Here is a 115,343-nt window from a genome sequence, read left to right on the forward strand (position 1 = left end):
AGCGGGAAGCCCGCTCCAAGATAAGGATTCCTTGCACCCCTTCGAGGGTGCGGCAGACCCCACATGAGACCATGTGGTCGATAGACCGGACGTGGAAGCCCCGCAAGGGGTGGAGCCGACCGGCACTAACGGTCGAAGACGACCCCCACCGGACACGTCGCGCGCACACGCACGCACCGGAACAACCGATACAGGGAGTCACACGATACAAGCATCAACACGAAACCGCAACGAACACCCGTTCCTTCCATACGAACACCTGCGCCCGCGTCCACCATCCGGTCCCCGAACCACCCACCAACCCCCACCCGGGGGTCGACCATGAATAACACAATACAGTCTTGCGGCGGTCACAGCCCAGGGGAGACGCCCGGTCCCATTCCGAACCCGGAAGCTAAGACCTGGCACGGCGATGGTACTGCACCCGACAGGGTGTGGGAGAGTAGCACGCCGCCGCACCCACACTTCACACGAAAGCCCACCACACGGTGGGCTTTCCCATATCCGGCGACTTCCACAGCCCACCCACACGGCGGGCTTTACCATATATGCGGCATCCACATGCACGCGACAGGCCCCGGCGAGACGAACAGCCTCGACCGGGGCCTTTCCGTATCCCAGCACACAGATCGGCATCTGCTTCCACAGTCATGCCCATATCACAGGCCTCGATAGGTATTCGCGTGTAGTCGTCGTGCACAAGCGGGAATCGACACGGTTGGCGGCATCGACGTTGTCGAGACACGTGACGAAACCATGGGCGGCAGAGGCATATGCGGTGGTATGCAACAGAGAATACGGAGAACACCGGCATGCGCAGCAGCGACACACAGCAGAGTCAATATATGACGGTGTCGGCGCGGAGCTCGTCAAGGAGATCCGCGCCGACACCGATGAGTGCGCGTCAGTTCTGGGGGAGGACGGCGGTATCGCAGGAGATGTAACGACGCTGCCACTCCAGGCACTGGTAGGTCTGCGTCGCATCGGAAAGCGCACGGTGCTCTTCGATGTCGGAGATGCCGTAGCGCTGAATCAGATCGACGAGACGATGCCGCTCTGAAGGGAACAGATGTTTGTCGATCGTCATCGTGTCAAGCGTCGGACGCATGAAATTGTTCGTGAAGCCCAACGTGCGATGTTCGGCTTCGGCGAGGAAGCCCATGTCGAAACGGATGTTGTGGCCGATGACGATGTCGTCCTCAAGGAAATCGATGAACGAGCCGAGCACGGCTTCGATCGACGGCATCCCCTCCACCATTTCATTGGTGATGCCGGTCAGTCGGGTGATGTTGGGCGTGATGAGCGTGCCCGGATCGATGAGCTGCTCGAAAGTGTCGACGATCCTGCCGTTGCGGATCTTCACCGCGCCGATTTCGGTGATGCGATCACGCTGCGCGCTCAGGCCGGTCGTTTCCAGATCGAGCGCCGTGTAATCTTTCGGTAGGCGTTCGGCTGGCCGAATGACTACGGACATCGTGATTCCTCTCTGATATCCAACGCACCCCGCGATCCTCCCGTCGACTACCTTGCACGGGGATCGGTCGTGCGCTGCTCCCATGTTGTTTTTCTAGTGCCGAGTCTAATGCAAAGCCGTCGAGGATGCCTCAGACGTTTCGGTTTATTTGCAAGGTGTTCGCAATCGGAGACGCTGTGCGGACGGTCGTTCCGCACTCCGGGAAGCGATGTCCGCAATCCGGCCGTCGGCGCGCGGACGACTATTTGAGCACCGGGAACTGCGAGGTGACCGTGTGTCCGTGGTCCATATACGACGTTGTCTCCTCCATCGCCTTGCGGATGTTGCTCGCCGTGATGTCATAGACCTCGTCATGATCCTCGTCGTTGGGCTGACATTTGAGCCGCAGTCGCATCTGATACCACGTCGCGTTGCCGTGCGTCGAAGAGCTCGGGCCTTCGTTGACGAAGCCGAAGCCCTGGTAGAAGTCGATGAGTTTCTCCTTGCAGGCGAGCACGATGCCGGCACGGTGCGCGATCGCCGTATCGAGGATGACGCGGCGCATCAGATAGGCCGCGCAGCCGCGATGCTGATAGACAGGCGCCGTATCGACGCCGAGGATCATCTGCCATGAGCCGTTCTCGTCATGCAGATCGGCCTGCTCGTACATCGCGTCGGTCAGGTCGGCGTCGTCGGTCGTCATGCCGTTGATGAAACTGACGAGCATGCCGTCGGCGAGATGCGCGGGGAAGCAGGTGTCCGATGCGTCGGCGTCCGGGTTGACGAGCAGCCAGAAATGCTCCGGATACGTTTCGATGCGGTTCGCGAGCCTCTCGATGTCCGCGGCCTCCTTGGGCGGGAAGCACGCCGATTCGATACTGGAAAGCGCATCGAGATCGTCCAAAGTTGCATGACGCACAAACATGAACACCATCGTCTCTCAAGGCATAGTCAACAACGCCGTCAGGACGGCCTTTGTTCAGCGTGGACGAACACGGCAGCCGCCGGAGACGGTAGCCCGGATGTGGGCTTCGATGTTTTCGACGCTGTGAGGGAAAACCACGAGCGCGGGGAACCGGCCACCGGCAGGCGAGTTATATTGCACGTAGAACGGTCATGCCTCGCCGGGAGGACCCGGTGGCGCGCCATCCACCCTCGCCGCGCACGATACGCGTCGCGGATGCGGCCGCCCCAGACATGACGCCGCACATGCGGGAACGTCACCGATATGACCGATATGAAGGAGCAGGGAATCATGGCCGGCAACGCACAAGGCACAGGACGATCCGCCGTCACGACGGCGGGGAAGCAGGGCAAAGTCAACGGCTCTCAGGCGACCGCCACGAAATCGGTCGTCAAACGCACGCTGACGACGAAGGATCTCATCGTCTTCGGCATGATCTTCATGGTGCCGATCGCACCGTTCTCGATCATCGCATCGGTCGCCTCCGTCTCCCATGGCATGCCGGCGATCGCCTACCTCATCGCGATGGTCGCGATGCTGTTCACGGCGCTGTCCTTCGGCATGATGGTGCCGCTGTTCCCGTCAAGCGGCAGCATCTACATCTACGCGTCGCATGAGATGAACGATGGCGTCGGTTTCATCGTCGGATGGCTGATGATCCTGCAGTATCTGATTACGCCTGCGATCATGCTGCTCATGGCGGCGAACGCGCTGCATGAGTATCTGCCGCATGTGCCAGTATGGGCGTGGTGCGTCGGCTTCCTCGTCATCATCACGGCGATTGCGATGCGCGGCATGGGCGCCACCGTCCTCGTCGACAAGCTCGCGCTCGCGGCCGAACTCATCGTGCTCGCGCTGTTCTTCGTCTTCGGCGTCATCTACGTGTGCAGGCATCCGCAGATCGCGCACTTCTCCGGCACGGCGTTCTTCAACCCCGCGAAGTTTGACATGGGCGCGATGATGAGCGCCGTCTCGCTGTGCGCGCTGTCCTATGTGGGATTCGGCTCGATCGTCACGCTCGACGACCAGTGCGTGCGTCCGAAGAAGGCACCGGGCAAGGCGATGATCATCATCGTCCTCATCCTCGGCTTCCTGTACATGTCGATGAGCTTCCTGACGATGTGCATGGACCCCTCCGGCAACATCCTGCAGGCGAACCAGAACAGCGGTTTCTATGAAGTGGCCGGACTCGCCGGCAAGTGGCTCGGCGTCGTCTGCGCCGTTGCGAATGCGCTTGCGCTCGGCCTGTTCACGTCGCTGTCCGGCATGACGGCGATCTCGAGCCTCATGTACACGATGGCCGTCGACGGCGGCCTGCCGAAGTTCCTGACGAAGTTCGACAAGAAGACGAACGTGCCGGTCGGTGCCACGCTGTTCACGGCCATCGTGAACCTCGTGCTCATCTTCGTGTTCATCTTCATGGGCCAGAACACGGCGGCGAAGGTGAGCAACTTCGGCGCGCTGTCCACCTACTGCATGCTCAACATCGTCGTCATCTGGGGACTGGGGATCAAGGCGCGCGGCTACCGCGGCCGTTCGTTCTGGCGTACGATCCTGTGCCCGCTCATCGGCGCGATCGTGACCTTCGTCATCTTCGTCTCGCTGGGATGGACCGTCTGGATCGTCGGCCTGATCTGGACGGCGCTCGGCATCGTCTATTATCTCGTGTGGACGAAGGGGATGCATCGCACGATGGACCTCGAACGCAAGGTCGCCTGAGCGTACCCTTGCCATATTTGACAAGCGCCGCCACGATATTTCGTCGTGGCGGCGCTTGTTTTTCTGATTGATTGGTGTGTTCGCGCGCATGTTGAGCATCGTATCGATTTTTGCTATAGCGACGCCGTCGTTTCGGCTTGTGAAGTGCCGTACAGTGTGTCAGGCAGGCACATGGAGGTCTGCGCACGGACGAACAATGCATTCGGATAATCGACATCGGCAAGGAGGTACGGCACATGAAATACGCAATCCTTGGAGCCGGCGGCATGGGCATCCAGTACGGCGTGCTGCTGCAGGAGCACGCGCACGCCGACGTCGACTTCATCGACGCGTGGACGCCAAATGTCGAACGGATACGCGCACAGGGCGGCGCGTCCGTGTCGCAGGACGGCGAAGGTCGCCACCTCGTGCCAATCGACGTGTACTACCCGGAGGAGTACGACGGCGACCCCGATGTGTGGATCGTCTTCGTCAAGCAGCATCAGCTCCCCGAGCTCCTCGCGCGCGTTGGCGGACGCATCCGCCCACGCCATCATGTGTTCTCGGCGATGAACGGCTACGGCCACTTCGAACAGCTCGCGCAGTACTTCGCGAAGGACCGTATCTATGGCGGCACAGCGCTCATCGGCGCATACGTCTACGGTCCCGGCGATTTCAACTTCACCGGGGGCGCGCATGCGAAGGCGATGCACATGTGCGCGTACGACGGCCACGACGCCGCCGATGATCCCGTCGAACTCGCGCTGTACCGCGATTTCCAGACGGCGACGCTCAATCCGACGATCGTGCCGCATTTCCTTGGCATGTGCTTCGCGAAGATCGTGTTCAACTCGGTGCTCAACACGTTGTGCACGATGTACGAGATTCGTTTCGGTGAATTCGCCGAACACCCAAGCGCGCCGGTCCTGACGCGCAGGCTCGTCGACGAAGCGTACACGGCGGCGGAACACGCCGGCATCACGCTGCTCGGCACGAGGGAAAGCGAGGTGGAGACGATAATGCATACGGCCGCGGTCGCGCACCCTTTGCATTATCCGTCGATGTATCAGGACCTTACGAGGTGCCGCCCGACCGAAGTCGACTACATCAACGGCTACATCGCGCGCCTCGGACGCGAACACGGCGCGCCGTGCCCACTCCATGAGTTCGTGACGCACGAAGTGCACCTCGCCGAGCATGCGTTCGCGATCCACCATCCCGACATCGCCGCACAGCAGGCGATCAACGGCCGCTGAGAGGGCGGCAACGCACAAAACGGCCATCGACACGGCCGCTGCGTGGCACACGGCCTGCGGCGGCTTGGGTGAACGCGCCCACAACCAAGTGCGAACGCACTCGAAATCAATCGTGAAACGTCGCGTGGAACAACACGACGCATATGAACATCATCATCTGAGCAAGCATCATCAAGGAGACGACAGCCATCATGACGACGAAGCAGCGCATCCACACACTCATCCGCACGGCGGCCGCCGTGCTCGCCGGCGCGGTCATCATCGCGAACAGCGCATGCGGCGGCGCGCGCAGCGCATCGGCCGAGCAGATCCCGACGCCGAAGGACGGCAAGACGACGACGATCACGGTCGGCGTATGCCCCGGGCCGTACGGGGAGATGATCGACGAGGTCATCGCGCCGCTCCTCAAGGACGACGGCTACATACTGACGACGAAGACCTTCAACGACTACGTGCAGCCGGACAAGGCGCTCGCCAGCGGCAAGATCGACGCGAACCTCATGCAGCACGGCAACTATCTGAAGAAGTTCAGCGCCGACAACAACCTCGACCTCGTGTCGCTCGGGCAGACGCCGACGCTCGGCCTCGGTGTCTACTCGAAGAAGTTCACGTCGATCGACGACATCGCCGACGGCGCGAGTGTCGCGGTCGCGAACGACGGGTCGAACCTCGCACGCAGCCTCGGCGTCCTCGAGCAGAACAAGCTCGTGACGCTCAAGGACGGCATCGACGCGACGAAGGCGTCGGTCAACGACATCGCCGACAACCCCAAGCACCTGAACATCAAGCCGATCGACGCGGCGCAGCTCGCGCGGTCGCTCGACACCGTCGACGTCGCGCTCGTGCCCGGTAACTATTCGTGGGCGGCGGGGCTCGACCCGAAGGACGCGCTCGCGCTCGAACGGCAGGACGACGGCGTCATCGAGGTGTTCGCGATCGCCGGGACGAACAAGGACACGCATTTCGCGAAGACCGTCGGCGAACTGCTCGACAGCGACGAATTCAAGAGCGCGATCGCCGCGAGCCGCTTCAAGGACTTCGGCAAGCCGGCGAGCTGGAACGAATAAGGGGAGACAATGGCGGACATCATCACATTGGACGACGTTTCGGTCGTCTTCGAACACGGCGGACGCCTCGTCGAGGCCGTCAGCCACGCGAACGTGCACGTCGAGGAAGGCGAGATCTTCGGGATCGTCGGCTTCTCGGGAGCCGGCAAATCGACGCTCGTACGCACGATCAACCTGCTCGAGCGACCGACGTCGGGCCGCGTCGTCATCGACGGACGCGACGTGACGACGCTGCGCGGGGCGGCATTGCGCGAACTGCGCAGCGGCATCGGCTTCGTCTTCCAAAGCTTCAACCTCATCGACAACGTGACCGTCGCGCAGAATATCGCGTTCGCGCTCAAGGCGGCGCATGTGCCGAAGGCGCAACGCCGGCCGCGCATCGAGGAGCTGCTCAGGCTCGTCGGGCTTGAGGAGAAGATCGACAGCTACCCGTCGCAGCTATCCGGAGGGCAGAAGCAGCGCGTGTCGATCGCGCGCGCCCTCGCGAACCATCCACGCATCCTGCTGTGCGACGAGGCGACGAGCGCGCTCGACCTGGAGACGACCGAGGAGATCCTCGCGCTGCTCAAGCGCATCAACGCCGAACTCGGCGTCACGATCGTCTTCATTACGCATCAGTTCGACGTCGCGAAGGCGATCTTCGACCACGTCGCCGTCATGGAACACGGCGTCATCGTCGAACAGGGCACGACGATTGACGTGTTCGGCTCGCCGCGCCACGAGACGACGCGCGCGCTCGTCGAACGCTATCTCGGCGTCGCGATTCCCAGACAGCTCGTGCCGCAGCTGCCGTCGGGACGCCTCATCGAACTGCGGTACAAGGACGAAGGCGCGTTCGAACCGCTCATCAGCGACGTCTCACGGCGTTTCGAAGTGTCGATCAACGTGCTGCACGGCAACGTCGGCTACTTCGGCACGCAGGCGATCGGCACGCTTATCGTGCTCGTGAGCGCGCGGCAGGAAGGGCAGCGGGGCGCGTTCGTCGTGCAGGCGGCGATCGACGAGCTCAGTTCGCGCGTCGCCGATGCGCGCGAACTGAGCGTCGCGCTCAACGACGACATAGGAGCGAGCGTCGACGCGATCTTCGTGGACGACGCATACGACGCGAAGCCGCCGGCGGCAGCGTCCGACGCATATGACGGTGTCGCATACGACGGCGACGCACATAAGGAGGTGCTCGCATGAACGAGACGACCGAAATCCTCAGGGAGAATCTGGGGCAGGCGCTGTGGGACACCTTCGCGATGGTCGGCATCGCGACGCTCGTCGGCGTCGTGTTCGGCACAGCGCTCGCGATTCTGCTGTTCCTCACGCAGCACCGGCTGTTCACGCCGAACAGGATCGTCAACGAAGCCGTCGGATTCGTCGTCAACGCGATTCGTTCGATGCCGTTCCTCATCCTGCTCGTCGTGCTGATTCCGCTCATCCAGCTGATCATCGGCGATCCGTACACGCCGGCGGGAGGCGCGATCGCGCTGTCGATCGCGGCGATTCCGTTCTTCGCGCGCGTCGCCGAAAGCGCGTTCCAGGAAGTGGACGACGGTCTGCTTGAGGCGGCGATATCGACTGGCGCGCCAGTGCGGCAGATCATTTTCGGCGCCGTGTTCCCGCAGGCGCTGCCCGGCTTCATCCGCGGCATCGTGCTGACGATCATCTCCCTGCTCGGCTATTCGGCGATGGTCGGCACGATCGGCGCCGGCGGCATAGGCGATCTGGCGATTCAATACGGCTACAACCGCTATGAGACCGGCGTGCTCGTCGCCGTCGTGCTGCTGCTCGTCGCCGTCGTGCAGCTCATCCAATGGGTCGGCGACCGCATTGCGCTCAAGGTCACGCATTGAGCGGCGCGCGCAGGCGGCTGCACCGCGGACGATGGCGGCAGCGGACGGCTCAATGGACGACAGCAACAGGAAAGGAACATCGATGGTGCAATTGCGATTCGCAGCGGTGACGGAGCAGATGCCGGCGAACGTCTTCGAAAGGATGGACAGGAAGGTGGCGGCCGCGCGCGCCGCTGGCGTCGACGTCATTGATCTGTCGAAAGGCAATCCGGACGGTTTTCCTGAAGCCTTCATCCGCGACGCGGCGCGCGAGGGCGTCGACGACCCGCTCAACGCGCGCTACACGCCGTTCGACGGCAAGCGGCGATTCCTCGAGGCGGCTGCCGGATGGTACGCGCGCGAGCACGGCGTGACGCTCGACCCGGCGCGCGAGCTGTTCGCCGTCGAAGGCGCCGTCGACGGTCTGGCGACGCTGTTCAGTGTGCTGCTTGACGCCGGCGACACGGTCGCCTTCGCTGATCCCTACTATCCGTCGTATCACTGCATGGCTGCGCTGCGCGGCGCTCGCGAGCTGCCGCTGCCGGCGCGCGCCGAACTCGGATGGCTGCCCGACCTCGACGCCGTGCCGGCACGCGTGTGGGACGACGTGCGCGTGCTCGTGCTCAACTATCCGAACAATCCGACCGGCGCGCAGGCGCCGGCATCGTTCTTCCGCCGGGCGATTGAACTCGCGCACCGCCACGACTTCATCGTGCTGCACGACTTCGCCTACGCCGGCCTCGGCGTGCGTGAGCAGCAGGTGAGCCTGCTGGAGGCCGTCGGCGTCGACGAACGGGCAATCGAGGTGTGCTCGCTGTCGAAGATGTACGCGATGGCGGGATGGAGGGCCGGATTTATCGCCGGTAGTGAACAGGTGGTTGACGTGGCGAGGAAATTCCATTATCAAATGGGTTCCATGATCACTTCGTTCGTACAGGACGCCGGCGCGTCCGCCCTGGAAAGCGACCAGGGCAGCGTGGCACGGCAGGCGGCGCGGTATGCCGCCCGCCGCGCCGTCGTCGCCGACGGCCTGCGCGGACTGGGCTATGATCTCTTCGATTCGCAAGGCGGACTGTATGTGTGGATGCGCGCACCCGAAGGCCTCGACGGCGACCGTTTCGCCGACGAGCTGCTCGAAGACGCCGGCGTCGCCGTGCTGCCCGGCTCCTGCTTCGGCCAAGTCGGCGCCGATCACGTGCGCCTGAGCCTGCTGCAGCCCCGCGAACGTCTCGTCGATGCCGTCGCGCGCATCGGCCGGTGTTGTTGACGTCGGATCATCGGCGCAAGTCATCCGTCGCGTGGCACAGGGACACCGCACGGCATGACGTCCATAATCAATAGCCACATAGTGGAATATCATGTGGTTTGGCAACAATCATCGGTCACACTCTCGGGAAGTCGTCACAGACTGAACCCGATGGCGGCGAAGGAGGAATCAGCGGATGCTCGACTGGTCGTTCATCGAGCGATATGCTCCGTTCTTCGTGAACGGCGCGTGGATGACGCTGTTCATCTCCGTGTTCGGCATCGCGCTCGCCATCATCACCGGCGTCGTATGCGCGGCGATACAGACGGCGCGCATACCGGTACTGCGGCAGATCGTCGCCGTGTACATCGAGATCAGCCGCAACACGCCGCTGCTCGTGCAGTTGTACTTCCTGTACTTCGGCCTGCCGAAGCTCGGCTTCGTCTGGTCGGCGGAGATGTGCGCAATCATCGGCCTGGGATTCCTCGGCGGCTCGTACATGGCCGAATCGATGCGCGCGGGACTGCAGGCGGTGCCGCAGATCCAGCGCGAGAACGCGTACATGCTTGGCTTCAACCGCCGGCAGACGCTCGTGCACGTCGTCATCCCGCAGGCAATCGGCGTGGCGACGCCGGGCATCGTCGCGAACGTCATCTTCCTGATCAAGGAATCGTCGGTCGTCTCGGCGATTGCGCTCGCCGACGTCATGTACATGGCGAAGGACCTGATGGGCATCACCTATGACACCTACGAGGCGCTGTTCATGCTCATCGTGACCTACCTGATCATCCTGCTGCCGATCTCGATCTTCGGCACTTGGCTCGAGAGGAGGTTCGACTATGCAAGGCGCTAACATCCTGCTCGAACCGGGCGTCTTTCCGCGCTTGCTGCAGGGCCTGTGGGTGACGATCTGGATCGCCGCCGTCTCGGTCGCGCTGAGCGTGCCGGTCGGGCTCATCTGCGGATGGCTGATGACGCTGCGCAATCCGATCATCCGGTTCATCATGCGCGTCTACCTTGATTTCATCCGCATCATGCCGCAGCTCGCGCTGCTGTTCATCGCATACTACGGCATCGCGCGCGCATGGAACTGGAACCTCGACGCGACCGGTGCCTGCGTGCTCGTCTTCATCCTGTGGGGCGGCGCCGAGCTCGGCGACCTGACGCGCGGCGCGCTGCAGTCGATCCCGCAGGTGCAGCACGAGACCGCGTACATGCTCGGACTGAGCAACTGGCAGGCCTTCGTCCATGTGATCCTGCCGCAGGCCGTGCGCCGGCTGCTACCGGGCTCGGTCAACCTCGCGACGCGCATCGTCAAAACGACGTCCCTCGCCGTGCTGCTCGGCGTCGTCGAGGTGATCAAGGTCGGCCAGCAGATCATCGACGCGAACCGTTTCCAATATCCGACGGGCACGCTGTGGGTCTACGGCGTGATCTTCCTGATGTACTTCATCGTGTGCTGGCCGCTGTCGCTCGTGGCGCATGCACTGGAGAAAAGGTGGACGAATGACTGAAACGACGCAGCGCAACAAGCATGAGGAGACGGTCGCGCTCAAGGTGACCGACCTGCGCAAGCATTACGCGGACGCCGACGCGAACGTATTCGACGGCATCTCCTTCGAGGTGCCCAAAGGCGACGTGCTCGTCATCGTCGGACCCTCGGGATCGGGAAAATCGACGCTGCTGCGCACGATTGCCGGACTCGAGCCGATCCAGGGCGGCACGATTGCTCTTGACGGCGAAGTCATCGAGACCGGCAAGCCCGGCAACGAGAAAAGCGGACGCGTCAAGCGCAGCGAGGAGCTGCGCACGAAGTTCGGCATGGTGTTCCAAAGCTACGACCTGTTCCCGAACAAGGACGTGCTCGGCAACATCACGATGGCGCCGTTGCTCGTGCAGAAACGCAAGAAGGACGAAGTGGAGCGCGAAGCGCTCGAACTGCTCGAACGCGTGCATCTTGCCGACCGGGCGCACGCGAAGCCGCACGAGCTCTCGGGCGGCCAGCGCCAGCGCGTCGCGATCTGCCGCGCGCTGATCCTGCATCCGGAGATCCTGCTGCTCGACGAAATCACGGCGGCACTCGACCCGGAGATGGTGCACGAGGTGCTCGAAGTCGTCGTCGAACTCGCCGACGCCGGACAGACGATGCTCATCGTCACGCATGAGATGAGCTTCGCGCGCGCGATTGCCGACCGCGTGATCCTGCTCTCGGACGGACGCATTGAGGAGCGCTCGTCGAACGCCGCGGAGTTCTTCACGCATCCGAAGACCGAACGCGCCCGCGAGTTCCTGCACTCCTTCGACTTCGAACGCCACCGCAACCGGGAGGCCGAGCGCGAACTCAATGATTTCGACGCCTCGTGAGCGGGGCGTCCGATGCGCACGGCGTCTCGTGAACGCGTGCGCGCGAACGAGACGACATCAAAGATTTGGCAACCACCAACAACGGAAGAGCACGGAAAGGAACGCAGATGAGCTCATCCATTTTCAACAAGCTGGGCAAGGCGATCGCGGCGGTCGGCGCCGCCGTCATGATGATGACGGCGGTCGCGGCATGCGGTCCGTCCGCGTCCACGCCGAGTGAAGCCGGCTCCTCCGATACGTCGAACACCTCGACAGCGAAGGCGCGCACGCTCGACGAGATCAAGAAGTCGGGCGAACTGCGCGTCGCCGTCTTCTCGGACAAGGCGCCCTTCGGCTACGTGGACCAGGACGGCAAGTACGCCGGCTACGACATCGAGTTCGCCGAGGCGCTCGCCAAGGGACTCGGCGTCAAGCCGGTGTACACGTCGGTCGACCCGGCGGCCCGCGTCGACGTGCTCGCGTCGAACAAGGTCGACGTGACGCTCGCGAACTTCACCGAAACGCCCGAGCGCGCCGAGAAGGTCGACTTCTCGAAGCCGTACATGAAGGTCTCGCTCGGCATCGTCTCGCCGGAGAACCATGAGATCACCGACGTCAGCCAGCTCAAGGGCAAGACGCTCATCGTCGCGAAGGGCACGACGGCGGAGACCTACTTCGAGAAGAACCATCCGGAGATCAAGCTGCTCAAGTACGACCAGTACGCGGACGCCTACAACGCGCTGCTCGACGGCCGCGGCGACGCGATGAGCACCGACAACACCGAGGTGCTCGCGTGGGCGAAGGCCAACAAGGGCTTCAAGGTGGGCGTCACCGACCTCGGCGACGTCGACGTCATCGCCGCCGCCGTGCAGAAGGGCAACACGCAGCTGCTCGACTACATCAACGACGAGATCGTCAAGCTCGGCAAGGAGAACTTCTTCCACAAGGACTTCGAGAAGACGCTCAAGCCGGTCTACGGCGACGAAGTCAACCCCGACGACATCGTCGTCGAAAGCGGCGAACTCGACAAGTGACCCCCAAGCCGCCATCGGGGTGGCCATACGTCCCGCATGGGTCTGCATGAACAGGTCCGAACGGCCCCGCGCATCCGATTGTCGGATGCGCGGGGCCGTTCATGTGCGGCGACATACCGTTCGTGCCGCCCTGTCCGGCTCCCGGAATCGCGCGGCGGCGGGCGGTGGCCGTACGCTACCGTGGAAATCGTTGTGCCCGCGCGGGCACAGGAAATGAGGAACCACCATGACCCCAGACACCATCGCCCTGATCGTCATCGCCGTCCTGCTGCTCATCGTGCTGTGCTGCTCGTGCTACATCGTGCCGCAGCAGCAGGCCTACATCATCGAACGCTTCGGCAAGTTCAAGAAGGTGACCTTCGCTGGCATCCATGTGAAGATCCCCTTCGTCGACCAGATCGCGATGAAGACGAACATGCGCGTGAGCCAGCTCAACGTCAAGATTGAGACGAAGACGCTCGACAACGTGTTCGTCGAGATCGTCGCGAGCACGCAGTACCGCGTTAACGCCACCGACGTGGCGAAGGCGTACTACGAGTTGCGCGACCCGGCGGGCCAGCTGCGCGCCTACATGGAGGACGCGCTGCGCAGCGCGATCCCGATGCTCACGCTCGACGACGCCTTCGCGAAGAAGGATTCGGTCGCCGCGGACGTGCAGCAGACCGTCGGCGCCGAGATGGCGCGTTTCGGCTTCACCGTCGTCAAGACGCTGATCACGTCGATCGACCCGAGCCCGGCCGTCAAGGCGGCGATGGATTCGATCAACGCCGCGCAGCGCGAGAAGGAGGCAACGCGTCAGCGCGCCGAGGCGCAGCGCATCCAGATCGAGACGCAGGCGGCCGCTGAGGCCGAGAAGGTGCGTCTGCAGGGTGAAGGTCAGGCGAACTACCGCCGCGAGATTGCGACCGGCATCGTCGACCAGATCAAGAGCCTGCAGGCCGTCGGCATGGACATCACCGAAGTGAACAACGTCGTGCTGTTCAACCAGTACCTCGACGTGCTGCGTTCGCTGTCCGATTCGCCGAACGGCAAGACCGTCGTGCTGCCGGCGTCGACGCCGGGCGGCTACCGTGACCTGTACGAGCAGATGACGAACGCGATGCTCACCGCGCAGGAGGACGCGCCGACGACGATGCCTCCGGCACCGCGCATCTGATAAGCGTCCGCCGCATGTGACACGCAGATGACAGTGGGGTCCGCAAGCCATCGGCTTGCGGACCCCACTGTCATCTGCGGTCGACGCGTCTATGCAGCGCTCAGGAGGCGAGGAACGCGGCGATCGGCTCGGCCGCCGCATAGCCGGCGCGGTACATGCGCTCGAGGCCTTCGTAGGTCTTCGACATCGTCGACAGCCCGTAGAGATCCTCCGGGGCGAGGATGAGCACGCGGCCCTCCTGCTCGTAGCGTTTGGCGAGCGCGACCTCGTCGTTGTAGGTGCGGTAGCGGTTGAGCAGCGCTTCGGCGGCGGCCGGATACGAGCGTGAGAGCAGCTTCGCCGGCGCGACGTCCTTGTGCTGTTCGCGCAGCACGTCCTTGAGGCGCGTGAGCACAACGACGATGCGGTCGTAACCGGCGTCGACGGCGCGCTGCACCGGGACCGGGTCGGCGATGCCGCCGTCGAAATACGGCACGCCGTCGATGACGACCGGCTTGCAGGCGACCGGCACGGCCGACGACGCCTTGAGAATCGTGTAGTCGTCGTAACGCATGTCGTGCTTCGTGAAATAGTGCGGCTCGCCGGTGACACCGTCGGCGGCGACGACGGTGAAGTCGGTCGGATTCGCGGCAAAGGTCTCGTAGTCGAGCGGATTCTCGCCGTCATGGTTGCTCAACGTGCCGTAGACGTAGTCGAGGTCGCAATAGTTGCCGGTGCGCACATAGGCGTCCATGCTCGCGTATTCCTTGCGGAACGCGTACTCGGTGTAGAAGCGGTGCGCGCGCGTGTTCTGCCCCGCGAGGAACGACGCGAGGTTTGCGCTGCCGGCGGAGATGCCGTAGGCGTGGTCGAAGCTGATGCCTTCGTCGAGGCAGCGGTCGAGGACTCCGGCGCCGAAGATCGCGCGGAAGCCGCCGCCGACATCGATGATTGCTGTGCTGTTGGTCATTCGAGCATTGTACGTCAGGCCCGCTGACCGCCTTCGCCGCCGGTTTCCAGCAGTTCCTCGGCGAGCGCGGCGACGCGCGGCGACGGATCGGAGTTCTCCAATGTGACGCAACCTTCGGCCGTCTCGGGCGCGAGCTTGCCGAGGGATTCGAGGATGACGTCGAGATGGTGGACGGTGCCGGCGTTGCCGTCGATGATCGCGACGCCGTCGGGCAGCAGTTCGCGGAAGTAGTCGCGGTAGAAGATGAAATGCGTGCAGCCGAGCACGACGGCGTCGATTGAATCGAGGTCGTAGCGGTCGAAGTAGCCGTGGAGCGTGCGCATGACGAGGTCGTGGTCGCCAAGACGGCCCTCCTCGACGATGCGGACGAGGTCGGGGCACGGCTGCGGGAAGATCGTGTGGTCGGATTCGAAACGGTGCATGAGCGCGGCGAACTTGCGTTCCCGCAACGTCAGCGGCGTGGCGGCGACGATGACGCGTTGGCGCTTGCCGTGGCCACGGTCGCAGGCGACTTTGAGCGCGGGCTCCATGCCGATGATCGGCAGGTCGTAGCGTTCGCGCAACGCGGCGGCGGCGGCCGACGTGGCTGTGTTGCAGGCGATGACGATCGCTTTCGCGTCCTGCGCGAGCAGATTCTCGACGATGCGTTCGGACAGTGCGCGCACCTGTTCCGGCGTCTTCGTGCCGTAGGGCGCGTGCGCGGAATCGCCGAAGAACACGATGCGCTCGTGCGGCATCTCACGCCGGATCTCGCGGACGACGGAGATGCCGCCCAAGCCGGAATCGAACACGCCGATCGGGGCCGACGAAGCCATGATGCTGCCTCCTGACAGAGCTGTTGTGCGCGCCGGGGGACGCGCCTGACACGCGTCATTATACGAAGCGGCGCGCATTGCCATATGTGTCGCTACGCGCATCGGGGAATCGAACGGGGTGGCTGTGCGGGTACAGTGAGGCGTATGAGCATTGCAACGACGGTATACAAGGCGCAGGGCACGGGCAACGACTTCGTCATGTTCGAGGACAAGGACGGCGCCTACGATCCGCAGCCCAAGGAGATCGCGGCGATCTGCGACAGGCACTTCGGCATCGGCGCCGACGGCCTGATTCGCGTCACGAGGCCGCAGTACGTCAAGGACATCAGCGAAGAGGAGCTCAAGGCCTGCGCCGACGGCGGCGTCGAGTGGTTCATGGACTACCGCAACGCCGACGGGTCGACTGCGCAGATGTGCGGCAACGGTTCGCGCGCGACGGCGCTGTTCATCCGCACGATGCAGGGCATCGACGGCGACGATCCGCTCAAGCTCGGCACGCGCGCCGGCATCAAGACGCTCACGCCGGTGGCGGACGACGATGAACTGGGCACGCATCTGTTCCGCGTCGACATGGGCGCATGGAAGATCGGCGACATCGACGCGCACGTCGTGACAGTGGACGGTTCGGACGGCGAGGGCAAGGGCACCTTCGTCGACATGGGCAATCCGCACATCGTGACCGTCGTCGAGGACGCGTTCAGTACGCTGCCGGTGCTCGAAGACATCGATCTCGAGACGGCTCCCGTCGTCACGCCGGCAATCGACGAGGGGCAGAACGTCGAATTCGTGCGCATTGACGAGATCGACGCCGGTGAGGACCACGGCGAGGCGACGATGCGCGTGTTCGAACGCGGCTGCGGCGAAACGCTGTCCTGCGGCACCGGACTGTGCGCGACGGCCGTCGTGCTGCATGCGAAGACCGGCGTCAACCATTGGCGCATCACCGTGCGCGGCGGCAAGGTGGACGTCGACGTGACCGGCGATGACGTCATGCTGACCGGGCCGGCGGCGATCGTCGCGAAAGTCGAGATGCTCTGAAGAAGATGCTGAAATAATACGAGCGGCCGTTGCCTCTGACATATCCGGAAGGCAACGGCCGCTTCGTTCAGCTTGCACGCAGCTGCATGCCGTAGGGAATGAACATCAGGCCGAACCAGATGAAATAGGCGATGATGGCGATTGCGACGAGCAACGCGATGGCGCTGACGACGATGCCGGCGATCGCCAGGCCGCGGCCGCGCAGCGTACGGTCATCGGCGATTCTCGAGAGCGCGACGATCGAGCAGGCGAGGCCGGCCGGCGGCAGCACCCACGCGCAGATGAAGCCGACGATCGCGAAGACGCTCCAGCGTTCAGGAGCGCGGGGCGGGACGGCGAACGGCGCGGGAGGCGGCACAGTGGGGGAGGCCGGGCGACCCGGCGGAATCGGCGTGGACATCAGACTCCTTGGCAATCAGCGGCGGGACAAGTGAGGCAATCGGCTCAAAATCGTCAGAAATCGGCGAGTCGGACGGACTCGGATGAGCTCAGACGAAATCAGACGCACTCAGACGAAGAGGTAGGTGCCGTCCTTGACGAGGATGAGCGTGACGAGCGCGACGATCCAGACGGCGTCGGCCATCAGATCGAAATTGAGCCGGTAGTAGGTGCGCAGGCCGGCGGCACGAGCCGGCAGCCCCTGCACGGTGACGGTCGCATGGCTGACGGCGATGAACTGGATCGTCGTCGCAAAGCACAGCACGAGGCACCACGGGCACAGCGCGTTGATGACGAACAGCGACTGCGAGGTCAGCCAATACGAGTAGGCGAGCGCGGCGAGGGAGCCGAACCACGTGCAGGCGGCGAACCAGCGCGGCATGCGCATGCGTGCAAGCCCGATGACGGCGATCGTGCAGAACACCGATTCGGCGGCGATGCCGAAGAACGCGTTCGGGTAGCTCAGGCCGGCGAATTTGACGATCTCCGACTGCCATGAGTCGGCGACGGCCGAGCACGAAAGCACGGCGTTGACGTCGCACGACAGCAGCTTGCCAGGTTCGCGCGCCATCTGCAGCGTTTCGGCGGACAGCACGAAGGAGACGACGAGGGCGATTCCGGAGGCGGCGAGCATGACGAGATACAGCCATGTGGAACCGTGACGCCAGCCGTGGGGCATGTCGGTGACGCCCGGTGCCGCCATGCTCTTGGGGACGGTGACACCGGGTTGTGCCATCCTCTGATGTGGGTGGTCGGATGATTGGGTGTGCTGCTGCCGGTTCGTTTGCATGATGTCCTCCTCGTTGCGTCGGGCATGCTCCTCGGCGCGTGCGATGACCATGCGCCGCTGTGGAACAGTGTACCGAATGTGGAATGGATGGGGTGAATCGGCGATTTCGACGCAACAACGCGTCCTGCGGCCGTCAAGCGTTTACGATGGAGGTATGGCGAAGGTAGCGATTGCGATGACACCGCCGACGAGCGGATGGGATATGCACTGCCACACGGTGTTCTCGGATGGCACGGAGACTCCACATGAGCTCGTGCGGCGCGCGAAGGAGATCGGACTGCACGGCGTGGCGATCACCGACCATGACACGACGGCCGGCTGGTCGCAGGCGCAGCAGGCATCAAGCGAACTCGGACTGCCGCTCGTGCGCGGCACCGAGATCACGGCGCAGGACGGCGACATCTCCGTGCATATGCTCGCCTACCAGTACGATCCGCGCAGCCGGCGCATCTGCGACCTGTTCCGTTCGACGCGCGCGGCGCGGCTCGCTCGGACGAAGAAGATGGTCGCGCTGCTCGCGAAGGATTTTCCGATCGACTGGGACGATGTGCTCGCCCAGGTCAAGGAGGGCGAACAGACGACGATAGGACGTCCGCACATCGCCGACGCGCTCGTCGCGGCCGGCGTCTATCCGGACCGTTCCGCCGCGTTCGCCGACGCGATCAGCTCGCACAGCAAGTACTACATTCCGACGCCGTCGCCGAGCACGGCCGACGTCGTGCGCGCGGTCGGCGAGGCCGGCGGCGTCAGCGTCGTCGCGCACGCCGCCGACCCGAGCCGCAACAGGACGTTGCTGTCCGACGAGCAGATCGCGCGACTGGTCGAGGAAGGACTCGACGGTCTCGAGGTGTGGCACCGCGGCAACCCTCCCGAACAGCGCGTGCGACTGCTCGGCCTCGCCGAACGCTACGGGCTGCTCGTGACTGGCGGCTCCGACTGGCACGGCGAAGGCAAACCGAACAAGCTCGGCGAAGGCCTGACCGACGACGCGACGGTCGCCGAGATCGTGCGCCGCGGCGCGATTTCGTTGTGGAAATAGCAGACGGCTGCGGAAATAGGTAAAAATACGCTGAGGGGCGGCGGATCCGCAGTGTTCTGCGGATCTGCCGCCCCTTTTTTGGAGTTGGAATCAGTCGCTGAGCGCGCCGAAGCCGACGGCGTGACGCGTCTCGGAGCCGATGATCGCATAGCCGAGCGCGTCGGCCGGCACGATGAAGCGGCGGCTCTTGTTGTCCCTCAGCACGATCGGTGCGTGCTGTTCGAGCGCCTGCGCGATCGTGTGCTCGATCTGCTCCGCCGGCTCGTCCGAGTTGAACGTGACCGGACGCGTGACGTTCTGGACGCCGAGTTCGATTTCCATATGATGCTCCTTAGGTCCTGATGATCGCTGTCCTTACGGTGTACAGCATTCTACGGCAGATCGTCCGCGGCATGCCATCGCGCTACGCGCATGGAATACGCGGGGAATAGGCGGCGAATACGTGTTTCAGCCCTGCGTGTGGGCGGGGGAGGAACCGTCGCCGGTCGCCGGATGCGTCGGCTGGGTCGTGTGAGTCTGCGCTGTGTTGGTCTGTGCTGTGTTGACTTGCGCCGGGACACTCATGGAGCCTGTCTGGGCGCTGCCGCCCTGATCGAGGCCGGCCTGCGCGTCGCGCATCGCCTGCTCCTCGCGTTCGAGCAGCGGGATGAGCAGCGTCTGCGCCTCCGGACCGTTCGACGACTTCGCGGCGGCGGACTGTGCGGACTGCGCGCCGACCGCATGCGCCTGACCGGTCGTGTCCCCACGTTCCTCGATGCCGATGACGATTGTCTCGCTCGACGAGGCCGCGATCTGGCGCGACGCCGTGTCGTCGGCGTCGACGACGCCGATCGCGTCGATCGGATGGGAGTCGGTGCGGTCGTCGCCGACCGGCTGGCGCACGGCCTGCGCCGCGCCGCCGGTGATGTCACGTTCGTCGGTCACATCGAAGATCGACGACGCCGACGCCGGCTGCGTGCTCGACGGGGCGGCCGCCTGGCGTCGCCGGGCCTCGTCCTCGCGCAGGAGCGTGTTCACGGTGACGGTGCTCGGATGCGCGCCGGAGGCTGTGTCGTAGCCGCGCGTGCGGTGCATCGTCGCGCCGAGCTGCTGGGCGAGATGATCGACTTGCGCCTTGAATTGCATGATGCGCGCGTTGTCGCCCTGCGCGAGCGCCTGCAGGAAGTCGCCGACCTGCTCCATCTGCACCCACAGGTTCGCACGCAGCATGATGAGGTCGTCGAGACGGTTGCCGAGGATGCGGCCGTAGGAGGAGATGACGGCGTTGCGATGCGTTTCGTCGAGCTTCGAGAAGATCCAGGCGAGGTCGCGCGCCGGATCGTTGATCTGCATCGCCTGCCAGTTCGTGATCGTCGTGATCGTCGAACCGGAGAAGATGAAATCGCCGTCGGCGTAGCCGCCGTGCACCGGGCACGTCATGAACGACCACAGGCCTTCGGTTTCGAGGATGCGCGTCCAGCTGTCGGTGATCTCGCCGGGCACATGGCCGGCCTGACGCAGCCGCTTGATCCACGATGTCAGCTGTGCGCGGATCTGGCCGGTCGTGTACGAGGGATAGCCGGATTCGGTGAGGAAGGTCGGGCGCAGCCGGTGCACGGCGCCGATCGCCGTGCCCACCGACGCACAGTCGTCGAGCGTGAGCAGTTCGAGCGAACGGGCGACGCCCTCCGGATGGGAGGTGACGAGCACCGACGCGCGCTCGGGGTCGTCACCGCCCGGCTGGAACGCGACGACGCGGTCGGTGGAGAAGCCAAGGCCGGCGAGTTCGCGCGCGCGTTCGACGACCTGCGCCGCGCGCACGCGGCCGGCGAGACGACGCTTGCCCGCCGCGCCGTCGGTCGCATAGACATTGTAGAGATGGCCGCGCAGATCCTGCACGACGGCCTGGTCGATGCCGGCCTGCGCATCCGTGTCGTTCTCCTGTTCGCTGGCGCGCACGCCGACGACGGCCGCATCCGGCATCGCCGCCGAGGCCAAGGCCGCCAACATCAGATTGCTTCGTTCACTCACAGCGGCCATTTTTCCATGCGGAGCGTACAAGCCGACGCACAAACACAAGCATTGCAACGTTCCGCGGGCGTCCGTCGCCACACGGCGGCAGAGGACCGACCGGCCCCGTGGCACAATGGTCGGCATGCAGGCATCAGCGCAGGAGATTCTCGACGGACTCGACGACGCGCAGCGGCGCGCCGCGACGAGCGTGGAGGGGCCGGTCCGCATCATCGCATGCGCCGGCGCCGGCAAGACGCGCACGATCACACGGCGCATCGCCTACGCGTGCGCGACGGGTGCATGGCGTGCCGGCGCGACGCTCGCCGTGACGTTCTCGGTCAAGGCGGCGAACGAGATGCGAGAACGGATCGCGGCGCTCGGCGTCGACGGCGTGCACGTCGCGACCTTCCATTCGGCCGCGCTCGCGCAGCTGCGCGAAGTGTGGAACGAACTGTGCGAGGGGCCGTTCCCGCAGCTCGCCGAACGCCGTACCGACCTCGTCGCGCAGGCATTTGTGCGCGCGCTCAACCGCGAGCCGGAACGACGAGCCGCGCTCGACGTCGAACGTGAAATCGACTGGTGCAAGGTCTCGCTGATCGCACCCGACGACTACGAACGTGTCTGCGCGGCGACGCGACGCGAGCCGCCCGCGCAGCTCGACGCGCGCCGCTTCGCCGACGTCTACGGGCAGTACGAACTCGAGAAGACGGCGCGCCTGCAGATCGACTTCAACGACATCCTGCTCATGTGCGCGCATGTGCTCGACGCCTTCCCCGAGACGGCCGCGCACATCCGCGAACGCATCGGATGGCTCACCGTCGACGAATACCAGGACGTGTCGCCGCTGCAGCACCGGCTGCTGCGCGGATGGCTCGGCGGCAACCGCGACATCTGCGTCGTCGGCGACCCGGCGCAGACGATCTACTCGTTCGCGGGCGCGACGAGCTACTATCTCGACGATTTCGAACGCGAGTTCGCGCCACTCGCCGCGAACATCGAACTGAGCCGCGACTACCGTTCGACGCCTCCGGTCATCGCGCTCGCGAACCGTGTGCTCTCGCGTTCGCCGGAGCGCGACGACTATCTGCGGCTGCGCGCCGTGCGTGACGGCGGCCCGCGCGTGACGAGTGCGATCTACGGCACCGATGCCGAGGAGGCGCGCGCCGTTGCCGCGGCAATCCGCGGCATCGTCGCGCAAGGCGGACGCGCCGCCGACTGCGCAGTGCTCACGCGCATCAACGGCCAGCAGGCGCCTTTCGTGCGCGCGCTGCGCGAGGTCGGCGTGGCATATCAGGTGCGCCGCGACGCCGGCTGGCAGCAGTCGGCGATCGCGGAGGCGCCGCCGGCCGACGCGTCCGCGATCGACGACGCGGCCGGCGCGCGCAGCGGCAGGGCGACGGTGAGCACGATTCACGCGTCGAAGGGTCTCGAATTCAAGCACGTATTCCTCGTCGGGCTGTCCGACGGGTTGATGCCGTTCCATGCCTCCGACGATCCGACGACGCTCGAGGAGGAGCGCCGTGTGCTCTATGTGGGCGTGACGCGCGCCGAGGACGCGCTCCATCTGTCCTATGCGCGCCGCATGAACGAGGAAAGCGGCTTCGTCAGGGACGTAAGCCGCTTCCTTCGCTGAAGATCCGCTGTCAGCCGGTGCTACTGCGCGTCGCCATCGGCGGGATGGTCGTCGGCGTTCGTGTCGCCGGCGGAGGTGTCGGTGCCGGTGTCGTTTGCGTCGTCGGCATCGGCGGTGTCATCGGTGTCGTCAAGCAGACGGCTCAGTTCGGCGTCCCAATCGATGCGCTCGCCCTTCGATGCGCTCGCCTCGGCCGTGTCGGTCTCGTCGGGCAGGTTCGGCAGCAGGTCCGGGTGCCCCCACATCGCGTCGCGCGCCTCGACGCCCTGCTCGGCGGTGATGCGCTCCCACAGCTGCGCGGCCTCGCGCGTGCGCTTCGGACGCAGCTGCAGGCCGAGCAGGTTCTCGAAGGTCAGTTCGGCGGGGCCGCCGACGGCGCGCTCGCGGCGCATCATCTCGCGCAGCTGCTCGAGATGCGGCAGATGCGCCATGCCGGAACGCCACACGACGCAGTCGACCCAGCCTTCGACGAGCGCGAGCAGTGTCTCGATCGAATGCATCGTCTCCTTCTGCTCGTCGGTTGTCGTCAGGCCGACGTTCGACAGGTTGACGGCGCCGGAGAGCGACTCCGGGTCGAGCGACGAGGCGCCGCGCAGCTGCTCCTCCATCGCGTCGAGGTCGATCGTGATGCCGCGCGCGTACTTGCCGATGAGCGCGGCGAAGCGCGGCATCAGCCACGGCACCGTCGCGTAGAGGCGCGCATAGGCCTGTTCGCGCAACGCGATGAACTCGGCGACCTCGGCCGCGTCGATCTCGAGCGAGTGCGCGTATTCGTCAACGTTCTGCATGATGAGGCCGCCCGCCGGGTTCTTGAGCAGCGCAATGCCCTGGTCGTAGCTGCCGCGCACCTCCTTCGACATCGCGCCGGCCGCCTGGCCGAGCTGCATCGCGTAGGAGGTGTTGGCGAACAGCTTCATCAGCTGCTTGGGATCCTTCATGCCCTCGGGGATCGGGATCGGTACCGGGCCGGCGAACATGCCGGTGATCTCGCCGTCGAAGGCGTCGCCGAGACGGTCGGAGATGACGGCGCCAAGCGCCTCGTTCATCGAGGCGGCGACCGGCGCGGCGAACTGGGCCCATTGCTCGATCGTGCCCTCGACCCAGCCGGCGCGCGTCAGCGCCTCGGCCTGTGAAGACGGCGGATTGAAATTGGTCGTCGTATCGAGCCACAGATTGACCTCGCTCATCGCGCGGCGCATCGTGTTGCCCTCCTCGGCGGTGACGATCCGTTCGCTGTCGGCGTCGTTCGCCTGCTGGAGCGCGATCGACTTCGCCAGCTTGACGTTGATCGGCCCTTCGGCGATCGTCTGCTGCATCTCGCCGAAGGAGTTGAGGCCGCCGCCGGCGAAGGCCTGCATCATGCCACGAATCTGCGTCGGATCGGGCAGGTCTTCGGGGCTCTGGCTCATCAGCTGCTCGCGGATCTGGTCGGGCAGCGACTCGAGCTGCTTCCACGCCATCTCGCCCTGCACGGGGCCGAAGCAGTCGATGAACCATTGGTGCAGCGTGTTCTCATCCATCATGGATTCCCTTCATGACTTGTCTGGTCGATTCGTTTTTCTATCTGTCTCAATACGCGACACGCCGAAATAATTCCGCCGCGGCCATAGTATGGAAGGCATGTCGCACATGCAGTTGCCCAATCAGCCGAACCCCGCGCAGGACGTCGCACGCCCCGGACCGTTCCGCCGCCTCGCCGCGCATTGGCGGGGCCGTCCCTTCGGTTTCCTCGTCGGCGCGCTCGCCGTGCTGCTCGGCGTCGTGATTCTGCTGATGCCGAGCGCCTACGTCGTCGAGACGCCCGGGCCGACGCAGGACGTGCTCGGCGAAAACGGCGGCCGGAAGGTCATCGATGTCTCGGGCGTGAAGACCCACAAGGATTCGGGCAAACTGCTGCTCGTCACCGTCAACGCCGCCGGCGTGCCCGGATACCCGGTCTCGAACGCCGAGGCGCTGTGGGGATGGGCCGACCCCCACATGCTCGTCATGCCGCAGGAGGCGGTCTTCCCGCCCGGACAGACGAGCGAGGAGTACGAGCATGAATCGCAGCAGGAGATGACCTCCTCGCAGGATGCGGCCGCCACCGCCGGTCTCGACTACGCCAAGAAGCTCGGCGTCGACGTCAAGGGCGCGAAGGTGACGATGCACGTCGACGACATCGGCGGCCCGTCGGCCGGCATGATGTACGCGCTCGGCCTCGTCGACATGCTCACGCCGGTCGAGGAGTCGGCGTCGACGACGATCGCGGGCACCGGCACGATCGACGACAAGGGCAAGGTTGGCGCGATCGGCGGCATCGATCTCAAGATGCTCGGCGCGAAGCGCGACGGCGCCACATGGTTCCTCGCGCCGTCCGCCAACTGCGACGAGGTCATCGGGCATGTGCCCGAAGGACTGCGCGACGTCAAGGTCTCGACGCTCGACGACGCGTACCGCGCACTCGTCGCGATCGGCGAAGGCAAGGGCGACTCGCTGCCGCGCTGCACGGTCGACTGACGGTCACGGCGCGCCGATCGCCCACGTCGTGCCGCCTAAGCGCGCGAACGGGCGTGTTCGCTGGTGTTGCTATATTGACGAACGTGAATCAAACGGCATCTGAGAAAGCTGAGGAGTTCGGCTTCCGCACAGGGGACCTGGTCCAGGAATGGCTCTGGGACGACGATGTGGATGACACGATCCGCGAGAATATCGAGACGTTGACCGGTGAGGAGCTGGTGGACGAGGAATACGATTCCGCCGTCGACGGCGCGATCATCTGGTGGCGCGACGGCGACGACGAGGACGGCCTGTCGGATACGATCATGGACGCCTACGCCGTGCTCGGACAGGACGGCCCGCTGTGGGTGCTCACGCCGAAACCGGGACGCGATGGGGCGCCGGGGGCGAACACCGTGCAGAACGCGTCGAAGACGGCCGGCATGAACGCGTCGACGCCGCTGACCGTCGGCGACGACTGGAACGGCATCAGGCTGCGCGCCTTCGGCAAGAGTTCGAACCGCTGACATCAATCGCCGCCGGCGATCCCCAAGAAGGGACGCCGGCGGCGATCACATATCGGCACGCCGTCACAGCAGGCACGCGCACAGCTGCATCATGACGGCGCAGACGAAGACGATTGTCATCGCGAAGGTGCGCGGGAACCGTTCGCGCAGGATAGCGAAGGCGACGGCGAACGCGAAGGCGAGCGCGATGAGGCCGAGCGTCACCCAGCGGATGACGGCGTGCGCCGGATCGATGACGCCGAACAGCGTGAGCATGACCGGGATGAGCATGCCGGCCGACAGCACGAGCATGACGAGCGCGACGATCATGTCGGCGCGTTTCGCCGCGGGCGTGGGATGCGGGCAGCGCGCCCGTTCCTCCTCGAGCGCGTGCGTCAGTTCGGTGATGCGACGGTCGTCGTCGACCGCGCGCCAATGCACTTCCTGCTCGAGTCGGCGCACTTCGAGGTCGAGCGCGTCGACGCGCTCGGCGAGCTCCTCGTCGCGCCGTGAGGTTCCGGGCAGCAACGTCTGCAACGCCTTCAACGGGTTCGTCCATACATCCAATGGGGTGTTCATGGCTCATGATTATAGGGAGGGCGACAGGGGCAGGACGGCGTTCCCTCGCACAGCTGAGTGCGGCGCCCACGGTGACGGCGACGCGGGCACCGTATGCAGTACGGCAGTGCATACGCGGTTTGGACACGGTTTGGACACGAATTGCAGGAACGTCGAATCAACAAGCATATGAACGCTGTGCCGGCAACGCATATGCACATCGGCTCAAACGCCTGCTGCCGTAACGAAAACGCCCCGCCGCGAGCCGATCTCGCAACGGGGCTGTGCGGTGGGCGATGAGGGACTCGAACCCCCGACATCCACCGTGTAAAGGTGACGCTCTAACCAACTGAGCTAATCGCCCGCGGGGAACCACTGTACAACGACGGGTGAAGAAAGCGGCACGCGGGCGGGTGTCGCGCGCGATGTACGGCGTCGTCCGCCGTGCGCGCGTCTCAAACATCACGTAATCTAGGCACTGGTACGAAATCGCGAGGAGGACAGACGATGGCGCAAGAACGCGAAGCGACGGGCGGCACGGCGAATATCGAGCGCGTGGGCAAACGCAAGAAGGGCTACGATGTGCGTCAGGTGGACGCCTTCCTTGAGCAGGCGCACGCCCTGTACGAGCAGGACGGCGTCGAACTCAAACGCAGCGACATCCAGGACGCGTCCTTCGACATCGTCAAGGGCGGCTATGCGATCCCGCAGGTCGACGCGACGCTCGAACGGCTCGCGAAGGCCGTCAGCGACAAGGACACCTCCTATGAGATCGCCGAACTCGGACGCGTCGCATGGAAGGCGCAGGTCGAGGCGCTCTACCATCAGCTCGAGGCACACGCGGAGCGCGCCGAGGGCGAACGGTTCGCGTCGGGGGAGGCCAAGCGCCCGTCCTACGACCGCAAGCAGGTGGATAGGCTCATCGACCGCATCATCGATCAGGCCGGAGATGAGCTCGACCGCATCAGCTCGGACGCCGAGGCCGCCTATGACGACGGCGCGAAGCTGACGGCGCAGTCGGTCTCCGACGTCATGTTCACGCAGCGCAAAGGCAAGCGCGGCTACGACGAACGTCAGGTCGACTACTATCTCAATGCTTGCGCCGACCTGCTCGGCCGTCTCGAGTCCTATGCGCGCGTCTCCACCTACGCCGAACGCCGTCCGGCCGCCGCGCCGACGTCGTCCGCGCCGGCCGTCGCGCCGCTCATCCCCGACCATGCGGCCGCGCTGCGCACGACGGCCTCGCACATGCAGCCGACTGTCGTACAGCCGGCGCTCTCCCAGCCGAACGCCGTGCAGCCGGTGGAATCGCTCGCGCCCGAACAGTCCTTCGACGAGCTGCACAAGGCCGAACAGGCGATCTTCACGCCGACGACGCCGACTGCCTCGCCGGTGACGCCGGCCTCGGCGACGGCCGCCACGACGATCCCGGTCAGCGACGACGTCGCCGAGGCCGCAGCGGCCGCAGGCGCGACCGTCGCCGCGACCGCAGCACAGCACAACGATGAAGCGCGCGACCTGACGCAGACGCAGTCCTTCGGCCTGCCGCTCGCGCCGCATGAGACGGCGGCCACGTCGCACGGGTCCTCGTCGGTCGCGCGCGCCCATACACTGTCCGACATCAAGCCGATCACGCCGGCGCCGCGCACGATCCCCGAACACGAACGGGTGACGCCGACGCCGCCGGCCGTTCCCGACGACCTCAACGCCGTGCCGATGGTGACCGCTGTGTCCGACGAGACGACGATCACCTTCGGCGACACGCATCAGCCGGCGCTCGATTCGCCGTCGCTCGCCGCGCTCGCATCGCTTGCGAAGAGCACCGAGACGCTGCCCGAGGAGCCGAAGCAGCCGTCGGCGATGACGACGTCGAGCGGACTGTCGGTGCCGACGCTCGCGAACGTGACGATCCCGGACCTGCCGGTGCGCCGCCCGATGGACGCGGCCGCCGCGTCGTCGTCTACTGCATCCATTTCGGCGTCTGCATCGACGTCCGCCGCGTCCAACGCCGGCCACGATACGCAGTTCGTGCCGCCGGACACGATGAACGTCGAGATCCCGGATCTCGAATTCCCGACCTTCTCGACCGACGGCCCGCTCGTGACCGGCGACACGGACAGGGACGGGCGCTGAGATGACGGAGGAACACATCACGACGCCGTACGACAGCGGCGTGTATGAGGACGCTGCCCCGCGCAGCGTCGTCGTCCTCGGCTCGACCGGATCAATCGGCACGCAGGGCCTCGACGTCATCGCACGCCACCCCGAACACTTCACCGTCACCGCGCTGGCCGCGGGCGGCGCCCACGTCGACCTGCTCGCCGAGCAGGCCGTGCGCTTCGCCGTGCCCGACGTCGTCGTCGCCGATCCCGAGGCCGCGCGTCCGCTGCGCGAGGCGCTCGACGAACGCGGCGCGCACGACGTGCACGTGCACGCCGGACTCGACGAGGTCGATGCCATCGCCGGCAGTGGCGCCGACGTCGTACTCAACGGCATCACCGGATCGATCGGCCTGACGCCGTCGATTGCGGCGCTCAAGGCCGGTTCGCAGCTCGCGCTCGCGAACAAGGAATCGGTCGTCGCCGGCGGCCATCTGCTCTTCGACGCGCAGACGCGCCCCGACCAGATCAACCCGGTCGACTCCGAACATTCGGCGATCTGGCAGTCGCTGCGCTCCGGCACGCACGCCGAGGTATCGCGCCTCGTCGTGACAGCGTCCGGCGGGCCGTTCCGCGGTTGGACACGCGAACAGATGAAGGACATCACGCCCGAGCAGGCGCTCAACCATCCGACGTGGCATATGGGGCCGGTCGTCACGATCAACTCGTCGACGCTGATGAACAAGGGACTTGAGGTCATCGAGGCGAGTCGTCTGTTTGATGTGCCGCCCGAACGCATCGTCGTCACCGTGCATCCGCAGTCGATCGTCCATTCGATGGTCGAATTCCGCGACGGCGCGACGATCGCGCAGGCCTCGCCGCCCGACATGCGCCTGCCGATCGCGCTCGGCCTGTCCGCGCCCGAACGCCTCGGCGGCGTCGCCGCCGCATGCGACTGGGCGGCGGCGGCCAGCTGGACCTTCGAGCCGCTCGACGACGAGGCGTTCCCGGCCGTCGACCTCGCGCGGCGTTGCCTGAACGCTTCGCAGAAGCATACGGCCGTGCTCAACGCGGCGAACGAGCAGGCCGTGCATGCGTTCCTCGACCGCCGGCTGCCGTATCTGGGCATCGTCGACACCGTTGAGCGCGTGATCGATGCGATGGACGGCGAGCTGCGCGACACCCCGCGCTTCACGTCGGTCGACGACATGCTCGCCTGCGAACGCGAGGCGCGCGCACGCGCCGACGCGATCATCGCCAAGCGCTGAACATCGCCCTCGCCGGGCGGTGACGCGCTGGTGTATCCTGTGATGGATTCCGCCGCCCGTGCAAGGCGGCGCAGCCACCGTGATGGTTGTCTGACGAACGAATGGATGGATGGATTGACGATGGACAAACCGTTCCGCAAGACCGGAGAACAGGCGATCAGCGAAAGCCCGCTGCACCCGAGACGCCAGTCGCGTCGCATCATGGTCGGCCCCGTGCCGGTCGGCGGGGGCGCCCCGATTTCGGTGCAGTCGATGACGAACACGAAGACCGCCGACGTCGGCGCGACGCTGCAGCAGATCGCCGAACTGACGGCCGCCGGATGCGACATCGTGCGCGTCGCCGTGCCGACGCAGGAGGACGCCGATGCGCTGCCGAAGATCGTCGCGAAATCGCCGATCCCGGTCATCGCCGACATCCATTTCCAAAGCAACTACGTGTTCGAGGCGATTGACGCCGGCTGCGCGGCCGTGCGCGTCAACCCCGGCAACATCCGCAAGTTCGACGAGGTCGGACCGGCGATCTGCAAGGCGGCGACCGATGCGGGCATCTCGCTGCGCATCGGCGTCAACGCCGGCTCGCTCGACAAGACGCTCTACGAACGCTACGGCGGCCCGACCCCCGAGGCGCTCGTCGCCTCCGCGCTCAAGGAGGCGCGCATGTTCGAGGACGTCGGCTTCCATGACTTCAAAATCTCGGTCAAGCACCACGACCCGGTCACGATGGTCGAGACCTACCGGCTGCTCGCGCAGCAGGGCGACTGGCCGCTGCATCTGGGCGTCACCGAGGCCGGACCGGCGTGGCAGGGCACAATCAAATCATGCATCGCTTTCGGCGCGCTGCTCGCCGAAGGCATCGGCGACACAATCCGCGTCTCGCTGTCCGCGCCGCCGGTCGAGGAGGTCAAGGTCGGCTGCAAGATCCTCGAGTATCTGGGATTGCGGGCGCGCAAATTCGACATCATCAGCTGCCCGAGCTGCGGACGCGCGCAGGTCGACGTCATCCAGCTCGCGAACGCCGTCACCGAAGGACTCAAGGACATCACGGCGCCGATCCGCGTCGCCGTCATGGGCTGCATCGTCAACGGCCCCGGTGAGGCGCGCGAAGCCGATTTGGGCGTCGCCTCCGGCAACGGCAAGGGACAGATCTTCATCAAGGGCAAGGTCATCGAGACGGTTCCCGAGGACCGGATTGTTGAGACACTGCTCAAGCACGCGAACGCCATCGCCGAGCAGATGCAGGCCGACGGCGTCGACACGACCGCCGGGACCGGCCCTGTCGTCATCCCGGTCGTCCATGAAGGACACGGCGAAAGCCAGAACGAAAACCACGCGTGAACGGAAAGGACGGTGACGTGACGGACAGCACCCAGCGCACCGAAGGCACGACGGCCGCCTTCAGCCGCACGAAGCGGCTCATGATCACGTTGCCGATCTTCATCATCCTGCTCGGCATCCTCGTGACCGTCTCGACGAACACGAGGATCCCGGTCGAGGACACGCCGCGCGCAATGAGCTTCGCGACGCTCACGCCGGACACGACGGTCACTTTCGCCACGAAGGACAAGCTGCCCGGCGCCGACACCTACAAGGTGCGCAAACAGTATCTGACGATTGACGCGAAACGGCCGTCGACCGGCGAGATCCAGAAGATCCGCGTCCTCGTGCGCACACCCGAAGGCGCGCCGTCGAAGGGACTGCCCGGCATGGTGTTCATGCACGGCGCCGGTTACGGCACCTGCGACAACTCCTTCGGCGACATCGCCACGAGCATGGCGTCGGCCGGCTTCGTCACCGCCGTCCTCGACAAGCCGGTATGGTCGACGAGCGACCTCAACCGCGACTATCAGGGCTCCGCCGTCATCTACGACCAGGTCATCGACATCCTGCGCGGCATGGACGCCGTCGACGAACACAAGGTCGGCATCTACGCGACGAGCGAGGCGACATGGATCTCGTCGTATCTGCTCGACATCGACGACGATATCGCCTTCCAGATCCTGCTATCGCCGATGGTGTTCTCACCGCGGCATTCGCTCGCTTTCCTCGCCGTGCAGAACTTCGCGCTCGCCGGCGCGAACGATGGCTACCAGTCGATCGTGCGGCGCGTGTTCTCCTTCGATCTGGCGATGTTCGGCCTCGACAACATCGACATTCGCACGTCGACGCCGAAGGCGTTCTCGATACCGACGATGGTCGCCTACGGCTCGAAGGACGTCATGACGGCGCAAGTGCAGGGATTCAAGGAGATTCTTGCGCTCGCGCACCGCGCCGGCAACTGGGATGTCTCGCTGCGCAGCTATCCGATCGCCAACCATGTGCTGCGTCTCGGCGACGAATCGATGAGCGGCACCCCCTTCGCCGACGATTACGTCGACGACATGGTCGCCTGGGCCGTCGGCACGTCGCGCGGACTCACACAGACAAGCGAACGCATCGCCGGCACGCCACTCTACCAGTCGATCCCGGTGCCGCGCGGCCTGCACGCCCACCGCGTCATGACCGTCTACGGCACGATCGTGCTGGCACTGATGGCCATCATGATGCTCGTCTCGCTCATCGTCTCATGCATTGCGCTCGTCATGCACATCCGCAACCGCAGCAAGGGGCTCGGCCCCGCGCTCGGCTTCCGCGCACGCTTCGGCGGTGCGCTGCTCATGCTCACGATCGTGACGCTCGTCGCGCTGTTCGTGTTCCTCGGCGGCTTCGGCGAAGTCGTCATCGCCGTCGTGCACATGGCGTGGGGCAGCGCCCCGCCCGACGACAGCGGCATGATGTACTGGAGCTGGCCGTTCATCCAGATCGTGTGCATCGTGCTGCTGTGGGCGTGGTCGCGCGTGTTCACCGGCATCATCGAGGAGCTGTCCATGCGCGGCGTGCTGCAGTGGCCGATGCGCCGCGGTGCGCTCAGGCAGATCATGAGCGGCGCGCAGCCGGTCGTCGCCGAGCGACGTCTCGGACGCATGCTCTTCTGGACGCTCTCCTTCACGATGCTGCTCATCCTGCTGAGCTTCTCGTTCTGGGGCCTGTTCCTGTTCTGACGGCGGCCGCCGAAGCACGATGAAGGAAAACGACGGCGCGCACAACGATGAAAGCAACGAAAGGAGCGGCGCGTGGCGCTGTACCGTGACGAAGGCGTCGTGCTGAAAACGACGAAACTCGGCGAGGCCGACCGCATCATCACGCTGTTCACGCGCGGCCACGGCAAGGTTCGCGCCGTCGCCAAAGGCGTGCGCCGCACGAAATCGCGCTTCGGCGGTCGCGTCGAGCCGTTCATGCGCGTCGACCTGCTGCTGGGGGAGGGACGCACTTTCGACACAATCAGCCAGGCCGAGTCGATCGCTGCGTACGCCGGCGCGATTGGCGCCGACTACGAGGCGTACCGCGCCGCGAACGTCATCGTCGAAACGCTCAACGATTTGATCACGAGCGAACACGAGCCGGCGCCGGCGCAGTACCGGCTGCTCGTCGGCGCGCTCAACGCGCTCGCCGGCAAACGGCACGACGCGCAGATGATCGCCGAATCCTATGTGCTGCGCGCACTCGCGCTCGCCGGCTGGCGTCAGCGGCTCGACTCGTGCGTCGTGTGCGGACGCACCGACCAGCTCACGCATCTGTCGGCGGCCGCCGGCGGCGTCATGTGCGAGGCCGACCATACGCCCGAGGCGAAACCGGTGGATGCGTTGACGCTCACGCGGCTCAGGGCGCTCGCCGACGGCGACTGGGCGAGGCTCGACGGCTCGCAGCTCGACCCGCGCACGGCGCGCGCCGTCGAGGAATGGGCGCAGTACTATCTCGAACGGCCGATACGTTCGATGCGCTTGCTAGATTGAAGACATGGCATTTGAAGGCGTCGATTACAAGTCACTGAACATTCCGGCAGCACCGTTCTCCGATCCGACGATCATTCCGGACTTCCCCAAGAACAAGATCCCGCGGCACATCGGCGTCATCATGGACGGCAACGGACGGTGGGCGCAGCAGCGCGGCCTCATCCGCACCGAAGGCCACCAGGCCGCCGAGCCGGTCGTCTTCGACACGATCGCCGGCGCGATCGAAGCGGGGGTGCGCTATCTGAGCCTGTACACCTTCTCCACCGAGAACTGGAAGCGCTCGCCGCAGGAGGTGCGCTTCCTGATGGGCTTCTCGCGCGACATCATCCGCCGCCGTGTCGCGCAGATGGATGAGTGGGGCGTGCGCGTACGCTGGTCGGGACGCCGCCCGAAGCTGTGGAAGTCGGTCATCGACGAACTCGAATCGGCGATGGAACGCACAAAGCACAACAACGTCATTGACGTCGTCTTCTGCATCAACTACGGCGGGCGCGCCGAAATCGCCGATGCCGCTGCCGCGATCGCGCGCGAGGTGCGCGAGGGCCGCATCAAGGGTGACCGCGTCACCGAGAAGATGATCGCCGAGCATCTGTACAACCCGGACATCCCCGACTGTGACCTCGTCGTGCGCACCTCCGGCGAGCAGCGCACGAGCAACTTCCTGCCGTGGGAGGCCGCTTACGCCGAACTCGACTTCGTGCCCGAGCTGTTCCCCGACTGCGGCCGCGAGGTGCTGTGGGGGTCGATCGACCGGTACATTCACCGCGACCGTCGCTTCGGCGGCGTCAAGCAGGCCTAAGGCGGATTGACGCTCAGCCGAGCGAGGCGATGAAGCCGGCGATCACGTCGGTGAAACGGCGCACGAAAGCGTCGCCGTCGACGCCGAGGGCGACATGCGTCGCCTTCGCGTCGTCGAGCGCCGCGCGCGGGTCGCCGATTGTGCGACCGCGCACGCCGACGCCGTCGCCGGTGCGCGTTTCGACGATCATCGGCAGTTCGAAGGTCGTCACGATCGTCGGGTCGAGCGCGACGGCCGCCGCGAGCGGATCGTGCAGCGGCATGCCGGCGGCGAAGATCGGGTCGCTCGCGCGGTTCGCACGGATCGAGAAATTCGCGAGGCTCGCGAGCAGGAACGCGACATGGCGTCTGCTGCACGCGGTGCCCGCAGTGCTGACATTGCGGCCGCCATTGTTGCTGTCATGGTCATTGTTGACGCCGTTGTCGTTGACATCGGTAATCCATCGTGCGACGTCGGCGGGGCCGAGCAGGCAGCGGTGCGTGACGTCGAGGCCGACCATCGTCGTGTCGGCGCGCGCACGCAGCACGCGGTCGGCCGCCTCGGGATCCTGCAGCACGTTCGTCTCGCATACGAGGTCGTAGCAGTTGCCTTCCTGCGTGAGCGCGCCGCCCATGAACACGATCCGCGCGCGGCGCACAGCGGCCGGGTCGGCGCGCAGCGCGACGTCGACGTCGGTGAGCGGACCGGTCGCGACGATCGTCAGGTTGCGGCCGTAACGGCGTGCGGCGTCGACGATGAGCCGCGCGCCGTCGGTCATCGTCGAGCAGTTCTCGTCGGGAAAACCGAGTTTCTGCGGCATCGCGAGTTCGGAACGTGTGAAGAACTCGGGGATCGTCGGCAGTTCGGCGTGCGGATCGCCGACCGGGTAGCCGCCGACCGAGATCGCATGACCCTGCCGGATGTTGTTCTTCACATCAGCCATCGACAGCGTGACGATGCCGTCCTTGTCCGAGGCGATGACGCGGCCCGGACGCGGCTTGGGCGTCGCCGACGTGCCGATGCGCAGGTCGGCGAGCCCGTTACGGCCGTGGAAGCGCGCGCAGCCGGCGTCGGCGACGAACAGCGGCGCCCACGACGGGTGGCGTGCGCCGTCGGCCACCGGCACGTTGGCGTGGCCGAGCATGTCGAGCACGGTGCGCGTGTTGCGCGCCGCCTGCTGCTGCAGCACGTTGCCGTAGGTCGCGCTGACGCCGACGATATGCGCGCCGGATGCGATCAGATAGGCGAGCGCGAGCGCATCGTCGACGCCGGTGTCCATGCTCAGGACGAGATGCGGTGAATCAGTCATACGGTCATTGTTTCACGAATGGTTTCACTGCGCGTGCTATGCGCTGCGAGTAATCGCGGCGGCCTATCGGGTGTTCTTCGAGGCCGCGGTCTTTGCGGCGGTCGCGAGGAATTCGTCGGTCGCGAGCTCGCGCGAGCGCGGCGCGTCGTGCACGACCTGCCCGTTCGCGTCGGCGTAGGCGTCGGACGAGGCGAGGAAGTCGAAGTAGCGTTGTGTGCCGTCGTAGTCGATCGAGCCGAGGACGAAGTCGCCGTCGTCGATGCGTTCGCGGTCACCCCAGTACTGCCCGTCGACGATCGTCTTCATCGATTCGGTGACGAAGGCCTCGTCGAGGTTCGCCTCGGGCGCGTCGTGCACGAGGATCGAGGCGGCTTCCTCGCTGTGGTCGTAGGCGTAGCGGTAGCCGCGCTGCGTCGCCTGCACGAATGCGCGCACGAGGTCGGGGTCGTCGTCGATGAGTCGGTCGCTCGTGATGATGCCGATCGAGTCGGCGTTGCCGGGCACGCCGTAGTCGGGTTCGGTGAAGCAGCGCAGTTCGGGGCCGTTCATCTTCGCCTGCACGCCCTCCCATGTGGCGTAGAAGCCGCCGAAGTCGGCGCGTCCGGACGCGAGCGTCTGGAACGTCGATGTGCCGACCGTGACCTTGTCGAAGTCGCCTTTGCCGCCGTCCGTTTCGATCATGCGGCGGATGACGGCGTCCGATTCGCTTGAGCCGAAGGTCGCGAAGGTCCTGCCGTCGAAGTCGCGCGGCCGTTGGATCGCCGTGTTCGATGCGAGCGCGCACCAGATCGCGCTCGTCTTCTGCTGCACCTGCATGACCTGCTTGAGGCGCGCGCCCTTCGTCGCGTAGACGCCGACGTTCGTCAGGTTCGACAGCGCGAAGTCGGCGACGCCGTTGTTGACGGCCTGTTCGGCGCCGGATTGGGCGACGGCGACGATGTCGACGTCGAGGCCGGCGTCGCGATAGTAGCCTTTGTTGCGGGCGACGTAGACGCCGATGTGGTTCGTGTCGGGCGCCCACGACAGCATGAACGTGACGTGGCGCAGCCCATCGGCGGCCGGCGCGCCACCGCATGCGGCGGCGGCGAGGATTGAGCATAGCGCGGCCGCGGCGGCGGCGACGCGCGCAAGGAATCGGCGAAAAGTCATGAGATCTCCTGATGAATTGATGAATGATGGCGAAAGAATGAATGATTGCATGAACGATGATGTTCGCTTGCGATGGGTCGTCGTCGAATGCGCGGAAAATCAGCGCGCGTTACTGCGCGACTTACTGCGCGTCGGGGTCCTCGTCGTCGCCGGGCGCGCCGATCGTGAGTCGTTCGACGATGTGCACGGAGAGCAGCAGCAGCGCGGTCATGACGATGATGACGAAGGTCGCCGCGAAGATGAGCGGCGTCTGGAACGAGTTGTAGGCGGCCTGCAGCCAGATGCCGAGACCGCGGCGCGCGCCGAGGTATTCTGCGGTCGCAGCCGTCGCGAAGACGTAGGCGGCGGCGACACGCACGCCGCCGAAGATCTGCCGCGCCGCGACGCGCAGATCGACGTGGAAGAGCGCCCATGCGCGCGACGCGCCGCACGTCGTCGCGACGTCGTCGTAGAACGACGGTACCGCCTCAAGGCCGCGCATCGTCTGCACGACGATCGGGAAGACCGCGAAGACGGCGACGATGACGACCTTGCCGAGCGGCTCGAAACCGAACCAGATGAGGAACAGCGGGGCGATCGAGATGAGCGGCAGCGTCTGCGCGGCGGCGAGGAGCGGGAACAGCGCCGCGTACGCCGTGCGCGAGCAGTGGATGCCGACGCCGAGCAGCACGCCGACGAGACAGGCGATCAGGAAACCGCACACGCCTTCGGCGAAGGTGACGACGCTCGCCGGCCACAGCGTGGGCCATGCGCGCACCGTCGCGACGACGATCTGGCTCGGTGAGGCGATCATCGTGACCGGGGGATGGGTGACGTTGACCCAGATCTGCCAGATCGCGAGGATCGCCACCACGACGGCCGCCGTAGGCCAGTGCCTGCGCAGTGCGCGCATGATCGACGACTCATGTTGAGGAGACGCTTGCTGAGGAGATGCTTGCTGAAGAGGGGAGCGGGATGCGCGCGGGTGGCTCGAAGAAGTCATCTGCACCTTGCTTTCTGCGCGCCGTGCGCGCTGGAAGGTCGCCGGCTTGCCGCGGCAAGGTGAGGAGTCCGCCGCCGAACGACCAGAAAAACGTCATGTCGAAGCCGCGCGTCGGCGCGGCCGACCAATCAGTGTAGTCCACGGGGTGGGCATCGGCGTGGACATCGGCACGATCATCGCTGTGGGCGGCATCGGAATTATCCGCGCCGCAATTATCGTGGAGCATATGACGACGATGAAGCAGATCGCACAGCGCGTCGGGGTCTCGGTCTCCACGGTCTCGCTCGTGCTCAACGGCAGGGACAACGGGCGCGTCAAGCCGCAGATCGCGCAGCGCGTGCGCGAGGCGGCCAATGAGATGGGCTATCAGCCGAACGCGCTCGCGCGCTCGCTACGCACGAGCCGCACGCACATCGTCGGGTTCATCAGCGTCGAGGTCGCGACGACGCCGTACGCGGGTGGCATGATTCAGGGCGCGCAGGACGCGCTCAGCGCGCTCGGCTACGTGCTGCTCACCGTCAACGGCGACGACGCGCAGGCGATCGACGACGAGGTCGGCGCGCTCAGGCGCTATGGCGTCGACGGCTTCCTCTATTCGGCGATGTCGAACCGCGTCGTCGACGTGCCGAAATCGCTGCGGCGATTCCCGCTCGTGCTCGTCGACGCGACTGACGCCGAAGGGCGCCTCGCGTCGATCGAGCCTGACGAGACGCGCATCGGCTACGACGCTACGACGCGGCTCATCGAGGCCGGCTGCCGGCGTATTGCCTACATCGGCTGCACCGAGCCGATGGTCGCGCAGGACGGACGGCTCGAAGGCTACCGACAGGCGCTCATCGACCACGGCATCGACGTCGACGAACGGCTGCGCCGCGACGTGCTCAACAACGGGCCCGCGTTGCGCGCCGTCGAGGAACTGTTCGACTCCGAACGGCCCGACGGCTTCTTCTGCTTCAACGACGCGCGCGCCTGGTACGTCTACGAGGCCGCCGCACGCCGTGGGCTGCGCATCGGCGACGATATTTCGGTCGTCGGCGTTGACAACCACCGCGTCTTCGCCGAGACACTTGAGCCGCAGCTGACGACAATCGAGCTGCCGCACTACGAGATGGGATACTGGGCCGCGAACCGCCTCGTCGCGGACATCGAGGGGCGCGCGATCAACGAGGCGGCGTGGCCGCGCACGACGGCCGTCATGCCGCTGCTTGACACGCCGTCGCCGGCGAAGGTGCACTGCACGCTCATCGAGAAGGCGTCGGTGCACGCGGCTCGATGACGGTCGCGGCACGGCGGGCGATGACGGTCGCGGCACGCTGAGCGGCGGCGGCTGCGACACGCCGGGGAGGGCGACGTCGGTGCAGTGTCGATGTCGTTAAAACACGTCAAACGATTGACCTTATGCGCTTCAGTAATTGTGGGTACTTCGTGAAGGATTCGTCAATCGTTTGACGTCAAACGATTGACGAACTATGCTGAAGGGCATCGGGACATCGCGAACGACGTAGTCGACGGGAGGGATGTTCCACACGCCCGCTCCGTACGGGGCGGGTCAGATCCGTCATGCATCCGGCTTTCCCAAGCCCTGACAACGAGGTTCATCATGGCAACATCAACAACCGCGAAGGTGTGGAGGAACCCCTCCTATCTGCAAAGCTCGACCGGCATCTTCCTGTTCTTCTGCTCGTGGGGCATCTGGTGGTCGTTCTTCCAGCGTTGGCTCAACTCGATGGGGCTCAACGGCGCCGAGGTCGGCACGATCTACTCGATCAACTCGCTTGCCACACTCGTGCTCATGTTCTGCTACGGGCTCATCCAGGACAATCTTGGCCTCAAGCGCAGGCTCGTCCTCGTCATCTCGGTCATCGCCGCGCTCGTCGGCCCCTTCGTGCAGTTCGTCTACGCGCCGCTGATGCAGACGAACATGATGGCGGCCGCTTTCGTCGGCTCGATCGTGCTTTCGGCCGGATTCATGGCCGGCTGCTCGCTCATCGAGGCCGTCACCGAACGCTACAGCCGCCGCTTCGGCTTCGAGTATGGCCAGTCGCGCGCCTGGGGCTCCTTCGGCTACGCGATCGTCGCGCTCGTCGCCGGCTTCGTGTTCAACATCAACCCGATGATCAACTTCTGGATCGGCTCCGCATTCGGCCTCGGCATGCTCATCGTGTACCTGACGTGGTACCCGGCCGAGCAGCGCGAGGCGCTCAAGGAGGCCGCCGATCCGGACGCCGCCCCGTCGAACCCGACGCTCAAGGAGATGGCGAAGGTCCTCAAAATGCCGGCGCTGTGGGTGCTCATCGTCTTCATGCTGCTGACGAACACGTTCTACACGGTCTTCGACCAGCAGATGTTCCCCACCTACTACGCGTCGCTGTTCCCGAGCGAGGCGACAGGCAACGCCGTCTACGGCACGCTCAACTCGGTGCAGGTGTTCTGCGAGTCGGCGATGATGGGCGTCGTGCCGATCATCATGCGCAAGATCGGCGTGCGCAACGCGCTGCTGCTCGGCTCGACCGTCATGTTCCTGCGCATCGGCCTGTGCGGCATCTTCCACGATCCGGTCGCGATCTCGATCGTCAAGATGTTCCACGCGATCGAAGTGCCGCTGTTCTGCCTGCCGGCCTTCCGCTACTTCACGCTCCACTTCAACCCGAAGCTCTCGGCGACGCTGTACATGGTTGGCTTCCAGATCGCTTCGCAGATCGGCCAGGTCGTCTTCTCGACGCCGCTCGGCATGCTGCACGACCGCATAGGCGACCGCGCGACGTTCCTGACGATCTCCGGCATCGTCCTCGCCGCGACGATCTACGGTTTCTTCGTCATCAAGCGCGACGACGAGCAGGTCGACGGCGACCCGTTCATCCGCGACTCGAAGACCCCGTCGCTGGCCGCCGACGAGTCCGTGCTCAGCGCCGACAGCGAAGACATGTGACGACGCGCGCCTGCATCGCGCATGGCGATGCAGGCCCCTTTCCCCTGATATCAACAACTTGATTTTCGATACGCGGATATTTTCGATACGCAGATAAAGGACCCATCATGACCAACGCAACCTTCACCCCGTCTGCCGCGTCCCCCGCCACGACGCCCGCCGATCCGCTGCTGACGCCGATCGCCGACCACGCCGAGCAGCTCAGGCTCGCCGAAGCCGGCGTCGCCGCGCTCGCCGCGACGCGCAACGACCGCTGGTACCCGAAGTTCCACATCGCCTCGAACGGCGGCTGGATCAACGACCCGAACGGCCTGTGCCGCTACGATGGCCGCTGGCACGTGTTCTACCAGCTGCACCCCTACGGCACGCAGTGGGGTCCGATGCACTGGGGCCACGTCTCCTCGCCGGACATGCTGCACTGGCGGCGCGAGCCGATCGCCTTCGCGCCGAGCCTCGAACAGGAACGCCACGGCGTCTTCTCCGGCTCGGCCGTCATCGGCGACGACGGACGCCCGTGGATCTACTACACCGGCCACCGCTGGGCCAACGGCAAGGACAACACCGGCGGCGACTGGCAGGTGCAGATGCTCGCGCGCCCCGACGACGACGCGATGACGACGTTCACGAAGCAGGGCATGATCATCGACTGCCCGACCGACGAGGTCGACCACCACTTCCGCGACCCGAAGGTGTGGAAGACCGGGGACGTGTGGTACATGACCTTCGGCGTCTCGTCGAAGGAGGGCCGTGGCCAGATGTGGCTCTACACGTCGCCCGACATGGTGCATTGGAGCTTCGAACGCGTGCTGTTCGAGCATCCGGACCCGAATGTCTTCATGCTCGAATGCCCCGATTTCTTCCCGATCCGCGACGCTGACGGCAACGAGAAGTGGGTCATCGGTTTCTCGGCGATGGGCGCGAAGCCCGACGGCTTCATGAACCGCAACGTCAACAACGCCGGCTACATCATCGGCACGTGGCGTCCGGGGGAGGCCTTCCGTCCCGAAACCGAGTTCCGCCTGTGGGACGAGGGGCACAACTTCTACGCGCCGCAGTCCTTCCACGCCGACGGCAGGCAGATCATGCTCGGTTGGATGAGCCCCTTCGTCGCGCCGATCGCGATGGAGGAGGACGGCTGGTGCGGCAACCTCACGCTGCCGCGCGAGATCACGATGGACGCCGACGGCGACCTCGTCACCGCTCCGGTCGAGGAGATGCGCGGCCTGCGCGCCGGCAGCGTCGGCCTTGGCGCGCTCGATCTGGGCGTCAACGAATGCGCGACGGTGCTCGAGGACGACGGCGGCGCCGTCGAGATCGAGATGAGCATCGACCTTGCGCGCACCGACGCAGAACGCGCCGGGCTGCACGTGCACGCGACCGGCGACGGACACTACACGGCGATCGTCTTCGACGCGCAGATCGGCGGCGTCGTCATCGACCGCCAGAACGTCGCCAACGGTGACCGCGGCTACCGCGTCGCGAAATTGTCCGACGCCGAACTCGCCTCCGGCACACTCGACCTGCGCGTCTTCGTCGACCGCGGCTGCGTCGAGGTGTACGTCAACGGCGGCAAGCATGCGATGAGTTCGTACTCGATGCCGTCCGAAGGCGCGCGCGCCGCCGAACTCGTCAGCGAATCCGGCACGACGCATCTGCGCGACCTGACGATGCACACGCTCGCGTCGATCGGTCTTGACTGAATCGAAAATCGACTGTAGCGTCGCCGGATGCATGAATGCGCGGGGCCGGGAACGACACATCGTCGTTCCCGGCCCCGCGCATTGCGCTATGCCCGCGTTCGCTCCGTTCAGTCGTACTGACCGGTCGCGATGATCTCGTCGACGAGCGCCGGCTTCTGCGCCATCTGGCCGCTGAAGCCCGGGCGGATGTCGAGCTTGAGGCTCACGCCGGTGCGGTAGCCCTGCTCGGCGAGCTTCATCGTCGCGTCGCGCACGACGCGCAGCACATCGTCGAGGTCGCCCTCGATGTTCGTGAACATCGCGTTCGTCTCGTTCGGCAGTCCCGAATCACGGATGACGGCGACGGCCTGCGCGACGTATTCGCTCAGTTCGGCGCCGACGCCGCTCGGCGCGATCGCGACGGCGGCGACGGTGTTGATGATCGGCTTGCCGTTTTCGTCGGTCGGCACCTGCTGGCGCTCGGCGTTGCGGTCCGGCGTCGGCGAAGTGGAAGGCTGTGCCGTCTGTACCATGGATGTCCCTCCTGTTGATTGCAAACTGTTGATTGTGAAGTCGATTCGATTTGATTGATTGCAAAGTCCTTGCAATCAAGATGGCCGGTGCTCAGTGGCGCGCCCAGCCATGGTCCATCGGGCCGGAGCCGGCGCCGAGATCGAGCTGTGCACGCAGCGCGCCGCCCAGGTACGCCTTCGCATGCGCGACGGCGTCGCCGAGCGTGTCGCCGAGCGCGAGCCTCGAGGCGATCGCCGACGACAACGTGCAGCCGGTGCCGTGCGTGTTCGTGTTCGCGATGCGCTCGCCCTCGAACCAGCGCACGTCGCCGCCGGGCCATGCGAGCACGTCGCTCGCGTCGTTCGTACCGTGGCCGCCCTTGACGAGCGCCGCGCAGCCGTAGCGTTCGGCGAGCGTGCGCGCAGCGCGCTCCATCGCGTCGCGGTCGTCGATCGAGTCGCCGATGAGTGTGGACGCCTCCGGGATGTTCGGCGTGATGATTTCGGCGAGCGGGAACAGCTCACGCGTCATCGTGACGACCGATTCGTCGTCGGAGAGCTCAGAGCCGCTCGTCGCGACCATGACCGGGTCGACGACGACGTGCTGTGCGCCGTGCGCGCGCAGTTTCGAGGCGACCGTCTCGATCGCCTCGCGGCCGACGACGACGCCGATCTTGACGGCCGCCGGACGGATGTCGTCGAAGACCGAATCGATCTGTTGGCCGATGAGCGCGGCGTCGACGGACGCGATCGCCTGCACGCCGGTCGTGTTCTGCGCGGTGATGCCGGCGATGACGCATTCGCCGTAGACGTCGTTGGCGAGCATCGTCTTGAGATCGGCGGCGATGCCGGCGCCGCCCGACGAATCGGTCGTCGCAATCGTGAGCACCGCTGGCAGCTCGGTCGGAGTGCCGACCGTCTCCTCGTAGTCGTGGCGCGCGTCGCCGCGTACAGCGGTCCACGCGTCGACGAGACGCTGCGTGGCGACCTCCGGATCGTCAGCCGCGGCGATCGCGGAGACGACAAACCATCCGTCGGCGTAAGTGTCGGCGAGCATCGGCACATCGTCGACGTGCACGCCGCCGCCGACGACGAGCGGGTAGAGGCTCGCGTCGCACAGCGCGTTGATCTGGTCGGCGTCGAGCGTCGCCGCCGACCCGTTGACGCCCGCCTCGGGCTTCGTGGCCGTCGCATGCAGCGGGCCTGCGCCGATGTAGTCGATCGTGCCGGCCGGCAGCGCGTTCGCGGCCTCGACCTGCTCTTTCGTGTTCGCCGACAGGCCGACGATCGCGTCGTTGCCGAGCAGGCGGCGCGCCTCCTCGGGGGAGAGGTCGTCCTGGCCGATGTGGACGCCGTCGACCTTGATGCCGCGGTGACGCGCCTCGATCGCCGCGTCGACACGGTCGTCGATGACGAAGGCGACGCGGTGCTCGAGATGGTGGCCGCGGATCTCCTCGGCGATGTCGGCGGCCATCGACACGATGTCGGCGACATCGGCGTGCTTCGCGCGCAGCTGGACGAAGCTCGCGCCGCCGTCGAGCGCCTTCGAGACGACGTCGAGGAGTGTGCGCCCCTTGCAGTCGTCGGGGCCTACGACGAAGTAGAACCGCAGGTCGAAGGACCTGCGCATGGACGGATACGGGAACACAGCGGTCATCGGTTCGCCTCCAGAATCGTGGACGTCGACACGGTGTCGGCGTCGATTGCCCATAGGGCGTCGAGGAACTCGGACTGGAACGAGCCCGGTCCGTGGGACTCGGTCGCCGCGCGTTCCCCGGCGCGGTCGAACAGCAGGGACGCGGCGAGCGCCGCGACGAGCGGCTCGGCGACGCACAGGTAGGTGGCGGCCACTCCGCCGAGCGCGCAGCCGGCGCCGGTGATCTTTGTCATCATCGCGTCGCCGCCGGGCAGACGGAAGACGCGCTCGCCGTCGGTGACGAGGTCGGTCTCGCCCGAGACGGCGACGGCGCCGAGGCCGTCCTTGTCGTGTGCGCGCAGATGCCTCGCGACGCGCTTGGCGGCGGCGAGCGCGGAGTCGACATCGTCGGTCGATTCGACGCCGGCGGGGCCGTCGGTCACGTCGGAGCCGTCGGACAGGCCCCACAGCGCGTCGAGCGCGATGACCTCGGACGCGTTCGCGCGCACGACCGACGGCGGCACGTCGCGCATCGCCTTGAGGATCGCCGTGCGCGTCGCGCCGAGGCCGGCGGCGACCGGGTCGAGCACCCAGCGGTGGCCGGCGTCGTGCAGCGCGGCCGTGATCTCGCCAAGCGCGTCCTTGTAGAACGGCAGCAGCGTGCCGACGTTGATGTAGGTGGCCCCGCACATCGCCGCGATGTCGATGACGTCGTCGGGCAGATAGCTCATCGCGGCGGTGCCCCCTGAGGCGAGCTGCGCGTTCGCGACGAGGTTGATCGTGACGAAGTTCGTGAAGGACTGCGCGAGCGGCGTGCGTGCGCGCACGTCGAGCACGGATCGGCGGATCGATGCGCGCAGCGCGTCGTCGGCTGCGAGATCGTGATGGTCGGCTGTCGTTGCCTTGCACATATGTTGACTCCCTACGATGGCGTTACCCAAACAGGTTCAAAGGGTCAGGCGTTGCGCCTCTCTCAACTTCCCCGATGGAAGTTCCCCTGCACCTTACGAACGTATCGGCGGCTTGGGACAGGCCGTCGGCGGCGACGGCGTGTCACGATATGACGGTAGGATGCGGACGTTGATGTAAGACCCCAAACCGTTCAAACCAGAAGGTGCATTGTGGCTAATTCCAAACTTGATGAAGTCGTTTCCCTCGCCAAGCGTCGCGGCTTCGTATTCCCGGCAGGCGAAATCTACGGCGGCACGCGTTCGGCGTGGGACTACGGCCCGCTCGGCGTGGCGCTCAAGGACAACATCAAGCGCGAATGGTGGCGCTCGATGGTTGTCACCCGTCCGGACGTCGTCGGCGTCGACACGTCGATCATCCTGCCGTCCGCCGTCTGGGTCGCCTCCGGCCACGTCTCGGTCTTCAACGACCCGCTCATCGAATGCCTCACCTGCCACAAGCGCCACCGCGCAGACAAGCTCGAGGAGTCCTACGCCGAGAAGCACAACGACCAGATGCCGCCGAACGGCCTCAAGGACATCGTGTGCCCCGACTGCGGCACCCGCGGCAATTGGACCGAGCCGCGCGACTTCAACATGATGCTGCGCACCCATCTGGGCCCGGTCGAGGACGACAATTCGCTGCACTATCTGCGTCCGGAGACCGCGCAGGGCATCTTCGTCGACTTCAAGAACGTCATGACGAGCTCGCGTTCGAAGCCGCCGTTCGGCATCGCGAACACCGGCAAGAGCTTCCGCAACGAGATCACGCCGGGCAACTTCATCTTCCGCACGCGCGAGTTCGAGCAGATGGAGATGGAGTTCTTCGTCGAGCCGGGCACCGACGAGGCTTGGCAGCAGTACTGGATCGACGCGCGCACGCAGTGGTACCTCGACCTGGGCGTCAAGCCGGAGAACCTGCGCCACTACGAGCATCCGAAGGAGAAGCTCGCGCACTATTCGAAGCGCACCGTCGACATCGAATACCGCTTCGGCTTCCAGGGTTCCGACTGGGGCGAGCTCGAGGGCATCGCGAACCGCACCGACTTCGATCTCGGCGCACACTCCGAGCACTCCGGCGAGGACCTGAGCTACTTCAACCAGGCGACCGGCGAGAAGTACATCCCGTACGTCATCGAGCCGGCGGCCGGCCTGTCGCGCTCGCTCATGGCCTTCCTCGTCGACGCCTACGACGTCGATGAGGCGCCGAACACGAAGGGCGGCGTCGACAAGCGCACCGTGCTGCGCCTCGACCCACGTCTGGCCCCGATGAAGGCCGCCGTGCTGCCGCTGAGCAAGAAGCCCGAGCTGCAGAAGATTGCGCAGGACCTCGCATCCGATCTGCGTCTCAACGACTGGATGATCGACTACGACGAGTCTGGTGCGATCGGCCGCCGCTACCGCCGTCAGGACGAGATCGGCACGCCGCTGTGCATCACCGTCGACTTCGACACGCTCGACGATCAGGCCGTGACGATCCGTGAACGCGACACGATGCAGCAGGAGCGCGTCGCGCTCACGCAGGTCGCCGACTACGTGGCCGCGCGCATCAACGACAAGCGCACGCGCGTGCCGATGAAGCCGGTCGAGATGGGCGGCGAGGCATGGCCCGACAGCGTCCACATCGCCCAAGCCGGAGGCTTGTACTGAGTACTCAGCCCGGAGGCTTGTACTACAACGCGCACGGTCGCGGCTGCGGCCGTCCCTCCTCCCGATGCCTGTCGGACCCCGGTCCGGCAGGCATTTTGTCAGGAATCTTTCAGCGCGACGCCCTACAGTGTCCGCTGCCATTCGAGTTATCCACCGATTTATCCGCCGATGTCCGAACAGGGAACCATGACCGCTTCGCAGCAACCATCCATGACGGCCTTCGCGGCCGACGCGCCGACGCTCGACCCGAGCATCGATCCGACGCCCGAACGGCTCGACGATGCCCTCGAACCGTTGCAGTTGGGGTCGATCACGGTGCCGACGCCCGTCATGCTCTCGCCGATGGCCGGCGTGACGAACTGGCCGTTCCGCGTGCTGTGCGAGGAATACGGCCCCGACGGACTGTACGTCGCCGAGATGATCACGGCGCGCGCGCTCGTGGCGCGCAATCCGAAGGCACTGCGGCTGTGCCGCTTCGCGCCGCAGGAACGGCCGCGCTCGCTGCAGCTGTACGGCGTCAACCCATCGATCGTCGAGCAGGCGGCGCGCATCGTCGTCGACGAGCATATGGCCGACCATGTCGACCTCAACTTCGGCTGCCCGGTGCCGAAGGTCACGCGTCGCGGCGGCGGCTCCGCGCTGCCATGGAAGACCGATCTGTTCGCCGACATCGTCCGCCGCGTCGTGCGCGTGTGCGAGCCGGCCGGCATCCCTGTCACTGCGAAGTTCCGCGTCGGCATCGACGACGAGCACGTGACCTTCCATGAGGCGGGCCACATCGCGCAGGAGGAGGGCTGCGCGGCCGTCACGCTGCATGCGCGCACGACGGCCGAATACTACGGCGGCCACTCCGACTGGTCGAGGATCGGCGAACTCGTCGCCGAACTCGACATCCCGGTCTTCGGCAACGGCGACATCTGGGGTGCCGACGACGCCGTGCGCATGGTCAACGAGACCGGCTGCGCGGGCGTCGCGATCGGCCGCGGCTGCCAAGGACGGCCGTGGATCTTCGCCGACATCCGCCACGCCTTCGCCGGCAGCGACGAGCGCGCCGACCCGACGCTCGGCGAAGTCGGCGCGATCATCGTGCGACACGCCGAACTGCTCACCGAGTTCTACGACGGCGACGAGCGCATGGCCGTGCACGACCTGCGCAAGCACGTGGCCTGGTATCTCAAGGGATTCCCGGTCGGCGGCCAGATGCGCCGTGCGTTCATGGAATGCGAGGGGCTCGACGACGTCCGCCGTCTCGTCGCGACGCTCGACCCCGACGCGCGCATCCCGGCGCGCGTCGTCGACAAGCCACGCGGCCGTGTTCGCTTTGCGAAAAAGGTGCATCTTCCCTACGGATGGTTGGATTCCCGGCATACGACGCGCGAGGAGCGTGAGCGTCTGTTCGGCGACGACCCGATGGATGCCGGATATTAGTCGAGTGTCCGGTACGGGAAAACCGAAGGCGGCAATGTGAAAAGAATGCAAAGAAATCATCGTGGCGCAATCGTGCGACGTTCCATGAAGCGTTTCACATGGCGACTTGTGGGGCGTGGAATATCGTGCGGTCTGCGATACAGTAGAGACCAGCATCGTGAGTGACAGGAGAACATCGTGAGCGAGATTGCCCAGAATGACAATTTCAACGACAAAACCAACATCAAAGTCGTCGGCGTGGGCGGAGCCGGCGGCAACGCGGTCAACCGCATGATCGCCGAAGGGCTGCAGAACGTCGAGTTCGTCGCGATCAACACCGACGCAAAGGATCTGCTGCGTTCGGACGCCGACGTCAAGATCTCGCTGTCCGACGCCTCGAGCCGCGGTCTGGGCGCCGGCGCCGATCCTGAGAAGGGCGCGAAGGCGGCGCAGGACCACCAGTCCGACATCGAGGAGGCCGTCAAGGGCGCCGACATGGTCTTCGTCACCGCCGGCGAGGGCGGCGGCACCGGCACCGGCGCGAGCCCGCTCGTCGCGCGCGCCGCGCGCCAGCAGGGCGCACTGACGATCGCCGTCGTCACCCGTCCGTTCTCCTTCGAGGGACCGCAGCGCGCCGCCTCGGCCGCGCTCGGCATCGACAACCTGCGCAAGGAGGTCGACGCCCTCATCGTCATCCCGAACGACCGCCTGCTCGAACTCGCCGACCGTTCGATCGGCATCGTCGACGCGTTCAAGACCGCCGACACGGCGCTGCTCGCCGGCGTGCAGGGCATCACCGACCTCATCACGATGAACTCCTACATCCACGTCGACTTCTCCGACGTGACGTCGATCCTGCGCGATTCGGGCACCGCGATGTTCGGCATCGGCTCCGCGCGGGGCGACGACCGTGCGACGCAGGCCGCCGAGATCGCGATCAGCTCGCCGCTGCTCGAGGAGAGCATCGACGGCGCGAACGGCGTGCTCATCAACATCGCCGCGTCGACCGACCTCAAACTGCAGGAGGCCTACGCCGCGACCGAGCTCGTGCGCCGCTCCGCGCATCCGGAGGCGCAGATCATCTGGGGTCTGGCGCTCGACGATGCCTACGGCGACGAGATCCGCGTCACCGTCATTGCCGCCGGCTTCGATGCGAAGCATGAGACGACCGGTACCACCACGCGGGACTTCACCAACGCCCAGTCCGCCGTGCAGCCCGCGTCCCAGCCCACGCGCCATGTGGAGCCGGTCAAGCCGGCCGACAAGACGGGCACGCTGCCGCGGATGGTGACGTCGCCGGCGCCGAACGCGACGCCGATCTTCCAGACGACGGTCGAGCCGGAGCAGCCGGTCACGCCGGCCGTGCCGCCGACGCCGGTCACGCCGATCTTCGATCCGAGCATCGAGCCGGATCGCTATGCGCCGAATGATCCGGATGATGGCATCGTCATTCCGGATTTCCTGCGCTGATTGAGCCAGAAGAGCCAGAAAGGAAACACTGATGCCCGGGTTTCTCAAGCAGACGATGTCGTATCTCGGCATGACCGACGTCGCCGAGGACGACGACGCCGAATTCGATGAGGAGGAGGACGAGGCCGCATCGTCCTTCGACTCCGACCGCTCGGTGACGCCGATGCCGGCCGCGACCGCGCAGCCGGCATCGGCGCGCAAGCCGGCCGCCCCATTCCAGGGACGCGTCAGCCGCATCACGACGATCCATCCGCATTCGTACGAGGATGCGCAGCTCGTCGGCCGCGCGCTGCGCGATGGCGTGCCGGTCGTGCTCAATCTCACCGGCGTTTCCGAGGCGGTCGCCTACCGCATCGTCGACTTCTCGTCGGGCGTCGTCTTCGGCGTGTCCGGATCGATCGAGCGCGTCACGCCACGCGTGTTCCTGCTCAGCCCCGCGCGCGTCGACATCGTCGCCGAGGACGCCGAGCAGAACACGGCGCACGACCTCTTCGCGCAGTGACCGGCACGACGCATGGCGCGTGCATGGCGCAGGCGAGACGGGAAGGTAGGGGAACGGCATGCTCTCGATGCTGATTGCGACGCTGTTCAGGCTTGTCGACTGGCTCATCGACGCCTACATGCTCGTGCTGTTCGCGCGCATGATCCTCGACTGGATTTTTGTGCTCGCGCGCGGATGGCGGCCGCGGGGATTCGCGGCGACGCTTGTCTCGATCGTCTACGCGCTCACCGAGCCGCCGTTGCGGTGGCTGCGTCGGTACATTAAGCCGATTCCGATGGGACCAGTGTCCTTCGACACGAGCTTCCTCGTGCTGTATTTCGCGCTCATCGTGCTGCGGGTGCTCATCTGACGAGGATCCGCGAGACGGCCGCAGGGCGGGGAAATTAAGCAGAAACGTGATTGTTTGCACGCAACCCGTGCTAGCATCAACAAATAAGTCCAACTAAGCCGGGTGGTAACCCAAAGCGAGGTGCAAGATATATGGCTCTTTTGACGCCTAAGGATATTAGGGAGCACACCTTCCAGACGGTGCGCTTCAAAGAAGGGTACGACGTTGACGAGGTCGACGACTTCCTTGATCAGGTCACCGAGACCGTTGAAGCTTTGGGCAAGCAAGCCGTCGCCGGCAGCCAGTCGACCCAAGCGCTCGGCCCGGACGTTTCCGAACTCAACACGAAGATCTCCGATCTGACAAATCAGGTCCAGCAGCTGCAGAACGAGAACCAGTCGCTGCGCGCCGCGGCCGCCCAGGGCGCCGACGGGCAGGCGCAGGCACAGATCGCTCAGGCCAATCAGGCCGTGCAGGCGGCGCAGGGCAAACTCGCCGAGGCCGAGGACACGAACCGCACGCTCGCTTCGCAGAACGAGCAGCTCAAGGCGCAGGTCGAGCGTCTGAGCGCGCAGATCGACCAGCTCACCGCGCAGGCCGCGCAGAACTCCGAGCAGCCGGATCTGGCCGCGCAGCTCGCCGAGATCACCAAGCAGCGCGACCAGTTCCGCGCCGACAGCGAGAACCTGCGTCGCGAACTGTCCAACGCGCACCAGCAGACGGTCCGCGCGCAGCAGCAGGACGCCCAGATCGCCGAGCTGAGCAAGCAGCTCGAGGAGTCGAAGCAGCGCGAGGAGCAGCTGCGCGACCAGGTCGCCAAGGTCGAGCCGAACACCGAGACCGGCAGCCTGCAGAAGATCAAGAGCGCGGCGGCGGCCGCCAACAGCGAGCCGGAGCGCGCCACGGCGATGCTCACGCTCGCGATGCAGCTGCACGACCAGTACGTCGACAAGGGCAAGGCCACGGCGAAGGAGATCACCGAGCAGAGCCAGCGCAAGTACGAGGAGCTCATCGGCAAGGCCAACGACTACTCGAACCGCACGCGCACCGAGGCCGACGACTACAACAAGCGCGTCCACGAGGAAGCGGACGCTTACAGCAAGCGCACTCGCGACGACGCGGACGCCTACGGCAAGAGCGTGCACGAGCAGGCCGAGGCCTACTCGACGAAGACGCGTACTGAGGCCGACGAATACAGCGCGAAGACGCGTCAGGACGCCGACACCTACATGCAGAACAAGCATGCGGAGGCCGACCAGTACGTCGCCGACAAGACCGCGGAGGCGAACGACTACGCGGAGACGAAGACGAACGAGGCGAACACCTACGCCGACGCGAAGGCGCACGAGGCCGACGAATACGCCCAGAAGAAGCAGGACGAAGGGAACACCTACGCCCAGCAGAAGAAGAGCGAAGCCGACCAGTACGTCGTCGATCGCCATAGCGAGCTCGACGAGTACGAGAAGGAAGTGCAGCAGCGCGCCCAGGCCTACGACGAGAAGACCCGCACGGCGGCCGATGACTACGCGACGCAGGTGCGCACGAACCTCGAGACGCAGTCGAAGGTCATCGAAGGCAACATCCAGGGCCTCAAGCAGTTCGAGACCGAGTATCGCGCACGCCTGACCGAGTTCCTCACCCAGCTGCAGGCGCAGGTCTCCGACACGAACAACTACAACAGCATGGACAAGAACAACTGAGGGACGCAGTGACCCATCAGTTGAACAGCGAGCGAAGACGGCCGCGTATCCGCGTGGCCGTCTTCGCGTGTATCGCCATCATCGCCATCGTCATCGACCAGCTGACGAAGGCCATCGCACAGGAGCTGCTCGCCGACGGCGAATCCGTCGCCGTCATACCCGGACTGCTGCGCTTCACGCTCGTGCACAACCCCGGCGCCTCGCTCGGCATGGGATCGAACATGACGTGGCTCATCGCGCTGTTAGCGATCGTTGCCTGCGTCGTGCTGCTCGTGCTCGGGCTGCGCACGCGGTCGATGGCGTGGACCGTGTTCCTCGCGCTCGCCTTCGCTGGCGCTTTCGGCAATCTCATCGACCGCGTTGCGTACGCGGACGACTTTCTCAACGGCAAGGTCGTCGACTTCCTCGACTACGGATGGTCGGTCGGCAACGTCGCGGACGTCTTTCTGATGGTCGCCGGCGTTGGCATCGTCGTGCTCATCCTGTGCAACGTGCCGTTCGGTGGCCGTCGGATCACGGAGGACACGCACTCCCAGGGAAAGGACGACTCGCAGGGAAAGGACGAAGGGACATGCTGAAGGTCGTGCCGGCGCCGGACACGCTCATCGGACGGCGCTTCGACATCGCCGTCGCGAAGATGCTCGGCATCTCGCGCGCGAAGGCGGCCGATCTGATCGAGACCGATCAGGCGCGCATCGCCGGACGGCAGGGGGAGCACGGCAAGTCGGCGACGCTGCAGGACGGCGACCTCGTCGAGTTTGATCTCGTCGACGAGCAGCGCGCGCCGGAGCCGATCGCCGAGGACATGCCGATCGTCTACGAGGACGAGGACATCGTCGTCGTAGACAAGCCGGTCGGCGTCGCGGCGCACGCGTCGGTCGGCTGGACGGGGCCGACCGTGCTCGGCTCTCTGCTCAAGCGCGGCGTGCGCATCACGGCGCTCGGTGTGCCGGGACGTCAGGGCATCGTCTCGAGGCTCGACGTCGGCACGTCGGGGCTCATGCTCGTCTGCAAGTCCGATCTCGCGTACAAGGAGATGCGACGGCAGTTCTCCGAACACGAGGTCATCAAGACCTACCATGCGCTCGCCCAGGGCAACCTCAAAGAGGACAAGGCGACGATCGAGGCGCCGATCGGGCGCGCGAAAGTCTCCGACTTCCGCTTCTGCGTGACGCCGGGCGGCAAGGAGGCGGTCACCCATTGGGACGTCCTCGAACGCTTCGGCGAGGCGACGCTCGCGAAGATCAATCTTGAAACAGGCCGCACCCATCAGATCCGCGTGCACTTCTCGTCGATCGGCCATCCGCTCGTCGGCGACGCGATGTATGGGGCAAACCCGAAGCTGTCGGCCGAACTCGGCCTCGAACGCCAGTGGCTGCATGCGATGCAGCTCGAGTTCCGCCACCCGCGCACGCATCTGAACACCGTCGTCACCTCGCATTATCCGGCCGATCTCGAGCACGCGCTCGACGTGCTGCGTGCACGTCATGCCGAGCCGGCCGAAGCCTGATCGACGACAGCCCGATGGCCGACGCGCGTGTCGCGGCGCGGCGCACAGAACGCCGTGGAGTGTCGCGGCGAACGGACGGTGAATCCGCTCACAGACCCTTGAATCGCGTCACCGAAGTTCGCTAGATTGGTGGGCATGGCTCAATCCGCGAACTTCGTCCATCTGCACAACCACACGCATTACTCGCTGCTCGACGGCGCCTCGAAGATCCCCGGTCTCGTCGCGCGCGCCAAGGAACTCGGCATGCCGGCCGTCGGCATCACCGACCATGGCAACATGCACGGCGCCTATGAGATGTGGAGCACGGCGGTCAGCCAAGGCGTCAAGCCGATCATCGGCATCGAGGCGTATGTGACGCCGGAGACGGCGCGCGGCGACAAGAGCCGCGTGCATTGGGGCACTGAGGATCAGCGTCGCGACGACGTCTCCGGCGGCGGTTTGATCACCCATCTGACGTTGTGGGCCGAGAACGACGAGGGGCTCGTCAACCTGACGAAGGCGTCGTCGGTCGCCAACCTCGAAGGACGCGTCATGCGCTACCCGCGTATGGACAAGGATGTGCTGGCCACCTACAGCAAGGGCGTGATCTGCGGCTCCGGCTGCCCGTCGGGCATCATTCAGACGCGTCTGCGCCTCGGACAGTTCGACGAGGCGCTGCGCGCCGCCGGCGAGCTGCAGGACATCTACGGGCGCGACAACTTCTTCATCGAGCTGATGGACCACAACATCGAGATCGAACGCAAGGTCACCGAGGACCTGCTCGAGATCGCGCGCCGGCTCGACGCGCCGCTGCTCGCGACGAACGACTCGCATTACGTGCTCGAGCAGGACGCGGCCACGCAGGACGCGATGCTGTGCATCAACTCCGGTTCGAGGCTCGACGACCCGGACCGCTTCAAGTTCGACGGCGAAGGCTACTACCTGCGCACGGCCGAGCAGATGCGCGAACTGTTCCGCGACCTGCCGCAGGCCTGCGACAACACGCTCGAGGTGGCCGAACGCTGCAACGTCATGTTCGACGACCACGAGGACGGCGCGTTCATGCCGAAGTTCCCGTGCCCCGAAGGCTGGGACGAGACCTCGCTGTTCCTCAAGAAGGTCGAGGAGGGTCTCGAACGCCGCTACGACGGCGACGTGCCGGCGCATGTGCTCGCGCAGGCCGACTATGAGTGCGGCGTCATCTGCCAGATGCAGTTCCCGGGTTACTTCCTCGTCGTCGCCGACTACATCCAGTGGGCGAAGGACCATGACATCATGGTCGGCCCGGGTCGCGGCTCGGCCGCAGGCTCAATGGTCGCGTACGCGATGGGCATCACCGAACTCGACCCGCTCGAGCACGGCCTGATCTTCGAACGCTTCCTCAACCCCGAGCGCGTGAGCCTGCCGGATATCGACGTCGACTTCGATCCGGAAGGGCGCCTCAAGGTGATCGAATACTGCGGCGAGAAGTACGGACACGACAAGGTCGCGCAGTGCGTGATCTACGGCACGATCAAGACGAAGCAGGCGATCAAGGATTCGGCGCGCATCATGGGCTACGAGTTCGCGATGGGCGAGAAGGTCACGAAGGCGCTGCCGCCGGCCGCCACCGGCGGCAAGGACATCTCGGTGCACGACATCTTCGACCCGAAGTCGAAGCGCTACGCCGAGGCACGCGAGTACCGCGAGATGTACGAGAAGGACCCGGATGCGAAGGCGATCACCGACAAGGCGATGGGTCTCGAGGGACTGATCCGCCAGACCGGCGTGCACGCATGCGCGACGATCATGGGTTCTGCGCCGATCACCGACACGTCGCCGCTGCTCGAACGCACCGACGGCACGGTGACGACGACCTTCGAGTACCACACCTGCGAAACGCTCGGATTGGTGAAGATGGACTTCCTTGGCCTGTCCAACCTCACGGTGATCAGCGACACGCTCAAGAACATCGCGGCCAACGGCAAGGATGCAATCGACTACACGAAGATCCCGCTCGACGACAAGGAGACCTACGAGCTGCTGTCCCGCGGCGACACGCTCGGCGTGTTCCAGCTCGATTCGGACGGCATGCGCGCGCTGCTCAAGCAGCTCAAGCCGGACAACTTCAACGATATCTCGGCACTGATTGCGCTGTACCGCCCGGGCCCGATGGATATGAACTCGCACACGAACTACGCCAAGCGCAAGAACGGGCTGCAGAAGATCGAGCCGATCCATCCCGAGCTCGCCGAGCCGCTCAAGGAGGTGCTCGACGAGACCTACGGCCTGATCATCTATCAGGAGCAGGTGCAGTCGGCGGCGCGTATCCTCGCCGGCTACTCACTCGGCAAGGCGGACGTGCTGCGCCGTGCGATGGGCAAGAAGAAGCCCGAGGTGCTCGCCAAGGAGAAGGTGCCGTTCTTCGAGGGCATGAAGGAACACGGATACTCGCAGGAGGCAGCGCAGGCCGTCTGGGACGTGCTCGTGCCGTTCTCCGGTTATGCGTTCAACAAGGCGCATTCGGCCGCCTACGGCCTGATCTCGTACTGGACCGCCTACCTCAAGACGCATTACCCGGTCGAGTTCATGGCCGCGCTGCTGCAGGGCGCCGTGAGCAACAAGGACAAGACGGCGCTGTATCTGGGCGAGGCGCGCCGCATGGGCATCAAGGTGCTGCTGCCGGACATCAACGAATCGGTGTTCGAGTACTCGGCCGTCGGTGACGTCGTGCGCTTCGGCCTCGGCGCGATCAGGAACGTCGGCGAGACGGCCGTCAAGGAGATCATCGCCGAACGCAACGGTCCGCGCGGCCGCTACGTCGACTTCATGGACTACATCCGGCGCGCCCCGCTCACCGCGCTCAACAAGCGCCTCGTCGAATCATTGATCAAGGGGGGCGCCTTCGATTCGGTCAACCCCAACCGCCGCGCGCTGTGCACGATCCACGAGGCCGCGATCGACTCGGTCGTCGACCTCAAGCGCCGTCAGGCCAACGGGCAGTTCGACCTGTTCGCCGACCTCGACGGCGGTGAGGACGACGATCCGGCGCTGCTGGGCGACGCGACCGTCACGATCCCCGACATCGAGGAGTGGGACAAGAAGACGAAGCTGCAGTACGAGCGCGACATGCTCGGCCTGTACGTCTCCGACCATCCGCTCTCGGGCATGCAGAGCATCCTCGCGGCGCTGCGCGAGATGTCGATTGCACATTTGATCGATCGCGCGCCGACGATGCCCGAACGCACGCAGGTCACCGTCGCCGGCCTGATCACGAACGTCGACCGACGCATGTCGAAGAAGGGCAACCCGTGGGCGATCGTGACGATCGAGGACATGGAAAGCTCGATTCAGTGCATGCTCTTCGGCAAGGTCTACGAATCGGCGGCCGCCGAACTCGCCGTCGACACCGTCGTGCAGATGCGCGGCATGGTCGAGGTGCGCGACGAGACCGTCACGCTGCGCGCCACCGAGATGCAGGTGCCCTCGCTCGAGGCGGAGGACGCGCGCCCGGTGCTCATCGCGCTGCCGGCAGGCGCGCTGCAGCGCGACCGCCTCGAACAGCTCGGGGCCGTGCTGTCGAACCATCCGGGCTACTGCGAGGTTAAGCTTGTCGTCTTCGACGAACGCGGCGACGCGCAGGTGCTGACGATGGGCGACCGGTTCCGCGTCACGCGCGACACGAGCCTGTTCGCCGACGTCAAGATCATCTTCGGCCCCGCGGCGCTGATGTCCGCGTGAGTGCGCGGGGCAGCGCGCGGCCGCTTCGGTCTGCGCGCGACCCCGTGGCCGTTGTGCTCTGCGCGCGGCAGCCACATCGTGAGATGTGACGGCGCGCGAATCATGCTCGTGACAGGCCGTTGTTACGATAGTGGCTTATGAGCGAAGAAAACTACATGCGCATCATTGATCTGCGCGGAAAAGAACTCAACCGTGCCCAGATGCTCGAGGCGATGCCGCGTGCCGAGATGGGCACCGACGAAGCCACCGAGCTCGTCCAGCCGATCCTCGACGACGTGAAGGCGCACGGAGCGAAGGCGCTGCGTGCATACGCCGAGAAGTTCGACCACGTCGTGCCGAAGTCGCTGCGCGTGCCGAACGACGTCATGGACGCCGCCGTCGCCGAGCTCGACCCCGAAGTGCGCGCCGCGATCGAGGAATCGATCCGCCGCGCCCGCGCCGTCGCGAAGAACCAGGTCCCCGAGGACTTCCACACCGATCTGGCCGAAGGTGCACGCGTGTCCGAACGCTGGATCCCGGTGCAGCGCGTCGGCCTGTACGTGCCCGGCGGCAAAGCCGTCTATCCGAGCTCGGTCATCATGAACGCCGTGCCGGCGCAGGCCGCCGGCGTCGAATCGCTCGCAATCGCCACGCCGCCGAACCGCAACGATCCGGACGGCTGGCCGAACAAGACGATCCTCGCGACCTGCGCGATGCTCGGCGTCGACGAGGTCTACGCGGTCGGCGGCGCACAGGCGATCGCGATGTTCGCGTACGGCGCGACCGACGTCGACAATCCGACGAGCCCGGTGCTGTGCGAGCCGGTCGACAAGATCACCGGCCCGGGCAACATCTTCGTCGCCACGGCGAAGCGCCTCGTCTCCGGCATCGTCGGCATCGACGCCGTCGCCGGCCCGACCGAGATCGCGATCATCGCCGACAAGGACGCGAACCCCGAATGGGTCGCCGCCGACCTCATCGGCCAGGCCGAGCACGACGAACTCGCCGGCTCCGTGCTCATCACCGACAGCCCCGAGCTCGCCGACGCCGTGCAGGCCTCGTTGCTCAAGCGCGTGCCGCGCACCGAGCACGCCGAACGCGTCACCACGTCGCTGTCGGGACGCCAGTCCGGCATCATCCTGACCGATTCGCTCGAGCAGTCGATCGACGCGGCGAACGCCTACGCCGCCGAACACCTCGAAGTGCAGACCGCCGACCCGGACGCCGTCATCGCGAAGATCCGCAACGCCGGCGCGATCTTCCGCGGCCCGTACTCGCCGGTGCCGCTCGGCGACTACATGTCCGGCTCGAACCACGTGCTGCCGACCTCCGGCACGGCGCGCTTCGCCGCCGGCCTCGGCGTGCACACGTTCATGAAGCCCGTCGAAGTCATCGAATACGACGAGCAGGGCCTCAAGGAGCTCGCCTCGCGCGTCAACGCCTTCGCCGTCTCCGAGGATCTGCCGGCGCACGGCGAAAGCGTGCTCAGCCGCTTCGTCGCCGACCCTTACGACAAGGCGACGCTCAAGGACCAGGAAGAGGAGGCGGGCCTTCGATGAGCGAGGGGACGATCCCAGCGAGCCTGCCGCTGCGCAACGACCTGATCGGCGAGGAGCCCTACGGCGCCCCGCAGCTCGACGTGCCGGTGTGCCTCAATGTCAACGAGAACCCGTATCCGCCGAGCCACGCCGTCGTGCGCAGCATCGAAAAGCGCGTGCGCGAGGCGGCCGCCGGCCTCAACCGCTATCCCGACCGTGAGCACATGGAGCTGCGCCAGGCCTTCGTCGACTATCTGGCGAAGGAATCGCAGGCCGATCTGACGACCGACGAAGTGTGGGGCGCGAACGGTTCGAACGAGATCATGCTGCAGCTGTTCCAGGCCTTCGGTGGCCCGGGACGCAACGCGATCGGCTGCGACCCGACCTATTCGATGTACCCGGAGTACGCGCGCGACACGTTCACGACGTGGAATACGGCGCCGCGCCGCGCCGACTTCACACTCGACGTCGACGCGACGATCGCCGCCATCGACGCGAACGAACCGTCGATGGTCGTGCTGACGAGCCCGAACAACCCGACCGGCACGCCGCTGCCGATGCCCGACCTCGAACGCATCCTCGACCACTGCCAGAACGCGCGCGTCGCGGGCGCCGCCGACGGTGTGCACCCGATCGTCGTCGTCGACGAGGCCTACATCGAGTTCCGCGACCCGGGTACGCCGTCGGCGACGACGCTCGTCGGCACCTACGCGAACCTCGCCGTGAGCCGCACGATGAGCAAGGCCTTCGCCTTCGCCGGCGCGCGTGTCGGTTACATCGCCGCGAGCAAGGGCATCATCGACTGCCTGCGCATCGTGCGCATGCCGTACCATCTGTCCGCCGTCACGCAGGCCGCCGCGCTCGCCGGCTTCGACCACACCGACGAGCAGCTCTCGCAGGTCGGTCATCTGCGTGAGACGCGCGAGGCGACGGCCGCTTGGCTGCGCGAGCAGACCTACGCCGGCAAGCCGCTCGAAGTCGCTCCATCGCAGTCGAACTTCCTGATGTTCGGCGGCCACTTCGACGACCGCGGCGCGATCTTCGACGAAATGCTCGAACGCGGCGTGCTCATCCGCGTCGTTGGCCCCGAAGGATGGCTGCGCGTGTGCATGGGCACCGACGAGGAGATGAAGGTCTTCCGCAAGACGCTCGTCGAATCGATGCGCGCCGTCGAAGCGCGCGCGGCGACACGCTGAACCCAACCAATCAAGCAGACAGCAAGTCAGGAGGAACGCGACGATGGCACGTACCGCGACGATCGTGCGTGAAACGAGCGAATCGAGGGTCGAGCTGAGCCTCAACCTCGACGGCACCGGCAAAACCGAGATCAACACGACGGTGCCGTTCTACAACCACATGATGACGGCGCTCGGCAAGCATTCGCTCATCGATCTGAAGATTGACGCGCATGGCGACACCGACATCGACGCGCATCACACGGTCGAGGACACGGCGATCGTCTTCGGCGAGGCGCTCAAGCAGGCGCTCGGCGACAAGCGCGGCATCCGCCGTTTCGCCGACGCGACGGTGCCGCTCGACGAGGCGCTCGCGAAAGCCGTCGTCGACGTCTCCGGACGCCCGTACTGCGTGTGCACCGGCGAACCCGAGGGCTTCCAGTACGCGATGATCGGCGGCCACTTCACCGGCTCGCTCGTACGTCACGTCATGGAATCGATCGCGTTCCACGCCGATATCTGCCTGCATCTGCAGCTCATCGCCGGCCGCGACCCGCATCACATCGCCGAAGCCGAGTTCAAGGCCTTCGCGCGCGCACTGCGTTTCGCAATCGAGCCAGACCCGCGCGTCGACGGCGTCCCGAGCACGAAGGGCGCGCTGTGATGGCCGCGGACGACGACAAGAAGAACGGCAACGACGATTTCGACGGCAACAACGACTTCGATGACGCCGATTTCGACGCCGCGCATTTCGACGACGCCGATCTCGAGGCCGCACTCGAAGGCTTCGAAAAGGAGTTCGCGAACGCCGACATGAACGCGAGCGCGGACGGCGCTGCGAATGGCGATACGAACGCCGGCGCCGCCGCAAACGGCGACGTTCTCGGCGCCGACTTCGAGGACGAGTTGCAGGGCATCCTCGGCAACAAGGCGAAGGGCGCCGTCCTATGCACACATCTGGCGAGCGCGGAGCTTCTCGCCGGAATCTGCCGCCTCGCCGACATCGACGCGCTGTGCGTCGGCGACCGCTACGGTGCCGTCGCCATCCTGCGCGATCTCGAAGGCAACGCCCCGGAGACGGCCGCCCACGATCTGACGACGGTCATCTCCGGCATGGACGCGCTGCTCGTCGTCAACCGCGCCGACAAGATCGAGGCGTCGATCTACGCGGACGGCGAGGCCGTTGAACAGATCCCGCCGCCCTTCGCGTTCCCGACGCTCGCACCCTTCGTCGAGGACTACATGATCGGCCTCGTCGACATCGCCGGCATCGAGGCGCAGGCGGGAGAGACGGTGGACACGGCGTCCATCGCGACGAAACAGGACGCCGAAAGGCGCCTGCGCGCCTTCATGCGCACGCATCCGGCGCCGCCCGACGATCAGGCAACGCGCTGAGCGCGGCCGCACCCACAAACCAGAACATCCGAAAGGCGGAAGGCAAACATGAAGACGGTCGTCGTTTTCGATTACGGATTCGGCAACGTGCGCTCGATGGTGCGCGCGCTCGCCGATCAGGGGTTCGACGTGACGCTGACCTCGGACTACCGGCAGGCGCTTGAGGCGGACGGCCTCGTCGTGCCCGGCGTCGGCGCGTTCGGCGCATGCATGGAAGGTCTGCGCAAAGTCAGCGGCGACCGTGTCATCTACGACCGACTGCGCGCCGAACGTCCGGTGCTCGGCGTATGCGTCGGCGAACAGATCATGTTCGACGAAGGCGACGAGCACGGAGAGGAAAGCGAGGGGCTCGGCCTGATCGGCGGCGCCGTCACGAAACTCGACGCCGACGTCGTGCCGCACATGGGCTGGGACACGCTCGAAGCTCCGGCCGACTCGATCCTGTTCGCCGGCATCGAGCATGAGCGTTTCTACTATGTGCACTCGTACGCGGCGCACGAGGTGCGTCCGGCCGACACGAGCGAATACATGATCGACTTCGGTGACGCCCCCGAACGCGTCGCCTGGTGCGACTATGGGCGCAGCCGCTTCGTCGCCGCCTACGAGCACGGCCCGCTGTTCGCGACGCAGTTCCACCCGGAGAAGTCGGCGCAGGCCGGCGCCAAGCTGCTGCGCAACTGGGCGTCCGTGCTGTGAGCGACGGCGGTTGATCCACCCAGCTCATCGATACACTCATTCGATCAATCCCACCCATTCGACCAACTGATTTGAAGGAAACGAACCCATGTCATTGACCCTTCTTCCCGCCGTCGACGTGCGTGACGGCAAGGCCGTGCGCCTGCGCCAGGGCGAATCCGGATCCGAAACCGACTACGGCTCGCCGCTCGAGGCCGCCCGCACCTGGGTGGACGCCGGCGCGCAGTGGATCCACCTCGTCGATCTCGACGCCGCATTCGGCACCGGCGACAACCGCGCGCAGCTGCGCGAGATCGTCCACGAACTCGGCGATCGCGTCCACATCGAGATGTCCGGCGGCGTGCGCGACGACGATTCGCTGCGCGCCGCGCTCGACGCCGGCGCCGCGCGCGTCAACATCGGCACGGCCGCGCTCGAGAACCCCGACTGGACGGCACGCGTCATCGCCGAATACGGCGACCGCGTCGCCGTCGGCCTCGACGTGCGCGGCCATACGCTCGCCGCGCGCGGCTGGGTCAAGGAGGGCGGCGACCTCTTCGAGACGATGAAGTTCCTCGATGACGCCGGCTGCTCGCGCTACGTCGTCACCGACGTGACGCGCGACGGCATGATGAGCGGCCCGAACATCGATCTGCTGCGCGAAGTCGGCGAACGCACTGACGCGAAGGTGACCGCCTCGGGCGGCATCGCCAAACTCGACGATCTGCACGCGATCGCTGCGCTCGCCGACTACGGCGTCGACTCGGCGATCCTCGGCAAGTCGCTCTACGCGGGCGCGTTCACGCTCGAGGAGGCACTCGCCGTCGCCAACGGCGAGTGACACGCAATCCCACGCGCGCGATCACACGCGCGCAATCATCAATGAAGGCGGCGGCCGGTCGCGGAATCGATTCCGCAGCCGGCCGCCGCCTTCGTCGTAGTATCCAAGATCGGCGTCGCAGGGGAGCGGCATCAGTCCTTGGAACAGGGCAGTTCGCCGTCCTTGATCATCCGTTTGAAGACGCGGTAGTCCTCCTCGTTCTGGTCGGCGTAGGCGTCGGCGAAACTCGCCATCGCGACGTCGAAGGAGTCGGTGCCGCCCAGATAGTTCGCGATCGCGATGCTGTCGCCGCTGCGCGCGTGCGCGTGCGCGAGGCACCACGCGCACATGCGGCCGAGGTCGTTGAGGGAGACGGCGGTCAGATGGTTGATGTCGATCGATCCCTTGCCGTTCCACAGCTGGCGCACATAATAGTCGCGCGGATTGCCGTCGTTGGCGACGAACTTCGTCCAGCCGAGCATGATGTCGGCCGTCGTCTGGATCAGTTTCTGCCCCTGCACGACGCGTTCGCCGTGCGACGGGTACGGGCTGCGGCCGACGAAGCGTTCAAGCACGGAATCGGTGGCCTCCTTCATCTGCAGCATCAGCGGATCGTCGATGTCGCGGCCGGTGAGCACCGACACCCACGCGCGCGTGCCGACCGAACCGACGCCGACGACCTTGCGCGCCGTGTCCTGATAACGATACTGGCTGAGCACATGACGGCGGTCTTCGTACAGCGAATCATGGTAGGACGCGAACAGCTGGTCGAGACGCTGCTGCAGCGCGTGGATGTCGTCGTAGCCTTCGAGTTCGTGGATCGGCACAAGCTCGGGCGGCATCGAACGGAAACGCAGACCGTCGCCGTCGAGATAGGTGAGCTTCGCGGTCGCGCTCGCCGAATCCTTCGACTTCGCCTTCATGACGGCCGCGCGCAGCGTGCGGTTGCGCTTGCCGTGCGCCGACGATTCGAACTGGTCGAGCGTGTTCTCGACGTCGAGATGGTCGTACCACATGTCCAGATAACGCATCTGCGAGAACTGGTTGATGTAGTCACGATACGTTTTCACGCAGTCGCGCACCGCTTGCTGGCGGTCCTTCGAATAGATGTTGTTCGCGCGTCCGCAGATCTCGACGGAGACGGCGAGACGTTTGATGTCCCATTCCCACGGCCCCGTCGTCGTCTCGTCGAAATCGTTGATGTCGAAGACGAGATGCATCGTCGGCGAATAGAAGATGCCGAAGTTGCCGATATGCGCGTCGCCGACCGCCTGCACGGGGATGCCGGTGACCGGCGTGCGCGCGAGGTCGTTCGCCATGATGAGCGCGGTGCCGCGGTAGAACGTGAACGCCGAATCGCTCATCCGGTAATAGCGCAGCGGGATGAGGCTGCGCAGACGCGTCTTCGACTGTTCCTCGAGCAGGCCGATGACGTCGCGTCGATCCTTGACGACCTTCCATACGGCGTGCGATTCAAGCGGCGCCTTCGCACGCGCCTCGATGCCGGCACGCGCACGCGAGCGCGGCGTCGGCGACTGCCGCCATGTGGTGATGTCGACGACCGGGTCGTCGGGGGTGGATACGACGATGTTTCCGTTCATGTGCGTCATACCCGTAACGATAGCGCAGATGGTGACGCGGATGGCGGCGGATGGAGGCGGTCGCGGAGATGGTCGCGGCGAACTTCGTCCGTCATATGGTCGTTAACATCCTCCGTAACATCGGCATGGAACGATGGGCCGCATGGACAAACAGCAAGAGTTCGCGCTCAGGACCGTGGAAGAGCGCGACGTACGTTTCATTCGCCTGTGGTTCACGGACGTGTTGGGAACGCTCAAATCGGTCGCAATCGCGCCTGCGGAGCTGGAGGCGGCGTTCGAGGAGGGCATCGGTTTCGACGGTTCGGCGATCGAAGGCATGACGCGCGTCTCCGAAGACGACATGATCGTCAAGCCCGATCCGAGCACCTTCCAGATCCTTCCATGGCGCGGCGGCCCGCAGGGCACGGCGCGCATGTTCTGCGACATACTCTCGCCGGAGGGTGAACCCTCGCTCGCCGATCCGCGCCACGTGCTCAAGCGCGCGCTGTCGAAGGCGAAGGAGAAGGGCTTCACGTTCTACGTGCACCCGGAGATTGAATTTTACCTGTTCGAAAAGCAGGACGACTGGTCGCTCACGCCGGTGCCGATCGATCAGGGCGGCTACTTCGACCATGTGCCGCGCAGCCCCGGCATGGACTTCCGTCGCGCGACGGTGAACATGCTCGAGCAGATGGGCATCTCGGTCGAGTATTCGCACCATGAGGCCGGCCCGGGTCAGAACGAGATCGATCTGCGCTACGCGGACGCGCTGACGATCGCCGACAACATCATGACCTTCCGCACCGTCGTCAAGGAGATCTCGCTCGAACGCGGCATCCATGCGAGCTTCATGCCCAAGCCGCTCGCCGATGCGCCGGGTTCGGGCATGCATACGCATCTGAGCTTGTTCGAAGGCGACACGAACGCGTTCTACGAGGCGGGTCAGGAGTTCAACATGTCGCTGACGGCACGCCAGTTCGCCGCCGGCATCCTGTATCACGCGGCGGAGATCTGCGCAGTCACCGACCAGTTCGTCAATTCGTACAAGCGTCTATGGGGCGGCAACGAGGCACCGAGCTACATCTGCTGGGGCCACAACAACCGTTCCGCGCTGCTGCGCATCCCGCAGTACAAGCCGGGCAAGGGCAATTCGGCGCGCATCGAGTTCCGTGCCCTCGATCCGGGGGCGAACCCGTATCTGGCGTATTCGGTGCTGCTCGCCGCCGGCCTCGACGGCATCGAGAAGAAGATGCAGCTCGGCGAGCCGACGAGCGACGACGTCTGGGAGCTCACCGACGCCGAACGTCAGGCGATGGGCATCCAGCCGCTGCCCGAATCGCTCGACGAGGCGCTGCGCATCATGGAGAAGTCTGATTTCGTGGCCGATGTCCTCGGCGAGCACGTCTTCGAATACTTCATCCGCAACAAGCGCAAGGAGTGGGAGGAGTACCGCAGTCAGGTGACGCCCTTCGAGCTGCGCAAGTACCTCGCGAAGCTGTGATTGCGCGCTGCCGGCGCGTTTCGCGCGCGGCAGTGTGATTATGGCGGTATACAACGGCAGTCGGTGATTGAGTTTGATCGCCGACTGCCGTTTTTGTATGCGTCTGTAGTTGAGTTCAATCACCGACTGCCATCTGTACGGCTGTACGTGGCAGTTAGTGGTTGAGTTTAATCACCGGCTGCCGTTTCGGCGACCGTTGATGGCAGTTAGTGGTTGAGGCTAATCACGGACTGCCGTCTGTGTAGCCGTCCGTGGCAGTCTGTGGTTGATCTCAACCGCCGACTGCCGCCCACGCCATGTCATTGGCGCGGATCGCCGAACCAGTTGGAGTAGATGATTGAGAAATTGCGGTTGCCGTAGGTCGAGCAGGAGTCGCCCTCGCCGGCGCCGGCGGCGAGCGCCGCGTCGTTCGGCTGGTAGGGCGTGTAGATGTATAGCAGAGCCGTCGCCTTGTTCTCAATGTACACGTTCGCGCCACCGCATGCGACGTCCGGATTGAAGCGGACGAAGTTGAGCCGTCCGGCGTGGAAGTCGTAGCGATCCTCATGGCGTACATAGTACTGGTAGCGTTCCGCCGAGCCGAAGACCTGCTTGAAGAACCCGGCGTATTCGGGATCACAGTGGTCGTCGTCGGGGCAGCTCAGGCCCATCGCCGATTTGAACTGGAATTCCTTCGGATTCGTCGCGGTGACGAGCTGCTGCTCCTTCTGCAGCACCGTGAGCAGCACCTTCGGCGAGACGTCGCAGGCCTGCGACGCCGCCGTGATGATCGCGGCCGCCGACTGCGCCCGCTTCGAGCCCGGGTATTCGCGGCAGTAGTCGTTCGCCTCGCGCCGTTCGACCTTGAACCGCCGCGCGCGCAGACACGAATCCTTCGTGCATGCGGCCCCCTGCTCGTCGAGGAAGGTCTGCACCTGCGTCTCGTCCATCGCGTCGCCGTCAAAGAACTGGCTGTCCGAGATGATATCGCCGGGATTGAAATCATAGGCTTCGGTGAGTTCGACCTGCCGTGCCTTCGCCTCGGAGAGTTCGACGCGGGCGCTGATGAGGTTGCCGATGGCGACGACGAGCGCGATCACGACGATCGCGGCGAGCGCGCCGAAGGTCGCCATCGTCGCGCGTTCAACCGTCGACCCGCTCTTCCAACGTGCGATGAGCGTCGCGAAGGAGCGCCGCGCATGTGACTGCTGGCGTCGGTCGGCGATACGCGACGCAAAGCCGCTGTGAGACGAGCGTTTCGCTGATGATTTCTTCGTCGACGTTGTCTTCGTCGATGATTTCCGCGCCGATGACTGCCGCGCCGATGATTGCGCCGACGTCCGCCCGGCAGACGAGGATTTCGCCGAGCTCGACTTTGCCGAACTCGACTTTGCTCCCGCCGATTTGCGCGCCGTGCCGCTGCCGCCTTTCGCTGGCGCCGGCTTCGGCTTGCGTGACCCTGCCGGCCGCGTCGAACCCGACGTCGGCTGCGCGGGCTTCGTGCGGCGCGGCTTGCTCGGCCCCTGCCTCGGTGTGCCCTTCGATGCTGCCATCGTTCTTCCTTTCCCGTCCTCTCGCGCCGTTGCTGTTCTCTCGCGTTTGTTGTGATTAGCGCAACGCCTTCGCGATGCGCTGCACGCTCACCGGCTGGTTCGTGCCGAGTTCCTGCGCCCACAGCGATACGTAGAACTCCTCCAGCAGCCACCGCGCGCGCATCGCCTTCGCCTGAGACTCGTCGCGCGCGGCGCCGGCGGGCATCGCGTCCGCCTTCGCCATCGCGTCGTCGACGAGACGCTTCGCCTCGTCGGCCTGCCACGCCCAGCGCACGTCGCGGTTCTTGTCGGCTTTCGCCTTGTCGAGGCGCATCAGGTCGGCGCGCAGATAGACGCCGATCCTCGGCAGCGAGAGCGGCGGCGTGCGCCCGATGAACCCGGGGTTGACGAGTGTCGCGACGTGTTCGCGGATCGATTGGAGCACCGACAGCATCGGCAGATCCGCCGGCCCGCTCACCGCCTTGTCGACCTTCGCGTACTGTTCGAGGATCGCGACGACGTCCTTGGCGACGGCGTAGACGGTGTCCTCGTAGACTTGTTCGACGCCGGCGACGGCCTGTGCGAGCGCCGCGTCGTCCTTGAGCGCGCCGATGTCCGGCAGCAGCCGTTTGATGGCGGCGCGCTGCAGATCCTCGACGAGCTGCTTCGTGTCGTCGTAGGGCGCGGCGGCCAGACGCAGCGCCTCGGCGCCGAGCCAACGCGACGAGATGCGTTCGGCGGGCAGCCGCAGACGGTCGAGCGCGCCGTCCCACAGCATCTGCTCGCGCGACTTGGTTGTCGCGCCGGCGTTGCGCAGCAGGTCCGCCTGCTTGACGATCGCTCCGGCGTCGGCGGCCTGCTGCGCCTGACGTTTGACGACCTGACGCGCCGAGACCTGTGCTTCGGCGGCGAAACGGCGCTGCAGCTCGGCGAGCGACTTGCCGCTCGCGACGACCTTCGGCATGACGCGTTCGCGCCGCCGTCCGTGCTTTGGACGCGGCATCGGCTGTTCGATGACGAAGGTCATGCGCAGATACGGCGGCAGTTTCACGGCGAGGTCGTCGAGGACCTCGGGGTGGATCTGCGCGCCGACGACGCTGATCGCGCTCTTCGTGAACACATGCAGGAAATCGGGCCACTGACCGTCGTTGGGTGCCTCAGCCGGGTGCTCGCGTGTGCCGGAACCGGGCTGTTGAGGATAATGCGCGCCGATCCAGTCGTCGATCTTCGCCGCCGTGTCCGGCGCGGGCACGAACTGCACGCGCAGCGTCTTCGGCAGCGCCTTGATCAGCGCGATAATGAGCTCGCGGCGCAATCCGGGCACGTTCCAGCTGAACTCCTGCGGCGAGATGCGCGACAGCGCCGTCATCGGGATATGGACGCTGACGCCGTCGGCCTCGTCGTTCGTGTCATAGACGTAGCTCAGCCGCAGTTCGATCGCGCGGCCATCGGAGCCGACGGTGACCCAATGGTCGGGGAAATCGCCCGGATCGTAGGATTCGGCGTCGAGCAGACGCTCGACCTTCGATGGATCGAAGTCGAGCAGATGCGGATGCGTCTCGTGCTCCTTTTTCCACCATGCGCCCAGATCGGCGACGCTCGTCACGTCCTGCGGGATCAGCGCGTTGTAGAAGTCGAAGAGATCCTCGTCGTTGACGCTCTGCGCGAGCTGACGTGTGCGGCTGGCGTCGTCCTGCGCGTCGGCGACGATTTGGCGGTTGCGTTCGACGAAGCCGTCATAGGCGAAGCGCTGTTGGATCTCGCCTTCGACGAGACCTTGGCGAATCAGGAAGTCGCGCGCCTCGAGCGGATTGATGCGCCCCCACTGCACCTGCCGTCCCTGCACGATCGGCAGGCCGTAGAGCAGCACCTTCGCCTCGGCGACGGCGCTGCCGCGCGACGTCGACCAGTGCGGCTGCGCGTAGGTCGTGCGCGTCAGCCCCTTGGCGAGCGGCTCCGCCCACGCCGGGTCGATCTGCGCGCTGTAGCGCGCCCACAGGCGGCTCGTCTCGACGAGTTCGGTGCTCATGACCCACGGCGGCGTCGACTTGGCGACGGCCGAGGCGGGGAACAGTGCGAAATGCGTGCCGCGCGCGCCCTGATAATCGTTCTTCGCCATCTTCTGGGCGCGCTTGAGCGCACGTGCGCGCGCGGCGCCCTTGAGATTCGCATAATCGGAGGCCTTCGGCTCACGCACGACCTGCATACCGATCATCGACAGCAAACCGGCGAGCATCGAACGGTGGATGCCCTGCGCGTCCCACGAACAGCACAGCGCATGCGCGGCCTGCTGGTTGATCGGCAGCGCGCGCACCGCCTCGTCGGGACGCGAGACCGGGATCGGCTCGCCGACCTTGAACTTGAGTTCGCGGCACAGTTCGCGCAGCTGCGTAACGAGGTCGCGCCACTGGCGCATACGCAGATAGTGGAGGAACTCGGTTTTGCACAGGCGGCGCAGCGCGTTGCCGCTGCGTTCGCCGTCGGCGCCGAACGCGCGGTCCCAGATGTTGAGCGCCGTCAGGAAGTCGCTTGTCGGGTCGACGTAGCGGTTGTGGATGCGGTCGGCCTCGTCGCGCGCCTCCTCGGGACGTTCGCGCGGATCCTGCAGGCTGAGGAACGCGACGACGACGATGAGCGCGGCGAGCGTGTTCGGCGTCGTCGAACGGGCCGCCTCGATGAGCATGCGTCCCAGACGCACGTCGATCGGGATGCGCGCCAGCTGGCGTCCGGTGTGCGTCAGACGGATGTCGCCGCGTGTGCGTGAAATCGCCTGCAGCTCGGTCAGCTCGTTGATGCCGTCGGAGACCGACTTCATGTCCGGCGGGTCGATGAAGCCGAAATCGGTGATGTCGCGCGCCGTGTGCGCGACGCCGACCGACAGCATGTGCAGCACGACGGCGCCGAGCGACGTGCGCAGGATCTCCGGTTCGGTGAACCGCGGACGGCTTTCGTAATCTTCGGCGGAATACAGGCGGATCGCAATGCCGTCGGCGATGCGTCCGCAGCGGCCCGAACGCTGGTCGGCGCTCGCCTGCGAGATCGGCTCGATTGGGAGCCTCTGCACCTTCGCGCTCTTCGAATAGCGCGAGATGCGCGCCAGGCCGGGGTCGACGACGTAGCGGATGCCCGGCACCGTCAGCGACGTCTCGGCGACATTCGTCGCGATGACGATGCGCTGATGGGGGTGCGATTCGAAGACGCGATGCTGGTCCTTCGCGCTCAGACGGGCGAACAGCGGCATGATCTCGATCGCGTCGGGGCGGCGCATGTCGGCGCAGCGCGGGCCGAAGGCGTGGCGGATCGCCTGCTCGTAGTCGCGGATGTCGCGCTCGCCAGCGGCGAAGACGAGGATGTCGCGCGGGCCGCGGTCGTGCGCCGATACAGTCACGAGTTCGGCGCAGGCGCGCGCGACGGCGGTCGGCGTGTCGGTGTCCGCGTCGCGTTCGCCGCCCGCCGTGTCCGTGCGCACGTCGGGGAATCCGGGCACATGCGCCATCAGCGACGGCGCGCCGCCGAGCGGCTCGTAGCAGATCGTGACCGGATAGGTGCGTCCGGAGACCTCGATGACCGGCACCGGGCGCTTCAACGCGTCCTCGAAATGCTTCTGGAACTTGACCGAATCGATCGTCGCCGACGTGATGATGAGCTTGAGGTCGGGCCGCTCGGGCAGCAGCGCCGTCAGATAGCCGAGCAGGAAGTCGATGTTGAGCGTGCGCTCGTGCGCCTCGTCGATGATGATCGTGTCGTAGCGCGTGAGTTTTGGGTCGCGCTGGATCTGAGCGAGCAGGATGCCGTCGGTGACGACGCGCAGCCGCGTCTTCGGCGACGACTCGTCGGTGAAGCGCACCTGATAGCCGACCTCGTCGCCCAGACGCACGCCCAGTTCGCTCGCGATGCGTTCGGCGACGGTGCGCGCGGCGAGGCGTCTCGGCTGCGTGTGCACGATCTGACGGCCGTGCGAGCCGCGGCCGAGTTCGAGCAGGATCTTCGGCAGCTGCGTCGTCTTGCCCGAGCCGGTCTGGCCGGAGACGATGACGACCTGCGCGTGGGTGACGGCCTCGGCGATCGCGTCGCGCGCGCCGCTGACCGGCAGTTCTTCTGGATACGAGAATTTCATATGATGCTGTGCGTTGTGCTTTCCGTAATTTTTAAGTTTGGTGTGATCGGCGTGGCCGCAACGGCCAGCTGCCCGAAAATGAAACGATCAGTGCAGGCGATGGACTTCGATGACGCGGTAGCCTTTCGAGCTCGCGTACTTGTCGACCTCGTAGGCGTCGGACAGCGCGTCGGCGAGCCAGCGCATCAGTGAATCGGAGCCGAGGTTCTTCTGCACGACGAGATACGCGTAGCCGTCCGGCGCCAGGCGCGGCAGCCACGTCATCAGCAGCGTGTGCAGCTCCTCCTTGCCGATACGGATCGGCGGATTCGACCAGATGAGCTCGAACTCGAGCCCTTCCGGGACGTCGTCGGCGTCGCCAACGTGGATGTTCGTGCAGCCGTTGAGTTCGGCGTTGCGTTCGGTCAGTTCGATTGCGCGTTCGTTGACGTCGATCGCGTAGACCTCGGCCTGCGGCGACTCGAGCGCAAGCGCGAGGCTGATCGCGCCCCATCCGCAGCCGATGTCGAGGAAGTCGCCGCGCTCCGGGGGCTGCGGCGCGTGACGCAGCAGCACCGACGTGCCCAGATCGACGCGATGCGCCGAGAAGACGCCGTTCGACGTCTCGACCCGTGCCTCGTGGCCGCGCAGCGTCACGTGCATCTCATGGCGCACGTCCTTAGAGGAAGGGGAGGCCGAGAAATACTGTTCGTTCGCCTGTGGGGATTCGATGTGCGCCATGGTGCTCCGCCTCGCTCTGCTGTATACTGGCATGTCTGCTTATCCGATGATAATCAGGACTCAGTAAGTTTCCAAGCAAGGACGAGGTAGTATTTGACCACATTGAACACCTTCGACGACGAAGCACAGGCAGCCTTCGCGGAGCCGGGACACCGCGACGTGCTCGCCGACCAGTCCGACGTGCTGCTCGAGGAAGGGCATGCGGACGGCGCCGAAAGCGAAATCTGGCGCGAAAGGGAATCGCGCAACGAACTCAAGCACGTCATCGGCCTCGGCGAACTCGAGGACGTCACCGAAGTCGAGTACCGCAAGGTGCGCCTCGAACGCGTCGTGCTCGTCGGCGTCTGGTCGGCGCGCACCGGTTCGCAGCGCGAGGCTGAGGAATCAATGCGCGAACTCGCCGCGCTCGCGCAGACGGCGGGCGCCGTCGTGTGCGACGCCGTGCTGCAGCAGCGCTCGCGGCCGGATCCGGCGACGTATGTGGGTGCCGGCAAGGCCAAGCAGATCGCCGACATCGTTGCAATCAACGAGGCCGATACGATCATCGTCGACGATGATCTGCCGCCGAGCCAGCGGCGTGCGCTCGAAGACGCGACGAAGGTCAAGGTCGTCGACAGGACGGCCGTCATCCTCGACATCTTCGCGCAGCACGCGACATCGCGCGAAGGCAAGGCGCAGGTCGAGCTCGCGCAGCTGCAGTACATGCTGCCGCGTCTGCGCGGCTGGGGCGCGGCGCTGTCGCGTCAGGCGGGCGGACGCGCCGCCGGCGCCGACGGCGGCATCGGTTCGCGCGGCCCGGGCGAGACGAAGATCGAACTCGACCGCCGAGTCATCCGCACCCGCATCGCGCATCTGCGCCGCCAGATTGCGCAGATGGCGCCGTCGCGCGAGGTCAAGCGCGGCTCGCGGCGCAAGTACGGGCTGCCGACGATCGCCGTCGTCGGCTACACGAACGCCGGCAAATCGTCGCTGACGAACAGGCTCACCGGCTCCGACGAGCTCGTCGAGAACGCGCTGTTCGCGACGCTCGACACGGCCGTGCGCCGTGCGCGCGCGAAGGACGGGCGCCTGTACGCGTACGTCGACACGGTCGGCTTCGTGCGCAGGCTGCCGACGCAGCTCGTCGAGGCCTTCAAGTCGACGCTCGAGGAGATTGCCGACGCCGACCTCGTCGTCCATGTCGTCGATGCGTCGCATCCCGACCCCTTCGGGCAGATCGACGCCGTCAACGAGGTGCTGCGCACGATCGACGGCGTCGAGCGGCTTCCGGTCGTCACCGTGTTCAACAAGACCGACCTCATCGATGACGTGACGCGCGAACGGCTGCACCGGCTCGCGCCGGACGCGTTCCTCGTCTCGTCGGCGAGCGGCGACGGCGTCGACGCGCTGCGCGCGCACGTCGAGGGGATGCTGCCCAAGCCGAACGTGCACGTCGAGGCGCTGCTGCCGTACACGGCCGGCTCGCTGCTGTCGAGGATCCGCGAATACGGCGACGTCGGATCGGTCGAATACCGCGACGACGGCGTCATGCTGCAGGCGGACGTCGACGAGCACCTCGCCGCGCAGGTGATGGAACAGGCCGTCGACGAGGGCTGACGACACGCAATATGCCCCGGCTGCGCACGTTCGCGCGGGCGGGGCGCCCCAACGCGCATGCCGTCCGGCGCGCAAGTCGCTGACAGCGTTGTCGGCACGGGGGGGGGGGAAAAGGCGGCGGGGGCGCCGATGGCGCCATTTTTCGAAGCGTGAACAAGGGGGCCGTCTGCTACAGTGAGCAGCGAATGAAGTACGCATCCGCCACAAGCGGATCTTCGGTGATTATTGAGAGGTTATCATGGTGGATTCACCCATTAAGCCCACAAAGCTCGCGATTGTCGGCGCCGGCGCCGTCGGCTCCACACTCGCCTTCGCGGCCGCCGAGCGCGGCGTCGCCCGTGAGATCGTCCTTCAGGACATCGCGAAGGAACGCGTCGAGGCCGAGGTGCTCGACATGCAGCACGGTTCGAGCTTCTTCCCGACCGTCTCGATCGACGGATCCGATGACCCGGAGGTCTGCCGCGACGCCGACATGGTCGTCATCACCGCCGGCGCACGCCAGAAGCCGGGCCAGTCGCGCCTCGACCTGGCCGGCGCGACGATCAACATCATGAAGTCGATCATCCCGAACATGGTCAAGGTCGCCCCGAACGCGATCTACATGCTCATCACGAACCCGGTCGACGTCGTCACCCACGTGTCGATGAAGCTCTCGGGCCTGCCGTCGAACCAGATCTTCGGCTCGGGCACGAACCTCGACTCCGCCCGTCTGCGCTTCCTGATCGCGCAGCAGACCGGCGTCAACGTCAAGAACGTCCACGCCTACATCGCCGGCGAGCACGGCGACTCCGAAGTCCCGCTGTGGGCGTCCGCGACGATCGGCGGCGTCCCGATGTGCGACTGGCAGCCGCTGCCGGGCCACGCCCCGCTCGACGCCGCGATGCGCGAGCAGATCCATCAGGAGGTCAAGAACGCCGCCTACAAGATCATCAACGGCAAGGGCGCGACGAACTACGCGATCGCGATGTCCGGCGTCGACATCATCGACGCGATCCTCAAGGATTCGAACCGCATCCTGCCGGTCTCGTCGCTGTTGTCCGACTTCCATGGCATCTCCGACGTGTGCATGTCAGTGCCGACGCTGCTCAACCGCAACGGTGTGAACTCGCGCATCAACACGCCGGTCTCCGAGCACGAGCTTGCCGAGCTCAAGCGCTCCGCCGAGACGCTCAAGGAAACGGCCGCGCAGTTCGGCTTCTGATCCGCGAACAACGGCATTATGGGCCGGGCTTTCGATTGATTGGTTGATCGAAAGCCCGGCCCTCGCCGTTTTGTCCAGGCGGCATGCAGGCGGGATGCAAGGTAGGGTAGAGGTGGCGTGCAGCGGGGAATCGCCGCGCCGACATGCTTCTTGCGCTCTGGGCGATTGCCGCGCCGGGGCGCTCGTCCTAGGATGTGCAGCAGCGGCGGGGAACCAACGCGTTTGAGGACAGGGAGCACGACAGGGAGGCATCATGGCGCACACGCACTCGCATACGGCAGGCAATGGGATGGACCACGCCGGCAGACTGACGACGACGCTCATCCTGACCGGCACGATCTTCGTGGCCGAGGTCGTCGGCGCCGTCATCACCGGCTCGCTCGCATTGCTCGTCGACGCCGGCCATATGATGACCGACGTCTCGGTGCTCGCCGCCTCGACGCTCACCGCTTATCTGATGCGGCGCCGGCCGAACAACGCGCGCACGTGGGGTTGGGCGCGTCTCGAGGTCATCACTGCCGCCGGCGGCGGCCTGCTGCTGCTGTTCGTCGGCCTGTACGCGCTCATCGAGGCCGGGATGCGTCTGTTCGGCGCCGAGTCGGATACGATCCACGACGTGCGGCTGCTGCTGTTCTTCGGTGTCCTCGGTCTGGCCGCGAACGTCGGCTCGATCCTTGTGCTGCGCGCGCAGTCGGGCGACAACATGAACATGCGCGCCGCGTTCCTCGAGGTGTGCAACGATGCGCTCGGTTCGGTCGCCGTCATCGTCTCAGCCGTCGTCATGATGACGACGGGATGGGACGGCTTCGACGCGATCGCCGGCGCGTTCATCGCGCTGCTGATGATTCCGCGCGCCTTCATCCTCGTACGCGACGCGATGCGCGTGCTGCTCGAGGAGACGCCTGAGGGCCTTGATCTGGACAAGGTGCGCGAGCATCTGCAGCAGGTGCCGCATGTGATCGCCGTGCATGATCTGCATGCGAGCGTCGTCGCGACCGGCATGCCGATCCTCACTGCGCATGCCGTCGTCGACCGCGATATGACGATGGAGCAGGCCGGTCAGGTGCTGCGCCGGATGCAGGACTGCCTGCGCGAGCATTTCCCGGTCTCGATCCCGCACACGACCTTCCAGCTCGAACCGGAGGGCTATACGAGCGAAAGCGCGTCGCGCATCCATTCGTGAACGGGCTTGGCTCGGCTAGAGCCTGCGCAGCACGGTGACGACCTTGCCCATGATTTGGGCATGCGTGCCGTCGATCGGCGAATAGTTCGGATTGTGGGGGATGAGCCAGATGTGGCCATGTTCCTGGCGGAAGGTCTTGACAGTCGCCTCGTCGCCGAGCAGCGCGGCGACGATGTCGCCGTTCTCAGCCGTCTGCTGCTCGCGGACGACAACGAAGTCTCCGTCGCAGATCGCGGCGTCGATCATCGAATCGCCGTGCACCTCGAGCATGAACAAGTTGCCGGTGCCGGTGAGCCGCACGGGCAACCTCATGACGTCCTCGACATGCTGTTCGGCCGTGATCGGCACGCCGGCGGCGATCGCGCCGACGAGCGGCACATCCTGCAAGGCGGCGTAGGCGTCTTCCGGCGCCTGCATGCCTTCGCCGAAGGCGACCGGCACGTCCTGCGTCCCGATGATCTCGATCGCGCGCCCCTTGTTCGCATCGCGGCGGATGTAGCCCTTGAGTTCGAGCACCTGCAGCTGATGCTGGACCGACGATGTGCTTCTGAGCCCGGCGGCCTGGCCGATCTCGCGCAGCGACGGCGCGAATCCCTGACGCGAGATCAGATCGCGGATCGCGTCGTACACGCGCCGTTGGCGCTCGGTGAGTGGCTCCTGAGGGCCGGCGACGCCCGGCTGCTCGCGCTGTGGTTCGGTGCTGTGCATGGCATGTCCTTTCGTTGCTAGCCACGATACCGCGAAACGCCGAGGAAATCAAACAGATGTTCGAATCAGGCTTGACGAAATCGAACATCTGTGCGAATATCTGGGTGACGGAATAGAACAGATGTTCGAAAGGTGGCTTGTATGGAGACTCGGGGAATGCCGCGGATGGCGGCCGGTTCGAAGGCGCATGCCGGTCGCGTGGTCATTGACGTGCCGATGTCTGTCGCCGAGTCGCGCACACGGCTGCGCAGCGGGGAACGCGCCGTCGTGGCGCCGATGCGCGGCTGGTTCGTCCGTCATATGCGCCTGCTCGTCATCGTGCTGCTTGCCTGCACGACGTTTCTCGCTTTGTGGGGAAGCGGGGCATGGTCCGGTGATCCGACCCCTGCGGCCACTGGCGCGTCGGCTACATCCGCTGATGTCGTCCACTACACGGTGCGTTCCGGTGACACGTTGTGGTCGATCGCGCGCTGGTGCGGCTATGCGAACGAGCAGGAGGGCGTGGCGAAGCTGATGGCGATGAACGACCTGAGCACCGCCGAACTCAGCCCCGGCCAGCACCTCCTGCTGCCAATAGAGGCGTGACGATAGGCGTCGTATCGCCTCCGTGGCGGCCCTTTCTATGGGTCAGGAGCTTGAAGAGGAGTTGTTGAATGTCGGATTCTTGCGTACCGGAGGATTACCGTAGTATGTCGGATAGTCGAAAGATACGCGGTAGCCTTCCGCGTAGAGAGACCAACTGACGTTTGATCCAACACGCTTGATGCTGGAGACAAGGTTGCCGGGCATGTTGATTGTTCCGGCATCGACTTTTTCATCTTCGGTGGCAACTGAATTCCAGACAATCGATGCGAAGGTGGAGCAATTGTTGTTAATTAGTCCCCCATGTGGTATGCGTGGTGATATTTTGATTCACGATATCAAGATCTTGTTGCCTTAGAGGTCTTTGGATGGAAACGGAATCTCCCCAGTATACGCCGTTGCTTTGCGCGTATCCTTCTGTGTTGTACCAAAGTCCTGTGGGATCTGTATTACCCCATATGCCAACCGTGATGGATTTACCATCGGCGATGGTTAATCCTCCAACCTTCAAAGGGGAACCATTGTAGTTTGTGATAGATATCCATGCGTGACCGGCGTTGCTTAGCGATGAGAATCCACCGTCGCCTAATGCATAAATCCGCATCACTGCCACGCTCATGGCGGCACGTGAAGTTGAGAGCTCTTCGATGGTCTTCTTTTGGCCTTTCGGCAACTCAATCATCGGTAAGGGAGCTGGGTCGGAACTTTCCGGGATGCTTGTGATGTCTTCAGGGAAACTCGTGGGGCATCCAGAGTGTTTGTCGGCGGGGCGGTGTTTGTGTCAGATGCGTTGGCGGTAGCTGGGGCGAATAGGCTCACAGAAAGCGTCAGGATAATGCTTAATATGGCCGATACTCTCTTTTTCATTTCCATAGTCCTTTCAGGAGTTGGAGGATGATGGCGATGATCAGGGCGAATAATGGGTAGAGGGCGACGCGGATCCATACCATGGCCAGACCGGAACTCTGTTCGCTGTGGGTGCTGAAGAAGCGATAGGCCATATAGGTTTCCACGGTGCCGAAGGCAAGAACGCCGAGCGCGGCGATGACTTGCGTGATGGTGAGCAGTGAGCCATACTCCGCATAGAGTTGCTCATGTGAAATGTCAGAATGCAATTGTTCCCCTTCCTTCTGCTTCTTTGCTTTTCCTAATTATATATCAACATATGAGTGTGGATTACGCGTGTTGTGCAATGGAATCTGCGGCAACTACTCATACGGAATTCCGGTGACCTATGCTATGACACGCCGTTGCTGCTCGATGCGGGCCGTCTCAGTGTGCATGGCGGGCCAGAGTCGATGGAGGTGGTGCATGCATGGCGGGCAGAATCCAGATCGGTGTCCGGCGGGCGGGAGTGACGCGCGGCGGCACGCGGTTGCCGCAAAGGGCGCGCTTGCCGCTATTGTTGCAGATATGTATTGTCCTTTCTGCCAGAACCCCGATACCAAGGTGATCGACACGCGCATCAGCGACGACGGCCATTCGATCCGGCGCCGGCGCGAATGCCCCAAATGCGGGCGCCGCTTCAGCACCGTCGAGACGGCGACGCTGCTCGTGCGCAAACGCTCGGGCAACGTCGAGCAGTTCGACCGCAACAAGGTCATCGCCGGCGTGCGCAAGGCATGCCAGGGCCGGCCGATCAACGAGGACGACCTCAAGCAGCTGGGCCAGAAGGTGGAGGAGAGCCTGCGCGCGCAGGGCATCGCCGAAGTGCCGTCCGAGCAGGTCGGCAAGGCAATCCTCAAGCCGCTGCGCGAACTCGATGAGGTCGCCTATCTGCGCTTCGCGAGCGTCTACCAGAACTTCGAGGACCTCAACGACTTCCAGCACGCGATCGACGACCTGCGCGAAGCTGACTGATTCCGCGCCACGACGACGGAAGGCCGCATCCCGGGGATGCGGCCTTCCGTGTTTATGTTGTGTGCGTTGTGTGCGCCGTGCGCGCGATGTATCAGTGCTCGATGACGCGCATGCGGATCGTACCGGGGATCGCGGCGAGCGCGTCGAGCGCCTGCTCGTCGGGGGCCGTCGCGACGTCGGTGACGACGTAACCAATCTCGCCTTCGGTGCCGAGCGCCTGCGCCGAGATGTTGATGTCCTGTTCGCCGAGCACGCGGTTGACGGCGGCGAGGATGCCCGGAAGATTGTCGTGCAGATGTGCGATGCGCGCTGCGCCCTTGCACGGACCGGTCGTGATCTGCGGCAGGTTGACCGACAGCATCGTCGACGCCTTCGTCCAATAGTCCTCGAGACGCTGCGAGACGAACTGGCCGATCGATTCCTGCGCCTCGAGCGTCGAGCCGCCGATGTGCGGCGTGAGAATCATATTGTCCTCGTCGGCGAGCACCGTGTGGAACTCGTCGCCGCTCTTCTTCGGCTCGACCTGGAATACGTCGATGGCGGCACCAGACAGGTGACCGCAGTCGAGATGGCGCTTGAGCGCGTCGAGGTCGACGACGAATCCGCGCGAGCAGTTGATGAAGATCGCGTCCTGCTTCATGTGCGCGAACTCGTCCTCGCCGAAGAAGCCGACGTTCGACTTCCTGCCGTCCACATGGATCGTGACGGCGTCCGAACGTTCGAGTAGCTCGTCGAGCGTCTCGCAGCGTTCGGCGTTGCCCAGCGCGAGCTTCTCCTCGATGTCATAGAACAGCACGTGCATGCCGAGCGCCTCGGCGAGCACCGACAGCTGCGAGCCGATGTTGCCGTAGCCGATGATGCCGAGCGTCTTGCCGCGCACCTCGTGCGAGCCGGCGGCGGACTTGTCCCACAGGCCGTGCTTCATATGGTGCGTGTGCGCGGGGATGCGGCGCATCAGGCAGATGATGTCGCAGATGACGAGCTCGACGACGGAACGCGTGTTCGAATACGGCGCGTTGAACACGGCGACGCCGGCCTTCGCCGCGGCCACCAGATCGACCTGGTTCGTGCCGATGCAGAAGCATCCGATGGCCGTGAGCGCCGGACGCGCGTCGAGCACGCGCTTCGTGACCGTCGTCTTGGACCGGATGCCGAGCAGGTCGACGCCGTCGAGCGCGTCGATGAGCTCGTCCTCGGACAGGGCGCCCTTCATCGTCTCGACTTCGAAGCCATGGTCGCGCAGCGTCTGCGCGGCGAGCGGATGGATGTTTTCCAGTAACAGTGCTTTCGGCATGGAATCCACCTTAGAGGTTGAGCAGCGTTTCATCATCGTTTGTCCGTAGTATAAGCAGACGCTGCGTCGGACGCGTCAGCGCGACGTACAGGTCGGCGGCCGCGCTCAGCCTCGTCGGAGCCTCCTGGTCGATCGCGCCGGGCTCGACGACGACGACCGCGTCGTATTCGAGGCCCTTGACCGCCTGCGTGCCACAGACGATGACCTCGTCGTCGACGAGATCGGGGCGTGCGGACAGCGCGTCGGCGACGGCGGCGTGCACGGCGTCGGCGACGCGCTCGGGGACGATGACGGCGACGCGTCCGCTGCCGGATTCGTCGACGAACTCGTCGGCGAGCGCGCGCACCCGCCTGCCGACCTCGGCGTAGAGCGCCTCGCGGTCGGGCAGGACAGCGCGTTCGACGGCGCCGGGCACCGAACGGATCGCCTTGACCGTCGAGATGTACAGGCCTTCGCCTTCGGCGAAACCGGCGGCGAGGTCGGAGACCTCGCGCGGATTGCGGTAGTTGATCGTCAGTTCGTTGAGATCCCAGTTCTTCGGGCCGAAGAGCGCGTTCATCGACTTCGCCCAGTCGCGCGTGCCGCCGAGCGCCGAGGTCTGGGCGACGTCGCCGACGATCGTGAACGAACGCGACGGGCAGCGGCGCATCAGCATCCGCCAATCCATCGCCGTGAGCTCCTGCGCCTCGTCGACGACGATGTGTCCGTAGGTCCATTCGCGGTCGGCGGCGGCGCGCGTCGCGACGAGCTCGACGTCGTCGGCGCTCATCTCGTCGGCGAGCATTTTTGAAGAAACGATGCCCGAGCCGATGCCGGCCTGCGCGAGTGTGTCGCGCGCGTACTGCTCCTCCTCGGCGCGCCGGGCGTCGCGTGCGGCGCGCCGGGCGGCCTCGTGCGGGTCGGGGCCGAGCAGTTCGAGCGCCTCGTCGAGCAGTGGGATGTCCGAACGCGTCAGCGGCGCGCCCGGCTCGCGCGTGAGCATGCGCACCTGCTCGTCGGTCAGCCACGGCGCGAACCGCCGGATCTGCGCCGGTTTCGAGAACATCTGGTCGATCATCCAAGCGCCGTTCATCGGCAGCCACGCGAGGTTGAGCGTGACGCGCAGGCGGTCGTTCATGCGCAGCTGCGCGAGGATGTCGCTCATCTCGGCGGCGTCGGGCGTGTAGTCGAGCTGTTCGACGACGCGCGTGCGCATCGTCTCGAGCATCGACGTGACGAAGGTCTCGCGCGCCTTGTTATGCGGCTGGCGCGTGCGGCGCGCGTCGGCGATCGCCTGCTCGATGTCGGCGGCGCGCATCGGCACGCTGATGCCGTTGACGGTGATCGTCGGCAGCTTCGAGGGCACGCGTTCGCGTGCGGCGACGGCGTTGGCGATCATCTGCGCCATGCGGCGCTGCCCTTTGAGCTTGGCGACGTGCGGCTCGTCCTCGCGTTCGGCGATGACGCCGGGGATGAGTTCGCCGATCGTGCGGCTGACGACGCCGGTCTCGCCGAGCGACGGCAGCACCTGGTCGATGTAGTGCAGGAAGTCCTCGCTCGGGCCGACGACGAGCACGCCGGAGCGTTCGAGCCTGCGCCGGTGCGTATAGAGCAGATAGGCGGCGCGGTGCAGCGCGACCGCCGTCTTGCCGGTGCCTGGGCCGCCCTGCACGACGAGCGCGCCGCGCATATCGGCGCGGATGATGCGGTCCTGCTCGGCCTGGATCGTCGCGACGATGTCGGTCATCTTGCCGGTGCGGCGCGAGCCGAGCGAGGCGAGCAGCGCGCCCTCGCCGGTGAGCGTGCCGCGTTCGGAGGCGGCGTTGACGTGCTCGGAGTGCACGTCGAGCACCTCGTCCTCGATGCCAACGACGTCGCGGAAGTGCAGCGTGATGTGGCGGCGCATGACGATGTCGCCGTGATGCGACGGCGTCGCCTCGTAGAACGGACGCGCCGCCTCGGCGCGCCAATCGGTGAGGATCGGCTCGTGCTCGGCGTCCGACAATCCGATGCGTCCGATGTAGCGGCGGCGTCCGGCCGTGTCGTCGAGGCGGCCGAAGACGAGGCGGTCCTCGACGGCGCGCAGCTGCACGAGGCGGTCCTCGTACATCGTCGCGAAGGAGTCGCGCTCGGTGCGCTGCGTCGGCGAGCCGTGCGATCCGGCCGCGCGCACGTCGTCGAGCCGCTTGCGCACCTGCGTGCGCAGATCGTCGAGACGTCCGTAGGCGCGGTCGACGGCTCCTTGTTCCTCTTCCAGCTGCGATGAATACTGTGACATGCTCTTGTGCGTCCCCTCGATGGAAAGTTAAGCCGTACAAGTGTAGCAAACGCGTTCAACAGCGCCGCGCCGACGGCCGTGATGTGCGGATTTCGTGCACGAAAGGGGCGCAAGGGTCACGCTCACGGCGTGTTTAGCCGTGCGGTGGGGAGTTTAGGGGAACAGTGGGGTAAAGTGGTGGTCTGAGCAAAGCAAGTGGCCGGAGTCAGGTCGAGAGTGTGCGGAGGTGAGCGATGACGGATCACACCGACGCGCACCCCACGCACGCGACGACCGACGCGCCCGACGACGCGGCCTGCGGGCCGTTCGACGACGCGCCGCTGCTGCTTGGAACCTACACGCCGAAGATCGATGCCAAAGGAAGGGTCGCGTTGCCTGCGAAAATGCGTACGCAGCTGGGGGAGGGCATGGTGCTCGCGAGAGGCCAGGAACGCTGCGTGACGATTCTGCCTCGCCGGGAGTTCCGCCGCATCGCCGCCCGCATCCAGCACACGTCGATGGGCGACCGCGCCGCGCGCCAGTACCTGCGCATCTTCCTGTCCGGCGCCGTTGACACGCAGATCGACCGTCAGGGACGCATCAGCGTGCCGCCGATGCTGCGCGACTACGCCGGCCTGGGCGAGCACATCGTCGTCATCGGCGTCGGCACGCGCGCCGAGATCTGGAACGCCGACGCGTGGGACGACTACCTCGCGCGGAACGAACAGGGATACGCCGACATCAGTGACGACGTGCTCCCGGACATGGAGTTCTGATGACCGATTTGACCGATTACGCACATATCCACAAGCCGGTGCTGCTGCGCGACTGCGTCGAGCTCGTCTCGCCGGCGCTCGCCGCCCCTGGCTCGCTTGTCGTCGACTGCACGCTCGGCCTGGCCGGGCATGCGATCGCGTTCCTCAAGGCGAACCCCGAGGCCCGGCTCGTCGGCATCGACCGCGACGCCGAGGCGCTCGCGATGGCGGGCGCGCGCATCGCCGCCGAAGGCCTCGCCGACCGGTTCATGCCGGTGCACGCCGCCTTCGACGCCTTCGGCGACGTCCTCGACGAGGCCGGCATCGGCTCCGTGAACGCCGTGTTCATGGATCTGGGACTGTCGAGTCTGCAGATCGACGAACGCGACCGCGGCTTCTCCTATTCCCATGACGCGCCGCTCGACATGCGCATGGACGTGTCGCAGCCGCTGACGGCGCGCGACGTGCTCGCCACCTACGACGAGCGCGAGCTCGCCCGCATCTTCAAGGAGTACGGCGAAGAGCGCTTCGCCCGCCAGATCGCGCGCCGCGTCGTCGCTGTGCGCGACAGGAAGCCGCTCGATACCTCGGCCGAGCTCAACGCGCTCGTCGACGAGACGATCCCGCAGGCGCACCGCGCGAGCGGCAACCCGGCCAAGCGCGTCTTCCAGGCGCTGCGCATCGAGGTCAACGGCGAGCTCGACAAGCTCGCGCGCACGCTGCCGCAGATCGCGAACCGCCTTGAGATCGGTGGCCGTCTCGTCGTCGAGTCGTACCATTCGCTCGAGGACCGCACCGTCAAGACCTTCATGAACCAGGGCCTGCACGTCGACGTCCCCGCCGGCATGCCGGTCGTCCCCGACGACATGCAGCCGTTCTTCAAGGCCGTCACGAAGGGCGCCGTCATGGCCGACGCCGAGGAGCGCGAGCGCAACCCGCGCGCCGCCTCGGTGCGCCTGCGCGGCGTCGAGCTGATCCGTCCGATCCCCGAACGCTGGCGGCGGCGCTTCGCCGAGCAAGCGCGCGGCGAGACCGATGCGCGCGCGGGACACGGCGCCCATGGTGCCCATGGTGCCGGTGGACGTCATGGGCAGCGCCGCCGGCCAAAGGCAAGGAGCTGACCATGGGATCGTCAATGCGTTCATCGCGTTCGTCGTCGGCGCCGGCCGGACGCCAGGGCCAGGAGCCAGCCGTCGGCCATGTCCAGAAGCGCCCGCAGCTGCACGTCGTCGAGAACCGCCGCGCCTCCTCGTCGAAGGTCGGCCGCGGCATGCAGCGGCTGCTCGACTGGACTCGCACGCGCCGCTCGCCGGCCGTGCACATCGTCGTCGCCGTGCTGTTCCTCGGCGCATGCCTGCTCGGCGCGCTGCTGCTGCGCACGCAGATGAGCTCGAACTCCTTCGAGGCCTCCACCGTGCAGCAGCACATCACGATGCTCCAACAGGATGTCGAGGAGGACCAGACGAAGCTCTCGCAGCTCGAGGCCACATTGCCCGAGCGTGCGCAGAAGATGAAGATGGTGCCCGCACAGGGCTCGCTGTCGATCGACCTCAACGGCTACACCCCGTCACAGGAAGGCACCCACTAAGCCATGATGCATCCCATCCGTTGGTACAAGGCGCTCGCCAAGCCGATGCGCAGCGCCCTCGTGCTCGGCGTCGTGCTCGCGACGCTCGCCTCGGCGTGCCTCGTGCAGCTCGGCGTGCTCCAGCTCGTCGAAGGCGCGCGCACCGCGCAGGCGGCCACGCGCGCCCGCACCGTGCAGGTCACGCTCGGCGCCAAACGTGGCAGGATCATGGACGCCAACGGCGTCGTGCTCGCCCAGAGCGTCGAACGCTACACGATCGTCGGCAACCCCGAGGCCGCGCAGGATTTCACGCCGCTCGACTGCACGCCGCGCATGCAGGACTACTGCCAGCAGCTCGACGGCAAGCCGCTCAAGACGACCGGCGTGGCCGCCGTCGCGCAGCTGCTCGCGCCGCTGCTGGACATGAGCGCCGCCGAGATCGGTGGCAAGCTCGCCGGCACCGGCCAGTACGCGGTGCTCAAGAAGGACGTGACCCCCGAGGTCAAGCGCAAGATCAGCGCGCTGCATCTGGGCGGCATCGTCTACGGCGAGCTCAGCGACGAGCGCGTCTACTCGAACGGGTCGCTGCTCGGCGTCTTCCTCGGCGGCGTCGACGACGAGGGCAAGGGTGTCGCCGGCGTCGAACAGCTCGAGAACAAGGCGCTCACCGGCACCGACGGCTACGAGGTCTACCAACAGGGCAACGGCGGCGAGGAGATCCCCGGCACGATGACCGATTCGAAGCCGGCCGTCAACGGCGCCGACGTGCAGCTGACGATCGACCGCGACGTGCAGTGGCGCGTCGAACAGATCCTCAAGCAGAGCAAGGAGAAGTACAAGGCCGGCTGGGGCATCGCCGTCGTGCAGAACGTGCGCAACGGGCAGATCGTCGCGCTCGCCGACACCGACGAGGTCAAGGCGGGCAGCGACGAGGCGAAGCTCAACGTGGCACGCGCCGTCAACGAGACCTTCGAACCCGGCTCGATCGGTAAGGTGTTCACGATGTCCGGCGTCATCCAGGAGGGTCTGCACACGATGGGCGACAAGTTCACCGTGCCCTCGACGCTCACGCTCGACGGACAGAAGTACAAGGACTCCTTCGAACACGGCGACGAGCATTGGACGATGGCGGGCATTCTCGAACAGTCGTCGAACATCGGCACGATCCTCGCCTCCGAGAACCTCAGCGACGACAAGCGCTACGACTATCTGCGCCGCTTCGGCATCGGACAGCCGACCGGGCTGGGGCTGCCGGGCGAATCGCAGGGGTTGCTTGCGCAGGCCTCGCAGTGGGACGGCCGCACGCGCAACACCGTGCTGTTCGGCCAGGGCTACACCGTCAACGCGCTGCAGCTGACGAACGCGGTGAGCGTCATCGCGAACAACGGCGTGCGCAAGCCGCAGTCGATCATCAAGGCCGTCGTCGGTCCCGACGGCAGGACGCGTGAGACCACGACCGGCGATTCGACGCGCGTCATCGACGAGGCGGTCTCCAAGCAGGTGCTCAACGCGATGGAATCGGTCTCTGAACACTACGCGTCGCAGGGCTTCGCCGGCGTCGACGGCTACCGCGTCGCCTCGAAGTCCGGCACCGCCGAGGTAGCCGGCGCCGACGGCAAGCTCTCGTCGCTCATCAGCGACTATTCGGGCATTATCCCGGCCGACGACCCGCGCTTCGTCATCACCGTCATCCTCAAGGATCCGGAGGGCGCGTACGGCGGCCTGACCGCGGGCCCGGTCTTCGCCGAGATCGGCAAGTTCCTGATGCAGAAGTACGAGGTGCCGAACTCGCAGCCGCGCAAGGATGCCATCCCGGTGGAGTGGTGAGCGCGGAACCGAGAAAGCACAAGGAGAGGAAACGATGAGCGCAATCAACGAAACGACGTCCCAGCGGCTGACGCTCGGCATGCTCGTGGACCGCTACGGCTGGGAGCTCGTGCCCGACTTCGCGCGCGACGTGACCGTCACGTCGCTCGCCAACGACGTGGAATCCGTCACGCCGGGCGCGCTGTACATGCCCGGCATGCGCATCGACAAGGGACGCATCGCGCTCGCCGTGCGCCGCGGCGCCTACGCCGTCATGCTGCCGACGTCGATGCGCAACGCGATCGACGACCCGCAGGTGCCGGTGCTGTTCGCCGACCCGTCGCCGCGCCGAGTCGGCGAACTCGCCGCCTCGATCGCCGGCAGGCCGTCCGAGTCGATTGCCGTCTTCGCAATCGCCGGTAGCGACGTCGACCGCGTGCGCGAGGACGTCGACGTGCTCGCGCAGTTCCTGCACATGCTCGGCAACCCGGTCGGCACCGTGTGCGACGGCGATTCGCAGTCGCTCGAACGTTTCCTCGACCTGAGCTACCCGGTCGACGTCTTCGCGATGCAGCGCGTCTTCTCGGTGTGCGTCGAGGACGGTGCCGCCGCGATCATCCTCGCGCTCAACAGCCGCACGATCGCCGCCGGCGCGCTCGAATCGGTCGGCGTCGATGTGCTCGGCTACGACGACGCCGGCGACCACGTCGACGAGATGATCGCGCATGTGGCCGAACAGTACGGCTGCACGCTCGACGCGAACACGCATCTGGCGCAGCGCGATGCGGAGACTGACGCGATGGCCGAGCAGTCCGACTTCGGCGACGGCGTCCCGACGCGCGCGCTGTCGCTCGCGATCGCGATGACGCTTGCCGCGGGCGTGCGCAAGACGAACATCCGCAACGCGCTGCGCGTGTCCAAGGAGCTGCGCTGAGCGCGGCGAACGAGGGATCGACAAGACTTTCACGAAGGAGACAACGATGATGAGGATGATGCTGGGCCAAGCGGCCCGGGCGGTCGACGGCCGCCTGATCAACGCGGACGACGCGACGGCCGAACGGATCGTGACCAACGTCGTCACCGATTCGAGGAAGGCGCACGACGGCTCGCTGTTCGTCGCGATCGCCGGCGAACACGTCGACGGCCACGATTTCGTCGCGCGCATCGGCGAACAGGGTGCGCTCGGCGCGATCGTCGACCATGAGATCATGGACGCGCCGTGCCCGCAGATCATCGTCAAGGACACCGTCGAGGCGCTCGGGCTGCTCGCCAAGGCCAATCTCGAGCTGCGCCGCGACGAACGCGCGCCGTTCACTATCGTCGGCATCACCGGATCGGTCGGCAAGACGACGACGAAGGACCTGCTCAAGGCACTGCTGTCCACGCTCGGAGACACGATCGCGCCGGTCGGCTCGTTCAACAACGAGATCGGGCTGCCGCTGACGGCGCTCGACGTGAACGAGGACACGCGCTACCTCATCGCCGAGATGGGCGCGAACCATCTGGGCGAGATTGCGCATCTGACGACGATCGCGCCGCCCGACGTCGCCGTCGTGCTCAAGGTCGGCGTCGCGCACCTCGGCGAATTCGGCTCCGTCGAGCATATCGCGCAGGCGAAGAGCGAAATCGTGCGCGGACTGCTCAACGACGGCGTGAGCGTACTCAACGCCGACGACGCGCGCGTCGCCGCGATGAGCGCGATCGCGCCCGGCAAGGTCGTCTGGTTCGGCGTCGAACACGCGCAGGCGCACGACGAGGACGGCTACGTGGCCGCCGACGATATCACGCTCGACGATCTGGGACGCCCGGTGTTCACAATCGTCGACGACGGCGGTGTCGAACAGCGCGTCACGCTCGGCATCGGCGGCGCGCACAACGTCATGAACGCGCTCGCCGCGGCATCCGTCGCACGCCTTGAGGGGATGCCGCTCGAACGGATCGCTGACGTGCTCTCGCACGTCACGGCCGTCAGCCCGCACCGCATGGCCGTCTGCGAGGTCACACGCGACGGCGAGCGCTTCACGCTCATCGACGACTCGTTCAACGCGAACCCCGATTCGATGCGCGCCGGCATCGACGGCTTGATCGCATGGCGCGCCCAGGAGGACGTGCAGCCGTTTCGCGTCGCCATGCTCGGCGCGATGCTCGAACTCGGCGCCGACGAGACGCGCGCGCACCATGACATCGGCCGCTACGCCGTCGAGGCGGGCGCCGACGCCGTCGTCGCGGTCGGCGCCGACGGCGACGACCATCTCAATACGTTGGCGCAGACCATCGCCGACGGCGCGCGCGAGGCGCTCGACGCCGCCGATGCGCGCCCCGTCACCGCCGTCACGAACACGGTGGACGCCGACGAGGCCGTGCGCCGCCTCAACGCCGCGCACGCCGACATGGTCGTGCTGCTCAAAGGCTCCCACGCCTCCGGCCTGAGCGCGCTCGCGACGCGCTGGACCGGCGGCGCGCGATGAGGCCACGCAACCCACGGCAATCACGCAACCGAATGGAGAACCTCAGGTGATCGCACTCATCATTGGCATCTTGGTCTCGCTGATCGTGACGATGGTCGGCACGCCGCTGCTCATCCGCATCGTGCACAAGCTCAACTACGGGCAGTACATCCGCCAGGACGGCCCGCAGTCGCATCTCGTCAAGCGCGGCACGCCGACGCTCGGCGGCGTCGTCATCGTGCTCGCCGTGTTGCTCGGCTGGGGCGCGAGCGCGCTGTACCGCTACTGCTGCCACGGCGTCGTGCCGTCATGGTCGGCCGTCCTCGCGCTGTTCGCGATGGCGTCGATGGGCCTGCTCGGCTTCATCGACGATTTCGCGAAGGTGCGCAAGAAGCAGAACGAGGGCCTGACCGTCGGCGGCAAGTTCCTCGGGCAGATCGTCTTCGCGACGCTGTTCGCCGTGCTCGCGCTCGTGCTGCCGACGAAATCCGGTTTCCCGAGCGCGCAGGCCGGCATGAGCTTCATCGAGAAGCCCTTCGTCAGCTTCGACTTCGCCGGCCGTGCGCTCGCGATCATCCTCTTCGTCATCTGGGTCAACTTCCTGATGGCCGCGTGGACGAACGCCGTCAACCTGTCCGACGGCCTCGACGGCCTGTGCGCGGGCTCGTCGATGGTCGCGTTCGTCGGCTACGCGATCATCGCGATCTGGGAGAGCTACCATCTGGCCGGCGCCGGCCACTCCGGCTTCACCTACGCCGTCTCCGACCCGCTCGATCTGGCGATCATCGCCTGCTGCGCGGCGATGGCGTGCCTGGGCTTCCTGTGGTACAACTGCAATCCGGCGTCGATCTTCATGGGCGACACCGGATCGCTCGCGCTCGGCGGCCTGTTCGCCGCGCTGTCGATCGAGACGCACACCGAGTTCCTCGCGATCATCATCGGCGGCCTGTTCGTCATCGAGGCGATGAGCGACGTCATCCAGGTAGGCTATTTCAAGGCGACCGGCAAGCGCGTGTTCAAGATGGCGCCGATCCACCACCACTTCGAACTCGAAGGGTGGACCGAGAGCAAGGTCGTCGTGCGTTTCTGGATGATCGAGCTCATGTTCGTCATGGTCGGCCTCGTCATCTTCTACGGCGATTGGGTCGCACGCTCGGGCCTGTGGCACGCCTGAGCGGCCCCGCGCGTCCGCACGCCGCCGGCGGACACGCGACACCGACACGACGGCATGCGCATACGCGGCCCCGGCACGATCCGAGCCACGGACGGAAGGACAGCAACAATGGAACTCGACCTTGAACATATGACGGTGGTGGTGGCGGGACTCGGCATTTCGGGCCGCAGCATCGTGGACATCCTGCGTCCGCGCGCCAAGGAGGTCATCGGCGTCGACGAGCACAAGGAGGATGCAGACCTGCGTTCCTTCGACGACATCCCCTGGGAGCGCGTCGACCTCGTGTGCACGTCGCCGGTGTTCAATCCGCGCACACCGTTCATCGTGGAGGCGCGCCGCCGCGGCATCCCGGTCATCAGCGAGGTCGAACTCGCGTGGCTCATGCGCGTGGACAGCGCCCGCACCGGACGTCCCGCTGCGTGGATCGGCATCACTGGCACGAACGGCAAGACGAGCACGACCGAGATGACCTCGGCGATGCTCACCGCGTGCGGTCTGACGGCGCCCGCCGTCGGTAACATCGGCAAGGCCGTCTCGCACGCCGCGCTCAACCCGGCCAACGACGTGCTGTGCGTCGAACTGAGCTCGTTCCAGCTGCACTTCACGTATTCGCTTGCGCTCGCCGGCGCCGCGATCACGAACATCGCCGCCGACCATCTCGACTGGCACGGCGGCATCGAGGCGTACGCGCAGGACAAGTCGAAGGTCTTCGACGGCGCGCGCCGCGTCATCGCCTACAACGCGCAGGACGAACGCGTCAGCGAACTGGCGCGCGAGGCGAAGACTGCCGAAGGCTGCGTCGCCGTCGGCTTCACGCTCTCCGAGCCCGTCGCCGGCCAGATCGGCGTCAAGGACGGCTGGATCGTCGACATGGCCGGCGTCACCGGCATGCCGATCGGCGCCGAGCACCGCCTCGCCGCGCTCGCAGACTTCCCGCATCTGATGGAGCCGGACGGCACGCTCTACCCGCATCTGGTCGCCGACGCGCTCACCGCGCTCATCCTCGCGACGGCGATGGACGTCGATATCGACGTCGCGCTCGACGCGCTCAAGCGTTTCAAGCCCGGCGGCCACCGCATCGAGGAGGTCGCTCGTCTGACGCTCGACGACGGCGCGACGGTCCGCTTCGTCGACGATTCGAAGGCGACGAACGCGCATGCGGCGCGCGCCTCGCTGAGCAGCTTCGCGCCCGGCAGCGTCGTGTGGATCGCCGGAGGCCTGGCCAAGGGCGGCCGCTTCGAACAGCTCGTCGCCGACGTGCGCGACCGGCTCAAGGCCGCCGTCGTCATCGGCGTCGACCAGGAGCCGATGCTCGACGCGCTGCGCACGAGCGCGCCCGATCTGCCGGTCACGATCATCGACCCGGCCGACGCCGGCAGCGTCATGGCGCGCGCCGTCACCACGGCCGCGTCGATGGCGCACGGCGGCGACGTCGTGCTGCTCGCGCCGGCCTGTGCGTCGATGGACCAGTTCCGATCCTACGCGCAGCGCGGCGACGAGTTCGCTGACGAGGCACGGCGGTGGGTGAGCGAGTATGGCCGAGACTGAACGCAAGAAGCGGCGCGAGCCGCGCACGCGCTCGTCGAGCGGCGCGATCGAGGCGCCGCGCCAGCAGTACACGGTGCGCCGGCGCGCGCAGCCCGCGACATCCGACGACGCGCCGCGACGCGCCTCGTCGAATACGTCGAAGGACGAGTCGCTCGATTTCGCGCAGTACCGCGGATGGCGCATGTTCCTCAACCCGCTGTGGTGCTACCACGGCTTCTTTGCGAGCGTGCTCGCGCTGACGCTGTTCGGCCTCGTCATGGTGTTCTCGAGCTCGTCGGTCTCGATGGTCGCCGCCGGCGCCTCGCCGTGGTCGCAGCTCGTCACCCAGGCGTCTTTCGCGGCCATCGGCCTGCTCCTCATGGTCGTCGCCAGGATACTGCCGCTGGGCTTCTACGCGTTGCCGAAGATCATGTACCCGTTGTACGCGTTGTGCGCGGTCCTGCAGCTGATGACGCTGACGCCGCTCGGCATCGAGGTGTACGGCAACCGCGGCTGGATCAAGATCGGTCCGGTCCAGCTGCAACCGGCCGAACTGCTCAAACTCATACTGTGCGTCGTGCTGCCGTTGGCGCTGCGGCGCGTCTACGTCGCCCACCGCAAAAGCGGCGCGAAACCGACGCTGAAGGACTATTGGGTGCCGCTGACGCTGTTCGTCGTCGCTGTCGCCTTCGTCATCGGCGGCAAGGACCTCGGCACCTGCATGATCCTCGTGTTCATCGGCATCATCGCGTTCGCGACGAGCGACTTCCCGAAGAAATGGCTCGCCGCCGGCGGCCTCGTCGCCCTCGCGTTCGTCACGATGTTCGTCGTGACGAGCGGCAACCGCATGAGCCGCATCCTCGCGACCTACCGCGGCTGCGAGGACGGCGCGCAGACCGTGTGCTACCAGTCCACGCACGCGCACTACGCGATCGCCTCCGGCGGCCTGTTCGGCGTCGGTATCGGCAATTCGCGCGAGAAATGGAACTATCTGCCGGCCGCGCACAACGATTTCATCTACGCAATCATCTGCGAGGAGCTCGGCTTCGTCGGCGCCCTGCTCGTGCTGCTGCTGTTCGTCGTCATCGGATGGTGCATGCTCGTCGTGGCCGTGAAGACGCCGAATCGCTTCGCGTCGGCGATCATCATGTGCATGACCGTGTGGATCGTCGGTCAGGCGCTCATCAACATCGCCGTCGTGCTCGGCCTGCTGCCGGTCATGGGTCTGCCGATGCCCTTCGTCTCGGCGGGAGGCACGTCGCTGATCACATGCCTGATAGCGGCCGGCGTGTGCATGAGCGCGATGCGCAGCCAACCGCAGATCCGCGCCGAACGCGCAAAGGCCTGAGCTCGGGCGCGTCGGCTACAGTGAAGGCATGAACGAAGGCATGAACGAAGGCAAGATGGGCACAGGAACACCGCATCGCATCATCCTCGCCGGCGGTGGCACCGCCGGCCACGTCAATCCGCTGCTGGCGGTCGCCGACGCGATCCGGCGCAGGGAACCGGACGCGGACATCATCGCACTCGGCACGGCCGTAGGTCTTGAGGCCGACCTCGTGCCGGCCGCCGGCTACCGTCTCGAAACGATCGAGAAGGTACCGTTCCCGCGCCGTCCCGGCGTGTACATGTTCAAGTTCCCGGCGAAATGGCGTCGCGAGACGGCGAAGGTCAAGCAGCTCATTGATACGCAGGGCACGCAGGTCGTCGTTGGTTTCGGCGGTTACGCGTCGGCGCCGGCCTACGCGGCCGCGCATAAGCTCGGCGTCCCCGTCGTCATCCACGAGCAGAACGCGCGCGCCGGCATGGCGAACAAGCTCGGCGCGCACTGGGCGCGCTTCATCGGCACCGCCTACGACGGCACCGGCCTCAAGCCCGAGCAGGGCGGCGACGTCGAACGCGTCGGCCTGCCGCTGCGTCCGGCAATCGCCGCGCTCGCCGAACAGCTGCGCGACGACCGCGCCGGCGCCCGCGCCCGCAACGCGCGCGAACTCGGCCTCGACCCCGAACGCCCGGTCATCGTCGTCACCGGTGGCTCGCTCGGCGCGGCGAGCCTCAACCGCGCCGTCTCCGGCACCGCCGGCACGCTCGTGCGCCACGCGCAGATCGTCCATCTGACCGGCAAAGGCAAGATCGACGAGGTGCGCGACCGCGTCGTGCAGTCGGCAGGCGCGCAGGTGCTCACCGGACTGGGGGAGGACTCGCAGCCGGGACGCGACTACCACGTCGCGCAGTACCTCGAACGGATCGATAAGGCCTTCGCCTGCGCCGACCTCGTCATCTGCCGCTCGGGCGCGGGCACCGTGAGCGAACTGACGGCGCTCGGCCTGCCCGCCGTCTACGTGCCGCTGCCGATCGGCAACGGCGAGCAGCGTTTCAACGCGCAGCCGGTCGTCGAAGCCGGCGGAGGCCTGCTCGTCGACGACCACGACTTCACGACGACCTGGGTCGAGGAGCACATCCCGGCGCTGCTCGCCGACCCGGCGACGCTGCGCGACTACGGCGAGCGCGCGTGGCACTACGGCATCCGCGACGCCGCCGACCGCATGGCGCGCCGGATCCTCGACATCGCCGACGCGCGGGGCGCCGCATAGCGCCCCGCGCGGCATCAGCAGACAATCACACGCGGCAAGCAATCAAACAACGCGACACAGCACAGCAAGCACAGCAATCAGCACAGTGACAGGAGCGTGTTCCCCAGTGAACGAACAGACACGACAGCCCATCGAACTCGATCCGACGATCGCGCGTTTCGCGCCGAGCGAGCGGGTGGACGACCTCGGAAGGACGCATTTCATCGGCATCGGCGGCGCCGGCATGTCCGTCCTCGCCGAGATGCTGCACCAGCAGGGCGTCGACGTCGACGGATCGGACGCGCAGGCGGGCGCGAAGACGGAACGCCTCGCCGCGCTCGGCATCCCGGTGAGCATCGGCCAGCAGGAGGACAACGTGCGTGACGCGCAGGTCGTCGTCTATTCGAGCGCGATCAAGGCGGACAATCCGGAGATCGTCGCCGCCGCCGCGAACGACGCGCGCATTGTGCACCGCAGCGACATCCTCGCGCTGCTCATGCACGGTCGGCGCGCCGTCACCGTCGCCGGCGCGCACGGCAAGACAACGACGAGCTCGATGCTCGCCCACACCCTGACGCACGGCGGATCCGGCGCGCTCGCCGACCCCAGCTACGCGATCGGCGGATCGATTCAGGGCCCCGACGGCACCACGCTCGACGGCGGCCACGCCGGCACGGGCGACGTGCTCGTCGCCGAAGCCGACGAATCCGACGGCAGCTTCGCGAAATACGCGCCGCAGATCGCGATCGTCACGAACGCCGAACCCGACCACCTCGACCACTACGGCGACGCCGACGCCTACCACGCCGCCTTCGTCGACCATCTGAACCATGCGCGCGGCGCAATCGTCGTATGCGCCGACGACGCGAGCGCGCTCGCCGTGCTGCGCCAGCTCGACGAGGCCACGGCCGCGCACGCCGTCGCCTACGGCACGACGCCGCGCGTCGACCTCGGCGAACTGGGTGGCGCACGCTACGTGCACATCGCCGCCGAACGCGAACACGCCGGCGACGGCGCCGAAAGCTTCACACTCGAAATGCCTGCGAGCGTCGCCGCGGGACGGGTGGACGCCGGCGACGACGACGGTTCGATCGTGCGCGTGCCGGTGACGCTCGCCGTGCCGGGACTGCACAACGCGAGGAACGCGACGGCCGCGATCATCGCCGCGACGCTGCTCGGCATGGACCCGCACGCCGCCGCCGACGCCGCGTCGACCTTCCTCGGCGCCGCACGCCGATTCCAGATCCGCGCGCAGGTCGGCGGCGTGACCGTCGTCGACGACTACGCGCACCATCCGACCGAGATCGCCGCGCTGCTCGACGCGGCGCGCCGCCGCTACCCGCAGGCGACGATCCACGTGCTCTTCCAGCCGCATCTGTTCTCGCGCACGAAGTTCTTCGCGAAGGAGTTCGCCGACGCGCTCGCAAAGGCGGACGACGTCATCGTCACCGGCGTGTTCCCGTCGCGCGAACGGCAGCAGGACTTCCCGGACGTGAGCGCGGCGACGATCGCCGACGCGGCCGGCGACGACGCGTCGATCGACGTCGAGGAGCGCATGGAGACGGCGGCGCAGATGATCGCGATGCGCGCGAAGCCCGGCGATGTCGTCTTCACAGTGGGTGCCGGCGACATCACGAAGATGGCGCCCGTCATCGCGCATGTGCTCGAGGCGCACGCCGGCAAGGACGACTGATGGCCGGGCGCAGCGTCAGATCATCGTCGGGCGGCTCGTCTCGTGATGATGCGCGCGACGATGCGCATCGGACGTCGGACGGTATGCACGACGCTCACGGTGCACGCGACGCCCACGGTACGCACGACGCTCACGGTACGCGCGGGCGGAGCGTGTCGTCGGGCGCGGGCAGCGCGCATAATGCGTCGCAGGGCCGCCGGCGTGGGCGGACCGTCTCGTCGCATCGGGACGGCACGGCAGCCACGCCGCATGTCGGACGGCAGGTGTCCGGTTCGGCGACCGCGGCATCATCGTCGGCATCGTCTGCGCGCACCGGCAATGTGAAACGTTCGGTGAAACCGAAGTCGTCGCCGTCGGCGATGACGGGGGAGCACCGATTCCCGCTCGAGCCGCAGCGCACGCGGCAGCGCGTCGCATCGAACGCCGGCGCGCGTGCCGGCGGTGCGCGCACCGTGACATCGGGGACGCCGTCGGCTGCGAAAACGGTCGCGCAGTCGAAGGAAAAGTCGACTGTGAAATCGGCTGGATCGACGACAAATTCAGCGAAGGATTCGGCGACGTCATCCTCGAAGCGCGGCGGCACGTCGCTCGTCGCACGCATGCGCGCGCTGCTGCCGCAACGCGGCAGGCAGACGGCGCAGGTGCGTCGCGCGCGCATCGTCGACGAGCCGATCAGCAGAAGCGAACCGGGGTCCTTCGTCGACGCGAACAACATGCACAGCGAGGACATCGTCGCGAAGACGCTCAGGCAGACGGCCGGCACCGTCGGCGTGGCGACACGTCCGAAGGTCGTCGATTTCACGAAACGGCAGAAGGAACGCCGTCGCGCGAACCTGCGGCAGACGGTGACGCACGTCGCGGCGGCCGTCGGCGCAATCGCCGTCGTCGCCGCCATCGTCTGGCTGCTGTTCTTCTCGCCGGTGCTGCGGCTCAGCCCGGAGCGGATCACCGTGTCCGGCGCGAATCAATGGGTGAGCAAGCGGCAGATCATGACGATCGCGCGCGGACAGGCGGGCAAGTCGCTGCTGCTCGTCTCCGACGCGGCCGTCGAGGAACAGCTCTCGAGCATCCCCGGCGTCTCCTCGGCGCGGGCGGCGAAACGCTTCCCGAACGGGCTCGACGTGAGTGTCGAGGCGCAGCGGCCGGCGGCGATGCTGCGCGTCAAGGGAGGCGACACGCTCACGGCCGTCGACAACAAGGCGCGCGTGCTCAACGCCGTCGACGCCAAATCAGCGAAAGGCATCCCCGTCATCGACGTGACGTCGGTGGACGACGCCGTCAAGAGCCGCGCGCTGCAGTCGGCCGTCGTCATCCTCGACGCGTTCCCCGAAGGGTGGCGCAAGGACGTCACCGCCGTGAGCGCGCCGACGCAGGATTCGATCACGACGACCTTCGCGAACGGCATCATCGTCGTCTGGGGCGACGCCACCGACCTCAAGCTCAAGATGGCGATCGCCGACAAGATCATGAACGATCCGAAGGTAATCGGCGACAAGAAGCAGATCAACGTCTCCGCGCCGAACCGCCCGATCATCAAGTAGGCGGGCGGCGCGGGGCGTGCGATGCCTCTCGCAACGATGGACTTGCGGAAAAGGTCTCGCCGTGTTATATTAAGAAGTCCGGTTTGACGGGGCTGCGAGGTTCATCGCCGGGGTTTGATAATTCAAAAGGGGCCGATTTGGTTTCGACGGTGATCTGTTCGCTTCGGAGAAGCGTGCCGAGAATGCAGAGTCCGCTCGTGATGTGCTCTGCGATTTAAATTAAGTGCTAAATCTAATCGCACTGAGTTCGCTCTCGCTGCCTGATTTTCAACGTAATCAGATTTAATCCAGCGAGCGTGGCTCCGTCCGCTCTCCCAGGTCTTCGGGGAGAGGTCGGGCGTCGTTAGAGGACTTGCCTACGTCACTGAACCGCAGGGTGACGTAGGGACTTTGACTGTGGCTAGGCTCGCCATCAGTCGTCTGCGACATTGATGGGGGCCGAAAAACCACCCCAGTGGTCAGCAGACTACGCACGTAGAAGTACGAGGGTACGGTCACCGGACCGGGGTTCAATTCCCCGCGGCTCCACCAGCTTCAAACGCCGTCCAGTCATGGGCGGCGTTTTTTCGTTGCGATTCCAACGATTCCATCCTGTCGGGCGCACTGGCGCGCCAGTTACCTCAAATGCGTATTCGAGCGTTTCACGGGCGTTTTTCGGCGTTTTCATAGGACGATTCATAGGACGCCGACGCGCGGGTGTTGAACCCCTGTTCCGCGCGGATCACCGCCGCGCATGGGTGTGCGGTAGGCACCGTGCGCGCGTCGCGCTCGAATGGTCTCAGCATGTGACCATATAGGTGCATGAACCGTCAATCGTTGGGATTGCAACGGTTTTGAGGACTGATGGCATGCATTCGCCCCGGTCGGATGCCAAGACGAAACGTGTAGGTAATGCATGGAACTGACAATGTGCTGTGAACGAAGCCCCCGAAGAGAATAAGGGGACGACGCACAGAGAGAAGGTTCACAGTGAACGCAAAGAAGATCATCGCCGCCGCGGCCGCGGTTACGGCGCTCGCATCGGTCAGCGCATGCGGAGGCGTGAAGGAAGGAACGGCCGACGCCGCCGACGAGAACACTGTACTGGTGGGCACCACCGACAAGGTGACCTCGCTCGATCCCGCCGGCTCGTACGACAACGGCTCGTACGCGGTGCAGATTCAGGTGTTCCCATTCCTGTACGCGCAGGACTACAACACGTCTGAGCTGTCCCCGGACATCGCCGCGGACGACGGCACCTGGAGTGACGACGGCAAGCAGTTCACCGTCAAGATCAAGGAGGGTCTCAAGTTCGCGAACGGCCACACGCTTGACGCGAAGGACGTGAAGTTCTCCTACGACCGCATCAACACGATCAACGATCCGAACGGCCCGAGCTCGCTGCTCGCCAACATCGACTCCATCGAGACGCCCGACGAGACGACCGTCGTCTTCAACTCGAAGGTGCCGTTCGACGTCACGCTCAAGCAGGTCATGAGCTCGCCAGCAGGCCCGATCGTCGACGACGAGGTGTTCTCCGCCGACAAGATCACCGACGCGGACACGATCGTCAACGGCAAGGCCTTCGCTGGCCCGTACCAGATTGACTCGTTCAAGCTCAACGAGGCCGTTAGCTATGCGAAGAACGCGAACTACCAGGGTCTGACGCCGGTGAAGAACTCCGGCGTGCAGGTGAAGTACTTCGCCGACGCCTCGAACCTCAAGATGGCCGTCGAGCAGGGACAGGTCGACGTCGCGTACCGTTCCCTTTCGCCGACCGACATCGAGGATCTCGGCAAGAACAGCAAGGTGAAGGTCGTCAAGGGCCCCGGCGGCGAAGTGCGTATGCTCGCCTTCAACTTCAAGCTGCAGCCCTACGGCGAATCGCAGAAGGATGCCGACGCTGCCAAGGCGAAGGCCGTGCGCCAGGCGGTGGCAAGCCTCATCGACCGCGACGAGCTCTCCGAGAAGGTGTACAAGGGCACGTACACGCCGCTGTACTCGTTCATCCCGGACGGACTCACAGGCCATGAGGACACGCTCAAGTCGTATACGAAGGACGGCAAGCCGGACGCTGCCAAGGCCAAGAAGACGCTCGAGGCCGCAGGCGTGAGCACTCCGGTCGACCTCAAGCTCCAGTACAACGGCGACCATTACGGTTCGAGCTCCGCCGACGAATACGCGGCGATCAAGAGCCAGCTCGAATCCGACGGCCTGTTCAAGGTGGACCTGCAGCAGACCGAATGGACGCAGTACAACAAGGAACGCGTCGTCACCGATGATTCCGACGGCAGCTACCCGGTCTACCAGCTCGGTTGGTTCCCGGACTACTCGGATCCGGATAACTACCTGTCCCCGTTCTTCCGCGACGGCAACTTCGTGAACAACGGCTACGCCAACAAGGAGGTCAACGACGCCATCGTGGCGCAGGCCGGTGAAAAGGACGAAGCTAAGCGCGAGCAGATGCTCAAGGACATCCAGAAGACCGAGACGGATGACCTTTCGACGCTGCCGATGCTGCAAGGCAATCAGGTGGCCGTCACCGGCGACAACATCTCCGGCGTCGTGCTCGACCCGTCGTTCCGTTTCCGCTACGCCTCGGTCGTGAAGAACTGAGCCATCGCGGCATCGTCGATCTGGTGCATCCCCGCGGGGATGCACCAGATCGGCCTTCGCATTCGCCCATCACGGTCCAACAGCTCATCCGCCGTATACATCCCAAGGAGATCCGGTGTCACAGGCAACAGCATCGCCAGCCGATCACGCACCATCGAAGCCGACCGCCGACGCGCACAAGAACAGACTTTCCGCAGGATTCTTCCGTTTCATCCTCGGACGCTTCCTGCTTATCATCCCCACCGTATTCATTCTCGTCACGATCGTGTTCTTCGTCATGCGCGCGACCGGGGACCCGATCTCGGCCGCCATGGGCGGACGTCTCACACCCGAAGAGCTGCAACGCCGCATCCACGAGGCCGGCTACGACCGTCCCCTCCTCGTGCAGTATTTCGATTACCTCGGAGGTCTGCTGCACGGCGACCTCGGCCGCACGCTCACCGACAACCAGCCGGTCATCTCGGTACTGACGCGCTATGGCGCCGCCACACTCGAACTCGCGTTGCTCTCGCTCATCGTCGCGCTGCTCGTCGGCATCGGTTTCGGCCGCATCGCCGCCAGACACCGCGACCGCGCGCAGGACGCCGGCATTCGCCTGTTCGCGATCCTGTGTTATGCGACGCCGGTGTTCTTCCTCGGCCTCGTGCTCAAGCTTGTGTTCTCCGTAGGCCTGGGCATCCTGCCGAGCTCGGGCCGTTCGTCGCTGCAATCGGAGATGCAGTTCTCCCGGCTCGTCTCGCCCACCGGATTGTACATCGTCGACGCGCTGCAGCTCGGCGACATGAAGGTGCTCGTCGACGTCCTGCGGCATGCGGTGCTGCCGGCGCTCGCGCTCGGACTGCTGACGGCGGGCGTTTTCATCCGCCTCGTGCGCACGAACGTCATCTCCACCTTCAACGCCGGCTACATCGACGCGGCGCGCTCACGCGGCGTCAGCGAGAAGCGGCTGATGTCCAAGCACGCGTGGCGTCCAGCGCTCATTCCGATCATCACGGTCATGGGCATGCAGATCGCGCTGCTGCTCGCCGGCGCCGTGCTCACCGAGACGACCTTCGAATGGAAGGGATTGGGCTTCATGCTCTCCAACTATCTCAAGGCGCGTGATTTCGTCGCGGTGCAGGGCATCGTCATCCTGATTGCGATCATCGTCTCCGTCGTCAATTTCATCGTCGACGTGATCAGCGCATTGATCGATCCGAGAGTGAGGTACTGACCATGAGCGAAAGCACGGAACTGAAAGTCGGCGTGCCGGGGGACACGCGTCTGGAGAAGCTCAACGTCGAACCCCCGAAATCCTGGTTCTCGCGGCTGCCGGTCGTGCGCGACCTGAAGATCGCCGTCGGCTGGCAGAAGGGCATGCTCGTCACCGGCCTCGTCCTGACGGCCTTCTTCCTGATCGTGGCCGTGTTCGCGCCGTGGATCGCGCCGTACGGATACGCGCAGATTAAAGGCGCCGACGGCGTCGCGTTCCCGACGCAGGCGCCCCCGTCGAAGGCGCATATCTGGGGCACGACGGTCGGTGGCTTCGACGTGTTCAGCCGTACCGTCTGGGGTGCGCGAACCGCGGTCATCGCCATCGTCGTGGCGGTGCTGCTGTCGATTTTCGCCGGCGTGTTCCTAGGCCTCGTCTCGGGCTATTTCGGCGGCTGGATCGATCGTGTCTTCGTCGTCATCGCCGACGCCGTCTACTCGTTCCCGTCGCTGCTGCTGGCGATCCTGATGGCGATCATGATCTCCGGCGGACAGTCGAGCCTGTGGGGAGGCATCCTCGCATCCGGCATATCGATCACGGTCGTCTACATCCCGCAGTACTTCCGCACGATCCGCGCCGAGGTCATCCGCATCAAGGATTGCGCCTACGTCGAATCGGCGAAGGTCGTCGGCGCCTCCACCTGGCGCATCATGGGCAGGCATCTGCTCAGGAACTCGACGCGCACGCTGCCGGTCATCCTCACATTGAACTCGTCCGAGGCGATCCTCACGCTCGCCGGTCTGGGCTTCCTCGGATTCGGCATCGAGCCGACCGCCGCAGCCGAATGGGGGTACGACCTCAACCGTTCGGTGGCCGACGTCACGTCCGGCATCTGGTGGACGGCCGTGTTCCCGGGTCTGGCGATCGTGCTCATCGTGCTCGGCATCACGCTCATCGGCGAATCGCTCAACGATCTGGCCGATCCGCGCCTACGTGCACGCAAGTCCGCAGGCGAGGTGATCGGCTCGATCGAGGACACGTCGGTGGATTCCCCGAACCCGAGCGAATCGCTCGCCGCCGTGGCCGAGGAACAGGCGTTGGAGGCCGCCGAGACCGATCCGACCGAACGCGGCGGCGACACACAAACCGTCTCCGACGAGTACATGGTGACGCAGGATCCGCAGATCGCCGTGGTCGTGCGAGACGTGCCCGATGAATCCGAGGGAGTGATCAAACGATGAGTGAACATGACGGACGGAACGCGCAGCCCATGCAATCAGCGCAGCCCGTGCAATCAGCGCAGCCCACGCAATCAGTACGGTCAGATGACGCGCTCGTCGACATCAAGGGCCTGAGTGTGTCGTTCATGACCGATGCAGGTCCCATCAAGGCGATCGACGGCGTTGATTTCGTCATCCCACGCAGGACCGTCGTCGGCGTCGTCGGCGAATCGGGATCGGGAAAGTCGGTGACGGCACGCTCGATCATCCGACTGCTGCCCGAGACGGCGACGACTGGAGGCGCGATCTATCTGCGCGCGGGCGCCGATGGCGAAGGCGTCGACGTGCTCACGATGAGCGGCCGCGACCTGCAGCGGATGCGCGGCGACGCCGCGGCGATGGTGTTCCAGGAACCCAACTCGGTGCTCAACCCGGTCTACACGATCGGATGGCAGATCGAGGAGGGTCTGCGCGCCCACGGTCTGACCGACAAGAAGCAGCTGCGCGCGAAGTCGATCGAGATCCTCGACAAGGTCGGCATCCCGGACGCCGCGACACGTGTCGACTACTACCCGCACCAGTTCTCCGGCGGCCAGAAGCAGCGCATCGTCATCGCCATGGCGCTCGTGCTCAACCCCGGCCTCATCCTCGCCGACGAGCCGACGACGGCGCTCGACGTGACGGTGCAGGCCGAGATCCTCGACCTGCTGCGCTTGGCGCGCGACGAGTTCGGCGCGTCGGTGCTCATCATCACGCACAACATGGGCGTCGTCGCCGACATCGCCGATCAGGTCGTCGTCATGTACCGCGGCCATGTCGTCGAACAGGGCAGCGTCGACCAGATTTTCTACGACCCGCAAGCCGACTACACGAAACGCCTGCTCGCGGCGGTGCCGCGCATCGGGCAGCGGCTCGTCGTGCGCGACGCGGCCGGCGACGTCATCGAGCGCAAGGTCGATTGGCGCGCCGAGCCGGTCGTCGTGAAGGCCGAGCACATGGATATCACCTATCCGGGGCGTTTCATGCAGCCCGATTTCAAGGCCGTCGACGACGTGAGCTTCGAGATCCACCGCAGCGAGGTGCTCGGCCTCGTGGGCGAATCCGGTTCCGGCAAATCGACGACCGGCCGCGCCATCGCCGGCCTACAGCGTATCTCCGGAGGCTCGCTCGATGTGCTCGGCATGCAGATGAAAGGGTTCAAGGAGCGCAGATTCAAGCCGCTGCGTGAGCAGATCGGCTTCGTCTTCCAAGATCCGGGCAGCTCCTTCGACCCGTTGATGACGATCCTCGAGAACGTGGCCGAACCGCTTATCGTACATGGACGCTACCGGACCGCGGCCCAGGCGAAGCAGTACGTCGGCGAACTGCTTGAGATGGTGCAGCTGCCGCGCACCTACATGAACCGCTTCCCTCATGAGCTCTCCGGCGGCCAGCGCCAACGCGCGTCGCTCGCGCGCGCGATCGCGCTGAAGCCGAGCCTGCTCATCGCCGACGAGCCCACCTCCGCGCTCGACGTGTCGGTGCAGGCGAAGGTGCTTGAGCTGTTCAAGACACTGCAGGCGGAGATCGGCTTCGCATGCCTGTTCATCACCCATGACCTCGCCGTCGTCGACATGCTCGCCGACCGCATCATGGTCATGCACAAGGGACGCATCGTCGAACACGGCGACGCGTCGCAGATCATGCGGCACCCCTCCGACCCGTACACGAAGAAGCTGCTGGCGTCGCTGCCGGTGCCCGATCCGCGTGAACAGGCCGTGCACCGCGAGGAGTTGCGCGAGCTGCTCGCCAAGGAGGCGTGAATCGTGTCGCATGGCGCGGACGGATTCGACGGATCCGTCCGCGCCATGCGACACGATTCACGCATTCACTTCGCGTTGATACGCTGCCGGTTCGCCATCGCCAGTTCGCCCAGATAGCGGTAGATCGGCGCGATGTCGAACTTGCGCGGGAACTCGAGCGTGATCTCGTCGAGCGTCTCCGCGCCAGTCTTGCGCTGATAGACGTCCTTGAGATAGGTGATGTTGATCTCGCTGTCGTCGGCGATCGCGCCGGCCGTCTCCACCTCGACGTCGACGATCGCGTCGAGATGGATTGTCTTGTACCGCGCCTTCGCGCCGGTCGCGCCCTGCTTGTCGATGAAGATGATGCGCATGTTCGTGAACACGACGGCGTCACGAATCAGCTGATATCCGTTCGTGATCTGCTCGCCGTTGAACAGGAACGGCCCGTACTGCTGCATGAGCTGGTCGTTGCTGACCTGCTGCAGGTTGCCTGCGAATGCGTTGAATAATCCCATGGGTCACCTTAGATGATGGTCGATTGGGCGGTCGACGTTCCGCAACACTACCGGCGCCGCGGAACGTCGACCGCGTCTGTTGGTGGGGAAGGCGCGTCGTCGTCAGATCTGGTAGCCGTTCGTCTCGTAGTACTGCGGCGAATAACCGAAGGTCGCGTAGAGCAGACCGGGCAGTGTGACGGCGGCCGCGCGCTGCACCGCCTCGTCCTTGACGTCGCCGCCTTCGGGACCGACGACGTCCCAGCGGAAGACGCTCACGGCGTTCGCGTAGCGCGGCCGCATGTACGCCTTGAGCCACGGCTTCGAGACGAACATGACGAGATAGGGGACCTCGCTTTCGAGCAGCGCCTGCACGTCCTCGTCAGGCACGTCGTCGCCTTTCTGTGTGAAGACGATCGTGCCGCCGCCGTCATGCGCCTTGAGCGCGATGTTGAGCTTGACGAGATCCCATGCGCGTGCGCCCGCATACGCCAACGACGTCAGGCAATCGTTCTTCTTGAATTCATCGAGCATGTCCGTCAGTCGCGTCATAGTCAGTCCTTCCTTGCCGCCGTTGCGCGCGCCGGGCGCACGTCTGCGCTCAACGATACACCGTTTGCGCGTCGCACCATGTCCTGTCGCGCGACTGCGCACGATATCATCACCGATGTTTCCAAACGATGTGAGCCGGCAAATGGTCGGCGCGTGTCGAAATCGTTTCGTAATCGCGGGGGAGCGCGCCGGAAACCCGACGTTCAGTTGCGCGAAACCCGGCGTTCCTAGCGTGGTTGCTGTCCGCAGCTCACCCATGGCCGTTTTCGGCATGTCGTAGATGGGGTTCGTTGAGTGAAGTCGTTTCGATGCGGGCACGAAGAGAGAGGCAACCATATGCTTGCGCAGGGCAGGTCCCCAATCCCAATGCATTCCAACGATGACGCCCGTCGCGCGCCGATATGGCGACGTGTGACGGCGGGTGTCGGCGCGATGGTGATGTGCTCGTCGCTCGGCGTGGCCGGCGTCCACACCGCGTTCGCCGACACCACCTCCAGCACGGCCGTGGCCACGGCGGCCGACGTCGTGACGAACGGCGTCATCCCCGCCGGCGCGCTGAGCGTCGTCAACTTCCACCCGGTGTGGGGAGACAAGGAGGCGAACAAGGCGAGCATGATCAAGTACATCGACGAGGCGCACGCCGCCGGCGTCAAAATGATCGTGTTCCCGGAGATGGCGCTCACCGGCTACGTTTCGTCGAGCGATCCCGAATCCGCCGCCTACAGGATGGCCGTCTCCCAGGCCGAGACGATCTCCAGCCCGATCACGCGCGAACTCGCCGACAAGGCCGCCGCATACGGCATGTGGGTCATCTTCGGCACGTCTGAACGCATCCCGGGGGACAGCGAGCACGCCTACAATTCGGCATTCGCCGCCTCACCAGACGGCAAGGTCGTCAGCTACCAGAAGATCGCGCCGGTGGAGGGATCGTGGGCGACGCCCGGCACGACGCCGGTGCTGCTGCCCACCGAGTGGGGACTCGCCGGACTGAGCATCTGCTACGACACCTACGCGAATCCGGAGATCGAACGCTACTACGCCGCGCAGGGCGCGGGCATCCTCATCAATCCGACCGCGACTTCCCGCAGCTACCGAGACATCGACGGCGACGGCGTCAAGGACGGCAAGGGCTGGGAGTGGTACTACCGTAACCGTCTCGAATCGATTGCGTCACGCGACGGCCTCGTCATCGCCTCCGCCGATCTAGTCGGCGCCGACGGCTGCCCAGACGCCGACGGCAAGCAGCCCTATGATTTCCCCGGCGGCAGCGTCATCGTGCGCGGCTCCGCCGACTACTCCGCCGGACAGAACGCCGACGGCACGCTCATCGTCGGTGTTGAAGGTGCGCTGACGAACGCGAAGGACCTGCGGGTGAGTTACCCATCGACGACGCGCGTCGCCAACGACTTCCATCCCGACTACTACGCCAAGTGGTACGCCGAACTCGCCGACAAGCAGGAATCGGGAACGTCGCTCAGCAACTACTACGGTTCCGCGGACGGTCCGCGCGTCGCCGTCGCCAACGTCGCCGGCGTGTGGGCGGACAAGCAGGCGAACGTCGACATGATGGTCAAATACGCCGAACAGGCCGCCGCCGACGACGTCGACCTGATCGTGTTCCCCGAGACCGTGCTCACCGGCTATGACAGCACCGACCCGAAGGGCGACGCCGACGCGCACAGCTCGAACGCGGACGTCAACCGCGTGCTCGCGGCGAGTGATGACTACATGCAGGTGTTGCTCGCCGAAAAGGTCAAGGGCACCGACGGCGACGATACGCGCGGCGAATCGGTCAGGACGATGGCGGACACGGCGAAGCGGCTCGGCATGTACATCGTGTTCGGCCTGCCGGAAATGCCCGACGGCGGCCCGATCGTCGATGCCGACGGCGTGAAGAAGGTCTACAATTCGGCCGCCGTCGCCTTCCCGGACGGGCACACCGAATCGTTCCAGAAGATGCACCGCGCAGGTCAGGAGGAGAAGGTCTGGTCGGTGCCAGGGAACACGCCGCTCATCTTCGAGATGCCCGAATTCACCGGCTCCGATGGCACCGCGCTCAAGGCCGGCGTCAACATCTGCCGCGACGGCCACTTCTATCCCGAACTCGGACGCTACTACGCGGCCAGCGGTGCCGAACTGCTCATCCACCCGACCGCGACGACCGGCAACGCATGGTACCGCGAATCGCGCATCGGCAGCTACACCGACCGTGACGGCCTCGCGGCAGTCACCGCGAACCTGTGGGGACAGGACGGATATCCGCTCGATGCGGACGGCAAGCCGATCTACTCGGTCGACGAGAACGGCGAGACGGTCAGCTCCGGCAAGGAGGTCAAGGGCTACAACTACATGGGCGTCGGACGGGACGCGTTCCGCTCGACGAGCCTGATCATCACCGCATGGAACGGCAAGGACGGCACGCCGTTCGACTACGCGACCGGCTCGGCGCTCGACACCTCCGGCACCGGCGGCGGCGCGACGCCCGAAATCACGAAGGACTGGGCGTTCGGCGAGGGCCTCTACGATCCCGACAACCTCGAAACGCGCACGATGAACCTCAGGAGCGCAGGCTTCCGCATCACGAACTTCCAGGCGAGGCTGTATTCGAAGATGTACGACGCGCTCGCGGCGCGCACGATCGACGGATACACGCCGATGTACGCGACCGGCGGCGCACTCGATACGAGCGCGCTCGCCGACCCGATCGCGAAGGCCCGCCAGGTCGTCGACGCGGCCGAGGGAACGAAGCCTTCCTACACCGATGAGTCGGTGGCCTCGCTCGCCGACGCGCTGCTCACGGCGCAGGCGCTCGCGGACAACACAACGTTCAGCGCCGAACAGCAGCCGCTTGTGACCGCAGCGAAGGACGCGCTCAATGCGGCCTACGATGCGCTGACGCCGGTGACCACGGAGCCGGAGCCGAGCGACAAGCCGACGGACGGCACGGGTGACGCGCCCGGCAAGGATACGGACGGTGCGGCGACGCCGGACGCACCTCGGTCCTCCGACAAGCCGGGTGCCCCCGGCGCGGCCGGAACTGATACGGTCGTCGCGGCAGGGGACGACGGCGCGACGCAGGCGCCGCTGTCCGCCACCGGTTCGTCGGTCGTGGCAGTCATGGCGCTCGCGCTCGCCGTCTCCGGCGCCGGTGTGACGCTGCTGGTGATCCGGCGTCGTGCGAACCGATGCTGAAGGCGTTCCTATGACGTAGGGCGCGGACATACGGATGCGCATGACGGCGGGGTCGGTTTTCGGGAACATCATCCCGGACACCGGCCCCGCCGTCGTGCTCGTGCCTGTCGTCGCCGGCCCGTTGAGAAGAGGTTTGGGTCGTATCTGCGATTTTGGGGTGGGGGTCCGCGAAGGGTACCCACTGATCTGTGCGGTTCTTATCGTTTTTGTGTGTAAATCGCACAGATTGGGGCTTTCAGCGAGGGAGTGCGCGAAGACGCCCACCCCAAAATCTCAGATACGGTTCCAGAATGCTTTGTACTCATACGCAATCTGGGTAGCAAAGAGGACGGCAAGACGAAGTCGCCGGTAAGATCAGAACGCTCAGGCAGAAGAGGAGGTGCCGATGAGGGAAGAGAAAACGCCGGAGACATGTTCGCGTTGCGGGGCGTGTTGTGCTCCGGACGCTGAATTCTGCCGTAACTGCGGTGGCAAATTGCGGACGGCTATGGATTCCGTTAGCGTAACGACCGTTGCGAAGGGAGCGATGCCGCCAATTCCCGCAGTTCCGTTGCCGTCGGTGCCACCACCGGCCGGAATGGGGGCGGCACCGTCACCTTGCTCGCCTTCCGGCGACCATATGAAGGCTTCGGCCCGCAATCCACGCAAACTGCCGCTGACGATCATCGCGATGGTTGCCGTTGTGCTGCTCGTGATCACCGGATTCGTCGTCACCTATAACCTGCATCTGTGGGGAAGCCATGCGGTGCCGTATTTCAGTGCGGATGACGAGAGCCCGTCGGCAGACGATGTGCTCGCTCGATTACAAGGTGATCGTTTCAACGCGAAGAAACGTCAGGAATTCAGCAAGGAGAAGCGGGGCGCGTATCTGAGGCTTGACGGCGTACAAGAAGGCGAGCGGATCGAACGCACTCAGGAAATCACCGTCGTCGAATCGCTCGGACCCGGCGTGCCGGAAGGGACCATCGGCGAAGATGAGGGGACGGCGACAGAGATCCTGTCCGATATGGGCGTGCCGGTCACGAAGTACACGATGGTATCGGACGATCCGGGCAAAGTCGTCGCCACGTTCCCGCAGGACGGACATGCATTGGAAGAGCGGGACGGCACCGCGAAGACGTCTGCGACGAAGACGGATACCGGCGAAGCGGATGGAACGGATACGGGAACAAACGTGGGTGAGGCCGCCCCCGATTCGCCCGATGGCATCAAGTTCGCCGTCGGGGTCAAAGGCGATGGCGTGCCGGTGGAGGTCTATGGCGTGGCGCAGGCCGAAGCCGAGCGTCTGCTCAGATCGCGTGGATTCGAGGTCGGGGTGAAACTAGTGCCCGCCGACCGCGACATGATCGGTAAGGTGGTGCGCACCGAACCGCAGATCGGCAAGGAGTCGGCGGCCTCCCGGGCGACGATGTACATCGGGGCGAACGCGAAGGATCTGCGTGCATCGATGATGATCACCGCCGACGGCGTCGAGGAGAGCGAGCTGTATCACGGCAAGACACCGTCCGATTTGTCCACGCTGATAGGGCAATGGTGCACCGACGCCGGTGATTGCGTCGAACTGGCGCCGACGGATTCCACCAATGAGGGAACGCAGCCGGTGCGCTACCTGCAGATGAAACGGGACGGCGAACACGTCGGCGCAGAACGGCTGGACAACCTCCCCGGGGTGCACTATATGCCCGACTATGATGTGGACAAGCCGGAAGGGGCGTTCAGATACCAGCTCGGCACCGGAAGCACCGGCGTCCTGGACATCTACGACACGAACCAGCTTGCGCTGTGCGGCACGCAGCCAAGGAACGGGGTCGGCTGGTATTGCGACCACGGCACCCCGAAGAGCTGGGAGGAGTCGGACGACGACGGCCGGCAGCACAAGGACAGCGGACTGGTGTATCGCATGAGCGATTATCTGATTGTTGTGCCGGTGGACGCCGACATCGCGAGTGTGAGTCGAAGCGGGTATTTCGTGCAATCCGACGAGAAGACGGGGCAGGCGGATGCCGACCGGCCGTATCTGCTGATTCGCGACCCCCGGCTCTATGATGCCGATGACCGCGAAGTGAGCGCCCTCTCCATGGATGGTGGGATGGCGGTGGTCAATCCGTTCATCCCGACTGAATCCGGCTCTCCGAAGATGAAGTTCGCTCCGGCTCCGAGCGCCGAATCCGCGTATTACCTCGTGCAGCCGTCACCTTTCGATTGGACGGCGATGGGTGAGGGTGAAGCGGTCTGCGATGAGCAGGGCTGCGATGTGGCGACGAAGGCGCCGGTAAAGCAGAAGGCCGCCGACATGACGATCGCGCAGATCCGATCCGCGGTCAAGCGCGGCGATTTCACTCCGATCGCCGGCAGATACTGTCAGAAGAAAACCGGTGACTGCCTGACGTTGGACGATGATGGCACAGTGACCGGTCCGCGCAGCGGCTATGTGAAGCATGACGCGATGTCGACGACGCTCACCATCCAGTCGTCGGTGAGGGCAACGTGGTTCCCGGAAGGCACGGTGAAGGATCATGCGCTGGAATTGAAGGCGCCGGAATCGGACACCTACTGCATGAACGATCGAGCCGGGGAGAACCAAGGCGAGGCCTGTCTGTCCGGCGACTACGCCTACGGTTCCGACATCCGGCAGCCGCTTACTTTGACCTATTACGCGAAGGGCCTTGATCTTTCGCAGCATGACGAATACGATCAGTACGCCTTCTACGGGGTGACGCCGCCGGATCCGGACACGCCGTTCCTGCATCGTCCGGAAGCATTGCGGCCGCCTCCCCCCGCCGACGAAAACGTCTATTACCTCGTCGACTGACGGCCGTCCCGTCCGATTCCCGTGAAGATTCGCCGCGATTGCTTGCCGGAGCGGCGAAACGACTACGCTGGAGTCTATGGGACATGACATGCCGATCGAGGGGACGACGCCGGAACCGACCGATGAGCCGCAATGGGTCATGTGGACGTTGCAGCGGCTGTCCGGCTCGCCGTTCCGCGCGAAGTTCCGGCTGTCGGATGCTGACCTCGCCTATGCGCGCGCGAAGGGTCGTGTGACGATTGACCGTCACGCCCATGAGATGCTGCGTGCGCGCGTCGGCGACGCCCGGCCGATCAAGGACGGCAAACAGACGCCGTGGAAAGGTCATCCGGTGTTCACGGCGCAGCATGCGACGGCCACCTGCTGCCGCGGCTGCATCATGCGTTGGCATCACATTCCCAAGGGGCGCCCGCTCACCGATGCGCAGATCGACCGTCTCGCCGCGCTCGTCATGGCGTGGATCGACCGTGATCTGTGCGACCATCCGATGCAGCCGCAGCTGCCGATCGAGACCGCGGCGTCCGCTGCGACGCCCGTCGAGTCTCCGCGGCCGAAGCCGACGTCGACCGCGACGATGGATCCGCTGTTCTGATCTGTGATCAGCCGGCGCGCCGTGCCGCTGCTACGATGGCGGTTGTGCCCAATGAATCCCTCGAACTCCAGCGCAGTGGGCCTTCGGCCACCGCCGTCGTCCTCGACTATTTCGGTACGCTCGTCGATTGGCGCCCCGAACGCATCGTCTCCTTGTTCTATCCGTCCGGCGTGACCGCGATGTTCTTCGACGTCGCCGACCCGCACGGCTACGACTACTATCGCCGCCGCGCAATCGAAGGTTGGGATGACGAGCGGATCATCGATGACTATTCCCGTGAGCATGGTCCCGCCGTTGGCTGGATCATGCGGCTGCTGCTCGAGAACCGCACGCTGGGCTTCTATGATATGCCCGAAGGCGTTCCGACGGCGCTGCGTGAGCTGCACGCCGCCGGCGTCCGCCTGTACGGATTCGCGAACTGCTCGCGTCGCGCCGTCGACCTCATGCATGCGAAATACCCGTGGCTGAGTCTGCTTGACGGCACGATCGACAGTCGTCTGACGGCCTCCGAAGCCGCCGCGACCTTCGATCTCGACCCCGTTTCCACCGCATTCGTCACGACCGATCCCTTCCGCGCCGCCGCCCTTGGCGCCGCAGGGCTGCATGCGTGTGCGGTGATTGCGCAAATGACGCCATCCGATTGCTTACGGCGCTAGCGCTGGCGCGCGCCGCGCTTCTCAGGCTTCGCTGCCCATGCGCTCCTCGAGGTAGTCACGCAGCAGGCGGGCGTGGTTGACGTCGGGGTCGCGCGCGCCGTAGACGAGCGTGACCTTCGGATGGTCGCGGATGATCTGTTCGAGCTCCTCGACCGCCGGGTTCGCGTCGAGCTCGCGCCGGTAGCTTGCGGCGAACTCAAAGATTCGGTTCGGATCGTGGCTCCACGCCTTGCGCAGCTCGGTGCTCGGCGCGATCTGCTTCATCCACAGGTCGAGATGCTCGCGTTCCTTGGACACGCCGCGCGGCCACAGCCGGTCCACAAGGATCCGGTAGCCGTCGTCTTCGTCCGCCGGCGCATACGCGCGCTTGATCATCAACTTCGTCATATCCGCCAGTCTAGGATCCGCATCCGGCAGCGCAACCGATGTTCGCCCGCCACGCAACGGTTCCGTCCGTGTGTCCGTACCGTCGCCGCCTCCTCGGCCTGCGCACCGCCCTTTCGCTACAATGGGAGGCGGCATGCCCGCGGACGAGCGGGTGCGCGGAACGATGCGAGAAAGGCGGCCGATGGCGGATGTGAGGACCGAGCTCGCGCAGCTGCGGCCGGTGTACGAGACCGGCGTGCTGCGCATGCTGCTGCACAAGTACGCGGACGTCTACATCGCGATGCTGCGCTCATGCTTCGATCCGCTGACCGCCGAAGTGCCGCAGGAACGGCTGCTGTCGCGCATGCGCGAGGCAATCGGCGAACTGGCCGCCGCCGGCGAATACACGCCGCGCGAAGGTGAGGACGACATGATGGCCGCCCGCCGCATCCTCAAGGAACTCAAATCCGAGGACGCCGGCGACTACGCATGGATCGCCGATTCGATGGACCGCCGCCAGCACCGCGTCATGTGCCGCCTCACGCAGCGCGCGCACCGCGCGATTGAGGCGCTCGCGACGCTGCAACGGCGCACCGTCTCGTTGTCGGGCGCGCAGGTCAATTCGATCATCATGGAGATCGAGAACGCGCGCAAACAGCTCACCGTGAACGTCGGTGAACGCATCGAACTGCTGGAGGCCGAGATCGCGCAACGCCAACGGCAGATTGACGAGCTCAAGGCGCACGGCATTGAGGATCGTCCGACACGCGAACAGGTCTCCGACATCATCAACGTCGTCTACAACACGCTGCGCGGCGTGCCGGTGGATCTGCGCGAACTCGTCATCGCCGAGCGCGACAACGGCGACGCTCTGCGCCGGCGCATCGACGACGGCACGATGAGTGGCGACGAGATGCTCACGTTCTACCATGAGCAGTTCGACCGCGTCTACAATCTCAGCGACGAAGGCCGCCGTTTCAACGACGCGTTCCAGGTGATGTACGCGCCGGAGAGCCGCGCCGAACTCAACGAGGCGCTGCAGGACATCTCGAACAGCGAATGGCTGCACGGTGAAGCCGACGATTTGATGAGCGTCGTCAACCGCGAATTCGACGACATCTACCGCGGCATCGACGACGTGCGCCGCCAGATCCGCGTCACCGACGAAAGCATCCGCCTGATCGTGCGACAGCAGACCGACATGCAGTTCCGCACGATGTCACGCGGCCTCGCAAAACTCTTCACCCGGCTCAGCGATGCGGCGCGCACGAAGCCGAAACAACGATTCGACGCCGGCATCGCCGAGGCGTCGCTGCCGACGCTGCGTCGACGCCCGAGGCGGACGCTGGCGCGCGCCGTTGCGCCCGCGCTCGTGCAGGCACCGGCCGCGGCAATCGCCGATCTGGCCGCGATCGTCGCAGCCGGCGGTCCGCGCGTGCGGCACATGGTCGATCTGATCGCCGCGAATCCGGTGCGCCGC

General features: G+C 65.7%; 95 protein-coding genes, 1 tRNA gene, 2 rRNA genes, 1 other RNA gene, 2 pseudogenes and 1 riboswitch (1 of these 102 running past the window's edge). Of the genes and pseudogenes, 70 read left to right on the plus strand and 31 right to left on the minus strand.

Annotated elements, in window-relative coordinates; genetic code table 11:
- Together CGZ88_RS00005 and rrf are read left to right on the plus strand one after the other, a co-directional pair.
- Positions 1–148, plus strand: a 23S ribosomal RNA gene (locus CGZ88_RS00005); the annotation flags it as partial.
- Positions 149–342: 194 nt separating this feature from the next.
- Positions 343–459 (plus strand): 5S ribosomal RNA (gene rrf / locus CGZ88_RS00010).
- Between the two features lie 445 nt (positions 460–904).
- On the opposite strand, the gene CGZ88_RS00015 is transcribed toward rrf, so the two are convergent.
- Positions 905–1,474 (minus strand): 3'-5' exonuclease, encoded by a 570-nt coding sequence (locus tag CGZ88_RS00015; RefSeq protein WP_034523783.1) that lies wholly within the window; start codon positions 1,472–1,474, stop codon positions 905–907.
- A gap of 241 nt (positions 1,475–1,715) precedes the next feature.
- Positions 1,716–2,378, minus strand: a complete 663-nt coding sequence (locus tag CGZ88_RS00020; RefSeq protein WP_101671080.1) for a GNAT family N-acetyltransferase — start codon at positions 2,376–2,378, stop codon at positions 1,716–1,718.
- Positions 2,379–2,681: 303 nt separating this feature from the next.
- On the opposite strand from CGZ88_RS00020, the gene CGZ88_RS00025 reads away from it, so the two are divergent.
- The 11 genes from CGZ88_RS00025 to CGZ88_RS00075 all read left to right on the plus strand — a co-directional run bounded on the left by CGZ88_RS00025 (position 2,682) and on the right by CGZ88_RS00075 (position 14,037).
- Complete coding sequence (locus CGZ88_RS00025) at positions 2,682–4,136, plus strand: APC family permease (protein WP_231371436.1); 1,455 nt, start codon at positions 2,682–2,684, stop codon at positions 4,134–4,136.
- A gap of 236 nt (positions 4,137–4,372) precedes the next feature.
- Positions 4,373–5,371: a ketopantoate reductase family protein gene (locus CGZ88_RS00030; protein ID WP_026645248.1), complete on the plus strand. Its 999-nt coding sequence runs from the start codon at positions 4,373–4,375 to the stop codon at positions 5,369–5,371.
- 191 nt (positions 5,372–5,562) lie between these two features.
- On the plus strand, positions 5,563–6,438 hold the full coding sequence (locus tag CGZ88_RS00035; protein ID WP_026645247.1) for a MetQ/NlpA family ABC transporter substrate-binding protein: 876 nt from the start codon (positions 5,563–5,565) through the stop codon (positions 6,436–6,438).
- Between the two features lie 9 nt (positions 6,439–6,447).
- Complete coding sequence (locus CGZ88_RS00040; RefSeq protein WP_051198629.1) at positions 6,448–7,623, plus strand: methionine ABC transporter ATP-binding protein; 1,176 nt, start codon at positions 6,448–6,450, stop codon at positions 7,621–7,623.
- The gene (locus tag CGZ88_RS00045) at positions 7,620–8,279 is read left to right on the plus strand and encodes a methionine ABC transporter permease (RefSeq protein ID WP_026645246.1); all 660 of its coding nucleotides are present in this window, start codon (positions 7,620–7,622) and stop codon (positions 8,277–8,279) included. The genes CGZ88_RS00040 and CGZ88_RS00045 overlap by 4 nt, the downstream gene beginning before the upstream one ends.
- Before the next feature lie 82 nt (positions 8,280–8,361).
- Positions 8,362–9,525 carry a pyridoxal phosphate-dependent aminotransferase gene (locus CGZ88_RS00050; RefSeq protein WP_423734388.1) on the plus strand — a complete coding sequence of 388 codons (1,164 nt, stop codon included), beginning with the start codon at positions 8,362–8,364 and terminating at the stop codon, positions 9,523–9,525.
- 175 nt (positions 9,526–9,700) lie between these two features.
- Complete coding sequence (locus tag CGZ88_RS00055) at positions 9,701–10,357, plus strand: amino acid ABC transporter permease (protein WP_026645244.1); 657 nt, start codon at positions 9,701–9,703, stop codon at positions 10,355–10,357.
- Positions 10,344–11,018 (plus strand): amino acid ABC transporter permease, encoded by a 675-nt coding sequence (locus CGZ88_RS00060; RefSeq protein ID WP_026645243.1) that lies wholly within the window; start codon positions 10,344–10,346, stop codon positions 11,016–11,018. Before CGZ88_RS00055 ends, CGZ88_RS00060 begins: the two co-directional genes overlap by 14 nt.
- The gene (locus tag CGZ88_RS00065) at positions 11,011–11,868 is read left to right on the plus strand and encodes an amino acid ABC transporter ATP-binding protein (RefSeq protein ID WP_101670824.1); all 858 of its coding nucleotides are present in this window, start codon (positions 11,011–11,013) and stop codon (positions 11,866–11,868) included. The genes CGZ88_RS00060 and CGZ88_RS00065 overlap by 8 nt, the downstream gene beginning before the upstream one ends.
- A gap of 107 nt (positions 11,869–11,975) precedes the next feature.
- Positions 11,976–12,881 (plus strand): cysteine ABC transporter substrate-binding protein, encoded by a 906-nt coding sequence (locus CGZ88_RS00070; protein WP_101670825.1) that lies wholly within the window; start codon positions 11,976–11,978, stop codon positions 12,879–12,881.
- Positions 12,882–13,107: 226 nt separating this feature from the next.
- Positions 13,108–14,037, plus strand: coding sequence for an SPFH domain-containing protein (locus tag CGZ88_RS00075; protein WP_101670826.1), 930 nt, complete (start codon positions 13,108–13,110; stop codon positions 14,035–14,037).
- Positions 14,038–14,137: 100 nt separating this feature from the next.
- Here the strand turns inward: CGZ88_RS00075 and CGZ88_RS00080 are convergent, their stop codons facing one another.
- Both CGZ88_RS00080 and murI read right to left on the minus strand, forming a co-directional pair.
- Positions 14,138–14,986: a patatin-like phospholipase family protein gene (locus tag CGZ88_RS00080; RefSeq protein WP_034523781.1), complete on the minus strand. Its 849-nt coding sequence runs from the start codon at positions 14,984–14,986 to the stop codon at positions 14,138–14,140.
- Positions 14,987–15,000: 14 nt separating this feature from the next.
- Complete coding sequence (gene murI / locus CGZ88_RS00085) at positions 15,001–15,801, minus strand: glutamate racemase (protein ID WP_026645238.1); 801 nt, start codon at positions 15,799–15,801, stop codon at positions 15,001–15,003.
- A 144-nt stretch (positions 15,802–15,945) separates the two neighbouring features.
- Here murI and dapF point away from each other — a divergent pair, with 144 nt between their 5' ends.
- The gene (gene dapF / locus CGZ88_RS00090; protein WP_026645237.1) at positions 15,946–16,839 is read left to right on the plus strand and encodes a diaminopimelate epimerase; all 894 of its coding nucleotides are present in this window, start codon (positions 15,946–15,948) and stop codon (positions 16,837–16,839) included.
- Between the two features lie 67 nt (positions 16,840–16,906).
- Here the strand turns inward: dapF and CGZ88_RS00095 are convergent, their stop codons facing one another.
- On the minus strand, positions 16,907–17,239 hold the full coding sequence (locus tag CGZ88_RS00095) for a DUF4190 domain-containing protein (RefSeq protein ID WP_026645236.1): 333 nt from the start codon (positions 17,237–17,239) through the stop codon (positions 16,907–16,909).
- 108 nt (positions 17,240–17,347) lie between these two features.
- Complete coding sequence (locus CGZ88_RS00100) at positions 17,348–17,980, minus strand: vitamin K epoxide reductase family protein (RefSeq protein ID WP_026645235.1); 633 nt, start codon at positions 17,978–17,980, stop codon at positions 17,348–17,350.
- 241 nt (positions 17,981–18,221) lie between these two features.
- Here CGZ88_RS00100 and CGZ88_RS00105 point away from each other — a divergent pair, with 241 nt between their 5' ends.
- Complete coding sequence (locus tag CGZ88_RS00105) at positions 18,222–19,106, plus strand: PHP domain-containing protein (protein WP_026645234.1); 885 nt, start codon at positions 18,222–18,224, stop codon at positions 19,104–19,106.
- Positions 19,107–19,196: 90 nt separating this feature from the next.
- Here CGZ88_RS00105 and CGZ88_RS00110 read toward each other — a convergent pair whose 3' ends face one another.
- Complete coding sequence (locus tag CGZ88_RS00110; RefSeq protein ID WP_026645233.1) at positions 19,197–19,427, minus strand: DUF3107 domain-containing protein; 231 nt, start codon at positions 19,425–19,427, stop codon at positions 19,197–19,199.
- 126 nt (positions 19,428–19,553) lie between these two features.
- The gene (locus CGZ88_RS00115; protein ID WP_423734389.1) at positions 19,554–21,125 is read right to left on the minus strand and encodes a phosphotransferase; all 1,572 of its coding nucleotides are present in this window, start codon (positions 21,123–21,125) and stop codon (positions 19,554–19,556) included.
- Positions 21,126–21,240: 115 nt separating this feature from the next.
- On the opposite strand from CGZ88_RS00115, the gene CGZ88_RS00120 reads away from it, so the two are divergent.
- The gene (locus tag CGZ88_RS00120; protein WP_101671082.1) at positions 21,241–22,731 is read left to right on the plus strand and encodes an ATP-dependent helicase; all 1,491 of its coding nucleotides are present in this window, start codon (positions 21,241–21,243) and stop codon (positions 22,729–22,731) included.
- Between the two features lie 20 nt (positions 22,732–22,751).
- Here the strand turns inward: CGZ88_RS00120 and CGZ88_RS00125 are convergent, their stop codons facing one another.
- Positions 22,752–24,251, minus strand: coding sequence for a zinc-dependent metalloprotease (locus tag CGZ88_RS00125; protein WP_026645231.1), 1,500 nt, complete (start codon positions 24,249–24,251; stop codon positions 22,752–22,754).
- A 109-nt stretch (positions 24,252–24,360) separates the two neighbouring features.
- On the opposite strand from CGZ88_RS00125, the gene CGZ88_RS00130 reads away from it, so the two are divergent.
- The gene (locus tag CGZ88_RS00130; protein WP_165778671.1) at positions 24,361–25,227 is read left to right on the plus strand and encodes a YlbL family protein; all 867 of its coding nucleotides are present in this window, start codon (positions 24,361–24,363) and stop codon (positions 25,225–25,227) included.
- A gap of 83 nt (positions 25,228–25,310) precedes the next feature.
- Entirely contained in the window at positions 25,311–25,733 is a 423-nt protein-coding gene (locus CGZ88_RS00135; RefSeq protein ID WP_026645229.1) for a DUF3052 domain-containing protein, read from the plus strand.
- A gap of 63 nt (positions 25,734–25,796) precedes the next feature.
- Here the strand turns inward: CGZ88_RS00135 and CGZ88_RS00140 are convergent, their stop codons facing one another.
- The gene (locus CGZ88_RS00140; RefSeq protein WP_026645228.1) at positions 25,797–26,291 is read right to left on the minus strand and encodes a hypothetical protein; all 495 of its coding nucleotides are present in this window, start codon (positions 26,289–26,291) and stop codon (positions 25,797–25,799) included.
- 269 nt (positions 26,292–26,560) lie between these two features.
- Positions 26,561–26,634: transfer RNA gene (locus CGZ88_RS00145), tRNA-Val, on the minus strand.
- 143 nt (positions 26,635–26,777) lie between these two features.
- On the opposite strand from CGZ88_RS00145, the gene CGZ88_RS00150 reads away from it, so the two are divergent.
- The 6 genes from CGZ88_RS00150 to CGZ88_RS00175 all read left to right on the plus strand — a co-directional run bounded on the left by CGZ88_RS00150 (position 26,778) and on the right by CGZ88_RS00175 (position 34,266).
- The gene (locus CGZ88_RS00150; RefSeq protein WP_101670828.1) at positions 26,778–28,403 is read left to right on the plus strand and encodes a DivIVA domain-containing protein; all 1,626 of its coding nucleotides are present in this window, start codon (positions 26,778–26,780) and stop codon (positions 28,401–28,403) included.
- Between the two features lies 1 nt (position 28,404).
- Complete coding sequence (dxr, locus tag CGZ88_RS00155) at positions 28,405–29,637, plus strand: 1-deoxy-D-xylulose-5-phosphate reductoisomerase (protein WP_101670829.1); 1,233 nt, start codon at positions 28,405–28,407, stop codon at positions 29,635–29,637.
- Between the two features lie 120 nt (positions 29,638–29,757).
- Positions 29,758–30,972, plus strand: coding sequence for a flavodoxin-dependent (E)-4-hydroxy-3-methylbut-2-enyl-diphosphate synthase (gene ispG / locus CGZ88_RS00160; RefSeq protein WP_026645226.1), 1,215 nt, complete (start codon positions 29,758–29,760; stop codon positions 30,970–30,972).
- An 80-nt stretch (positions 30,973–31,052) separates the two neighbouring features.
- A complete protein-coding gene (locus CGZ88_RS00165; RefSeq protein WP_026645225.1) occupies positions 31,053–32,675 on the plus strand; it encodes an alpha/beta hydrolase family protein in 1,623 nt (540 codons plus the stop codon).
- 72 nt (positions 32,676–32,747) lie between these two features.
- Positions 32,748–33,467, plus strand: a complete 720-nt coding sequence (gene recO, locus CGZ88_RS00170; protein ID WP_026645224.1) for a DNA repair protein RecO — start codon at positions 32,748–32,750, stop codon at positions 33,465–33,467.
- A gap of 4 nt (positions 33,468–33,471) precedes the next feature.
- Positions 33,472–34,266: an isoprenyl transferase gene (locus tag CGZ88_RS00175; RefSeq protein WP_101670830.1), complete on the plus strand. Its 795-nt coding sequence runs from the start codon at positions 33,472–33,474 to the stop codon at positions 34,264–34,266.
- Between the two features lie 13 nt (positions 34,267–34,279).
- Here CGZ88_RS00175 and CGZ88_RS00180 read toward each other — a convergent pair whose 3' ends face one another.
- The 4 genes from CGZ88_RS00180 to CGZ88_RS08795 all read right to left on the minus strand — a co-directional run bounded on the left by CGZ88_RS00180 (position 34,280) and on the right by CGZ88_RS08795 (position 37,911).
- Positions 34,280–35,554, minus strand: coding sequence for a nucleoside hydrolase (locus CGZ88_RS00180; RefSeq protein WP_101670831.1), 1,275 nt, complete (start codon positions 35,552–35,554; stop codon positions 34,280–34,282).
- Between the two features lie 63 nt (positions 35,555–35,617).
- Complete coding sequence (locus CGZ88_RS00185) at positions 35,618–36,703, minus strand: ABC transporter substrate-binding protein (protein WP_051198621.1); 1,086 nt, start codon at positions 36,701–36,703, stop codon at positions 35,618–35,620.
- A 121-nt stretch (positions 36,704–36,824) separates the two neighbouring features.
- Positions 36,825–37,595, minus strand: a complete 771-nt coding sequence (locus CGZ88_RS00190) for an ABC transporter permease (RefSeq protein ID WP_034523780.1) — start codon at positions 37,593–37,595, stop codon at positions 36,825–36,827.
- 10 nt (positions 37,596–37,605) lie between these two features.
- Entirely contained in the window at positions 37,606–37,911 is a 306-nt protein-coding gene (locus CGZ88_RS08795; protein WP_133120861.1) for a hypothetical protein, read from the minus strand.
- Here CGZ88_RS08795 and CGZ88_RS00195 point away from each other — a divergent pair, their 5' ends adjacent.
- From CGZ88_RS00195 to CGZ88_RS00205, 3 genes are all read left to right on the plus strand, one after another.
- The gene (locus tag CGZ88_RS00195; protein WP_026645220.1) at positions 37,912–38,961 is read left to right on the plus strand and encodes a LacI family DNA-binding transcriptional regulator; all 1,050 of its coding nucleotides are present in this window, start codon (positions 37,912–37,914) and stop codon (positions 38,959–38,961) included. It abuts the gene before it with no gap.
- 324 nt (positions 38,962–39,285) lie between these two features.
- Positions 39,286–40,614 (plus strand): MFS transporter, encoded by a 1,329-nt coding sequence (locus CGZ88_RS00200; RefSeq protein ID WP_034523779.1) that lies wholly within the window; start codon positions 39,286–39,288, stop codon positions 40,612–40,614.
- A gap of 107 nt (positions 40,615–40,721) precedes the next feature.
- Complete coding sequence (locus CGZ88_RS00205) at positions 40,722–42,314, plus strand: glycoside hydrolase family 32 protein (protein WP_051198619.1); 1,593 nt, start codon at positions 40,722–40,724, stop codon at positions 42,312–42,314.
- A gap of 107 nt (positions 42,315–42,421) precedes the next feature.
- Here the strand turns inward: CGZ88_RS00205 and CGZ88_RS00210 are convergent, their stop codons facing one another.
- The 4 genes and pseudogenes from CGZ88_RS00210 to thiM all read right to left on the minus strand — a co-directional run bounded on the left by CGZ88_RS00210 (position 42,422) and on the right by thiM (position 45,352).
- Positions 42,422–42,826, minus strand: a complete 405-nt coding sequence (locus tag CGZ88_RS00210) for a thiamine-binding protein (protein ID WP_101670832.1) — start codon at positions 42,824–42,826, stop codon at positions 42,422–42,424.
- 91 nt (positions 42,827–42,917) lie between these two features.
- A complete protein-coding gene (gene thiD / locus CGZ88_RS09205; protein ID WP_423734401.1) occupies positions 42,918–43,703 on the minus strand; it encodes a bifunctional hydroxymethylpyrimidine kinase/phosphomethylpyrimidine kinase in 786 nt (261 codons plus the stop codon).
- Positions 43,704–43,874: 171 nt separating this feature from the next.
- Positions 43,875–44,516: pseudogene (locus CGZ88_RS09210) on the minus strand (thiamine phosphate synthase); the annotation flags it as partial.
- Positions 44,459–45,352, minus strand: coding sequence for a hydroxyethylthiazole kinase (gene thiM, locus CGZ88_RS00220; RefSeq protein ID WP_026645215.1), 894 nt, complete (start codon positions 45,350–45,352; stop codon positions 44,459–44,461). The pseudogene CGZ88_RS09210 and the gene thiM, both read right to left, overlap by 58 nt.
- Positions 45,343–45,450, minus strand: a riboswitch (TPP riboswitch). Its footprint overlaps the gene before it by 10 nt.
- Before the next feature lie 112 nt (positions 45,451–45,562).
- Here thiM and CGZ88_RS00225 point away from each other — a divergent pair.
- The 15 genes from CGZ88_RS00225 to priA all read left to right on the plus strand — a co-directional run bounded on the left by CGZ88_RS00225 (position 45,563) and on the right by priA (position 63,257).
- Positions 45,563–47,038, plus strand: coding sequence for a glycine--tRNA ligase (locus CGZ88_RS00225; RefSeq protein ID WP_026645214.1), 1,476 nt, complete (start codon positions 45,563–45,565; stop codon positions 47,036–47,038).
- Positions 47,039–47,224: 186 nt separating this feature from the next.
- Positions 47,225–48,466 (plus strand): tRNA dihydrouridine synthase DusB, encoded by a 1,242-nt coding sequence (gene dusB / locus CGZ88_RS00230; RefSeq protein WP_101670833.1) that lies wholly within the window; start codon positions 47,225–47,227, stop codon positions 48,464–48,466.
- Between the two features lie 177 nt (positions 48,467–48,643).
- Positions 48,644–49,915 carry a cell division protein FtsZ gene (ftsZ, locus tag CGZ88_RS00235; RefSeq protein ID WP_026645212.1) on the plus strand — a complete coding sequence of 424 codons (1,272 nt, stop codon included), beginning with the start codon at positions 48,644–48,646 and terminating at the stop codon, positions 49,913–49,915.
- A gap of 31 nt (positions 49,916–49,946) precedes the next feature.
- Positions 49,947–50,417: a cell division protein SepF gene (locus CGZ88_RS00240; protein WP_026645211.1), complete on the plus strand. Its 471-nt coding sequence runs from the start codon at positions 49,947–49,949 to the stop codon at positions 50,415–50,417.
- 58 nt (positions 50,418–50,475) lie between these two features.
- Positions 50,476–50,766 carry a YggT family protein gene (locus CGZ88_RS00245; protein ID WP_026645210.1) on the plus strand — a complete coding sequence of 97 codons (291 nt, stop codon included), beginning with the start codon at positions 50,476–50,478 and terminating at the stop codon, positions 50,764–50,766.
- Between the two features lie 131 nt (positions 50,767–50,897).
- A complete protein-coding gene (locus tag CGZ88_RS00250) occupies positions 50,898–52,445 on the plus strand; it encodes a DivIVA domain-containing protein (RefSeq protein ID WP_101670834.1) in 1,548 nt (515 codons plus the stop codon).
- A 20-nt stretch (positions 52,446–52,465) separates the two neighbouring features.
- Positions 52,466–53,023 carry a signal peptidase II gene (locus CGZ88_RS00255; RefSeq protein ID WP_026645208.1) on the plus strand — a complete coding sequence of 186 codons (558 nt, stop codon included), beginning with the start codon at positions 52,466–52,468 and terminating at the stop codon, positions 53,021–53,023.
- Complete coding sequence (locus CGZ88_RS00260; RefSeq protein ID WP_026645207.1) at positions 53,017–53,955, plus strand: RluA family pseudouridine synthase; 939 nt, start codon at positions 53,017–53,019, stop codon at positions 53,953–53,955. Before CGZ88_RS00255 ends, CGZ88_RS00260 begins: the two co-directional genes overlap by 7 nt.
- A 135-nt stretch (positions 53,956–54,090) precedes the next feature.
- Positions 54,091–57,654, plus strand: coding sequence for a DNA polymerase III subunit alpha (dnaE, locus tag CGZ88_RS00265; protein WP_101670835.1), 3,564 nt, complete (start codon positions 54,091–54,093; stop codon positions 57,652–57,654).
- A gap of 137 nt (positions 57,655–57,791) precedes the next feature.
- A complete protein-coding gene (gene hisD, locus CGZ88_RS00270; RefSeq protein WP_034523775.1) occupies positions 57,792–59,192 on the plus strand; it encodes a histidinol dehydrogenase in 1,401 nt (466 codons plus the stop codon).
- On the plus strand, positions 59,189–60,367 hold the full coding sequence (locus CGZ88_RS00275) for a histidinol-phosphate transaminase (protein ID WP_026645204.1): 1,179 nt from the start codon (positions 59,189–59,191) through the stop codon (positions 60,365–60,367). The genes hisD and CGZ88_RS00275 overlap by 4 nt, the downstream gene beginning before the upstream one ends.
- A gap of 43 nt (positions 60,368–60,410) precedes the next feature.
- Complete coding sequence (gene hisB / locus CGZ88_RS00280) at positions 60,411–61,010, plus strand: imidazoleglycerol-phosphate dehydratase HisB (RefSeq protein ID WP_026645203.1); 600 nt, start codon at positions 60,411–60,413, stop codon at positions 61,008–61,010.
- Positions 61,010–61,741 carry a hypothetical protein gene (locus CGZ88_RS00285; protein ID WP_101670836.1) on the plus strand — a complete coding sequence of 244 codons (732 nt, stop codon included), beginning with the start codon at positions 61,010–61,012 and terminating at the stop codon, positions 61,739–61,741. Before hisB ends, CGZ88_RS00285 begins: the two co-directional genes overlap by 1 nt.
- Positions 61,742–61,789: 48 nt before the next feature.
- A complete protein-coding gene (hisH, locus tag CGZ88_RS00290; protein WP_101670837.1) occupies positions 61,790–62,437 on the plus strand; it encodes an imidazole glycerol phosphate synthase subunit HisH in 648 nt (215 codons plus the stop codon).
- Between the two features lie 88 nt (positions 62,438–62,525).
- Positions 62,526–63,257 carry a bifunctional 1-(5-phosphoribosyl)-5-((5-phosphoribosylamino)methylideneamino)imidazole-4-carboxamide isomerase/phosphoribosylanthranilate isomerase PriA gene (priA, locus tag CGZ88_RS00295; RefSeq protein WP_101670838.1) on the plus strand — a complete coding sequence of 244 codons (732 nt, stop codon included), beginning with the start codon at positions 62,526–62,528 and terminating at the stop codon, positions 63,255–63,257.
- A gap of 131 nt (positions 63,258–63,388) precedes the next feature.
- Here the strand turns inward: priA and CGZ88_RS00300 are convergent, their stop codons facing one another.
- The gene (locus CGZ88_RS00300; protein WP_423734390.1) at positions 63,389–64,846 is read right to left on the minus strand and encodes a DUF2252 domain-containing protein; all 1,458 of its coding nucleotides are present in this window, start codon (positions 64,844–64,846) and stop codon (positions 63,389–63,391) included.
- 133 nt (positions 64,847–64,979) lie between these two features.
- Here CGZ88_RS00300 and glnA point away from each other — a divergent pair, with 133 nt between their 5' ends.
- Positions 64,980–66,317: a type I glutamate--ammonia ligase gene (gene glnA / locus CGZ88_RS00305; RefSeq protein WP_026645199.1), complete on the plus strand. Its 1,338-nt coding sequence runs from the start codon at positions 64,980–64,982 to the stop codon at positions 66,315–66,317.
- Positions 66,318–66,616: 299 nt separating this feature from the next.
- Here the strand turns inward: glnA and CGZ88_RS00310 are convergent, their stop codons facing one another.
- From CGZ88_RS00310 to CGZ88_RS00320, 3 genes are all read right to left on the minus strand, one after another.
- On the minus strand, positions 66,617–67,522 hold the full coding sequence (locus CGZ88_RS00310) for a hemagglutinin (protein WP_423734402.1): 906 nt from the start codon (positions 67,520–67,522) through the stop codon (positions 66,617–66,619).
- 382 nt (positions 67,523–67,904) lie between these two features.
- The gene (gene hrpA / locus CGZ88_RS00315; RefSeq protein WP_101670839.1) at positions 67,905–71,945 is read right to left on the minus strand and encodes an ATP-dependent RNA helicase HrpA; all 4,041 of its coding nucleotides are present in this window, start codon (positions 71,943–71,945) and stop codon (positions 67,905–67,907) included.
- A gap of 87 nt (positions 71,946–72,032) precedes the next feature.
- Positions 72,033–72,665: a class I SAM-dependent methyltransferase gene (locus tag CGZ88_RS00320; protein WP_026645196.1), complete on the minus strand. Its 633-nt coding sequence runs from the start codon at positions 72,663–72,665 to the stop codon at positions 72,033–72,035.
- Between the two features lie 102 nt (positions 72,666–72,767).
- Here CGZ88_RS00320 and hflX point away from each other — a divergent pair, with 102 nt between their 5' ends.
- From hflX to CGZ88_RS00335, 3 genes are all read left to right on the plus strand, one after another.
- Complete coding sequence (gene hflX / locus CGZ88_RS00325) at positions 72,768–74,261, plus strand: GTPase HflX (protein ID WP_051198615.1); 1,494 nt, start codon at positions 72,768–72,770, stop codon at positions 74,259–74,261.
- A 238-nt stretch (positions 74,262–74,499) separates the two neighbouring features.
- Positions 74,500–75,462: an L-lactate dehydrogenase gene (locus tag CGZ88_RS00330; protein WP_101670840.1), complete on the plus strand. Its 963-nt coding sequence runs from the start codon at positions 74,500–74,502 to the stop codon at positions 75,460–75,462.
- Positions 75,463–75,715: 253 nt separating this feature from the next.
- Complete coding sequence (locus CGZ88_RS00335; RefSeq protein ID WP_026645194.1) at positions 75,716–76,645, plus strand: cation diffusion facilitator family transporter; 930 nt, start codon at positions 75,716–75,718, stop codon at positions 76,643–76,645.
- 15 nt (positions 76,646–76,660) lie between these two features.
- Here CGZ88_RS00335 and lexA read toward each other — a convergent pair whose 3' ends face one another.
- Positions 76,661–77,353, minus strand: a complete 693-nt coding sequence (gene lexA / locus CGZ88_RS00340; RefSeq protein WP_026645193.1) for a transcriptional repressor LexA — start codon at positions 77,351–77,353, stop codon at positions 76,661–76,663.
- A gap of 141 nt (positions 77,354–77,494) precedes the next feature.
- Here lexA and CGZ88_RS00345 point away from each other — a divergent pair, with 141 nt between their 5' ends.
- The gene (locus tag CGZ88_RS00345; protein WP_081664076.1) at positions 77,495–77,938 is read left to right on the plus strand and encodes a LysM peptidoglycan-binding domain-containing protein; all 444 of its coding nucleotides are present in this window, start codon (positions 77,495–77,497) and stop codon (positions 77,936–77,938) included.
- A gap of 286 nt (positions 77,939–78,224) precedes the next feature.
- On the opposite strand, the gene CGZ88_RS08800 is transcribed toward CGZ88_RS00345, so the two are convergent.
- Positions 78,225–78,617 (minus strand): hypothetical protein, encoded by a 393-nt coding sequence (locus tag CGZ88_RS08800; RefSeq protein WP_133120862.1) that lies wholly within the window; start codon positions 78,615–78,617, stop codon positions 78,225–78,227.
- Between the two features lie 181 nt (positions 78,618–78,798).
- Positions 78,799–79,050, minus strand: coding sequence for a hypothetical protein (locus CGZ88_RS00350; protein ID WP_026645192.1), 252 nt, complete (start codon positions 79,048–79,050; stop codon positions 78,799–78,801).
- Positions 79,051–79,348: 298 nt separating this feature from the next.
- On the opposite strand from CGZ88_RS00350, the gene nrdR reads away from it, so the two are divergent.
- Complete coding sequence (nrdR, locus tag CGZ88_RS00355) at positions 79,349–79,795, plus strand: transcriptional regulator NrdR (RefSeq protein WP_026645191.1); 447 nt, start codon at positions 79,349–79,351, stop codon at positions 79,793–79,795.
- 91 nt (positions 79,796–79,886) lie between these two features.
- Here the strand turns inward: nrdR and serA are convergent, their stop codons facing one another.
- Both serA and CGZ88_RS00365 read right to left on the minus strand, forming a co-directional pair.
- Positions 79,887–81,089, minus strand: a complete 1,203-nt coding sequence (gene serA / locus CGZ88_RS00360; protein WP_026645190.1) for a phosphoglycerate dehydrogenase — start codon at positions 81,087–81,089, stop codon at positions 79,887–79,889.
- Between the two features lie 10 nt (positions 81,090–81,099).
- Positions 81,100–83,346, minus strand: a complete 2,247-nt coding sequence (locus CGZ88_RS00365) for a HelD family protein (RefSeq protein WP_101670841.1) — start codon at positions 83,344–83,346, stop codon at positions 81,100–81,102.
- A 233-nt stretch (positions 83,347–83,579) separates the two neighbouring features.
- Between CGZ88_RS00365 and mraZ the strand changes: the two genes are divergently transcribed.
- The 17 genes from mraZ (at position 83,580) to CGZ88_RS00450 (ending at position 105,217) form a co-directional block, all read left to right on the plus strand.
- Positions 83,580–84,101: a division/cell wall cluster transcriptional repressor MraZ gene (gene mraZ, locus CGZ88_RS00370; protein ID WP_101670842.1), complete on the plus strand. Its 522-nt coding sequence runs from the start codon at positions 83,580–83,582 to the stop codon at positions 84,099–84,101.
- 8 nt (positions 84,102–84,109) lie between these two features.
- Entirely contained in the window at positions 84,110–85,201 is a 1,092-nt protein-coding gene (gene rsmH / locus CGZ88_RS00375; protein WP_101671085.1) for a 16S rRNA (cytosine(1402)-N(4))-methyltransferase RsmH, read from the plus strand.
- Between the two features lie 2 nt (positions 85,202–85,203).
- Positions 85,204–85,668: a cell division protein FtsL gene (ftsL, locus tag CGZ88_RS00380; protein ID WP_101670843.1), complete on the plus strand. Its 465-nt coding sequence runs from the start codon at positions 85,204–85,206 to the stop codon at positions 85,666–85,668.
- Positions 85,669–85,674: 6 nt separating this feature from the next.
- The gene (locus CGZ88_RS00385; protein WP_101671086.1) at positions 85,675–87,474 is read left to right on the plus strand and encodes a peptidoglycan D,D-transpeptidase FtsI family protein; all 1,800 of its coding nucleotides are present in this window, start codon (positions 85,675–85,677) and stop codon (positions 87,472–87,474) included.
- Between the two features lie 34 nt (positions 87,475–87,508).
- The gene (locus CGZ88_RS00390) at positions 87,509–88,387 is read left to right on the plus strand and encodes a UDP-N-acetylmuramyl peptide synthase (RefSeq protein ID WP_101670844.1); all 879 of its coding nucleotides are present in this window, start codon (positions 87,509–87,511) and stop codon (positions 88,385–88,387) included.
- A 46-nt stretch (positions 88,388–88,433) separates the two neighbouring features.
- Positions 88,434–89,921 (plus strand): UDP-N-acetylmuramoyl-tripeptide--D-alanyl-D-alanine ligase, encoded by a 1,488-nt coding sequence (locus CGZ88_RS00395; protein WP_101670845.1) that lies wholly within the window; start codon positions 88,434–88,436, stop codon positions 89,919–89,921.
- Positions 89,922–89,967: 46 nt separating this feature from the next.
- Positions 89,968–91,074 (plus strand): phospho-N-acetylmuramoyl-pentapeptide-transferase, encoded by a 1,107-nt coding sequence (mraY, locus tag CGZ88_RS00400; RefSeq protein ID WP_101670846.1) that lies wholly within the window; start codon positions 89,968–89,970, stop codon positions 91,072–91,074.
- A gap of 108 nt (positions 91,075–91,182) precedes the next feature.
- Entirely contained in the window at positions 91,183–92,622 is a 1,440-nt protein-coding gene (murD, locus tag CGZ88_RS00405) for a UDP-N-acetylmuramoyl-L-alanine--D-glutamate ligase (RefSeq protein WP_101670847.1), read from the plus strand.
- On the plus strand, positions 92,609–93,949 hold the full coding sequence (locus tag CGZ88_RS00410) for an FtsW/RodA/SpoVE family cell cycle protein (RefSeq protein ID WP_165778673.1): 1,341 nt from the start codon (positions 92,609–92,611) through the stop codon (positions 93,947–93,949). The genes murD and CGZ88_RS00410 overlap by 14 nt, the downstream gene beginning before the upstream one ends.
- A 55-nt stretch (positions 93,950–94,004) precedes the next feature.
- Entirely contained in the window at positions 94,005–95,195 is a 1,191-nt protein-coding gene (gene murG, locus CGZ88_RS00415; protein ID WP_101671088.1) for an undecaprenyldiphospho-muramoylpentapeptide beta-N-acetylglucosaminyltransferase, read from the plus strand.
- 106 nt (positions 95,196–95,301) lie between these two features.
- The gene (gene murC, locus CGZ88_RS00420) at positions 95,302–96,867 is read left to right on the plus strand and encodes a UDP-N-acetylmuramate--L-alanine ligase (RefSeq protein ID WP_101670848.1); all 1,566 of its coding nucleotides are present in this window, start codon (positions 95,302–95,304) and stop codon (positions 96,865–96,867) included.
- A gap of 332 nt (positions 96,868–97,199) precedes the next feature.
- Complete coding sequence (locus CGZ88_RS00425; RefSeq protein WP_243390012.1) at positions 97,200–98,408, plus strand: cell division protein FtsQ/DivIB; 1,209 nt, start codon at positions 97,200–97,202, stop codon at positions 98,406–98,408.
- A gap of 128 nt (positions 98,409–98,536) precedes the next feature.
- Positions 98,537–98,939, plus strand: a transfer-messenger RNA (tmRNA) gene (ssrA, locus tag CGZ88_RS00430).
- A gap of 438 nt (positions 98,940–99,377) precedes the next feature.
- Positions 99,378–101,003 carry an ABC transporter substrate-binding protein gene (locus CGZ88_RS00435; RefSeq protein WP_026645175.1) on the plus strand — a complete coding sequence of 542 codons (1,626 nt, stop codon included), beginning with the start codon at positions 99,378–99,380 and terminating at the stop codon, positions 101,001–101,003.
- 115 nt (positions 101,004–101,118) lie between these two features.
- Positions 101,119–102,216, plus strand: coding sequence for an ABC transporter permease (locus CGZ88_RS00440; RefSeq protein ID WP_026645174.1), 1,098 nt, complete (start codon positions 101,119–101,121; stop codon positions 102,214–102,216).
- A gap of 2 nt (positions 102,217–102,218) precedes the next feature.
- Positions 102,219–103,436, plus strand: coding sequence for an ABC transporter permease (locus CGZ88_RS00445; protein WP_026645173.1), 1,218 nt, complete (start codon positions 102,219–102,221; stop codon positions 103,434–103,436).
- A 125-nt stretch (positions 103,437–103,561) separates the two neighbouring features.
- A complete protein-coding gene (locus tag CGZ88_RS00450; RefSeq protein WP_051198649.1) occupies positions 103,562–105,217 on the plus strand; it encodes a dipeptide ABC transporter ATP-binding protein in 1,656 nt (551 codons plus the stop codon).
- A 65-nt stretch (positions 105,218–105,282) separates the two neighbouring features.
- On the opposite strand, the gene CGZ88_RS00455 is transcribed toward CGZ88_RS00450, so the two are convergent.
- Positions 105,283–105,714, minus strand: a complete 432-nt coding sequence (locus tag CGZ88_RS00455) for a PH domain-containing protein (RefSeq protein ID WP_026645171.1) — start codon at positions 105,712–105,714, stop codon at positions 105,283–105,285.
- Positions 105,715–105,816: 102 nt separating this feature from the next.
- Positions 105,817–106,245, minus strand: coding sequence for a hypothetical protein (locus tag CGZ88_RS00460; protein ID WP_026645170.1), 429 nt, complete (start codon positions 106,243–106,245; stop codon positions 105,817–105,819).
- A 366-nt stretch (positions 106,246–106,611) separates the two neighbouring features.
- Here CGZ88_RS00460 and CGZ88_RS00465 point away from each other — a divergent pair, with 366 nt between their 5' ends.
- From CGZ88_RS00465 to CGZ88_RS00480, 4 genes and pseudogenes are all read left to right on the plus strand, one after another.
- Positions 106,612–109,437 carry a carbon-nitrogen hydrolase family protein gene (locus CGZ88_RS00465; protein ID WP_243390013.1) on the plus strand — a complete coding sequence of 942 codons (2,826 nt, stop codon included), beginning with the start codon at positions 106,612–106,614 and terminating at the stop codon, positions 109,435–109,437.
- A 619-nt stretch (positions 109,438–110,056) separates the two neighbouring features.
- Positions 110,057–112,249: a hypothetical protein gene (locus CGZ88_RS00470; RefSeq protein WP_026645168.1), complete on the plus strand. Its 2,193-nt coding sequence runs from the start codon at positions 110,057–110,059 to the stop codon at positions 112,247–112,249.
- Positions 112,250–112,325: 76 nt separating this feature from the next.
- Positions 112,326–112,736, plus strand: a pseudogene (locus tag CGZ88_RS00475) (DUF4186 domain-containing protein); the annotation flags it as partial.
- Positions 112,737–112,885: 149 nt separating this feature from the next.
- On the plus strand, positions 112,886–113,497 hold the full coding sequence (locus CGZ88_RS00480; RefSeq protein WP_051198604.1) for an HAD family hydrolase: 612 nt from the start codon (positions 112,886–112,888) through the stop codon (positions 113,495–113,497).
- Between the two features lie 21 nt (positions 113,498–113,518).
- Here the strand turns inward: CGZ88_RS00480 and CGZ88_RS00485 are convergent, their stop codons facing one another.
- Positions 113,519–113,884, minus strand: a complete 366-nt coding sequence (locus CGZ88_RS00485; protein WP_026645167.1) for a DUF488 domain-containing protein — start codon at positions 113,882–113,884, stop codon at positions 113,519–113,521.
- 181 nt (positions 113,885–114,065) lie between these two features.
- On the opposite strand from CGZ88_RS00485, the gene CGZ88_RS00490 reads away from it, so the two are divergent.
- Positions 114,066–115,343 carry the 5' portion of a DUF3375 family protein gene (locus tag CGZ88_RS00490; RefSeq protein ID WP_101670850.1) on the plus strand. The gene runs 327 nt beyond the window's last position, so the window shows 1,278 of its 1,605 coding nt (coding positions 1–1,278); the start codon lies at positions 114,066–114,068; the stop codon falls past the right edge of the window.

Origin of the sequence: Bifidobacterium anseris, from assembly GCF_002860345.1 — a bacterium.
Classification (GTDB): Bacteria; Actinomycetota; Actinomycetes; order Actinomycetales; family Bifidobacteriaceae; genus Bifidobacterium; species Bifidobacterium anseris.

Excerpts from the sequence above, each read along its gene's own strand:
- CGZ88_RS00015 (WP_034523783.1), bottom strand. The coding sequence starts at position 1,474 with ATGTCCGTAGTCATTCGGCCAGCCGAACGCCTACCGAAAGATTACACG.
- CGZ88_RS00020 (WP_101671080.1), bottom strand. The coding sequence starts at position 2,378 with ATGTTTGTGCGTCATGCAACTTTGGACGATCTCGATGCGCTTTCCAGT.
- CGZ88_RS00025 (WP_231371436.1), top strand. The coding sequence starts at position 2,682 with ATGACCGATATGAAGGAGCAGGGAATCATGGCCGGCAACGCACAAGGC.
- CGZ88_RS00030 (WP_026645248.1), top strand. The coding sequence starts at position 4,373 with ATGAAATACGCAATCCTTGGAGCCGGCGGCATGGGCATCCAGTACGGC.
- CGZ88_RS00035 (WP_026645247.1), top strand. The coding sequence starts at position 5,563 with ATGACGACGAAGCAGCGCATCCACACACTCATCCGCACGGCGGCCGCC.
- CGZ88_RS00040 (WP_051198629.1), top strand. The coding sequence starts at position 6,448 with ATGGCGGACATCATCACATTGGACGACGTTTCGGTCGTCTTCGAACAC.
- CGZ88_RS00045 (WP_026645246.1), top strand. The coding sequence starts at position 7,620 with ATGAACGAGACGACCGAAATCCTCAGGGAGAATCTGGGGCAGGCGCTG.
- CGZ88_RS00050 (WP_423734388.1), top strand. The coding sequence starts at position 8,362 with ATGGTGCAATTGCGATTCGCAGCGGTGACGGAGCAGATGCCGGCGAAC.
- CGZ88_RS00055 (WP_026645244.1), top strand. The coding sequence starts at position 9,701 with ATGCTCGACTGGTCGTTCATCGAGCGATATGCTCCGTTCTTCGTGAAC.
- CGZ88_RS00060 (WP_026645243.1), top strand. The coding sequence starts at position 10,344 with ATGCAAGGCGCTAACATCCTGCTCGAACCGGGCGTCTTTCCGCGCTTG.
- CGZ88_RS00065 (WP_101670824.1), top strand. The coding sequence starts at position 11,011 with ATGACTGAAACGACGCAGCGCAACAAGCATGAGGAGACGGTCGCGCTC.
- CGZ88_RS00070 (WP_101670825.1), top strand. The coding sequence starts at position 11,976 with ATGAGCTCATCCATTTTCAACAAGCTGGGCAAGGCGATCGCGGCGGTC.
- CGZ88_RS00075 (WP_101670826.1), top strand. The coding sequence starts at position 13,108 with ATGACCCCAGACACCATCGCCCTGATCGTCATCGCCGTCCTGCTGCTC.
- CGZ88_RS00080 (WP_034523781.1), bottom strand. The coding sequence starts at position 14,986 with ATGACCAACAGCACAGCAATCATCGATGTCGGCGGCGGCTTCCGCGCG.
- murI (WP_026645238.1), bottom strand. The coding sequence starts at position 15,801 with ATGGCTTCGTCGGCCCCGATCGGCGTGTTCGATTCCGGCTTGGGCGGC.
- dapF (WP_026645237.1), top strand. The coding sequence starts at position 15,946 with ATGAGCATTGCAACGACGGTATACAAGGCGCAGGGCACGGGCAACGAC.
- CGZ88_RS00095 (WP_026645236.1), bottom strand. The coding sequence starts at position 17,239 with ATGTCCACGCCGATTCCGCCGGGTCGCCCGGCCTCCCCCACTGTGCCG.
- CGZ88_RS00100 (WP_026645235.1), bottom strand. The coding sequence starts at position 17,980 with ATGGCGGCACCGGGCGTCACCGACATGCCCCACGGCTGGCGTCACGGT.
- CGZ88_RS00105 (WP_026645234.1), top strand. The coding sequence starts at position 18,222 with ATGGCGAAGGTAGCGATTGCGATGACACCGCCGACGAGCGGATGGGAT.
- CGZ88_RS00110 (WP_026645233.1), bottom strand. The coding sequence starts at position 19,427 with ATGGAAATCGAACTCGGCGTCCAGAACGTCACGCGTCCGGTCACGTTC.
- CGZ88_RS00115 (WP_423734389.1), bottom strand. The coding sequence starts at position 21,125 with ATGGCCGCTGTGAGTGAACGAAGCAATCTGATGTTGGCGGCCTTGGCC.
- CGZ88_RS00120 (WP_101671082.1), top strand. The coding sequence starts at position 21,241 with ATGCAGGCATCAGCGCAGGAGATTCTCGACGGACTCGACGACGCGCAG.
- CGZ88_RS00125 (WP_026645231.1), bottom strand. The coding sequence starts at position 24,251 with ATGGATGAGAACACGCTGCACCAATGGTTCATCGACTGCTTCGGCCCC.
- CGZ88_RS00130 (WP_165778671.1), top strand. The coding sequence starts at position 24,361 with ATGCAGTTGCCCAATCAGCCGAACCCCGCGCAGGACGTCGCACGCCCC.
- CGZ88_RS00140 (WP_026645228.1), bottom strand. The coding sequence starts at position 26,291 with ATGAACACCCCATTGGATGTATGGACGAACCCGTTGAAGGCGTTGCAG.
- CGZ88_RS00150 (WP_101670828.1), top strand. The coding sequence starts at position 26,778 with ATGGCGCAAGAACGCGAAGCGACGGGCGGCACGGCGAATATCGAGCGC.
- dxr (WP_101670829.1), top strand. The coding sequence starts at position 28,405 with ATGACGGAGGAACACATCACGACGCCGTACGACAGCGGCGTGTATGAG.
- ispG (WP_026645226.1), top strand. The coding sequence starts at position 29,758 with ATGGACAAACCGTTCCGCAAGACCGGAGAACAGGCGATCAGCGAAAGC.
- CGZ88_RS00165 (WP_026645225.1), top strand. The coding sequence starts at position 31,053 with ATGATCACGTTGCCGATCTTCATCATCCTGCTCGGCATCCTCGTGACC.
- CGZ88_RS00175 (WP_101670830.1), top strand. The coding sequence starts at position 33,472 with ATGGCATTTGAAGGCGTCGATTACAAGTCACTGAACATTCCGGCAGCA.
- CGZ88_RS00180 (WP_101670831.1), bottom strand. The coding sequence starts at position 35,554 with ATGACTGATTCACCGCATCTCGTCCTGAGCATGGACACCGGCGTCGAC.
- CGZ88_RS00185 (WP_051198621.1), bottom strand. The coding sequence starts at position 36,703 with ATGACTTTTCGCCGATTCCTTGCGCGCGTCGCCGCCGCCGCGGCCGCG.
- CGZ88_RS00190 (WP_034523780.1), bottom strand. The coding sequence starts at position 37,595 with ATGCGCGCACTGCGCAGGCACTGGCCTACGGCGGCCGTCGTGGTGGCG.
- CGZ88_RS08795 (WP_133120861.1), bottom strand. The coding sequence starts at position 37,911 with ATGCTCCACGATAATTGCGGCGCGGATAATTCCGATGCCGCCCACAGC.
- CGZ88_RS00195 (WP_026645220.1), top strand. The coding sequence starts at position 37,912 with ATGACGACGATGAAGCAGATCGCACAGCGCGTCGGGGTCTCGGTCTCC.
- CGZ88_RS00200 (WP_034523779.1), top strand. The coding sequence starts at position 39,286 with ATGGCAACATCAACAACCGCGAAGGTGTGGAGGAACCCCTCCTATCTG.
- CGZ88_RS00205 (WP_051198619.1), top strand. The coding sequence starts at position 40,722 with ATGACCAACGCAACCTTCACCCCGTCTGCCGCGTCCCCCGCCACGACG.
- CGZ88_RS00210 (WP_101670832.1), bottom strand. The coding sequence starts at position 42,826 with ATGGTACAGACGGCACAGCCTTCCACTTCGCCGACGCCGGACCGCAAC.
- thiM (WP_026645215.1), bottom strand. The coding sequence starts at position 45,352 with ATGTGCAAGGCAACGACAGCCGACCATCACGATCTCGCAGCCGACGAC.
- dusB (WP_101670833.1), top strand. The coding sequence starts at position 47,225 with ATGACCGCTTCGCAGCAACCATCCATGACGGCCTTCGCGGCCGACGCG.
- CGZ88_RS00240 (WP_026645211.1), top strand. The coding sequence starts at position 49,947 with ATGCCCGGGTTTCTCAAGCAGACGATGTCGTATCTCGGCATGACCGAC.
- CGZ88_RS00245 (WP_026645210.1), top strand. The coding sequence starts at position 50,476 with ATGCTCTCGATGCTGATTGCGACGCTGTTCAGGCTTGTCGACTGGCTC.
- CGZ88_RS00250 (WP_101670834.1), top strand. The coding sequence starts at position 50,898 with ATGGCTCTTTTGACGCCTAAGGATATTAGGGAGCACACCTTCCAGACG.
- CGZ88_RS00260 (WP_026645207.1), top strand. The coding sequence starts at position 53,017 with ATGCTGAAGGTCGTGCCGGCGCCGGACACGCTCATCGGACGGCGCTTC.
- dnaE (WP_101670835.1), top strand. The coding sequence starts at position 54,091 with ATGGCTCAATCCGCGAACTTCGTCCATCTGCACAACCACACGCATTAC.
- hisD (WP_034523775.1), top strand. The coding sequence starts at position 57,792 with ATGAGCGAAGAAAACTACATGCGCATCATTGATCTGCGCGGAAAAGAA.
- CGZ88_RS00275 (WP_026645204.1), top strand. The coding sequence starts at position 59,189 with ATGAGCGAGGGGACGATCCCAGCGAGCCTGCCGCTGCGCAACGACCTG.
- hisB (WP_026645203.1), top strand. The coding sequence starts at position 60,411 with ATGGCACGTACCGCGACGATCGTGCGTGAAACGAGCGAATCGAGGGTC.
- CGZ88_RS00285 (WP_101670836.1), top strand. The coding sequence starts at position 61,010 with ATGGCCGCGGACGACGACAAGAAGAACGGCAACGACGATTTCGACGGC.
- hisH (WP_101670837.1), top strand. The coding sequence starts at position 61,790 with ATGAAGACGGTCGTCGTTTTCGATTACGGATTCGGCAACGTGCGCTCG.
- priA (WP_101670838.1), top strand. The coding sequence starts at position 62,526 with ATGTCATTGACCCTTCTTCCCGCCGTCGACGTGCGTGACGGCAAGGCC.
- CGZ88_RS00300 (WP_423734390.1), bottom strand. The coding sequence starts at position 64,846 with ATGACGCACATGAACGGAAACATCGTCGTATCCACCCCCGACGACCCG.
- glnA (WP_026645199.1), top strand. The coding sequence starts at position 64,980 with ATGGACAAACAGCAAGAGTTCGCGCTCAGGACCGTGGAAGAGCGCGAC.
- hrpA (WP_101670839.1), bottom strand. The coding sequence starts at position 71,945 with ATGAAATTCTCGTATCCAGAAGAACTGCCGGTCAGCGGCGCGCGCGAC.
- CGZ88_RS00320 (WP_026645196.1), bottom strand. The coding sequence starts at position 72,665 with ATGGCGCACATCGAATCCCCACAGGCGAACGAACAGTATTTCTCGGCC.
- CGZ88_RS00330 (WP_101670840.1), top strand. The coding sequence starts at position 74,500 with ATGGTGGATTCACCCATTAAGCCCACAAAGCTCGCGATTGTCGGCGCC.
- CGZ88_RS00335 (WP_026645194.1), top strand. The coding sequence starts at position 75,716 with ATGGCGCACACGCACTCGCATACGGCAGGCAATGGGATGGACCACGCC.
- lexA (WP_026645193.1), bottom strand. The coding sequence starts at position 77,353 with ATGCACAGCACCGAACCACAGCGCGAGCAGCCGGGCGTCGCCGGCCCT.
- CGZ88_RS00345 (WP_081664076.1), top strand. The coding sequence starts at position 77,495 with ATGGAGACTCGGGGAATGCCGCGGATGGCGGCCGGTTCGAAGGCGCAT.
- CGZ88_RS08800 (WP_133120862.1), bottom strand. The coding sequence starts at position 78,617 with ATGATTGAGTTGCCGAAAGGCCAAAAGAAGACCATCGAAGAGCTCTCA.
- nrdR (WP_026645191.1), top strand. The coding sequence starts at position 79,349 with ATGTATTGTCCTTTCTGCCAGAACCCCGATACCAAGGTGATCGACACG.
- serA (WP_026645190.1), bottom strand. The coding sequence starts at position 81,089 with ATGCCGAAAGCACTGTTACTGGAAAACATCCATCCGCTCGCCGCGCAG.
- CGZ88_RS00365 (WP_101670841.1), bottom strand. The coding sequence starts at position 83,346 with ATGTCACAGTATTCATCGCAGCTGGAAGAGGAACAAGGAGCCGTCGAC.
- mraZ (WP_101670842.1), top strand. The coding sequence starts at position 83,580 with ATGACGGATCACACCGACGCGCACCCCACGCACGCGACGACCGACGCG.
- ftsL (WP_101670843.1), top strand. The coding sequence starts at position 85,204 with ATGGGATCGTCAATGCGTTCATCGCGTTCGTCGTCGGCGCCGGCCGGA.
- CGZ88_RS00385 (WP_101671086.1), top strand. The coding sequence starts at position 85,675 with ATGCATCCCATCCGTTGGTACAAGGCGCTCGCCAAGCCGATGCGCAGC.
- CGZ88_RS00390 (WP_101670844.1), top strand. The coding sequence starts at position 87,509 with ATGAGCGCAATCAACGAAACGACGTCCCAGCGGCTGACGCTCGGCATG.
- CGZ88_RS00395 (WP_101670845.1), top strand. The coding sequence starts at position 88,434 with ATGATGAGGATGATGCTGGGCCAAGCGGCCCGGGCGGTCGACGGCCGC.
- murD (WP_101670847.1), top strand. The coding sequence starts at position 91,183 with ATGGAACTCGACCTTGAACATATGACGGTGGTGGTGGCGGGACTCGGC.
- CGZ88_RS00410 (WP_165778673.1), top strand. The coding sequence starts at position 92,609 with ATGGCCGAGACTGAACGCAAGAAGCGGCGCGAGCCGCGCACGCGCTCG.
- murG (WP_101671088.1), top strand. The coding sequence starts at position 94,005 with ATGGGCACAGGAACACCGCATCGCATCATCCTCGCCGGCGGTGGCACC.
- CGZ88_RS00445 (WP_026645173.1), top strand. The coding sequence starts at position 102,219 with ATGAGCGAAAGCACGGAACTGAAAGTCGGCGTGCCGGGGGACACGCGT.
- CGZ88_RS00450 (WP_051198649.1), top strand. The coding sequence starts at position 103,562 with ATGACCGATGCAGGTCCCATCAAGGCGATCGACGGCGTTGATTTCGTC.
- CGZ88_RS00455 (WP_026645171.1), bottom strand. The coding sequence starts at position 105,714 with ATGGGATTATTCAACGCATTCGCAGGCAACCTGCAGCAGGTCAGCAAC.
- CGZ88_RS00460 (WP_026645170.1), bottom strand. The coding sequence starts at position 106,245 with ATGACGCGACTGACGGACATGCTCGATGAATTCAAGAAGAACGATTGC.
- CGZ88_RS00465 (WP_243390013.1), top strand. The coding sequence starts at position 106,612 with ATGCATTCCAACGATGACGCCCGTCGCGCGCCGATATGGCGACGTGTG.
- CGZ88_RS00470 (WP_026645168.1), top strand. The coding sequence starts at position 110,057 with ATGAAGGCTTCGGCCCGCAATCCACGCAAACTGCCGCTGACGATCATC.
- CGZ88_RS00485 (WP_026645167.1), bottom strand. The coding sequence starts at position 113,884 with ATGACGAAGTTGATGATCAAGCGCGCGTATGCGCCGGCGGACGAAGAC.